Origin of the sequence: Duganella sp. Leaf61 (assembly GCF_001421905.1) — a bacterium.
Taxonomy (GTDB): domain Bacteria; phylum Pseudomonadota; class Gammaproteobacteria; order Burkholderiales; family Burkholderiaceae_D; genus Rugamonas; species Rugamonas zoogloeoides.
In genome coordinates this window covers 1-114,348 of sequence record NZ_LMLM01000032.1, presented here as the reverse complement: position 1 = coordinate 114,348, position 114,348 = coordinate 1, and the positions used below count along the sequence as shown (strand labels likewise).

Below are 114,348 nucleotides of genomic sequence, written 5' to 3'. Positions count from 1 at the left end.
GTCGAAGCGCGTCCACGACCCGATTTCCAGCGTATTGGCCGGGTTGATGTACTGTTTCGAGGTGTACACCGCGCGCGCGGTCAGGGCCAGGCCGGCAGCGCCCGGCACGTCCCATTCGGTGCCCAGGTTCAGTTGCGTCTTCGGTGCGCCGAGGGCATCCTTGCCCGAGTACGCGGTGCCACGCTGTTCGGCATTGAGCAATGACAAGCCGCCCAGCAGGCGCAGGCCCTGGGTCGGCACGCCGAACACGCTGAGGTCCAGGCCCCGGTTGCGCTGTTCGCCACCGAGCGCATACACGCCGTTCAGCTCGCCGGTGCCGATCGGCTTGGCGGCGGTGTACAGCGCCGCAGTCATGCCCAGCTTGCCGCTATCGTACTTGACGCCGATTTCCTTTTGCTTGGTTTTATATGGCGACAGCACGGCGCCGCGATTCGAATAATCGCTGCCGACAATGCCGCCTTGTACCAGGCCTTCGCTGTAGTTGGCATACAGCGACAGGTCGCTGCGCACCTTGTACACCACCGCAGCAACCGGGGTCGTGGCGCTCTCGTCGTAGTGGGTGTCGGTGGCCAGGCCGGTGTTATAGGCGTAGCCCTGGTCCTTGATGGTCTGGCGGCGTGCGCCGATCGTCACCAGGACGGTATCGCCGTTGAAGCCCAGCGTGTCGGCAATCGCATAGCTCGACAGAATCGACTTCTGCGTGGTGCGCGGATCGTTGATATCGTTGCCGTAGGAGAGGGCGGAAGTGGGAATGTAGGTGGTTGTCGGCGCGTTCAGGTTGGTATTGCCGAGGCCGAAGCCGCCGAAGCCGTAGGCATTGCGCGAATCGAGCCAGAAGCCCGAAGCGGAGGCCACCAGCGTGTGCGTGACCGCGCCGGTGGCGAGCTTGCCCCGTACGCCCGTTTCACCGGTACGGGTATTGCGTTTGCCGGCATTGTCGAAGCGGTAGAAGCTGGCGGCCCCATCGGCCGACGACGATGTCATGTTCGCCAGGCTATTGCTTTCAACGCCGGCGCGGCCGCCGAAGGCTGCCCAGGCGGTGATGTTCTGGTTGAGGTCATACTCGGCGCGGACGGTGCCGAAGGTGTCGCGCTCCCTGGAGAACGACCATGGCTGGGCAAAATTCTTCGAGGCGTCGGGAGCGGCCGGTACCGCCGTGCCACCCACGGTGACGCTGGGGCGTGGTGCGGTCAGGTCGAAGTCCTGGTAGCCGAGGTCGGCCGACACGCGCAGGTTGCCGGCGCGGTAATCGAGGCCCACCGTAAACAGGCTCACTTCGCTGCGCTGGTTGTCAACGCTGGTTTCGCCCTTACGCTTGGCGGCATTCACGCGCACGCCGAACTGCTGGTTTTCGCCAAAGCGCCGGCCGATGTCAACCGCGCCATAGCCGTTGCCGCCCGACGCAATGCCCGCAGTGAGCTGGGTCAGCGGCGCGTTGCCGGCGCGCTTGGGCACCAGGTTGATTGCGCCGCCCAGGCCGCTGCCGCCAGGCGCGGCGCCGTTCAGGAAGCTGCTCGCGCCTTTGAAGACTTCCACGCGTTCGAGCAATTCCGGCGAGACATACTGGCGCGGCAAGATGCCGTACAAGCCGTTGTAGCCGACATCGTCCGAGGCCAGCTCGAAGCCATGAATCACATACGACTCCTGGAAGTTGCCGAAGCCACGGCTGACGCGAACGCCGGGATCGGCTGCCAGCACGTCGCCGATGCTGGAAGCTTGCTGGTCGGCGACAAATTGCGACGTGTAATTGGTGGAATTGAACGGCGCGCTCATCATGTCCACGTTGCCCAGGATACCCATGCGCCCGCCGCGCGCGACCTGGCCGCCTGCATATTCTTTCGACAGGCCATCCTTGGAAGCGTCCGCCGACGCGGTAATGGTGACTGTTGGCAGCGTTTCAGGCTCGGCGGCAGCCGGGGCGGCGCTGCTCTGGGCTTGCGCAGCGGCGGTGGTCATCAGAAAGGCGGTCAAAGCCAGTGGCGACATCTTGAACGTGGAGTTATGCATGATTTGAAAAATGATTGAAGGCGGTAACCTGAACGAGCCGACGTGTTCACGCCGGGCAATGGGAATGATTATCATTATAACCGCCATCCGGCAACGGTGTGAGCTTGCCGATTCCTCTCCCTTTTTGTAGAATGAGAACCGTTATCATTCTCAACATCATTCAAAAAATAAAGGACGTCCCTCATGTCGCACCGTGTAACCCCGTTTCAACCACGCCGCCTGGTGCTTGCAGTATTGCTGGCCGAACTGGCGGTCGGTGTCGCCGTGCCCGCGCTGGCGCAGACCGGCGCCGCCGCGTCTGCCGATAGCGACATCGCCGTGCTGCCCCAGGTACTGGTAACGGGCCAGGGTGAAACCGCCACCAGCGCAGTAGCCGGCTACCTCGCCAAGCGCAGCGCCACCGCCACCAAGACCGATACCAAGCTGTCGGAAACGCCGCAGGCGGTCACCGTCGTCACGCGCGACCAGGTCATCGACCAGGGCGCCGGCAACCTGCAGGACGCGCTCAACTACGCGGCCGGCGTGCGCTCGGATGCCTACGGCATCGATTCGCGCAGCGACGGCATGCTGGTGCGCGGCGTCTCGCCCGACGAATACCTGGATGGCGTGCGCAAGTCGATGAGCTACTACACCAGTACCGCCCGCACCGATCCTTATACCCTCGAGCGTATCGAAGTGCTGCGCGGCGCGGCCGCCATGCTGTACGGCCAGGGCGGCACCGGCGGCGTGGTCAACATGGTCAGCAAGCGCCCCCAGGCCGTGGCGCAGAGCGAGATCGGCGTGCAGTACGGCAGCTACCAGCGCAAGCAGGTGCAGGCCGACTTCACCGGCCCGCTGACCGAGGACGGCAAGTGGCTGTACCGCCTGGTGGCGGTCAAGCGCGACGCGAATACCCAGGTCGATCACGTGCCCGACGATCACGCGCTGGTGGCGCCGTCGCTGACGTGGAAGCCCAACGCCGACACCACGCTGACGCTGCAGGCGCTGTGGCAGGACGATAAAACCGGCTCCACCTCGCAGTTCTTCCCATGGTCCGGCGTGTTGACCACCAACCCGAATGGCAAGATCCCGACCAGCCGCTTCATCGGCGAGCCGGGTTTCGACCGTTACGACACCAAGCGCAAAACCATCGGCTGGACGTTCGAGACGGCATTGAACACCGACTGGAAATTGCGTCAAAACATGCGGTACTCGTACAACAAGAACGACTACCGCACGTTGTACGCCGATTCGTTCTCGTTGCCGGGCGGGTTCAACGCCGATCCGGTCAACCAGCGCGTGGTGGACCGCTATGCGGGCGCCTCGCTGGCGCAGACCAAGGTGTTCGGTCTCGACCAGTCTGTGGAAGGCAATCTCGTCACCGGCACCATCAAGCACAAACTCCTGCTCGGCGTAGATTACCTGCATTACAAGCAGACCGGCTCGGCCGGTTACCCGGTGGCTACCCCGATCGACGTCTACAACCCGGTCTATACCGGCTTCACGTTCAACGACCTGTCGCTGCTGGCCGCCAATACCCAGAAGCAGACCGGCCTCTACGTGCAGGATCAGCTGAGTCTGACGTCGAAATGGTTGCTGACGCTTGGCCTGCGCCACGACAAGGCCCGCAACGAGACCGAGGGTGCAGATGCCCAGAAGTCGAGCGCCACCACCAAGCGCGCAGGGCTGATGTACCTGTCCGACAGCGGCGTCTCGCCGTACGTCAGCTACAGCGAATCGTTCACCCCGGTGGCCAACAGCACCCAGGGCCAGGTATTCAAGCCGTTGCGCGGCGAGCAGTGGGAGGCGGGCGTCAAGTATGAGCCGGTCGGCCGCAACCTGTCGCTGAACGCTGCCGCGTATCGTTGGAAGGAAAAAAATCAGCTTGTCGCCATCACCCCGGTGCTGTCGGCCCAGCTCGACAGCACCAGCGCCCGCGGCGTCGAACTGGAAGCGCGCGGCCAGGTCGCCAAAGGGCTGGAGGTAATCGCCAATTACAACTACATCGATCTCGACGAACAGCTCAACGGCGTCCCGTCGCAACAGACGTCGCTGTGGACCAAGTACAGCTTTGCCGCCGCCGGCGTGACCGGGCTGTCGGTGGGCGGCGGCGTGCGCCACATGAATTCGTTCCGCGACGGCACCGCGCCCACCACGCCCGACGTCACCCTGGTGGACGCCATGTTTGCTTGGGACAGCCCGAGCTGGCGCGTGGCGCTCAATGTCAACAACCTGAGCAACAAGACCTACGTCGCTACCTGCCTGAGCCGTGGTGACTGCTGGTTCGGCGCCAAGCGCAACGCGGTGCTGTCGGCCACGTACCGCTGGTAAGTTCTGCGACCGCCAATTTCAGGTATTGATCGATAGCTTGTAGCGCGCAACGCCACCTTCGGGTGGCGTTTTTTTGGGATCAGACCTCGCTCCACTGCCGCAGCAGGTTGTGGTAATGGCCGGTGAGCGACACCAGTTCCGGGCAGTCGCCGAGACGCGCGCGCAGCGCCTGGATGTTGCGGTCGAGTTCGAGCAACATGCCGCGCCGGGCATCGTCGCGCACCATGCTCTGGCTCCAGAAGAACGAACATACGCGTTCGCCGCGCGTGACCGGTTCCACGTGGTGCACACTGGTCGAGGGATACAGGATCAGGTCGCCCGCAGGCAATTTCACTTCATGCGTGCCATAGGCGTCGATCACCACCAGTTCGCCGCCGTCGTAGTCGTCGGGCTCGCTCAGGAACAGCGTGGACGAGACATCGGTGCGCAGCCATTGGCCGCTGCCGGGGACGCGGCGCATGGCGCCGTCGATATGGTCGCCGTAGTGTTCGCCGCCGGCATAGCGGTTGAACAGCGGCGGCAGGATGCGGTACGGCAGCGCGGCAGAAAAGAACAGCGGGTTGTCGGCCAGCGCCGCCACGATGATTTGTCCCAGTTCCAGCGCCAGCGGCGAGCCTTCGGGCAGTTGGCGGTTGCGCTTGACCTTGGCGCCCTGGTCGCCGACCGAGGCGCGGCCGTCGATCCAGTCGGTCTGGTCGAGGCGCTGGCGGATATGGGAGACTTGCTCCGGCGTGAGCACGCCGGGGACATGCAGCATCATGATGGATTTCCTTGCAGGTAAACGCGCTACGTAAAGCCGACAGGATAATCCGATGTGCGGATGGCGTCTATGGCCGGCAGCCTGTGCTACCTTCAGTTGCGCGGACTCACGCGGGCGGAACTGCTGGCGGGCGCCGCCATCGGCGTCACCATTGACGCCGGCTACTCGCTGCAGACTGCGGGCCTGATACACATTAACAGCAGCAAGTCGGCGTTCATCACGGCGTTTTATGTGCCGCTGGTGCCGCTGTTCCAATGGCTGTTTTTGCGCAAGCGGCAGCACCCGATGGCGTGGCTGGCGGTGGCAATCGCGTTTGCCAGCCTGGTGCTGCTGGCCGGTCCTGCCGGGTTGTCCGGCGGGCCTTTGCCGCGCCCGCTCATGACGTGACCGGCGTCAGAAGCCGGATTTGTAGTTGAATGCGGGCGCCGCTTCGCCGGCGGCCGGTGTTGGTCCGTCACCTCGATTGCTGTAGGCCGGCGCGGGGTTCTGCTTGCGCGCTCGTGCGTTGGCAATCACCGTGATGACTTGCTTGATCGTCGCCGGCTTGGGCAGGTGATAATCAAACCCCGAACGCATTGCCAGGTCAGTCGTTGCCGTATCGCTCAATGCGCTGAACGCGATCAAGGTGGGCTGGTGCGGGAAACCGGGCTTTCTGACCGTGCTGGCGACCTGGAAGCCGTCCACTTCCGGCATCAGCAAGTCGAGCAGCACCACGTCGGGACTGAAGTTCCTGATGGCCTCGATGCCGGAGGCGCCGCCATATGCCGCAGCGCTGCTGCAGCCGCACGCCTGCAGCAGCTCGACCATCAAGTCGGCCGAGTCGTGGTTGTCGTCGATAACCAGAACAAAAGGTTGTTGGGTGCAAGAGGCCATGATAAACAATCGTTGTTGTGCCGAAGGACACAGATATTCGGCGATTGTTTGGCCGACACGACTCGCGCGGTCGGGGTAAGGACCGTGCATAGACTTGGTAGAAATGATACCTACTGGAAGTAATTATACTTGCATTCGGAAAATTACAGCGCTGCTTTTCGGTCTAGCAAAAGAAGTAGCGCACATAGGTTGGTATAGCGCGCTGTACCGATGGCGAGCTCATATAACAGGGAGTGCAGGCCGGCACGGACCGCAGCGCAGCGGTACCGGGTGTCGGCTGGTCGATTCTGGCGCGCAGGATACGGCCGTAACTGGCGCCAGCGCTGTAGCCGATGCCGGGAGTGTACCGCGCATCGTGATCGAAGCCACCGCTGGGGGTCTGGCCGGCGCGCTGCGCGTGGGTTCAGCGCATTGGGGAGTAGGGCGTAGGGGAGAGGAAGGAGTTTTCGATATGGCCCACGATCGGTGCATCGGCTTCGGATGCCGCGCGTTTGGCGATCCACTCGGGGTCGGCCATGAAACTGTTCCACCTGGTTTCGCGCTCGGCCAGGCTGTGCCATTTGAGCAGGTAGGTCAGGGTCTGGTTGCTGGGTCCCACGAGGGTGGTGAAAAAGCCAGCCGGTTCGATGCCGTGCTTTTCCCACAGCGGCAGCGTGACGTTCTGGAAGCGCTCGTGCAGGGCGGGCAGGCGGCCCGGCAGGCAGTGGTACACCCGTAATTCGACGATCATTGTCCATCCTTTCAAAATAGTGTGCGGCCAAGAATACCCGGGGCGCGGCCTGGCGTCCAGTGAGCCATTGCCGTTCCCCTGTCCAGCGCGCGTCGGTTGCATTAAGATGGCGATTCGTCCAGGGAGAGCCATGCCGAATCGCAGATCCGTATTAACCATGCTGGGCGGCGCCGCCGGCGCCGTGCTGATGCCCACCGGGGCCTTTGCCGCCACGTCCGAGTCGTTGAAAGATATCGCTGCCCGCAAGGGCATGCGCTTCGGCTGTGCCGTCGGCCGCCGCAGCGAGGCGGGCGACTCCGCATATGAGCAACTGCTGGCGCGCGAATGCGGCATGGTCGTTGCCGAAAACGCCACCAAGTGGCCGGCCTTGCAGCCGCAACCGGGACCGCACCGCTTTGCCTCCGCCGACCAGATGGTCGCCTGGGCCAGGGAGCGCCGCCTGCTCGTGCGCGGCCATACCTTGTTGTGGCAGTCGCGGCGCTGGCTGCCGGACTGGGTCAACCAGTACGATTTCGGCGCCTCGCCCGCGCGCGTGGCCGAGCGCCTGATGACCGAGCACATCAAGGCGGTATGTACGCACTTCGGCCGCAATATCTTCAGCTACGACGTTGTCAACGAGGCGGTCGATCCCAAGACTGGCGAGCTGATCGGCAATGTGCTGAACCAGAAGATGGGGGCGCTGGAACAGATCGACCTGGCGTTCGTGCTGGCGCGCCAGTACGCGCCCAATGCCCAGCTGGTCTACAACGATTACATGGGGCCGGGCGCCGGCAGCGAAAAGCACCGCGCCGGCGTGCTGGCGCTGCTGGCCGCGCTGCGTGCACGCGGCACGCCGATCGACGCGCTCGGGCTGCAAAGCCATATCGGCAATACGCTGCCGGCCGCGGCCACTGCCGCCGGCAGCGACTGGCGCAAATTTCTCGACCAGGTATCCGACATGGGATACGACCTGCTCATCACGGAATTCGACGTCAACGACCGCCAGTTGCCGGCCGATGTCGCTGCGCGCGACGCCGGCGTGGCGGCGATCGCGCGCGATTACTTGGACCTGACGCTCAGCTATCCGCGCTGCCGCGATTTCCTGCTGTGGGGCATGGCCGACCATGTCAGCTGGCTGCAACAGTGGGATGACGCACGGCGCGCCGACGGCTTGCCGCAGCGGTGCACGCCGTACGACAGCGACCTGCGTCCAAAACCGCTGCGCGAGACCATTGCCCATGCATTGAAGATCATGCCGCCCAGATTGAATTCGGGCCAGGGGCAGATCTATCGTCCGGACGGCACCCCCTGATCGAGGCGACGGTCGCTGCGCAGCAAATCAGGCAGCCGGTTGCAGCGCCGTAGCGCGGAATTCGGCAACGACGGGCACGGCCAGAGGCGGTGAGACGCTTTGAAACGATCAAAGTGTGCATTTGGCGCGATTTTTTTTGTGGACATGGAATAACTATTCTTGGCATATTACAATGATGGCCGCCCCATTTTTCCATTGTTTATGAAGCTGCTGCGAAGAACCGACCACCTGATGGCCCAACGCGTCGATGTTGCCATCGTTTTCCGCGATATGCTGGGCCCGGACGATGCTGCCGCCTACATGGCCAGGTACGACATGCCGGAGCACGTCGTGCAGCGGGTATTGAGCGGTTTGGCCGTCACCCGCATCGATGAGGGGGGTGCGCTGGTCGAATATGCTCCCACCATGCCCAAGGACTCGGGCTCGACGTGAACCGCGCCAGGTATCGCGTTTTTGTCCTGCCGAGCTTGCGTTTTTACCTTTGTTGTCTTGGGCAAGTTTGATCATCGTCAATTCCGTGGCATTTCGGTATGCCTACAGTGTTCCTGGCGTTGGGTGAGTCGTGCTTTTCACCTCGCGTGGCAACAGGTCACCCGGCGTTAGCGCAAGCGTCCGCTTGCGTTCAACCTGCCTGGGAGATTGACAATGCATCAAACCTGGACCATCAAACCCCTTCTGCAACAACGCGCCATGGCGCTTGCTGTTGCCGGCGCTGCTGCCGGCGCGCTGGCAGCAATGTTTTCATCATCGCCCGCCACGGCTGCCGCCACCGGGCCGGCCACATCCGCCGCCCCGGCCATCACGCCCGCTGGCACCGTGTACAGCATCATCAACCTGGGGCCGGACAGCGGCGGCACGGCCTTGCTTAACGAACGGGGCCAGGCCGCGTTCAATTCCTTTAACTACTACGGTGGCACCAGCGGCTATTTCGACGGCGACCGCATACGCGAGATCGGCACGCTGGGCGGCAGCTATACCGAGATTAGCGCCATGAACAATCAGGGCGTGGTGGTGGGCAGCTCCGAAGATGGCGCCGAGCACAGCAACGTGCTCGGCTTTACCTGGACTGCGGCTGGCGGCATGCGCGCTTTGCCCGGCACCTCGGTGGCCAGCGCGGAAGCCATCAACGATCTCAACTATATTGCCGGCCTGAATGCGGAAGCGGGGATTTCGGCACGGGCCGTGCGCTGGAATCCCGGCGGAGGCATCACGCCGCTGGGGCCCCGGCCCACGTCGCTGTCCGAGGCGAGCGCGATCAACCAGCTCAATGTCGCGACCGGCTTCGCCGATTCCGCCAGCGGGACCATCAACGCCACCTTGTGGGACGCCAGCGGCAAGCCGACCAACCTGGGCACGCTGGGCGGCAGCCGGGCGTTCGGCATGCACATCAATGCGCATACCGAAGTGGCCGGCCGGTCCGACATTACCGGCAACACGCGTGAAATTGGCTTTTTCTGGCGGCATCTCGGCGGCATGCTGCCGATCGACGGCGGCGGTCCGCTCACCGATGTGGCCGACCTGAATGACCGTACCGAGGCGGTCGGCTACACCTTGCGCAGCGACGAGCGCCTGGTTGCCTACAAATGGACGCCCACCAGCGGCCTCACGCAATTGCCCAGCCTGTCGTTCAGAGACACCGTGGCCAGCAATATCAACAACGGCGGCGACATCGTGGGATCAGCGCAGCTACCGGTGGGGCAGGGCTATGCCGCCTCGCGGGCCGTGCGCTGGGGCGGCGTTACCGCCCCGGTCGACCTGAATACGCGCCTGTACCGCGCACCGGCCGGCCTGATCGTGCATTCCGGCCATGCCATCAACGACGCCGGCGTCATTCTGGCCAATTCGAACGCGGGCCTGGTGATGCTGCGGCCCGGCACGCGCGGCACCGACGCGCCGGTGCTGGGACCGATCACCACCTTGCCGCGCTCGGTGGAACTGGGCCAGGACTTCACGCTCACGGTCGGCTTTGTCGACAACGCCGTCACGCAAACCCACAAGGCCAGCGTGGTGTGGACCGACGGTTGCCCGTCGCCAGCGCCCACCGTGCGCGAGGCCGCCGGCACCGGGCAGGTCACTCTGCGCCATCGCTTCTGCGCGACTGGCTTCCAGGCGGTGCGCCTGCGTGTGACGGACTCGGGCGGCCGCTCCACCGAGGTGCTGCAGGATGTCCTGGTGGAAGATCCCGCGCAGGCATCCGTGAGCGGCACCGGCACGCTGCGCGCCGGCACCGCCGCCACCGGGCGCACCACCAGCGCCGCGCCGCTGCACTTTTCGCTGTGGACGCCGCTGGGTGGCACCAGCCAGCGCCCCGGTGCAGCGGGGGCGATGCTGAGCGGACCATTCCAGTTCCGCAGCGACCAAGTTGCCAGCGTCAGCCGTGAAGGCCAGCTGGCCCGCGTGAGCGGCACCGGCCGCTTCAACGGCCGCGCCGGCTATCGCTTTACCCTCGAAGCACACGATGGCGGCAGCCAGAACGGCGCCACCGATCGCCTGCGCGTGCGCATCACGCACGTGGATGCGACCACCGATACCGAGGTGGTCGATTACGACAACGCCGCGCCAGCCAACCTGCGCGCGGCTACCTCCGCGCGCGACCTCAGCACGGTGGCCGACGGCAGCCTGACGCTGCGGAACTAGTCCATACCATTTGGTAATTAGCATGATCGGGCGGGCGTGGGCGCAGGGTGCGCCAGCGCACGCCCATGGGCAGCAACGCGACGACCGCTCAATGCCGGGGCCGGTAGAATCGTCATTACATCGGGGCCAGCCTCGCCGCTGTCGCCAATTTTCCCGAACATCACGTCAAAAGGATATATCTTGAGCGAACATAATCAACGCATCCTGCTTGCCAGCCGCCCGGACGGCAAGCCTGCCCCCGAGCATTTCAAGCTCGACGCCGTACCTGTTGCCGAACCCGCCGACGGCCAGGTGCTGCTGAAAGTTCTCTTCCTGTCGCTGGACCCCTATATGCGCGGCAGGATGAATGCCGGCAAGTCGTACGCCAAGCCGGTGGAGGTGGGCGATGTCATGGAAGGCGGCACGGTCGCCCGGGTGGTCCGCTCACGGCACCCCGATTTTGCCGAGGGCGATGTGGTGCTGTCCTATTCCGGCTGGCAGAGCTATGCCGTGGCCGATGGCGCCACGCTGCGCAAGATCGATCCGTCGGCCGCGCCGGTCAGCACCGCGCTTGGCGTGCTCGGCATGCCCGGGTTTACCGCCTACGCCGGTCTGCTGACCATCGGCCAGCCGCAACCTGGCGAGACCGTGGTGGTCGCAGCGGCCAGCGGGGCCGTGGGGTCGGCCGTCGGCCAAATCGCGAAGATCAAGGGTGCGCGCGCGGTCGGCATCGCGGGTGGGGCGGACAAGTGCGCATTCCTGCGGGACGAACTCGGCTTCGATGCCGTGGTCGATCATCGCGCGCCGGATTTCGCGGCGCAGCTCGAGGCCGCCTGTCCGCAAGGGATCGACGTCTATTTCGAAAATGTGGGCGGACATGTCTGGGACGCCGTCTTCCCGCTCCTGAACGACTTTGCACGCGTGCCGGTATGCGGACTCATCGCGCAATACAATGACACCGCGCCGCGTCCCGGCCCGGACCGTCTGCCGGGCGTGATGCGCGAAATCCTGAGCCGCAGCCTGCTGATACGCGGCTTCATCCAGCGCGAATTCGTGGACCAGCGTCCGGCGTTCGAGCGCGAGATGGCGGCCTGGATAGCTTCCGGCCAGGTCCGCTACCGCGAGGATATCGTCGATGGCCTGGAGGCTGCACCGCAGGCGTTTATCGGCTTGCTGGAAGGGCGCAACTTCGGCAAGCTGGTCGTGCGCGTCAGTGAATAACTAGTTTATCGCCTGCTCGCGGTGCGCCGGGCGGCGCCTGGTCCGGGCAACCAGACCCATCACGCCCAGCCCCAGGCCCAGCAGTGCAACGGGGGGCAGCTCCGGCACAGCGCTGAGCGGCACCACCTCGATATCGAAGCGGATCGCCTCGAATTGGATCTGGCCGGAGAAAGCAGGAAGCTGCCCGGTCATGATTTCATACACCAGCAGGCGGCCATACAGTCCCGAGGCAACCGAGGTGTTGGTTGTATACGTCAGCGTGCTGCCGTTGTCGGCGAGAACACCGTCGTGGCCTGTGCCCACGAGGTCGGAGTCGAACATGCCACAGCCCTGGCACCGCGGTACCAGCACGTCGAACGACAGCGCGATGTTGGCGTTGCCCGTCCCATTGCCCAGGTCGTACGTGGCGCTCAAGGTGGCATTCATCTTGCCGGTGAGGGCGTAGTTGGTAGGCGCTTCCAGCTGAAACACGCGCTTGTCGATCCACATGCCTGCGCCGGTTGGCGTGGGCAAATATAACGTATCGTAAGGAATATCGTAGGTGATGGTGTGGGACTGGGTAGCAGGGACAGTGCCTGCAGTGGCGATGCCGGCGCTGGTGGCGATCAGCGCGGGGAACAGCAGTTTCGACAATGAATATTTCATGTTTATCCTCGTGGCATTGGTAAGATGGTGGCCGCTGTGATAGCACGAAGATAATACATGTAATAAATATAATTATGCAATATTTAACACTTCCCGGTGCTGATTTAGCCACTCCAGCAACACGGCGCTCTCCAAAGGCCGGCTGTACAGGTAACCTTGCCCCTTGTCGCAGCCCTGGGCATGCGCCACGTTGGCCTGCTCCACGGTTTCGATGCCTTCCGCCACCGTGGTCATGCCGAGGCTGCGGGCGACCAGCACGGTGGCCTCGATCAGTACCTTGTGGTGCGCACTGCTCGCAGCCAAACTCACGAACGAGCGGTCGATCTTGACCGTGTCCACCGGCAGCAGGTGCAGGCTCGACAGCGACGAATAGCCGGTGCCGAAATCGTCGAGCGCCAGCTTCACACCGAGTTGCTTGAGGCCGATCAGTTGCTGCTGGATGTCTTCGCCCTGCGCGGCCAGGCTCTCGGTGATTTCCAGTTGCAGCTGTGCGGCTGGCATGCCGCTGGCTGCCAGGATGATGGCCACCTGGTCGCACAGGCCGGGCTGGGTCAGCTGCGCGCGCGACAGATTGACCGCCAGCAGGCGCGGTGCGCGATCGCCCAGCTGGCGCTGCCAGGCGACGAAATCGCGGCACGCCGTGGCCAGGACTTGCGCGCCGATCGCGTTGATCATGCCGGTCGATTCGGCGATGCCGATGAATTCGACCGGGCCGACCAGGCCGCGTACCGGGTGGCGCCAGCGCACCAGGGCCTCCACGCCAGCGCCCGGGTCCATGCGGCCGTCGGCCAGCAGGCCCACCACCGGCTGGTACACATTGAACAATTCGGCGCGGTCGATCGCCAGGCGCAAGTCTGCTTCCAGGCTGCTGCGCAGCAGCGCCTGTTCGCGCATTTCCTGCTCGAACGCGACCATGCGGTTGCCGCCCTGCGACTTGGCCACGGCCATCGCAATGGCGGCGTCGCGCAGCAGGTCGTCGGCGTCCTGCGCGCCGGTTTTCAGCACCACCAGCCCCAGGCTGAAGGTGAGCGACAGGTCCTGTTCGCCCACGCGATAGGGCCGGCCCAGGCGCTGGAGCAGGCGGCCGGCGATGCGCTCGACCACCTCCGGCGCCGGCAAGCCGTCGAGCAGTACGGCAAATTCGTCGCCGCCCACGCGGGTGGCGGTTTCCACGGCCAGGCCGCTGCCGGGGCGTCCGCCCGCGCGCAGCGTGGTGCGCAGGCGCTCGGCCACCAGCGCGATTACCTGGTTGCCTACCGCGTTGCCGAGCGTATCGTTGACCTGCTTGAAGCGGTCCAGGTTGAGCAACAGCACTGCGCAGTGGTCGCCGCTGGCAGCACGTTCGCGCGTGGCCATCTTGCGCAGCAGCGTCAGGGTGCCGGCCCGGTTCGGTAGCTGAGTGAGAGTGTCCAGCTGGGCTGCGCTGGCCAGCATGCGCTGCTCGCGCACCACCTCGTGGGTGGCGTCCAGCAGTACCGCCATCAGGCGGTTGTCGTCGAGCTTCAGCAGGCCTAGCGACAGTACGTCGGGGCCTTCGGCGTGGCCGTGGGTCGCTTCCACGCTGATGCGGCGGCCTTCGCACACCACGCCCTGCTGGTCGGAATAGTCGGCGCACAGCTGCGGCAGATCGGGCGCGTGGCGGCGCAGCACATGGAAAAAATTCTCCATGTCGCCGTCCGGCGCCAGCGGCATCAACAGGCGTGCCGCCATCGGATTGAGGATCTCGATGGCGCCGTCTTTCTGCAGCTGGATCAGCGCCACCGGCGCCCGGTACAGGAACTGGATCAATGCCTCGTAGGCCAGGTCACCTTCGCTCATGCCTGCTCCGCTGCCGGTGGTTCCCAGCACGCCACCTGGTTGCGGCCGCGCCGCTTGGCTGCGTACAGGGCTTCGTCGGCGCGCTTGATCAGGCCGTCGAAGCCGTCGAGCGTGTCGTCCATCACCGCCACGCCGATGCTGATCGAGTACACGATTGGCTGCTGCTCGTAAGTGGCGGGCGTGCGTTCCACCTCGGCGCGCAGGCGCTCGGCAATCGCCAGCGCATCGTCCAGCGCCACCGACGGCAGGATGATGGCAAATTCTTCCCCGCCGATGCGCGCCAGCACGTCCACCTGGCGGCACACGCTGCGCATGGTGCGGGCCAGGTGGGACAACACCGCGTCGCCGGCCGGGTGGCCATGGCGGTCGTTGATGGCCTTGAAGTGGTCGGCGTCGATCACGATCAGGGCCACCGGGCGCAGCGCTTTTTTGCGGCGCGCCAGTTCCAGGTCGGCCGCCTCGAAGAATGCGCGGCGGTTCGACAACCCGGTCAGGTGGTCGCTGTAGGCGGCCTTGCGCAGGCTTTCGCTGGCGTCGCGGCGGTCGGAAATATCGCGGATGATCATGCAGTAGGCCGGTTCGTCGTCGGCCGGCGGGGCAGGGGACACTGTCTCGTCGCCGCGTACCGGCAGTGGCGAAATCATGGCGCTGCCCCAGAACTCGGTGCCGTCGGCGCGCAGGCGCAGGCCTTCGTCCAGGGTCCAGCCGTTTTCGTCGGCCTCGCGCAAGCGGTCCAGTTGCTGCGCTTCGGTGGTGGCGCCGGCGGGATAAAAGCGGGCGTAGTGCTGGCCCTTGATGGCGGCCGATGCATAGCCGGTCACGCGCTCGATGCTCTCGTTCCACGACTCCACCCGGCCCTGGCGGTCGAGACAGACCAGCGCATAGTCGGTAATGTTGGTCATGATGGCGTTGAGCCAGGCATCGGTTTTGCGCAGCTGCCGCTCGCGCCGGTCTTGTACGGTAACGTCGGCCAGCACCGCCATCAACCGGTCGGTATTGAGCTTGAGCATGCTGAGCGACATCACCTGCGGCCCGCCGGTGCGGTCGTCCGCGTGCACATACAGGCGGACGGCGTCGCAGATCGTTCCTTGCGGTGCGGCGAAAGTGGCGCACTGCTGGCGCAGGTCGGGCGCAACCGGCGCCAGCGCCTCGAACAGGTTCGTCAGCCCGCCGTCGCGGCTGAGCGGCATCAGCAGTTGCGCCGACACCGGGTTGAGCATCTGGATAGCGCCGTCCGCAGCGAGCTGCACCAGTCCCACTGGCGCCATGTACAGGAACTGCAGCAGTGCTTCATGTTCCTGAGCATGCTCCTGCGCGGTATCCTCTCCGATGGCGCTCATGAGCGATGTACCAGCACGTAGGCCAGCGCGGCGTCGGGCTGGTACACCAGGCGCAGCTGGACCTTGGTCGGGCGCATGCGCAAGGTCAGCACGTAATTGATGGTGGCGTCAAGCGGTGTGCCGTCGGCGCGGGCGTCGGCAAAGCGCTGGGCCACCATGAAGTTGTTCATGCACGGCGCCACGGCCAGGAACAGGTCCTGGCCCAGCACCCGCTCCGCGCGCAGCCCCGCCGCCTGCGCTTCGAAGGTGTTGTAGCGCTGAACGACGCCAGCGGCGTCGAAACCGATCGCACCGAAACCCAGGGCGTCCAGCGCAGTGGCATCGCTGTGCTCGAGCAAGGCGGCCAGGTCGGACTGGTCAAAGGGGATTTCGGCATGCAGGGTCATTTCGGTTTCCTAGGGTACGGGCAAAAGCAAGGGTAACATTTACTCAGGGCAATTTACCATCGCTGTCTGATCCGTTATGTGCGCTAACTAGCATTGGCGTGAGGAAACTCAAATCTGCGCATGATCGCGCACAGATTTGCTCAAGGACGTGAGTGTTTGTTACCTGGAAGCGAATATCGGTAACTTTTGGCCTGCCATCCATCTTCGCTGCACGCCCAGGAGGCGGCCGCCAAGCCGGAGGAGGGACTGCAAACCGTGGTCGTCTCCGCGCAAAAGCGCTTGCAGTCGATGCAGAACGTGCCGGTGGCCGTCAACACGGTGGCCTCCCGCGCGATCGAAAACCAGCAGATCATGGAGTTTTCCGACCTGACCCGGGTGGCGCCGTCGATGACGCTCAATCAAAATCCCGGCAACAACACGATATCGCTGCGCGGCATCGGCACCTTTGCCTACAGCACCGGCATCGAATCGGCGGTGTCGGTGATCGTCGATGACGTGCCGGTGATCCAGCAGGCGCAGGCGTTTTCCAACCTGTCTGACATCGAGCGCATCGAAGTGCTGCGCGGCCCGCAAGGCACGCTGTTTGGCAAGAATTCGTCGGCCGGGGTGATCAACGTGGTGACCAAGGCGTCGGCCGAGACGCTCGAAGGCAGCGCCCAGGGGACAAGAGCTGCAGCAGCTTCATTGGCGATCACTACAACTTCTATAACGGCAGCCACGTGCTGATGCAATACCTGCCGCGTAATTCGGAGCGTTACGCGGGCGTGCGGGTCAAATACGAGTTCTGACGCTTGCGTACTATTTGCATATTAATGCAATGATATGCATAGATGATGGCATGGAAAAACCATCCGCCATCCCAGTCTTCCATGCGCGATACAATGGCCGAAGCGGGCTTTGATCCCACCTTGCTCAATCCGGGGCTGCCGGTTGATGTGGGCGGACCATTCATGTTGTCGGGCAACCGCAATTTCCCCGGCCGTTGGGCGCTGCACGCGGGCGCCCGGGCCGACGGTTATCCGCGTGCGTTCGCGCTGGCCAGCGTCCATCCGCTGCGGCTTCCTGGTGGCGCGCGGCGACGACCGCGACGACCTGAATGTCTTTGCTTCGCGGCGCGGCAACTGGGAAGTGATGCTGCGCGCCGCCTTCTACAGCAAGACGCTGCGCAACCTGTTGACGCCCGGAGCTCCCGTCGCCAACACCTTGCAAGGGCCCAGCGGCGTGGTGGCGCCCATCAACGGTTGCAGGCCACGGCTGCCGTGGAAACCCGGCTGGAAGCCGCGCTGCTCAGGCATGGCGGCGTGATCCCGTTCATCCTGCAGAAAGCCATCGCGCAGCAACGGGGTCAGGAATTCTGCTAGCCTTCGGGCTGGTCACCATACCGTTCGATGCAAAGCCGTGGGCGCTACATCGAACACTGCAAGCAGCACCTGCACGTGCTGGACCTGCTCGAGCGCGAACGCAACGACGAGGCGTCCGAATTCCTGCGCCAGCACTTGCAGCACACGATCGCGGCGCTGTCCGGCATCGAGGATATCCTGCAGCCGCTACCCTGAATTTTTAACTTGAGAGGCACACCATGACCATCGACATTTCTCCGGCCGTCCGCGCCGCTTTCGCCCCCACCGGCGTGCTGCGCGCTTCCATCAACCTCGGTAATCCGATCCTGGCCAACACCGGCGCCGACGGCGCACCGGGCGGGGTGTCGGTGGACCTGGCGCGCGAACTGGCTGCGCTGCTCGATCTGCCCCTGGAACTGGTGGTGTTCGACGCGGCCGGCAAGTCGGTGGAGGCGGTGGCCGGCAGCCAGGCCGATTTCGGCTTCTTTGCCATCGACCCCGTGCGCGGCGCCGATATTGCGTTCACCGCGCCGTACGTGCTGATCGAAGGCTATTACCTGGTCAGGGACGACTCGCCCATCACTGGCAACGCCCAGGTGGACGATGCCGCCAACCGGGTGGTGGTGGGCAAGGGCAGCGCTTACGACCTGTATCTCACGCGGGAACTCAGGCGGGCCGCCATCGTGCGCTCGCCCACGTCGCCCACGGTGGTGGAAGTCTTCCTGGAACAGGGCGCCGAGGTGGCGGCCGGCGTCAAACAGCAACTGGAGGTCGATGCCGCGCGCCACGGCGGCCTGCGCCTGCTCGACCAGCGCTTCATGGTGATCCAGCAGGCCATGGGGCTACCCAAGGTGCGCGGGGCGGAAGCGGCACAAGTGCTGCGCGAGTTTGTCGAGCGCATGAAGGCCAGCGGCTTTGTCGATGCGGCGCTGGCGCGTCATGGCGTCAAGGGCGCCTCGGTGGCGCCCGCAGCGTAAGCGATGCTGCCGGCGTTCGCTCAGCGCTATCGGCGGCTTCGCCATATGGCAATGTCGCCGGCGTCGGGCCGGCATCGGCATACGGCACAAGTTCTGAGCGGTGGGGGTCGTCAGGATCCGGCGTCGGCCGGCGCCCGGGCGCGGCGCAGGCGGGCGGCGAAGTCGCGCAGGAAGTCGGCGCGCCAGCGGCTCACGGTCTTGGCGCCCTGGTGCGGCCCTTCGCTCAATTGCGGCGCGGGGTCATCGGTCCACCAGTTGGGATAACGCGCCGACGGCTGGCGCGCCAGTTCCGGCGCTGGCATGCGCGACGTGAAGGCGCCGGCCTGGCCGTCGAGGCCCGGGTGGTTGCTGCGGATCCGGTACGACCAGGTTTTGGCTTCCTTCGGCGAGAACAGGAAATGCCAGGCGCCGTCGGCACCGGGGTAACCGTCGAACTCCTGCTTGTCCACCACCAGGTGTGCATGCGGTTGCGCCGGTGTGGCGCCGGCGGGGCGGCACACCAGCTCCATGATGGCAAAGGTTTCCACCACGTCGGCGGCGGCAGGTGGCGTGGTATAGGTCACGCGCGGCCGGTCCCAGGCGCGCACGAAGTGTCCGCCCCAGCCGTCGGCGGCCGGGTTACCGGGCGTGGCGCCGAACAGGTAGGTGAGGGCGGGCGTGTCGCCCATCTTGATGTCCGGCCCGATCGAGGCGAAATAATCGCCAAGCGCCCCCGCGCCCTTGACGTGGCGGTTGATGAAGCTGGCATTGCCCAGATCGCCGGACTGGTCGCCGCCCAGGAACCAGCCGCGATACGTGGCGTTGTTTTCGATGATCCACAGGTCTGGGTGCGCGCGCGCCAGGTAGTCGTAGGCGTTGGTGGACCATTTTTTGTTGGGGCCACCGATCATGTATACGCGCAGCTTGCTCTTGATGGACGGGGCGTCGTGCAGCGCCTGCGCCAGGTCCTCGAAGCCGCCCCACAGCAGCACCCACAGCGCACGCGGATCGTCGCGGCGCGCGTTTTCGATGATCCATTGCGATCCTTCGGTGGGCTGGCCCCAGCCCTGCGGGCCGGCCAGGTCCGAGCCGCCCTGCTTGGCGACGGCACGCAAGCGGTCCGGCGTGGGATAGCGGTCGGACCAGGTGCGCAGGTTGGGATAGTCTTTTTCGTAGACGGCGATGATGTCGAGCAGGTGGCGCTTGCGGTCGCGGCCCTCGCCCCACGGCGAGGCGATCAGGCCGTCGAGGTCGATCATGTCGCTGTAGAGCAGCAGGTGCACCAGTGACTGGAAGTCGTCGAAATCGGTGCCGCCGATGTCGGTGGAGACGATCACGCGCGGTCGTTCGGCGGTGGCGGAGGCAGCGGCGACGGGATACCCGCTCAGGCTCAGCAGGGGCAAACCCATCGCAAGATTGATCAACAGTTGTCGTCGGTTCATAAGCTCTATGGTTGGAAGAATCAAGGTTGGGTCAGCCTGTCAGCGCCGCTGCCAGGAAATCGACAAACGTCCGCACCTTGGCCGACAGGTGCTTGCGGCTCGGGTACACCGCGTACACGCCCAGTTCGGCCGACTGCCATTGCGGCAGCAGTTGCACCAGGCGGCCGGCGGCCAGGTCAGCGCCGACGATGAAGTGCGGCTGGAACAGGATGCCGGCGCCACTCAGGGCCGCCAGCCGGATGATGTCGCCGTTGTCGGCGCGGATAGGTCCTGTGATCGGCACCACCAGTGGGCCGTCCGGCGTCTCGAATCGCCAGTCGGTGCCGCTGCCCGTCAGGCTGTAGCCGAGGCAGGCGTGGCCGCCCAGTTCCTGCGGCGTGTTCGGGGCGCCGTGCCGCGCCACGTAGCCGGGACTGGCGCACACGATGCTGCGCACGCCGCCAAGCTTGCGGGCGATCAGGTCCGATTGCGGCAGTTCGCCGATGCGCACGGCGAGATCGAAGCCGTCTTCGACCAGGTCCACCTTGCGGTCGCTGAGCGCGATATCGAGCTGCACCTCGGGGTAAGCCTGGGTGTAGTCGCCGATGATGGTGGCCAGCCGGTGCTGGCCGTACGACAGCGGAATGGTTACCCGCAGAACGCCTTGCGGCGTGCGCGTCAGGTCGCCGGCTACCTGCTCGGCTTCTTCAACGTCCTGCAGGATTTGCTGGCTGCGGTCGTAAAACGCCCGGCCTGTTTCGGTGAGGCTCAGGCGCCGGGTGGTGCGGTTCATCAGCCGCGTGCCCAGGTGTTCTTCGAGCTTCTGGATCTGCTTGGAGATCATGGCGCGCGAGATTTCCAGCTTGTCGGCCGCCGCCGCAAAGCTGCCGCCATCGACCACCGCCACGTACATTCGCATCGCATTAAAAAGGTCCATTGCGCTCAATTGTCAACCAGGTGGAAATAGTTTAGCTACCGATCGCATATTTATCAACTGGATTGATCCGAATATGATGGTGGCATCCCATCCAGCGAGGTGCACCATGTCGTCGTTCCCCACCATTTTCGTTTCCCACGGCTCGCCGATGCTGGCCTTGCAGGACAGCCCGGCGCGCCGCTTTTTGCTCGGCCTGGGCGCGGAGCTGCCGCGTCCCAAGGCCATCTTGGTGTTTTCCGCGCACTGGGAAACCGGCGCCGCGCCGGCGGTATCGCTGGCCACGCACCCGGAGACTATCCATGATTTCGGTGGCTTTCCGCAGGCGCTGTTCGACATCCGGTACCAGCCGGCCGGCGCCCCGGACGTGGCCGAGCGGGCGGCGGAGCTGTTTGCGGCGGCGGACATTCCGGTCGGCCGCCATCGGTCGCGCGGCCTGGACCACGGCGCCTGGGTGCCGCTGCGGCTGATGTATCCCGATGCGGACATCCCGGTGCTGCAGATTTCCATCGTACGTGGCGCCGGTCCTGCCGCCCACGAGGTGCTGGGCGGCGCGCTGGAACAGTTGCGCCACGAGGGCGTGCTGGTGATCGGCTCCGGTTCGCTCACGCACAACCTGTACGAATTCCGCGGCCAGGCCGTCGATGCGCCAGCCCCGGGCTGGGTGACCGAATTCGAACAATGGATGCGCGAGCGGCTGGCCGCAGGCGACCGCGCAGCGCTGCTCGACTACCGCAACCGGGCGCCGTCGGCCGTGCAAAACCATCCGTCCGAGGAACACCTGCTGCCGCTGTTCGTGGCGATGGGGGCGGCCGGCGCCGGCGCCCAGGCGCAGTTGCTGCATTCGAGCTTTGAACACGGCGTGCTGGCGATGGATGCCTACGCCTTTAACTGAAAGAGAAACGAGATGACTGAAGCATTGGATAGCATCCTGGTCGAACCGGTCTCGGGACTGACGTGCCGCCTGCGTCCTGCCCAAAAAGGACAAGTTGCGGCGCCATGCCTGGTGCTGATGCACATGCCAGCGTGGGCTTGACGGCCCCGCAGCAGGTGGCCGGTTTCGGCATGCTGAGCGGGCGCATCCTGCCGGAAGTGCTGCCGCTGGTGCAGCCTGGCCCGGCGCTGCAAAAGGTGAAGGCGTTTGTCAGCCACGGCGTGCTGGACGACAAGCTGGGCATCCACTTTGGCCGCAACGCCAGCCAGGTGCTGGAAAGCTACCAGGTGCGGCTCGATTACCGCGAATACCAGGCCGGTCACGCGCTGACCATGGCGATGGTGACCGATTTCCAGCAATGGTTGGCGGCGCAGATCTGACCGCTGTACGCCATGCCGGAGGCTGGAAACGCTACATCAAACGCTATATCACGCCCGGCGACGAACCGGCTCAGCCGCAATCACCGGCACCGGCTGGCGCGCCGCGTTGGTGATCACGCGCAGGTCGTGGCGGGCAGCGGCGCGGTCCGCACCCTGCTTGGCCAGCTGGAATACCGAGACCAGCTCGCTCAGCGCGGTCGCCTGGTTCTGCATGCTTTGCGAGGCTGCCGTCGCTTCTTCCACCAGTGCGGCGTTTTGCTGGGTGACGGCATCCATGCCGGCGATGGCGGTGTTCACCTGTTCGATACCGGCGCGCTGTTCCGCACCGGCGGCGCTGATCTCGCTCATGATGTCGGTCACGCGACGCACGCTGACCACCACGTCGTCCATGGTGGCGCCGGCTTGTTCCACGAGCTTGCTGCCGCTTTCCACCTGGTTGACCGAGTCGCTGATCAATTCCTTGATTTCCTTGGCTGCCGCAGCCGAGCGCTGCGCCAGGTTGCGCACTTCGGAGGCGACCACGGCAAAGCCGCGACCCTGTTCGCCGGCGCGCGCGGCTTCCACTGCCGCATTCAATGCCAGGATGTTGGTCTGGAATGCAATGCCGTCGATCACGGCAATGATGTCCACGATCTTGCGCGACGACTGGTTGATCGAGCCCATGGTCTGCACCACCTGCGACACCACGGCGCCGCCTTTTTGCGCGACCGCCGAGGCGCTCAACGCGAGTTCATTGGCCTCGCTGGCGCTGGCCGAGTTCTGTTTTACCGTGCTGGTCAGCTCTTCCATCGATGCGGCGGTTTCTTCGAGCGACGCGGCTTGCTGTTCGGTGCGGGCCGACAGGTCCACATTACCGGCAGCAATCTGCTGCGACGCGGTGGCGATGGTGTCGGTGCCGCTGCGTACCTGTTCGACCAGTCCGGCCAGGCTGTCGCGCATCGACTTCATGGCAAACAGCAGGCTGTCCTGGTCGCCTTCGCGGGTGTGGATGGCAACGGTCAAGTCACCGTCGGCAATCTTGCCGGCAATTTTTACGGCGTAATCGGGCTCACCGCCGAGGCGCTTGACCAGCCAGCGGGTGATCAGGGCCGCGCACAGGGCGCCCAGCACGATCGAGCCTATCAGCAGGGTGATGATCCAGACGCGTGCCGAGTCGTATAGCGCATCGGCGCGGTCGGAAGCGGCATCACCGCCGTCGCCATACAGCTTGACCAGCTTGTCGATCTGGCCGCGCAGCGCCACGATCAGCTTGTTCGACTCGCCGCGCAGCAACTGCTTTGCGGTATCGCTTTCGGCAGCGCGCGAGGCGGCGCGGATCTTGCCGTCTTCAATCATGTAGCGGTCCCACAGGGACAGGAACTCGTCGTACAGCGCTTTTTCCTCGGGCGTGGAGATCAGCTTTGCGTAGGTGTCCTGCATCTTGCGCAGGTCGACCAGGTCGTTGGCGATGACCTTGTCGTACTTGTCCATCTCGGCCGGGTCGGTGGAAATGATGTACTGGAATTCGCGGGTGCGCACCCTGGCGATTTGTGCCTTGAGATCCTGCACCACGCGCATCGCCGGCATCCAGCGCTCGGACAATTCGGTCGAGGCGCGGTTGAGCTGCGCCAGTTTGACGATGGCAAAGATATCGACTGCTGCCGCCAGTACCAGCACCAGCGCGAAGGCCAGTCCCAGCTTGGTTGCCAGCTTCAAATCACGTAACGAAGTCATAAAAGTATCCTTCAGGCAGTGGGCGCCAGCGCGCCCTGTTTTGTTATTACGAACGATGGGATAGAAAGTGAGAGAATTTCCCAAGGGAAACTTATAATATCACAGCGGAATTGTTTGCGTGTCTGCCATCTGTTGCAGTGCCCACTACGTAGTTTCCCTATAGATACATTTGTGCTGGAAAACAACATTTATAGATTATTTAGTGTTGAATAACCCAAGCCATCACGCTGTTAGCCGCATTCCGCCGTGCTTTCAGCCCCAAATAGCCAGAAAGTATAGCCATTCTTGCATGTTGCATTGCGGCATCAACCGTCTTAGTATTTGCAGAACATTTCCATGAAGCATTTCTCCAAGGAGGTTCAGATGGGCATAGCACTCGAGCAATCCCCGCAGGTTTTCGTCAACCAGCGCAACTTCGACTGGGGCCAGGACCAGGCCGCTATCGTCGCGCTGGTCGGCCGCTACTTCAGCGACTTCAATGGCAATGGCTTCTATCCCCACCCGGATGAAGTGGCTTTGCAGCGCGAATTGCTGGCCGTGCCATCGCTGCGCTACTTGCAGCGCTACATCGTGGGCGCCGAAGCGCGCGGACTGGCGATCACCGGGCTGGGCCTGGCCGGGCTGGAGGAGGCGCCACGCAATGCCGTGCTGTACGCGATTGCGCTGAGCCTCGGTTTTCCGACCTCGACCGACCAACGTACCCAGCGCGTGGCGTGGGATATCCGCGCCCGGCCCGGCAGCGCACAGAAAAGCAGCTTCGTGACCTTCTCGGAGCGGGTGGGCAGTGCCGACATGCATACGGACTCGTCGTTTTACCCGATGCCGGAAGAACAGTTCCTGCTGTACGTGGTGACGGCGGCGCGCTGCGGTGGCGGCGCATCCTTGCTGATCGGCGTCGATGACATTTATGCCGAATTGCAGCGTACCGAAGCCGGCCGCGCCGCCTGTGCGCTGCTGTTCGAGACGCCGCTGCCGTTTCGCGTGCCGTCGGTGTACGCGGCCAGCGACGAGCAGGTGGAAATCGAGATGGCGCCGGTCTTTGAACGGCAGGGGGCGCTGCTGACGATGCGTTGGCGTTACGATTCGTTGCTCAAGGGGCTGGCGGCGCGGCCGGGGCTCGATACGCCGGCCGTGCGTGCAGCGCTGGAGCTGCTGCACGAAGTCATCGAACAGCGGGCGCCGCGCTTTTCGCAGCAACTGCCCGATGACACCTTGTTGTGGGCAAACAATCGCCGTTCGCTGCATGGCCGCGCCGATTACACCGACCCGGCCCGTCACCTCATCCGCATCCGTATCGCCGATACCCCCAATGCCGAACGCATCGGGCCATCGGGCATTTCGGCGGACTGAGCATGGTGAACGCAATTCTTCCGGTCTTGCTGATCATTGCGCTTGGCGTGGCGATCCGACGCTATGGCTGGCTGCCGGAAGCGTTTTTTCCGTCGATTGAAAAGTTCACGTACAACATCTGCTTTCCGGCGCTGCTGTTTGCCGGGACGGCCCGGCTCAGCTTCGAGTCGGCGCAGGTCGGCGAACTGGCGATGGCGACGGTGCTGCCGACCCTGCTGATCACGGCGGTGGCGCTGCTGATGTTGTTGCCGGCGCGCGCCTTGCCCGATCCGGCGCGGTCGTCAGTGGTGCAGGGCGCGGTACGGCCCAACACCTATTTCGGCATCGCCGTCTCGACGCTGCTGTTCACGCCGCAGACGGCCGCGCTGGTGATGCTGTCGCTGGCGTTGTGCCTGCCGGTGGTCAATATCATCTCGGTGATCGCCCTGTCGTGGTGGAGCGGCATGCCCACGCACGCGGGGCGCATCGCGCGCAACCTGGCAACCAATCCCATCATCCTGTCCACGCTGGCCGGCGTGATCTGGAGCGTGGCGGGCCTGCCACTGCCGGCGCCGCTGTTCAATACGCTGGACATCCTCGGCAAGGCGGCACTGTGCCTGGGCCTGGTATGCGTCGGCAGCGGACTGGTGTTTTCACTGCAGGGCCTGCGGCCGCTGGCCCTGAGCCTGACGTCGGTGTTGAAGCTGCTGGTGCTGCCGCTGCTGGCCGCCAAGGTGTGCGTGCTGTTCTCGGTATCGGCCCCGGTAGCGCTGGCGGCGTGTTTCTACTGTGCGCTGCCGACCGCCCCCAATGCCTACATCATGGCCCGCCAAATGGGCGGCGACACCCGCCTGATGGCCGCGCTGATCACGTTGCAGACGCTGGTGGCGGCGGTGACGCTGCCGCTGTCCGGGCAGTTTTTGCTGTGGATGGGGTGAATGACGTGAATTCGCGACAGGCCCGACGGCCTGCTGCATGCCGAGGCGCCGGTTTATGAGGCGCGATGACTGATGCGCGGTTTGGTGTTCTCGCGTATCAGCAATTTGCAATCAATGCCAAAGTCCGGAGTTCTTCAAAATTTTTCGGCATCTTGGGCTTGATAATGTCCTCGTTGATTTGCAATACGATGGATTTCATCAAATCTGTTTTGCTCAATTTGGTGACCGCCATGACAGCAGCAATCTCGTCCGCCATAGGCTTTGACACCTTGATCGACAAACGCTTGCGGGCAGACTCCGCCGGCAACTCGAACTCGACTTTATTCTTCAATGCCGCCACCAGCCGATCTGACCATGCTGGGCTCTTGCTCGACTTGCCCACGTAATACATCAACAAGCGTTTTCTGAAATCGGAGTTCACGCTGGAATCAATGCGGTAGCATGCCAAATCCAGCGCATCCATATAGATGGCTGGCAGCTGGGCTTCAACCGGCACCATTGCCTTATCGCGGCTCGCCTTGATGGCGAGCGTCGATTGCGCCGGCGTGGAAACAACGCGATCACAGACGTCGCAGACACCTGCCAGAATATCGGTAGCAATGCCTACCCCATCACTGAAAGGAATGTCTCGCCGCTGATAAGTGGTGTGAACCAGCGCATTGCAGTGATAGCAAATTGCCTTGCTCTTGTCGCCCGCATGTAAAAGTTTCATGGCTTCCTCACTGGTGTACGCTGATAAAAACGGTGTCCGGATCAACGAAATAAAACTTGATATACCACTGCCTGCACCGGATCACGTGGACCTCGATCCCGGCTATCGAATGATGAGGACTGCTGGCATGATCATTCCCGCCGCTGGATTTGATCATTGAAATGACTTGCTCCGGCGTGACTTCACCGATCTGCAATAAATTCTTGACGCTGATGTCACCACACACTTCGTGAGAAAACTGGCGTCTGGCAAGCGCATCCAAAACTTTCCTTTTTGCCTCTCTATATTCCATCTCTGACCTCTGATCATACGAAGAACTTCGTATGCGCACAAGTTTTTTACGAAAATATTCGTAAAGAGGGCAGTGCTGCGCGATCACGCCGTTCTATATTGGTCGGCGCGCGATCTGGCGGCCACGAAGTGCGTCAATCGGAGTGCGAGACGGGGCACTGATCGTGCTGGATGGGCGAAGCCATAGTCTATGCATTGCGGCGGCGCTGATCTGGCGGTTAGCCAAGTTCCTGGCCAAAGCGCGCCGCATTGCCGCTGGCCCGGAACCGTTCGACGACATGCTCCACGAAGACGCGCACCTTGGCCGGCACCAGCTTGCGGCTCGAGTAATAGATGGTCAGGGGGCGCGTCTCGGCATACCAGTCCGGCAGCAGCCGTACCAGCTCGCCGCTGTCCAGGCAGGGCAGGGCGTGCGGCAGCGGCAGCAGGGCGATACCGAGTCCGCGCGCGGCCGCGCTGGTCATCGCTTCCGGATCGTCGAACACGGCCACCGGCCGGACGGTGGCGACCAGTTCGTCGCCGGCCCGGTTCTTCAGCGTCCACGGTTGCAGCCGGCCGGTGGCCAGCGAGCGGCGCAGCAGTCCGCGATGGCGGGCCAGGTCGGCCGGTGTGGCCGGCGCGGCATGGCGCTCGAGATAGGCAGGCGCGGTGGCCAGCACAATGTGCACGCGCGACAGTTCGCGCGCGATCAGCCCTTCGGTCAGTTCGATGCCGCCGCCGATGCCCACGTCGTATCCCTGCGCGATCAAATCCACCTGGCGGTTATCGAAATGCAGGTCGAGGACCACGTCCGGGTAGCGCTCGATAAAATCGTCGAGCAACGGCAGCACGTAGTTGCGGCCCACCGTGTGGGCCATCGACACCTTGAGCGTGCCCGCCGGCTTGCCGGCGCCCTGGCGCAGCGCGGTCAGGGCGTCGCCGATCTCGGTCCACGGCAGGCGCACCTGCGCGTACAGGCGGTCGCCGTCGGTCGTCAGCGCCAGGCTGCGCGTGCTGCGCTGGAACAGCCGCACGCCCAGCTGGCTCTCCAGGCGGGCCACGCTTTTGCTGACGGCGGCCGGGGTCTGCCCCAGCTTGCGGGCGGCGGCAGAAAAGCTGCCCTCGCTGGCGGCGGCAATGAAGGCGTCGAGATAGCTACTGAGTTCGGTGAGCATGGGCGTCCATTTTGATTCCATTTGATACCAATGGTTGAAAGTGTACATGCTAATTACCGGCTATACGCAATCAATTCTCCGCGCCATACTGGATCCATCAACTCACCCCACGAAAGGAAATGATCATGAACTCGAACCTTAACCTCAGCGGCAAAGCAGCTTTCATCAACGGCGGTTCGCGCGGTATTGGCGCTGCGACTGCCCGCCGCCTGGCCCGTGACGGCGCCAAAGTGGCGATCGGCTACGGCGCTTCGGCCATCGCGGCAGAGGCGCTGGTCGCGGAAATCGAGGCGCAGGGCGGTACCGCGTTTGCCATCCACGCCGACGCCAACGACGCCGTCGCACTGACCCGCGCCATCGACCAGGCAGCGGAGCGCTTCGGCCGCCTCGATATCCTGGTCAACAGCGCTGGCGTGCTGCGGATGGGATCGCTAGAAGAATTTTCGCTGGAAGACTTCGACGCCACCGTCGCCGTCAATATCCGCGCCGTGTTCGTGGCGACCAAGGCGGCCGTGGCCCACATGACCGATGGCGGGCGCGTGATCAATATCGGCAGCACCAACGCCCAGCGCATGCCGTTCGCGGGCGGCGCCGCCTACGCCATGAGCAAGTCGGCGCTGACGGGCCTGGTGAAGGGGCTGGCGCGCGACCTGGGACCGCGCAATATCACCGTCAACAACGTGGCGCCGGGCCCGATCGACACCGACATGAATCCTGCCGAAGGCGATTTCGCCGCCAGCATGCACGGGCTGATGGCCCTGAAACGCCACGGCCATGCCGACGAAGTGGCCGCCATGGTCGCTTACCTGGCAGGACCGGAAGCAGGTTTTGTCACCGGCGCCGACCTGCTGATCGATGGCGGTTTCGCGGCCTGATCGTCAGTTCCGCGTGCCGAAGCCGTGGAAGAACGTGTCGATGGCGCGGTCCATCATTGCCTGGATTTGCTCCAGCGACACGGGCTGCGGCTTGCGCTGGAACTGGCGCATGTTCACTTCGGCCGTGGCCAGCGCCATGAAATGGTGCGCCGCCAGCATGGGGTCGGCGCGCCGCAACTGGCCGCAGTCCATGGCCGCTTCGAGTACCACGGCCAGCGCCTTGTTGGCCTGCGCCGGGCCGCCGTCCCATGTCGGAATGCCCGGACTCGGCGACGACCAGGCGGTACACGGCCAGCGCATTGCTGTCGTCGGTCAGCACGCTCATCATGCGCTCGGCAAAGTGGCGCAGCACCGATTCGAGCGGGAAGGGGGGCGGGGAAGCGTGCTGCAGGAATGCACAGGTCGTCCGGACCGGTTATGATCGCGGTCATTCCGACCATTACCCGTCGCCAGCCATCGACCCTACGAAAGCCAGCCTGACATGCCCAACCCCACTTCGCGCCGCGGCTCGCCGCTGCTGCTGTTACCAATCGCCCTGATCGTTGCCGCCCTTGCCGCGCTGTTTGCGTGGGTGGGCGGCTGGTTCGGCCACCACGACCTGACGCCGCAAAAAATGATGAACTTTGCCGAGACCTCCGGCAAACAGGCGTCCGGCTTCCGGCGCGCGCACAGCAAGGGCGTGTGCTTTGCCGGCACGTTTACGCCGGCGCCCGACGCGGCCAAGCTGTCGAAGGCCCGGGCGTTTGCCCAGCCTTCGATCGACGTCATCGGCCGCTTCTCCGCGTCGTCCAACAACCCGTATGCGCCCGATGGCGCGTCGCCGGTGCGCGGCATGGCTGTGCAGCTGAAAACCGACGATGGCCAGGAATGGCGCATTGCCATGAACAGTTTTCCGTTCTTTGCCGCATCCACGCCGCAGGCCTTCCAGGCCATGAACGAAGCCGGCAAGCCCGATCCCGCCACCGGCAAGCCCGATCCCGAGAAAATGAAGGCCGTGCTGGCCGCCAACCCGGAGATCGCCGCCTTCCAGGCCTGGGCCAAGACCGCGCCCAAGTCCGACAGCCTCGGTAATACCCGCTTCAACGGCGTCAACGCCTTCCGCCTGACCGATGCGCAAGGCACGGACCGCATGGTGCGCTGGTCGATGCGCCCGCGCCTGCCGTTCGTGGCGCTCACGCCCGAACAGCTGAAAGCAGCCGATCCCGATTTCCTGATCGCCGACCTGGACCGCCGCCTGGCCGCCAGCCCGCTGCTGTGGGACCTGGTGGTGCAAATCGCTGCGCCCGGCGACCCGATCACTGACCCGTCCAAGGCCTGGCCCGACACGCGGCAGGAAGCCACCATCGGCACGCTCGCCATCAAGCACGCCGAACCGCAAGCGACCGGCCCTTGCCGCGACCTCAATTTCGACCCGCTGATTGTGCCCAACGGCATTGCCGGCAGCGACGATCCGGTGCTGCGCGCCCGCTCGGCCGCGTACTCGGTATCGTTCAACCGCCGCGAACGCGAAATTTCTGAAGGCAAGTCCGCCTATCCGGTCAACCAGAACGGGAGCGCCCGATGAACCGCCCACGCCACTTCAACCTGCTCGCCCGCGTACTGCACTGGTCCATGGCGCTGGCCATCCTGGCCATGCTGTTCGTTGGCGCCGGCATGGTCGTCTCGCTGCAATACCGGGCGCCATTGCTGGACCTGCATCGTCCGCTTGGCATCGCCATCCTGCTGCTGGCCATCGTGCGCCTGGTCAATCGCCTGACCCGGCCCACGCCGGCGCTGCCCGCAGACCTGCCGACCATCCAGAAATTCGCCGCCCACGCGTCGCACTGGCTGCTGTACGCACTGATGCTGGCGATGCCGCTGATCGGGTGGGCCATGCTGTCGGCCGGCGGCTACCCGATCCCGATGTTCGGCGGCGTGCACCTGCCGGCCATCCTGCCGCATAGCCCAGAGGTGTACGGCATGCTGCGTCCCCTGCACGGCGTGCTGGCATACGTGCTGTTCGCCACCATCCTGGCCCACCTGGGCGCGGCGCTGTATCACGCGTGGGTGCGGCGCGACGAGGTGTTCGGGCAGATGGCCAAAGGGGAACCGGATTAGGTCGTTCGATGTTGCTCAGATGGGCGCCGCGAGGGCCACGTGGGTGTCGTGCATGATCCGTGCATGCTCGGCCTTGTCGCCGCCGGTGATCTCGATCTCGCCCAGGCGACCGGAGTTCTCCACCACCATGCGGCAGCGTTCCCAGCGCCGCGCCTCGAACCCGGTCAACGCCGCCTCGATGGTAGCCGCGCGATCGAGTTCGTCGGCCAGCACGATGGCGTCCTCGATGCCGATGCAGGCGCCGGACGCCATGTGTGGCGTGGTGGCGTGCACGGTGTCGCCGATCAGCACCACGCGACCGCGGTGCCACGGCGGCGGCACCAGCAGCGCCTCGAGCGGGCGATAGACGATCTGGACGTCGGCGCCCGGTTCCAGCAGCTGCGCGCGGCATTGCTGCAGCAGCGGCGCGGCGAACGGCGCCAGCAGGTTGGCCAGCATGGCGGGAAACTGCGCCGGATCGAGCCGCACATTGTCGGCGCGGTCTTCGGTGACGAACAGGTACATCTGGTCGCGCGAAACGGGATTGAGCCCCGCCTTGATCTTCGCTCCCACCCACATCGTGGCCCGTTCGATTTCCGGCGGGCGCGGCAGCACGGCGCGCCACACGCACTGGCCGCTGTAGCGCGGTGCAGGTGCTGCAGGCAGCAGCGCCTCGCGCACTTGCGAGTACAGGCCATCGGCGCCGATCACCAGGTCGTATTGGCCCGCCGTGCCGTCGGTGAATTCCACCTCCACGCCATCGGCGTGCTGGCGCAGGCTCGTAAAAGTGCAGCCCAGGCGCACCCTGGCGCCGCTGGCGATGGTGGCGTCGGCCAGGATTGTTGCCAGCACCGGGCGCATGATGGCGCCGCCGCCGGGCACGTCGGCGCCGGCCAGGCGCGGCGTGGGCACGGTGGCCAGGTACTGGCCGTGCGGCAGCATCAGGTCCACGCCATCGGCCGCCGCACCCTGTTCGAGAAACCGGTCGAGAATGCCGAGCGTTTTGAACGCGCGCAGCGTGGCGCCACCCAGGCTGATGCCGGCGCCGTACGAGCGCCAGCCCGGATCGATTTCCACCACGTGCACGTCGGCGCCGAGCTTGCGCAATTCGATGGCGGCGGCCATGCCGGAAAAGCCGCCGCCGATGATCAGGATCCTGTTTGCTGGTGATGTCATGGTTGTCTCCGTCGAAGTATGATTATTGTGGTGTTCAGCTGCTTGTTTTTAGTCGCTGGTTAACAGCACGTTGCCGCCGGCATCGACCGTGAGTGCAACCGGCGTGAGCGCCTGGCCCAGGCATGGCCCGCGCACGCAGGCGCCGCTGTCGATGTCGAACAGCGCGCCGTGCGCCGCGCACACGATGTGGGTGCCGTCGGCGTTCAGGTAGGCATGCCGGCGCCAGGCCATCGGCGTGTCGCCGTAGTGCGGGCACAGGTCGCGGTAGCCATGCAGGTGCGCGCCCTGGCGTACCACCAGGATGCTGTCCTGGCCGCAGCCCGCAGGATCGAAACCGCGCGCGGCGCCGTCTGCCAGCTCGTCCAGGCGGCACAGCAGGAGCGGGAACGGCGCGGCCATGGGTTTGTCTCGCTGATTGTTTTACGGTGGGGGCAGTGTGCCGGCCAAGCCACGCTGTGTAAAATCAATTGGCTGCATGGCTGGTATCCGGATTGTCGATACCTGAACCGTGAGCGCTGCCGAGCTTCAGGCGTCGGCTGGAATGTCCATGGTCACCGCCAGCCCGCGCCCATCAAGCCCGCCGCTCATCTTGATGCTGGCGCGGTGGCCATCGGCGATGCGGGCCACGATCGATAACCCCAGGCCGCTGCCCGGCAGCGACGCGCCGGCCAGGCGGAAGAAGCGCTCGAACACGCGCTGCTGCATCTCCGCCGGAATGCCGGGCCCGGAATCGGCCACGCACAGGAAGCTGCTGCCATCGCGCTGGCCGCAGCTGATGGCGATGCGGCCGGGGGCGGGCGTGTAGCGCAGCGCGTTATCGACCAGGTTACGGATCAGCATGTGCATGCTGTCCGGGTGCAGCGCACAGGGCGCCGGCGCGATCGACAACTCCAGCGCCAGTCCCTGCTGCGCGCACACCTGGCGCCAGTGGTCGGCGTGCTCGCGCAGCAGCGGCGCCAGGTCGCCGGCTTGCGGTGTGGTGATCGCGCCTTCCACCTTTTCCAGTGTCAGCAACTGGTCCATCAGCCTTGCGGCGCGGTCCACGCTCACGCCCAGCGCGGCGATGAACTCCTCGCGTTCCTCGATGGTGCGGGCGCGCTGCAGCACCTGCAGATTGGTCTTTATGGCGGCCAGCGGCGTACGCAGTTCGTGGGCCGCATCGGCAGTAAAACGCTGTTCGTGTTCCATGGTTTGCCGCACGCGGCCGAACAGGCGGTTGATGGCCGAGAGCAGCGGATGCACCTCGCTCGGTGCGGCGTCGAGGCTCACCTCGGCCAGGTCGTTGGGTGTGCGCGCCGCCACCTCGTCCGCCGAATCCTGCAACACCCGCACCACGCGGCTGATGCTCCACCACAGCGCCGCCGTCGCCAGCAATGCCAGCAGCGTGCCGAAGATGACGATCTTGTAGAAGAAGCGGCTGCTGATGTCCTCGCGGTGGCTGGTGGGTTCGGCCACCACCAGCGCCAGTTCGCGGCTTTCGTCCCACAGCGTGTACAGGCGCCAGCGCTGGCCGTGCAGCGTGGTCCACGACAGGCCGGCTGGCGCGTCGGGAGAGAGCGCCGCATCGGGGGCGCCGTCGTTCTTGTACAGCACCCGGTCGTTAACGTCGCGCACCTGGAACAGCAGGTAGCGGTGCGGGTTGGCGTGGCCCTTCATCGGCAGACTGATCGGCTGCGACAAGCCATGCTCGCGCACCTCGTTCTCCACCAGCGACAGCAGCAAATGGCCGGTTTCCACCAGCGACTGGTCGAACAGTTCGTCGCTTTCCTGCTGCGCCTCTACATAGACGATGGCTGCGCTGCTGGCCCACAGCAGCAGCGTCAGTCCCAGCAGCGACGCCAGCAAGGTGCGCTTGAGCGACCACGGTTTGCCAGGTGCTGCGCTCATGGCGCCGCCGGCTTGTCGATGCAGTAGCCGATGGCGTGCACGGTGCGGATCAGGTCACGGCCCAGTTTTTTGCGCAGGTGGTGGATGTGGACCTGCACCGCGTTGCTTTCCACCTCGTCGCCCCAGCTGTACAGGTTTTTCTCGAGCTGCTCCCGGCTCAGCACCCGGCCGGCCTGTTCGACCATCATCAGCAGGATGCGGAACTCCTTGATCGTCAGCGCCACTTGCCGACCTGCCTTGGTCACAAGCCGGTCGGCGACATCGATCACCAGGTCGTCGTGTACCAGTTGTTCGCGCACGCGCCCGGCCGCGCGGCGGCAGGCGCTGCGGATGCGGGCGGCCAGTTCGTCGAGGTCGAACGGCTTGACCAGGAAATCGTCGGCGCCGGCGTCGAGACCGGCGATGCGGTCCGGCACCTGGTCGCGCGCCGTTACCATCAGCACCGCGCCCGTATAGCCGCTGTCGCGCAGCAGGTGCAGGGCCTGCATGCCGTCCTGGCCCGGCAGGCCGATGTCGAGCAGGATGCAGCCATAGTCGTGCAGCCGCGCCGCCGTCAGTGCATGTTCGGCGCTCAGCACCCAGTCGACGGCGTAGCCGTTCTGTTCCAGTCCGATCTGGGTGGCGCGGCCCAGTTGCGGGTCGTCTTCGGTCAGCAGTAGTCGCATCGTGTCAGCCTGTTTTTTTCAGTGATCGGGTGGCGCGGATACTGGGCGGCAGTTGTTAAGAACCTCTTAAGAACTGCTCAGCACCATCGCCCGCATTCTCCCCACCGCGAATCAACCATGTTCAACGCATTATTACTCATGTCCGCCGTTGCCACCGCAGTGGTGCCGGCCGCCCGGCTGGAGCAGGTGGCCATCACCGCCGCGCAGATCCAGCGCGCCGGCATCCAGACTACGCCGGCGCTGGCCCGCCTGCCTGAAGCGGGCGGCACGGACGGCGACGCCGTGGTGCTGTCCGGCACCGTGGTGCCATCGGCCACCGCGATGATCGTCAGCGGCACGGCCTGGGGCGGTATGGTACAGGAAGTGCACGTCGCCACGCTGCAGGCGGTCAAGGCTGGCGCGCCGCTGGCGACCCTGTTCAGCCAGCCCTGGATGGAACTCCAGCGCGATTACGTGGAGCTGTCGGCGCGCGCACGGCTGGCGGCCGACAAGCTGGCCCGCGACGAAAGTCTGCATGCCGACGGCATTATCGCCCGGGCGCGCCTCGACGAAAGCCGCTCGGCCGCGCAACTGGCGCAACTGGCCGTCCACCAGCACGCGCAGGCGCTGCGTTCGGGCGGCATGAGCTCAGCGGCGCTGGCGGCGCTGCCGGCCAGCCAGCGCCTGAGTCCCTTGCTGACGGTGCGCGCGCCGGCGGCCGGCACGGTAATCGAGATGCCGCTGGCGGTCGGCCAGCAGGCCGAACCCGGCGCCAGCGTGGCGAAGATCGTGCGCGACGGTCCGCTCTGGGTCGAACTGCAAGCCTCGCGCCAGCAACTGGCGGCGCTGGCGGTGGGCGACCGGTTGACCGTGGCTGAAGGGTGCCAGGTACGCATCAGCGCGATTTCTCCGCTGGTCAATGGCGTCAACCAGACCGCGCTGGTGCGCGCGGCGCAGCAAGAGCGCAACAACTGCCTCAAGCTCAACGCGTTTGTCGAGGCGCGCCTGGCGCGTGCGCGCACGCAGACCGGCGCGCTGGCGGTGCCGACCGCCGCGCTGGCGCGGCGCGGCGCGTCCAGCTACGTCTTCGTGCGCAACGCGCAGGGCTTCGAGGCGGTGCCGGTGCAACCGGGCGCCGCTGCCGGTGAGCTGGTCTGGGTGCGTGGCGCCCTCAACGATGGCGCGCCGGTGGCGATGCGCGGCGTGGCCGCCATCAAGGGCGCGTGGAGCGGTCTCGGTGAATCCGCAGCCGAGGCGCCGGTGGCACCTGCCGCCAAGGGACAGCCATAATGCTGGGCCGTCTGATTGCACTGTCGCTGGCGCAGCGGCTGCTGGTCCTGGTGCTGGCGATATTGATGGTGCTGGCCGGCGCCAGGGCGGTCGGTGAGCTGTCGATCGACGCCTTCCCCGACGTCTCCAGCACCCAGGTCAAAATCATCATGAAGGCGCCGGGCATGACGCCGGAGGAAGTGGAAACCCGCATCGTCGCGCCGATCGAACAGGAACTGCTGGGCATACCGCACCAGGCGGTGCTGCGTTCGCAATCGAAGTACGCGATTGCCGACATCACGCTCAATTTCGACGATGGCACCGATATGTACTGGGCGCGCCAGCAGGCCACCGAGCGGCTGGCGGCGGTGCTGCAGGACTTGCCGGCATCGGCCAGCGGCGGCCTGGCGCCGATCACCACGCCGCTGGGCGACGTGTTCATGTTCACCATCGACGGTCCGCTGTCGCTGATGGAAAAGCGCACGCTGCTCGAGTGGACCATCCGCCCGCAGCTGCGCAATATTCCCGGCGTGGCCGATGTCAATTCGCTGGGCGGCGAAGTACGCAGCTTCGAGGTGATTCCCGACCTGGCCGCGCTGGCGGCGCGCAAGGTGTCGCTCGACCAGCTGGAACAGGCGCTGCAGGCGAACAACCGCAGCGATGGCGCCGGCCGCCTGAACAGCGGTGAGGAATCGTTCCTGATCCGCAGCGACTCCAGCGTGCGCAACCTGGCCGACGTGGCGGCGATCGCCATCATAAGCCGCGATGGCGTGGCCGTGACGGTGGGCCAGGTGGCGCAGGTGCGCATCGGCGCGCTCACGCGCTACGGCACGGTCACGCAAAACGGTACCGGCGAGGCGGTGCAGGGCCTGGTGCTGGCCATGCGCGGCGCCAATGCGCTCGACGTGGTGGACCAGGTGCGTGCGCGGCTGGCCGACATCGGCAAAACGCTCCCCGCCGGCACCACCATCAACACCTTCTATGATCGCGGCCACCTGGTGGAGCGCGCGGTCGGCACCGTCGGCAAGGCGCTGCTCGAAGCGACCGTGCTGGTCGTGGTGCTGCTGTACATCTTCCTCGGCAATGTGCGGGCGGCGGTGGTGGTGGCGTGCATCTTGCCGCTGTCGGCGCTTGGCACCTTCCTGCTGATGCGGCAGTTTGGCCTCAGTGCCAACCTGATGTCGCTGGGCGGCCTGGCGATTGCCATCGGCATGCTGGTCGATGCGGCGGTGGTGGTGGTGGAAAACATCGAAGCACACAGCAGCAAGGCGCAGCCGGGCATGTCGTGGCTGCACGTGATCTACCGCGCGGTGCGCGAGGTGGCCGTGCCGGTCACGGCCGGCATGGTGGTGATCATGGTGGTGTTCATTCCGCTGCTGACGTTGCAGGGACTGGAAGGCAAGATGTTCGCGCCGGTGGCCATGACCATCATCTTCGCGCTGGGCGCCTCGCTGCTGCTGTCGCTGACCGTGATTCCCGTGCTGTCCTCCTTGCTGCTCAAGGCCCATCACGGCCCGGCGCCGCGTATCTTGGTGTGGATGGAAGGCGTGTACCAGGCGGTGCTCACGCGCGCACTGGGACGCGAGCGACTGGTGATGACGGCGGCCGGCGTGGCGCTGGTGGTGGCCGTGGGCCTGTTCATGGTGGTCGGCAAATCGTTCATGCCGGTACTGGAAGAGGGCGACCTGATCATGCAATCGGAGAAGCTGCCGTCGATCGGCCTGGCCGAATCGACCGACCAGGACCTGGCGATCCAGCGCCGCATCCTGCAGCAGGTGCCGGAAGTGACGCGCATCGTCGCCCGCCTCGGTACCGATGAACTGGGCCTCGACCCGATGGGCCCCAACGAAACCGATTCCTTCCTGGTCCTCAAGCCGCGCGATGAATGGCGCAGCCCCGACAAGGAAGACCTGATCGACGCCCTGCGCCAGGCCACCGCCGATTTCCCGGGCATTAATTTCAGTTTTACCCAGCCGATCGAGATGCGCACATCGGAAATGCTGTCCGGCGTACGCGGCGACCTGGCCATCAAGATCTTCGGTCCGGACACGCACCAGCTGGGCGAGCTGGCCGAAAAAATTGTCGGCGTGGTGCAGGCGCTGCGCGGCAGCGAAGACGTACTCACCGTGAAGAACGAAGGCGTGCAGTACATGCTGGTCGATATCGACCGCGTGGCTGCCGGCCGCCTCAACCTCACGGCCGAGCAGGTGCAAAACGACCTGCGCACCATGATCGAGGGCCGCACGGCCGGCATCGTCATCGACGGCGCCCAGCGCCTGCCGCTGCTGCTGCGCGGTGGCGACGACCTGCGCATGTCGCCCGAGCTGTTCCGCCAGATGCGCATCCCGCTGGCCGATGGCCACTCGGTACCATTGAGCCAGATCGCCGCGCTGCGCGCGGTCGATGGGCCGGTCAAGGTGGAACGCGAGAACGGCAGCCGGCTGGCCGTGGTGCGCGCCAACGTGCGGGGCCGCGACCTGGTCGGCTTTGTCGAGGAAGCCAAGGCTGCGGTGGCGCAGCAGGTCAAGCTGCCGGCCGGTTACCGCCTGTCGTGGGGCGGCCAGTTCGAGAACCAGCAACGGGCTGCTGCACGGCTGGCAGTGGTGGTGCCGGCGGCGCTGGCGCTGATTTTCCTGCTGCTGTTCTCTACCCTGGGCAGCGTGCGGCAGGCGGTGCTGGTGTTCGTGAACATTCCGTTCGCGCTGATCGGCGGCGTGGTGGCGCTGGCGGTGACCGGCGAATACCTGTCGGTGCCGGCCTCGGTGGGTTTCATCGCGCTGATGGGCATTGCCGTCCTCAATGGCCTGGTGATGATCACGTGCTTCAACCAGATGGTGGCGCGCGGCGTGCCGCTGGCGCAGGTGGTCACCCAGGGCGCGCTGCGGCGCCTGCGCCCGGTGATGATGACCGCCTGTATCACCGGCCTGGGCCTGGTGCCGCTGCTGCTCGCTACCGGTCCCGGCTCGGAAATCCAGAAGCCGCTGGCCATCGTCGTCATCGGCGGCCTGCTCAGCGCTACCTTGCTGACGCTGATCCTGTTGCCGTTGCTGTTCCGCCGTTTCGGCATGCCTGCCCGATTGGAAACCGAATGAAGATTTTAACCAACGATACCCTGCTGACGCTGGTCATTCCCGTCAGCCTGGAAGAAGACATCCTCGATTTTTTGCTGCTGCATCCGAAGTGGGCAGGTGGTTTTTCCATCATTGCCGCGCAGGGCATGGGGCAGGGCGCGCGGCTGCAATCGGCAATGGAGCTGGTGCAGGGCCGCAGCGCGCGCAAGCTGGTGCTGATTGCCGGCGTGTATGCCGAACTGCAACTGCTGATCGAGGCGCTGGCCGCCGAGATGCCGGCGCCCGATGTCGATTACTGGATGAGTCCCTTGCTGGCCAGCGGGAGGCTGGCATGAGAACCGTCTTGACCGGGATGGTGCTGGCCTGCGCGCTGGTGGCCGGCGCAGCCGATGCTGCCAATGTCGCCATTACCGGTCTGCTGCCCGCCCACAACGCCACCGGCGCCAACCTGCCGCTGGCCGGCGACCTGCTGTACGCGCTGCCGCCGGAGCAGGCGGTGCGCCGCACGCTGGAGTCCCTGCCGCCATTGCGGCTGGGGACCATGGAGCAGGAGCTGGCCACCGCCGAACAGGCCAGGCTCAATGCCGGTACCCACGAATGGACCGTGCGCGCGGGCGCCTCGCAGCGCCGCGTGGAGGGCGAGCGGCGTTACAGGGAACAGGAACTGGGCCTGGAGCGCGGCATCCGCTGGTTCGGCAAGGCGGACCAGGACCGCAAGATCGGCGAGAAAGGCGTGACGCTGGCGCAGGCCCAACGCGCCGACGCCTGGCACGAAGCATGCCGCACCCTGATGCAGGACTGGTACGACGCCCTGCGTGCGCTCGCCACCGTGCAGCGCCTGGCCGAGCAGCACGCGCTGGTGCAGCAGCTGCAAGCGGCCGCCGAGCTGCGCGTCAAATCTGGCGACAGTCCGGCACTGGAAGTGATGCAGACCGGGACCGAGCTGGCCCGGTCCGAAGTGCTGCTGGCGCAAGCCCGGCACGACGCCACGCAAGCGCTGGCGCTGTTATCGACCACCTACCGGCAGCTACCGCAGCCGCAACTGGACCGACTGCCGGAACCGCAACGGGACCAGGACGACACGCCAACCCGGATTGCCCGCATCACCGACGACAACCACGAACTGGAACTGGCCGAGGTGGAAGCGCAGTTCCATGCATTGAAGGCGCGCCGCGCCGCCAGCGAACGGATGCCCGATCCGGTGCTGGGCATTCGCAGCACGCGCGAACGCGACGGCCAGGAACGCACGCTGGGCGTGAGCCTGTCGATCCCGCTGGGCGGCGCTGCCCGCACTGCCGAAGGCGACGCCGCTGCCGTTCGCGCGCGCATGGCGGAAGAGCGGGTCAGCCAGGTGAAAACCCGGGTGCAGCTCGATGCCCAGCGCGCGGTAGCGGCGCAGCGTCACACGTACCAGGCCTGGACCAGCCTGCGCCAGGTGGCCCAGCAAAGCGCCCGCCAGGCGCAGTTGATGGAGCGCGCCTGGCAGGCCGGGGAAGCGAGCCTGAGCGACGCGCTGCTGAGCCGCCGCCAGGCGCTGGACACCACGCTGGCCGCGCAAACCGCCCAGATCGCGGCACTGGCCGCCGCCGCGCGCGTGCAACTCGATGCCCACGCGCTGTGGACGATCGACTGATATCGAAAGGAACTGAATATGAACAGACTACGCAGCATGGTGGCGATAGCAATAGTGGCGGCCTCGAGTGGCTGCGCCACGTACGGCCCCGCCGACCAACGGCACGGCTACATCGACAAGGTGTATGCCGAGGGCGAGCGTCCCGCAAAGCTGCCCGATTGCCTGGCGGCGCTCGATGCCGGCCAACTGGCCGGCACCCGCTTCGTGGCGGTACAGTACGGCACCATGCGGCTGCGCAAACACACGATCGCACTGGCGCCTGCCGGGATGCGTCTGGCCGAGCGGGACAAGGTTGCGTTTGTGCCGGCGGAGTGCCTGGGTGATGAGGCGCCGCGCATCATACGCCTGGCGGCTGGCTGATAACAAACGGCACCGTGGTTGCCATGCACGGCGTCCGGGATCGTCCCGGGCGCCGATGGTGCATTGCTGTTACTTTTTCGCCGCGAATGCCTTGGTCAGCGCATCGGCCGCGAATTGCTCGGCGTCCTTGGCCTTCGGCACGACGGCGCCCATGCCGAAGAACTCGTGGGTGACACCGTTGTACAGCTTGTAGGTCACGGGCACGCCGGCCTTTTGCAGGGCGTCGGCGTAGGCCTTGCCTTCGGAGAGCAACGGATCGATTTCAGCGGCAATGACGGTCGCCGACGGCAGGCCTTTGAGGTCGGCGTTCTTGAGCGGTAGCGCCATCGGGCTCTTCGGATCGGCGGCGTAGTGCTTGAAAAACCATTCCATCATCGGCTTGTTGAGCGGCTTGGCGGCGGCATTGGTCACGTAGGACGGACGCGTCATGTCGTTGTCCACCACCGGGTACACCAGCAACTGGTGTACCGGCAGCGTCGCCTTCTTGTCACGCGCCATGATCGAGACCACGGTGGCCAGGTTGCCGCCCGCGCTTTCGCCACCCACTGCCACGCGGGCCGGGTCGCCGTTGAATTCCATGGCGTGTTCCAGGGTCCAGGTGTAGGCTGCATAGGCGTCACCAGGTGCGGCCGGGAACTTGTTTTCCGGCGCGCGGTGATAGTCGGCCGACACGATGATGGCCTTGGCCATCTTGGCCAGCGCGCGTGGCGAGGCGTCGTACACCTTGGTATCGGCGATCACGAAGCCGCCGCCGTGGTAGTACACCATCACCGGGAACGGGCCTTTGCCTTCGGGCGTGTAGATATGCACGGGGAAGTCGCCGGCCGGGCCCTTGACGGTCATCTGCTTGACGGTGACGCCCGCTTCCGGCGCGGTACTCTTGCCCATGTCGGTCAATACTTTTTTGACCGCATCGGCCGGCGTCGGCTGCTTGCGTGCTTCTTGCGGCGTCAGGGTTTCGATCGGTTTGCCGCCAAGTGCGGCTAGCGCGTCGAGCACTTTTTGCATGCTGGCGTCCGCTTTTGGAGGAGTGGCCGGGGTCGCTGCAAAGGCGGCGTTGGTGCAGAGCAGGGCGCCCAAGGCTACAGCGGAAAGAGTGAAGGTGCGTGTCATTGAAAATTCCCGGTAAGTTGTCAAGCGGCGCACGGTGCGCCGATCAGAGTTCCGGATCCAGATTAACAGCGCTGCCTGGTTCGGTGTGTTCGTGTACGTACCAATTCACGTAGCGAAAACACAAAAAAGTTGAAACCGAACGCAGGCCAACTACGTAGTCGGGACAAAATTCGCAATGGTTTTTTGCGTTGACATTTTTCTCACGGCTGCTTATCATCGCTAAAAATGACAACGTTGGACATTTTCAGGTTGCAGCCGAGTCGATTCCAAAAACAGCAGCAGAGGAGACGGTGTGTCGACGATTCATGATGTCGCTGAAAAAGCGGGCGTATCCATCAAAACCGTGTCGCGGGTGCTCAACGGCGGTACCGAGGTATCGCTCAAAACCCGCACCCGCATCGAGCAGGCCATGCAGGCGCTCGAGTTTTCGCCGTCCGCCGCCGCGCGCATGCTGCGCGGGCGGCCGACCGGGCTGGTGGCCGTGATTGCCGAGAAGCTGACCACCACGCCGGATTCCACCGAGATCATCAAGGGCATCCAGCAGGTATGCGAGCAACTGGGCAAAGTCATGCTCATCGGCGAGACCGGCGGCCATCCCGACGTGGCCCGGCGCCTGGTGGCCGACATGCGCGAGCGCCGCGTGGAGGCGATCCTGTTCGCCACGCCATTCCACCGCCAGGTCACGCTGTCGGCCGCGCTGGGCGGCACCCCCACGGCCCTGGCCAACTGCTTCGAAGCCGCGCAGCACCACATGCAGGTCGTGCCCGACGATGAAGGGGGCGGATACGCCGCTGCGCAAATGGTGCTGCAGGCGGGGCACCGCAAGATCGCCTTCCTGCAGCTGATTTCAGGCATGGTGGCAACCGACCTGCGCCAGCGGGGCTTCCACCGCGCCATGCGCGAACATGGCGTCGCGCCCGATCCCGCCTGGCTGATCCATGGCGCCGAAGCGGACGACGCCAACGAGTTCGCCCACCTGTCCGGCGCGGTGGACCGCCTGTTTGCCAGCGCCGACCGGCCCACCGCCATCCTGTGCGGTAACGACAAGATGGCCATGCGCGTGATCTTCATCCTGCAACGGCGCGGCTTGCGCGTGCCGGCCGATGTCTCGATCGTCGGTTTCGACGATTTTCGCCTGATTTCCGAGGCGCTCGATCCGGGGCTCACCACCGTCGCACTGCCATACCGCGAGATCGGCGAGATCTCCGGGCGCTACGTGCTGGCGCCCGACGCCGACGCGGTGCGCACCATCAAGGTGCCGTGCGCGCCGGTCATGCGCGGCACGGTTGGCGCGCCGGCCACCCGGAGCAAGGCATGAGCCGCGTGCGCCTGACGCTCGCCGCGCTGGCAGCAGCAACAGCAATGGCGGCAGCGCCGGCACTGGCCGCGCCGGTGGACATCAAGGTATGGCGCCACGATACCGGCGACCTGGAAATGGCTGCCGGCCGCGCGGCGGTGGACCGCTTCAACCAGGCGCAATCGCGCTGGCGCGTGGTGGTCGAAGCGATACCGCAAGGCTCCTATACCGAGTCGATTACCGCCGCCTCGATGGTGGGCCAGCTGCCGTGCGTGATCGCGCTGGACCAGCCCACGGTGCCCAATTTCGCCTGGGCGGGCCACATCCGCCCGCTCGACACGCTGCTGCCCGCAACCGCCTTGAGCGGCCTGCTCGAAGGTGGACGCGGCACGTACAAGGGACACATATACAGCGTGGGCCAGCTCGACGTGGCGCTGGCGCTGTTTGCCCGGCGCTCGCAGCTGGCCGCACTGGGCGTGCGCGTGGCCTCCATCGAGCATCCGTACACGGCGGCGGAATTCCACGACATCCTGGCGCAGGCCAAACGCAGCGGCAGGTACCGGTTTCCGCTCGACGTCAACGGCCGCTTCAAGGGCGAGTGGTACAGCTATGCATTTTCGCCGTGGCTGCAAAGCGCCGGCACCGACCTGATCGACCGCAGCGGCTACGTCCGCGTCGATGGCGTGCTCAATAGCGACCAGGCCGTGGCGGTGGGCCGCTACTACGGCCGCCTGTTCAAGGAAAAGCTGGTGGAGCGCCATCCGGCCGACGACCGCGCATTCGAGCAGGGCCGGGTGCTGTTCCACTACACCGGCTCCTGGAAGGCGCGCGAGTACAGCGAGCAGTTCGGCGCCGACCTGGTGGCCATGCCGCCGCCCGATTTCGGCAACGGTCCGAAAATCGGCGCTGCATCGTGGCAGTGGGGCATTACCCGCAGCTGCCGCCAGCCCGACGGTGCGGCGGCGTTTCTCGCCCACCTGGTGTCGCCGGCGGAAATCGGCGCCGCCTCGCGCATGACCGGGCTGGTGCCGGTCACCACCGCCGGCGCCATGCTCACCGATCACTACAAGCCGGGTGGCGACTGGCGCGTGTATTTCGAGTTTGCCCAGCGCTACGCGGTAGCGCGCCCGGCAACGCCGGCGTACCCGGCCATGTCGTCATCGTTCGAAAAAGCCATGGCCGACATCCGCAGCGGCAAGGACGCGGCCGAGGCGCTGGACGAGGCGGTGGAAGCAATCGACAACAACATCGCCCGTAACAACGGCTACGGCTTCACCGTGCGCAAGGCAGGAGACGGAACATGAAAATCAAACTGGGCCAGGACCATCCGCTGGCAGTGGCGCTGTTCGCAATGCCCGCGGTACTGCTGTTCATCGTGTTCGTCGCGCTGCCGCTGCTGCTGGCGGCCGGCGCCACGTTCACCAACCACCGCCTGATGTCGCCGGAGCCTACCCGCTACGTGGGGCTGGCCAATTTCCAGCGCCTGCTCGCGCTCGACGTTGCGGTGGTCGAGCCGCTGCGCGGCGCCGATGGGCAGGTACGCACCGACGACGACGGCGTGCGCTACCCCACCTGGCGCCAGGTGCGTCAGATGCATCCCGAACTGGCAACGTATCGCGAAGCGTTTCGTCTCGACCTGCCGGCCATGCTGGGCCATGCCCGCGTGCTGCTCGCTGCCAACGATCCGCTGTTCTACCGTTCGCTGATCAATACCTTCCTGTTTGCGCTGCTGGTGCTGCCGTTGCAGTGCGGCGTGGCGCTGGGGCTGGCGATCCTGGTCAACCAGAAGATACGCGGCCGGGTGTTTTTCCGTACCGTCTATTTCGCCCCGGTGGTGACGTCAATGGTGGTGGCGTCGATCGTGTGGGCGTTCATGCTCAACACCGATCGCGGCATGCTCAACGAATTGCTGCGCGGCCTGCTGGGTAATCCCGACGCCGGCCCCGACTGGCTCGGCGACAGCCGCTACGCGCTGCCGGCGATTGCCCTGATGTCGGCCTGGCAGGGCGCCGGGTTCCAGATGCTGGTGTTCCTGGCGGGCTTGCAGTCGATTTCGCCGGAGCTGTACGAAGCCGCCAAGCTGATGGGCGCCAATTCCTGGCAGCGCTTCGTCCACGTCACCTTGCCGGGCCTGCGCAACACCATCGTATTCGTGGCGGTCTCGACGACCTTGCTGGCGTTCGGGCTGTTCACCCAGGTGGATGTGATGACCTCGGGCGGTCCGCTCGACTCGACCACCACCGTGGTGTACCACGCCGTGCGCAGCGGCTTCAAGGAACAGGATGTCGGTTACGGTTCGACCATCACCCTGGTGTTTTTTGCGATCGTGCTGGTGCTGTCGTGGATGCAGCGCACCCTGGCCGCCAAAGGAGAAAAATGATGACCACCACCTGGCGCAGCCGCCTGCGCGACGTCGCGCTGTTCCTGGCCATGAGCGCCATCGGCATCGTCTTCATCGCGCCGCTGCTGTTCATGTTTATTTCGTCGTTCAAGAGCGATAGCGCGATCTTTGCCAATCTCGATCGCTGGTCGGCCTACCTGCCGTCCGCCGACTGGTCGCTGGCCAACTACACGGCCGTTTTCGAGAAAAGCGATTTGCCGTCGTTCCTGCTCAACTCCACGCTGATCGCGGCGCTGGTTGTCGTCGGTGGTGTGCTGGTCAACAGCATGCTGGCGTTTTCGATTGCCCGCATGCGCTGGCGCGGCCGCAACCTGGTGCTGGCGCTGGTGGTGGCCATGGTGATCGTACCGTTCGAGGTGATCGCCATCCCGCTGCTGTCGCTGGTCGCGCGCCTGCCGTGGCCGGCCATCGAGCACGGCCAGCTGGTGCTGCACACGGGGTGGTTCAACAGCTTGCACGTGCAGGTGATTCCGTTCCTGGCCAACGCTTTTTGCGTGTTCCTGTTCTACCAGTTTTTCCGTGACATTCCGCCCGAGCTCGACGAAGCGGCCAAGATGGACGGCGCCGGACCGTGGACCGTGTATGCCCGCATCATCATGCCCAACAGCGGCCCGGTGATTGCCACCGCCGCCATCGTGCTGTTCATCTCGGCGTGGAACCAGTACCTGTGGCCGATCATGGTGATCCAGGGCGAAGCATTCCGCCCGGTGCAGCCCGGCATACAGCAGTTTTTTGGACGCACCAACTCGTGGGGGCAGATCATGGCCTACGCGTCGGTGATTACTTTGCCCGTGCTCGCGGTGTTCCTGGCTTTCCAGCGGCAGTTTGTCGCGTCGGTGGCGGGCGCCGGGGTCAAGGGCTAACCTTTGGAAGCAACATGACACTTCACATCAACGACAAATTCATCTGGGACTTCTGGCACTACGAGGAAGCAGGGCAGCAGCACCTGTTCTTCCTGCAGGCCGACCGCGCCATCGGCAATCCCGACCTGCGCCACTGGAATGTCTCGATCGGCCACGCCGTTTCGACCGACCTGCGCCACTGGACCCCGAAGGGCACCGTGTTCGCGCCGTCGGCCACGCCGGCCTGGGACGACTACACCACCTGGACCGGCTCGGTCATCAAGGTGGACGGCGGCTACCACCTGTTCTACACCGGCACCAGCCGCGCGGAGAACGGCATGCGCCAGCGCATCGGCCACGCGGTCGCGGCCAGCATCGACGGCCCGTGGGAGCGGGTGGGCAGCGGCCTGGCGCTCGACCTCGACGAGCGCTATTACGAAGAACACGCGGAAGGCCGCTGGCACGACCGCGCGCTGCGCGACCCGTGGGTGCTGCCGGAGAAGATCGACGGCATGTACCACATGTTCTTCACGGCCCGCCGCAACGACGGTCCGCTGTACGAGCGCGGCGTGATCGGCCACGCGGTATCACCGGACCTGGTGCAATGGCAGGCGATGCCGCCCGTGTACCAGGGCGGCCACTACGGCCAGCTTGAAGTGCCGCAGGTCTTCGAGCGGGAGGGGCGCTGGTACTGCGTGTTCTGCAACGTCGCGCCGCACTGGTCGGAAGCGATGCGCGCGCAGCACGGCGGCGGCGTGTCCGGCACCCACTACCTGGTGGCCGACCATCCGCTGGGACCATGGCAGCCGGCGCCCGGTTTCCTCGATGGCGATATGCCATGCCGCCGTTATGCCGGCAAAATCCTGCGCGATCCGGTCACCGGCGGCGACTGCCTGATGGCATTCGAAGACACCGGCGCCGATGGCCAGTTCGTGGGCCGCATCACCGACCCGATTGCACTGCGCATGGAAAATGGGTTGTACCATCTGGACGATCCTTTGGCCGCAAAATGACAACGATAGACATCGGCTTATAAAAATAATCGAGGAGACACGATGAACAAGGAAACCCCGGGGAATGGCGCCAAGGCATGCGGCCCTGGCCGGCTTGGCTGGTGGGTGCGGCTGGCTGGTTCGGGCCGGTCGGGCAAAGCGGCACGCCGGATCCGGCTGGCAGATGTGGTCCATGCTGCCGGTGCGGCCGGCGTGGCCGGACTAATCGGGCTGACATGGGCAGGATCGGCGGCACTGGCCTTGCCCGCAGCAGCGTCGGCAACGCCAGCAACTGCCGCCGCCGACCGGTCGCACGCGCCGCTGGCCCACTGGCCGCTCGACGACGGCGCCGGCCATCTGGCCGCCGAAACGGTTTCGGGACGGCGCGACCCGGTCAATTACGTCTTCAACCGCGCCCGCTTCAAGCCCGACTCGGCGCCGCTGTGGCGCCCGGCCGGCCAGTGCATCCGCGGTGGCTGCCTGCTGTTCGACGGCTATTCGACCGACATCGCGGCCCCCGGTCTGACTGCCGCGCAGCTGGCGCGCGGCTTCACGCTCAGCGCCTGGGTGGCGCCGCACGCGTTCGAGTGGGGTGACGGCGGCCACTACTCGGCTTTCCTGAGCCAGTTTGACACTAGGGCGCAACAGGGCCTGTCGTTCGGGGTGTACCGCTTCGGCACCTGGGGCCTCAAGCTCGGCTTCGGCAGCGCGGTGGTCGATGCGCGCGTCAACGACCGCAAGCTGCCACGCGACGCGTGGTCGCACGTGGCCGCCACTTATGATCCCGCCACGCGCCGCGTTGCCCTGTTTCTCAACGGCGAGCGGGTGTTGCAGGTCGCGGCGCCGGCCGATGCAGCGCTCGATTTGCCGGCCCTGCCGCTGACGGTGGGCCGCTATTCGCAGCCCGAGCAGATCGGCCGCGTCTTCAAGCTCAACACCTTTCTCGGCCTGATGGACGAAGTGCGGATCGATGCCGGTCCGGCCGACGCTGGCGCCGTTTCGCGGTCAATGGCGGCTGATTTGCAGGCGCGCCATGGCGTGGTGCCGAAACTGGCGCCGGCCGACCTGCAGATCGCCGCCGCCACGTTCGAGGGCGACCCCGACCGCCCGCGCTACCACCTGCTGCCCGACGCAGGCTGGATGAACGAGCCGCATGCACCGTTCTATTTCGGCGGCCAGTACCACCTGTTTTTCCAGAAAAATCCGTTCGGCCCGTTCTGGCACCAGATCCACTGGGGCCACTGGGTCAGCCCCGACCTGGTGCAATGGCGCGAGCTGCCGATTGCGCTCGCGCCCGAGGACGACGGCCTGGCTACCGACGGCGTCTGGTCGGGCAGCGCCACGTATGCAGCGGACGGCACGCCGGTGCTGTTCTTCACCGCCGGCAACGACGCAGTGAAACCGAACCAGCGCACGGCCATGGCCATGCCCGCCGACATCACCGATCCCGACCTGGTGCGCTGGACAAAATACCCGGCGCCGGTCACCGAGCAAACCGCAGGGCAGGGCCGCTTCGGCGAATTCCGCGATCCGTTCGTGTTCCGCGATGGCGAGCGCTGGTTCCAGCTGGTCGGTTCGGCGCTGCCGGGGCGCAGCGGCACCGCGCTGGTGTACGAATCGTCGGACTTGCGCCACTGGACCCCGCGCGGCCCGCTGTTCTCGATCGACGCCAAACAGTTTCCCGGCTTCGACGCCACCTGGGAGCTGCCGGTGCTGCTGCCGGTCGGCCAGGGCGTGGACGGACGCGAACGCCACGTGTTCCTCAACGACGTGCGCGGCCAGGCATATTACTGGACCGGCGTGTTCGATCGCGCCAGCGCCCGCTTTATCCCGGACCAGGAGGCGCCGCGCGTGTTCGACGCGGGCCAGGGCCATTTTTCCGGCCCCAGCGGATTTGTCGATCCGAAGACCGGGCGCAGCATCGTGTTCTCGATCGCCCAGGGCAAGCGGTCGCTGCAGGATGAACACGACGCCGGCTGGGCCCATAACGGCGGCCTGCCGATTGCGCTGTCGCTGGGCGCGGACGGCGGCCTGCGGGTGGCGCCGATCGCCGAACTGGCCTCGCTGCGGCGCGCACAGTTGCTCGATCTGCGCGATGTAAGTGCGGCGCAGGCAGCGGCAGCGCTGGCCGGGCTGCATGGCACGGCGCTGGAAGTCGAACTGCAACTGGCGCCTTCGCCGGCAGCGGGCAAGCGCGGGCTGGCCGTGCGCGTGGCGCCAGCCGGGGCCGAAGTCACCGAACTGTATGTCGATACCGCGCGCCACCGGCTGGAGATCGACCGCAGCCGCAGCGCCACGCCGCGCACCGCGACCGGCGCCAAAGATCCCGGCATGATCGGCAACAACGCCGGTGGCGCGCCGGTACAGGGCGGCGACTTCGTATTGGGAGGCGAGCCGCTGCGGCTGCGGCTATTCCTCGACGGTTCCATGGTCGAGGCCTACGTCAACGAGCGCCTGAGCCTGACGAGCCGCATCTATCCCGCCCGGCCCGACGCGGACGGCCTGGGCCTGCTTGCGCAAGACGGCGACCGCATCGTGTCGCTCAAGGTATGGGCGCTCGGTTTGAACCAAAAGAGGAATTGAGATGGCAGCAATCGCATTGCACAGCGTAGGCAAGACCTACCCTGGAAAAGAAGCGCAGTACATCCTGAAGGGCATCGACTTCACCATCGACGATGGCGAGTTCGTGGTGCTGGTCGGCCCGTCGGGCTGCGGCAAGTCCACGCTGCTGCGCATGATCGCCGGCCTGGAAGATATCAGTGCGGGCGAGATTCGCATCGGCGGTGAAGTCGTCAACGATGTGCCGCCCGCCAAGCGCGGCCTGTCGATGGTGTTCCAGAGCTATGCGCTGTACGCCCACATGACGGTGTTCGAGAACATCGCCTTCGGCCTGCGTCTGGCCAAGGTGCCCAAGGCCGAGATCAAGGTGGCGGTGCAGGGCGTGGCGCGGATGCTGCAGATGGAGCACCTGCTCGAACGGCGCCCGCCACAGTTGTCGGGCGGCCAGCGTCAGCGCGTGGCGATCGGCCGCGCCATCGTGCGCAAGCCGCGCGCGTTCCTGTTCGACGAACCGCTGTCCAATCTCGATGCGGCGCTGCGCGCCGACATGCGCGTGGAAATCGCCCGCCTGCACCAGCAGCTGGGCGCCACCATGGTGTACGTCACCCACGACCAGGTGGAGGCGATGACCCTGGCCGACCGCATCGTGGTGCTGGGACCGTCCGGCGTGCAGCAGATCGGCGCGCCGATGCACCTGTACGACCAGCCTGCCAATGTGTTCGTGGCCGGCTTTATCGGCAGCCCGCGCATGAACATGCTGGCCGGGCGCATCGATGCCGGCGGCCAGTTGTGGCTGGGCGCATTGCGGCTGAACTGGCGCGCCCCGGCCGGTACGGCGCCAGGCGACGTCACGGTCGGCATACGCCCCGAGCACTTGGCGGCGGAACCGCATGGCGCCATCGAAGGCAAGGTGCTGCTGGTCGAGCGCCTGGGCGCCGAGTCGTACGTGCACTTGCAGGTGGCCGGACTTGACAAGGCGTTGATGGTGGTGGTGCGCGGCGAGCCGCCCGCCACCGGCGCCGCCTGGCGCGTCGGTCCCGTGGCCGGGCGCCTGCATGTATTCAACCAGGAGGGCCGCCGCGTGGATGCGCACGTGCCCGATATCACCACAGTACCGGAGGTAGCATGATCGTCGTATGCGGAGAAGCGTTGTTCGATGTGTTTTGCGATGGCGAGACGCCGGCCGGTTACGCGCTGTCGGCGCGGATCGGCGGTTCGCCTTTCAACCTGGCCGTGGGCCTGGCGCGGCTGGACGCTCCGGCCATGTTCTTCGGCGGCCTGTCGCACGACCTGTTCGGCCGCAAGCTGGCCGCCGCCCTGGCCGCCGAGGGCGTGGATGTCACTGCGGCGCCCCGGCCGGCGGCAGCCACCGCGCTGGTGACGGTCGATGTCGATGCCGGTGGCGCGCCCACCTACACGCTGTACGGCACTGCCACTGCCGAGCGCCAGGTTGTTCCGGCCGACCTGGCGCGCGTGCCGCGCGACGCCGTGGCGATACACGTGGGCTCGTACTGCCTGGCCGTCGAGCCGGTGGCGTCCACCCTGCTGGCGCTGGTGCGGCGCCAGCATGGCCGCAGCCTGATCGCCTTCGATCCCAACGTGCGGCTGACCATACAGCCGGACCGCAACGTGTGGACCGCTGCCATCGCCGCCATGCTGCCGCTGACCGACCTGCTCAAGATCAGCGACGAAGATATCGGCCTGGTCTATCCGGGCACCACGCCCGAGCAGTTCATCGCCACGGCGCTGGACGCGGGCGTGGCGCTGGTGGTGGTCACGCGCGGTGCGCACGGCGTGCTGGCAGCCACCCGCGCGGCCGGCACGCACGCCTTGCCGGCGCATCGCGTGGAGGTGGTCGATACGGTGGGGGCGGGCGACACCTTCCAGGCGGCGCTGCTCGCCCACCTGGCCCGTCAGCAACTGCTCACGCGCGCCGCGCTGGCGGCGCTGGAACCGGCGCAACTGCTGGCCGCACTGCGCTTTGCCGGCCGCGCGGCGGCAATCACCTGCGCGCGGCGTGGCGCCGACATGCCCACCCTGCAGGAGGTGCCGCCCTTGGACTAACCATTTTTACCCCGCGATGACAACGATGGACATAATAAATTGCATGGCGGCTGTGCGCCGCCCGATAATCATAACAGGAGATGCAGCATGACTTACTCGATCACTCATTACCTCACCCGTTCGGCAGCCCTGGCGATTTGCCTGGCGCCCGCGCTGGTGTACGCCCAACAGCAACAGCAGGCCGCCCAGCCGGTTCCTGCCCCCGCCACCACGACGCCTGCGGATTCCGCTACCGATCCGGCCGCCGTGGTCATCGTCACCGGCGTGACCCAAAGCACCACCAAGAAAAATGCGACGTTCTCGATCAACACGCTGAGCGGCGAAGAAATCCAGCGACTGGCGCCAATGAGCACGGCCGACATGCTGGCCAACTTCCCCGGCATTTATTCCGAGGGCGGCAGTGCGGGGGAGGCCAGCAACAACATCACCGTGCGCGGCTTGCCCGTAACCGGCGGCTACCGCTTCGCGCCGCAGCTGGTGGACGGCTTGCCCGCCTATGAAGAACCGGAAGCGCCGTTCATGAACAACGACGTCTTCATCCGCGACGACCTGATGACCGAGAGCGTGGAGCTGGTCAAGGGCGGTCCCGGCGGCATCCTGTATTCGAACGGTCTCGGCGCCACCGTCAACCACGTCACGCGCACCGGCGGCGACCGCCTGGCGGGCGGCTACAAGGTGGAGTACGCCGACTACGGCTTCCTGCGCCAGGACGCCTTTATTTCCGGGCCGCTGGCGCCGAACCTGACCGGTGCAGTCGGCGGCTTCTACCGCCGCAGCGACGGCGTGCGCGACACCGGCTATACCGCCGATCGCGGTGGCCAGGTACGTGGCAACCTGGTCTATACCAGCGACGACCGCAAGACCACCGCGCGCGCGGACGTACTGGTGATCAATGACCGCACGGCGTTCTACCAGAACCTGCCGATCTCGGTGCCACGCTTTGCCAACCCCGGCACGCCGGCCAATCCCACCGCCATCAGCCAGGGCAGCATCGAGCCGCTGGGCATCGACTTTGCCCACGGCACCACGGCCTCCCAGTACAACCGGCGCTTCAACATGATCGGCGAGTATGGCAGCCGCACCGTGGACCAGGCTGACGGCATCCACCCGAATTTCAAGATGTTCACGCTCGGTGGTTCGCACGAGTTTGCCAACGGCTGGAAAGTTTCCAGCGGGCTGCGCCACACCACCGGCAGCAACGGCTTCAATGCCGTGTTCACCGGCAACGACACGGCCACCTCGACCAACTTCCTCAATGCCCGCTACCAGAACGACGTGATCTCGCCCGCGCATGGCGCCGCGCTCGGCTGCAATCTCACCAATGTCAAGCTGGTGGGTTTTTTCAACGTCCCGGCCAGCAATGCCTGCGCGTCGTTCGCCAACATCAGCCGCGAGGATTTCATCAAGCGCTATGCGAAAGCGAGCGGCGTGGCGGGGCGCTACCTGAACGACGGCTCGCCGGTGCCAGCCTCGGCCAACCTGAACTTCATGATTCCGTTCATCGCCGATACCGAGGCGCGTAGCACTTCGCTGGACCTGAAAACCCAGAAATCGTTCAATCTCCAGGGTACCCACGACCTGACCTTCGGCGTGTACAAAAGCCGCTACGACTACGCGCCCAACTTCCAGCAGGCGCTGCTGGTCAGCGACGTGTCCAACCAGTCGCGCCTGGTCGATCTGATTGCCGTCGATGCGCAAGGCAACCAGGTGGGGCCGAGCCTGACCCAGGGCGGCGCCATTTTGCCCGGCTGGGGTGGCTTCGTGAGCAAGATACGTGGTGACGGCAATGCCGCGTACCTGCTCGACCACTGGGAAACCATGGGCAACAAGCTCAAGATGGACGTGGGCGTGCGCTGGCAAAACCTCAAGGCCGACGTGGCGCGGCGCGACCGCAACGTCATCACCGACCTGACGCCCGCCGGCGTGGTGCCCGGCTCGGTCCAGGATACGACTGCCGACAACGAGGTGAGCCTGCCGGGCGAAGCGCGCAAGCTCAAGGAAAAATACCACGGCTTCGGCTGGTCGATCGGCGGCAACTACAGCTTTAGCAAGGCGCTGGCGGTGTATGGCCTGGCGTCCGATTCGTTCCGTCTGCCCAGCCTGCAGGACCTGAATGACCTCAGCACCGCCAACCTCACGGTGGTCAACGGCCAGCCGGTGAGGGTGAGCGCGGTCGAGCATATCCGCCAGTACGAAATCGGCCTGCGCTATCTGACCCGTGGCTTCGGCGCGTCGGTGGCCACCTTCTACAACAACTTCTCGCCGCGCAGCTCGATCAATGTCTATCGGGACATCAATTCGTCCGCGTGCGGCACGCAAGGTGGCGTCACGCAGATCAACTCCTGCCCGGAGGTCGCGCAGCTGTACGAGCGCGGCGTGCAGAATATCGGCGCGGAAGTCGAGCTGAGCTGGCGTCCGGCCGCCGTGGCGGGCCTGGAACTGAAGGGCAACGTGGTCATGCAAAACCCCAAGGTGAACGGCGCCAACTACACCATTACGCAAGAGGACAAGGACCCGCAGGGCATCATCACGGGCTACCACTACGTGCAGGTGAGCGAAGACGGCCGCCGGCCGCGCCGCCTGCCCAAGGTGATGGTCAACCTGATGCCGTCGTTCGACCTCAAGCCGCTGACCGATATCCCGCTGAGCCTGTACGGCCAGTACCAGTACTACGGCAACCGTTTTTCGGAAGCCACCGACAGCAACGTCACGCTGTACCCGTCGTACCACATCATCAACGCCGGGGCGCAGTACCAGTTGTCGGAGCGCTGGAGCGCGCATTTGCACGTGGCTAACCTGACCAACCAGCTGTCGTTTACCGAGGGCGATCCCCTGTTCAACGACCTGCTGTCGCCCGATGGTTCGCGCAACCGTGGTGTGGCGCGCCCTCTGTTCGGCCGGACCATGCGTTTCAGCCTGACGTATATGTTCTAGGCAATCGGAAGCGGTGGCTGGTGACCGCTGCGGCCCGACAGGCGTAATGCATTCCTGTCGGGGTCACGACATCGGTGGCATCGCGCCGGTGCCTGCCAGTGACGCAAACCAATCGGTTCAGGATGAATTGCGCTGATCGAAATCGCTGCGGGCGGTTTCGACCAGCGGCAACATGTCCAGCGTCCACGCATGCAGCTGCCGCAAGGGCTCCTGCAGCGTGCGGCCCAGCGCGGTGATCTCGTAGCGCACCGCCAGCGGTGACGCGATCACGTGCCGCGACACCAGGCCATTGCGCTCGAGGCGGCGCAGGCACTGCGTCAGCGCTTTCTGGGTCACACCCTCGAGCCTGCGCATGATGGCATTGAAACGATGGGGGCGGTCGTCGAGCACGGCGAGCACCATCATCGACCATTTATCGGCAATCTTGCTGCGCCCGTTCGACCTGATCCCTGGCATCACCGTGCGCAATCGCGTCACGATGTCGCCCATGACCACGTGGTCCGGCTCCGACGATTTTCAGATCACCGAAGAAGAGGAGGCCTATTACCGGCTGCGCGTCAAAGGTGTCGGCCTGGTGATCACCGGCTGCGCCCAGGTCACCGCCAACGGCATCGGCTTCACGCACGAGTTTTCCGCTGCGGACGACAGCTTCGTGCCGAGCCTCAAGTGCCTGGCCGACGCCGCCAGGAGCGGTGGCGCACCGGCGATCCTGCAACTTTTTCACGCGGGTAACAAGGCGCTGCCCCACCTGATTCCCGGCGGCGATGTCGTCAGTTCCAGCGCGGTGTTGACCGCAGCCACGCCGTTCCAGGCGCCGCTGACGCCGCGCGCCCTGTCCGCCGACGAGGTGGAGGAACTGGTTGCGGCCTTCGGCGCCGCCGCACGGCGCGGCATCGAGGCCGGCTTCGATGGCATCGAAATCCATGGCGCCCACGGCTTCCTGTTGCAAAACTTTCTGTCGCCTGCAACCAATCTACGCACCGATGCGTGGGGCGGTTCCCTGGAGCACCGCATGAGGTTCCCGTTGGCCGTTGTTGCCGAGGTCAAGCGCGTGATTGCCGAACATGCCGACCGGCCGTTCGCGCTTGGTGTACGGCTCTCGCCGGAAGAACCCGGCGAGCACGGTTACCGCATCGACCAGACCTTGACGTTTATCGACCGCTTGCTGGAACTGGGCGTCGACTACCTGCACGCCTCGCTGGCCAACCTGTTGGGCGACCGACCCATCGACGACCCCGACGGCCAGACTATCGTGCGCCGCATCGTCGAGCGCGTGGCCGGGCGGGTACCGGTGATTGCCGCCGGCGGCATCCTGACGCCTGCCGACGCCAGCGAGGCGCTGGACGCCGGGTTGTCGCTGGTGGCGATCGGTCGCGGGTTGATCATCAACCCGGACTGGGTAAGCCGGTTGCAGCAGGGGCAGCCGTTGGAGTTCGAAATCGATCCGGCCCAAGTGGGGGCGCTGGCGATCCCGCCCAAGCTGTGGGGCATCATCGAGGGCTTCAAGGGCTGGATACCGGTGCGGCAGCAGGCAGGCGCCTGATTGCTTTGCCACGCGGGCAGGGCGCCGGTTCCGTAGCGGTATCCTAGTTCGCCGCCGGGCAAGCCATCTGCGGCGCCCGCTCCGCCACCCCCATCAAATGGTCGCCATCGAGATCCACGCGCTGGTTCACTATCTCGATGCGCCCACCGGCGTCGCGCACTTCGTAGAGCTTGCCGCGTGCGTTCTTGAACGGCCGGTGCACGACCAGCATGCGCTTGCCGTCGAAGGTATCGAACAGCAAGCCGTGACCGGAATCGCGCTTGAGGATCGGCGGCAGCTGGATCCACGGGCCGCGCACGTCGCCGGACGCCGAGCGGGCGACCGACTGCACGTAGCCGTTCTTGTCGTAACTCGACCACAGCATCAGCAGGCTGCCGTCGGTTGATGGATACAGCTGCGGGCCGTCGGTGACGTACACGGGCGCCTTGGCGGGTTTGCCGTCGGGGTCCACCGGTTTCTGGCCGTTGCTCCAGTCGGCCTCGGACGCCTTGAACAGCAGCACCGGTGCGCCGGCGGGCTTCAGGGCGCTGGTCAATGGTATCGCTTCGATGGTGCCGTCGGCAGTTTGCACCCATTCATGCGCATAGACATACCACGGCTTGCCGGCGCGGTCGATGTGCAGCGTGCCGTCGAGAGTCATCAGGTCGCTGGGGACGACCGGCTCGCCTTTATTGAGCGGGACGAACGGGCCGCGCGGGCTGTCGGCCACCGCCATGATGGTGCCGCGCCGGAAGGCTTTCCAGCCCGATGCCGACGGCTTATCGAGGGTGAGCTTCTCGTTGTACATCGTGGTGAGCAGGTAGTACTTGCCTTGCCAGGCATGGACTTCGGGCGCCCAGGCGCCATCGTTGGCCCAGCCGCCTTGCGGCAGCCGGAACACCACGGTGGGCTTGCGCCAGTGTTTCAGGTCGGTACTGGTGTATGCCATGACGCCGACGCCGCATTCGCCGGACATGCCAGGTACATTCGACGTGTACAGGTAATAGGTGCGGCTGGCCTGGTCGGCCACGATAAACGGATCGTGCAGGTGCATGGCGGGCAGTTGCAGCGGGGCTTCGGCCTGCGGCGCGGACTGGCTGGTTGCTGGCGGTTGCTGTGCCTGCGCCATTGCCGGGATGGCGCAACACAGCAGGATGGCGGACAGGATTGTCAGGCGGTGCATAATGGCCTTTCGTGGGAATGGATTAATCGAAGCGCAAGGTCAGGCTGCCCTGGTAGGCGCCGTTGGCGACGGGCCAGGCGGCCGAGGGACCCAGTGCTTCGGTGGGCGTGAATTTTTCGCCGATGGCGGGAATGGCGTGCAACCAGGACAGGTCGCCGGCGGGGAATTCCACCGTCGTGTTGGCGTGAGAAATGCGCGGCGTGCCCACGCGCAGGTAGCTGGCGGCTGCGTTGTTGTGACTGTTGCTGCTCACCCGCAGCGTGCCGGTGGTCGTGTCGAAGCGCGCCCAGCGCACGTCGGCAAAAAATCCCTGCGATTCGGGGTAGCGGAAGCTCTCGCCCGGTTGCTGGTCGAACTGCGCCACCTCGTGCACCCCGAGCCAGGTGCCTTGCAGGCGGTTTTTCCACACGCGATACGGTCCCTCGCCGAGCCAGCGCATCCCGCGCAGCGCGGTCTCCGGGTGGTCGAAAGTGATGCCGTGGTACTGCACCATGCCGTCGAGACGATAGCCATAATCGAGCCGCAGGTCGCCGTTGGCCGCCATGGTCCAGCGCAGGCGGTCGAGGCCGCTGCTGTGGCTGGCTTCGATCCAGGCCACCGGCTTGCCGCCGTCATCGATGCCGGTGCCGCTGCGCACGCTGGCCGGATCCGGTGAATTGGTGGCAGCGGCCAGGGCAGGAAAACGCTGCACCGCGTGGCCGAGGCGCACGCTGTTCAAGGCGATCGGCTGGCCATGCTGGCCGGTGGCGCTGGTGATGCGCACCGCCAGCACGGGTTGCGGCGGGAAACGATAGTCGTTGCCATCCGATTTGCGCCGGGTGGCGTCGAACAGGGTCTTCCAGTTGACGCCGTCGGCGCTGATGTCGAGCTTGAAGCGGGCGTAGGCGGTGGTCTTGTCGAAAGCGGGAATCACTTCGATCACGCTGGCTGTCTGCGGCGCGGCCAGGCGGTGCATGGTGGCGCCGGCTTGCCTGCCGGTGCTGCCAGCGGTGCTGTCGTGTGCGTGAGCGGTCAGCGGCAGCCATGCGACCTCGGTCTCCGGTGCCGGCCGCGGATGGGCATAGGCCAGGCGCGGGCCGTTGGTCAGGGCCGACACGCGGCTGCCGTGCTGCAGCGTGCGCAGTTGGCCGGTGGTGGCGTCGAACGTAGCGCTGACCGGACCAGCGGCCAGGCGCAGGGTAGCTCCCTCTGTGGCCACCGTTGGCGTGGACGCGGCGGATGCAGCGCTGGTCGCGGCAGCAGTACCGGAGGAAGCGGCCATCGGCGCAGTGCTCGTCGCCGAATCGGCGGGGGCGCTTGCAAGCGGCGGCTGGTGCAGGAGGGCGGTGCGCGCCAGGCGTGCCGACAAATTGCTGGCCGGATACGTCCACGTCCAGATGTGCTGCCCATCCGCGCCGGTCGCGGTCACCGCGATCGCATCGGCATCGAGTTTGCGCCACCCGGCCGGCAGGCGCAGATCGAGCTTGCCATCGCTGCGCGCGGCCACGCCGCTGGCGTTGCCTGTGCCCTTGGCCAGTATGTGCGCTGCCGTGGAAGCCGCATCCGGTGCGGCAAAGCGCAGCAGTTGCCAGTCGAAGCGCACCTGGTCCAGGCTGGCGAAGTCGTAGCGGTTGTGCACCGGCAGCGTGCCGTCGAAGCCGGTATCGAACGTCGCCGCCCCCAGTTTGACCGGCGACCAGATATCCTTCACCGCATAGTAGCTGCCTTCCTTTTCATGGTGCGGGCCGACGATGCCGTCCGGGCCGTAAGTCCCGTAGGGATCGACGCGGTTGCCCAGGTCGGTGCGGACCACGCCTTCGTCCACCAGCGCCCAGATCACGCCGCCCACGCCCATCGGCGAGGTCATCATCGCATCCCAGTAGTCTTGCAGGCTGGCGCCGCCGCCACCGTCGTACAGCGCGTGCATGAATTCGGTGGGCATGAACAGGTTGGGGCCGCGCAGCCGCTCGGTGACCAGGTGCCGGTTAGGATAATGCTTGGTATCGAGCCCGTTGAAAATGGCCCACGGATGGATCACCGGGCGCTGCTGCGGATCGTGCTTGCCAAACTCCGCGTCGAGATCGGTATTGAAACCGCCTTCGTTGCCATTGGCCCAGAACAGGATGCTGGGATGGTTGACGTCGCGCGGCACCATTTCCGCCACCAGTTGGCGGCCGATGGCGGTGCCGTGCGCGGCCTGCCAGCCCGACAGCTCGTCGATCACGTACAGACCCAGCTCATCGGCCGCTTCGAGAAAGGCCGGATCGGGCGGGTAGTGCGACATGCGCGCCGTGTTCATGTTCATCGACTTGATCAGGCGCGCGTCGGCGTAGTTGTCGTCGCGGTCGAGCGCGCGGCCTGTCTCGGGCCGGAAGCTGTGGCGGTTGACGCCCTTGATGATGATCTTGCTGCCGTTCAGGTACAGGCCGTCGCCCTGGCGCACTTCGAAGGTACGGAAGCCGAAGCGCGTGCTCTGGGTGTGGAGCGCCTTGCCGTTCTGGCGCAAGGTGAGGCGCAGCGTGTACAGGTGGGGCGTTTCGGCCGTCCACAGGCGCGGCGCGGGCAGGCTGCCGCGCACGGTGACCAGTGCGGGATCGGCAGCGGAAGCGGCCAGCCCCGCGCGGAACACCGGCCCGACCGCCTTGCCGGCCGCATCGACTACCTGGGCTTCCACGCTGGCGCCCGGCGCCGGCTGCGACAGGCGTACGCGCGCGGCCAGCGTGCCGTCGGCCCGCGCATCGATGGCGACGCCGGCAATCGCCTGCGCCGGTGCTGCCTCCAGCCATACCGGACGGAAGATGCCGCCAAATACCCAGTAGTCGCCGCCACGCTCGGCTTTTTCGCTGGCCGCGTTAGACGCCACCTTGTTGACGTCCACTTCCAGCACATTGTCGGCGCCGGCGGACAGCTTGACCAGTTGCGTGATGTCGTAGCCGAAGCGGTAGAAACCTCCGATATGAGACGGACCGGCCGGCATGCCGTTCACGCGCACCGTCGCTTCCGTCATCACGCCTTCGAACACCAGCCGGATGGTGCGCCCGCGCCAGGCCGGCGGCACGGCAAACTTCACGCGGTACTGGCCCTGCTCGTTGTGGCGCTTGGCGCCTTCGCCGTAGTCGTAGCCGCCAAAGCCTTGCAGCTCCCAGTTCGATGGCACCGGTATCGTGCTCCACGCGCCCGCGCGCCTGCCATCGGAGACCTTGAATTCCCATGGCACCGCCGTCTTCGGTCCTTGCCCCGACAGGTAGCGCTGCTCGGTGACGGGAACGGCTGACCGCGCTGCGGGCGCAGCGCTGGCCAGCAAGGCCAGTATCAGCAAGCGGACGAACAATGTGCCAACTGGGTGCATGGCGGGCCTCCGTCTGGAAACCGACCAGCATAACCACACTGCGACCCGAAGTCATCCATTGTCCGGCCGGACTGCGCAAGTGATCGTCATGCTGATCGTTTGACGCGCCAAGGCAGGTTCTACGGCTGCTCCGCGGGGCAGTACCGCTCCACGTATGCCTGGTGCGCCGGCATCTGCGCCACGGTGCGGTCGATGCCGGTACGGATGCCATCGAGGAATGCCGCCAGCTCACGTTCGGGCATCACGTCGGCGGTATGGTGTTGCGTGCGCGGATTCAAACCCTGGCCCAGCATCACCTGCACCCACGAGTTTTCCGAGAACAGCTCGTTCTGCGACCGGAACACGCGTCCCGAACCGCCGAACAGGTCGAGGCGGTGCTGCAGCGACGGCGGCACCGTCATGTCGCGCGCCGCGCGCCAGTATGGGGAGTCGTCGCGTTCGGTCACCTTGTAATGCAGGATGATGAAGTCGCGGATGGTGCGGATGTCGTCGGCGCTCTGGGTGTTGAATTCGGCCACGTCGGTCGGTTCGATGCCCTCGGTCGGGAACAGCTGCAACAGGCGCACGATGCTGCGCTGGATCAGGTGGATGCTGGTCGATTCGATCGGCTCCAGGAAGCCGGTTGCCAGCCCCAGTCCCACCACATTGCCGGCCCATACCTGGCGGCGCTGGCCTGGTGTAAAACGGATCACGCGCGGTTCGGTCAGCAGCTTGCCCTCGATATTGGCCAGCAGTGCGGCTCTCGCGGTGTCGTCATCGACGAAGCGGCTGGAGAACACGATGCCGTTGCCGGTGCGGTGCTGGAGCGGGATGCGCCACTGCCAGCCCCAGTCGTGGGCGATTGCGCGGGTCAGCGGCACGGCCGGTCCCACCGACTCGGTTTGCACGGCAATCGCGCTGTCGTTGAACAGCCATTGCGACCAGTCCTCGTACTCGACGCCCATGGTCTGGCCCAGCAGCAGCGAGCGGAAGCCCGTGCAGTCGATGAACAGGTCGCCCTCGAGACGGCGGCCGGAATCGAGCACCAGCGCCGCCACGTTGCCATCCACCGGGTCGCGCTGCACGTCGGCGATCTTGCCTTCGATGCGTTCGATGCCGAAGTGTTCGGCGTAGCGGCGCAGGTAGCGCGCGTAGCGGCTGGCGTCGAGGTGGTAGGCGTACACCAGGCCGTCGTCGGGCAGGTGGCCGAAGCGCAGCGCCCGCGCGGCCTTGTGCTCGAGGCAGTAGTCGCCGTAGTCGGCGGCGATGCCGCGTTCGCGGCCCTTTTGCCAGAAGTGGTGAAAGCCGGCGGTCCAGTGGTCGATGCCGGTGGAGCCGAACGCGTGGATGTAATTTTCGCCGCGGGCGCGCCAGTTCTCGAAGCTGATGCCCAGCTTGAAGGTGGCCTGGGTGGCCGCCATGAATTCGCGCTCGTCGATATCGATCAGGCGGTGGAACTGCGCCAGGCTGGGAATGGTGGCCTCGCCCACGCCCACGGTGCCGATGTCGTCGGATTCGACCAGCTTGATATCGAGCACCTTGCCCAATGTGCGCGACAGGGCGGCGGCGGCCATCCAGCCGGCCGTACCGCCGCCGGCGACGATAACCCGGCGCACCGGGCGGGATGGTTGAGGTTGTTGGTTCTGTTGGGGCATGTCTCAGTCTTTCTCTCTGCGTGGAGATGGTTGTTGTAGTAATGCCAACCATTGATTCTACACGTTCGTTGCCCTAACGAACATATTACGACGCTGCCCGAGGGTTACGTGTTTTCGGTGCCGGTGGCATCCCACAAATTTTCGTCGCATGGCGATACATGGCTCATCGCATGCTCGGTCAATGCGGTGATGGTCAAACTGGGATTGACGCCGAGGTTGGCGCTCAGCATCGAGCCATCGCAGATGTACATATTGCGGTAGCCGAACACGCGGTTTTTGCCGTCGCATACACCGTCTGCGGGCGTGCGGGCCATGCCGGCGCCGCCCATGCAATGCGCGGTCATCGGGATGTTGAGCAGGATTTCCGTTATCGACGTGAGCGGCACGCCGCCGGTGGCCTTGGCGGCCTTGATGGCGAAATCGTTGGCAGAGGCGATAAAGGTCGGGATGCGGTCGCCGTGCGTGGTCAACTGCCTGGAAAAAGGCCAGAACCAGCGGCGCTTGCGCTTCATGGTGAGGTGGCCGTCGAGCGTCTGCATGCACAGGAAAATCATCGACTCGCGCGCCCAGCCGGCCGGCGACAGCGCGCGCAAGGTGGTCGCCGGGCGGGTGACCAGCAACTTGAGCAGGGTGGCGGCCCAGGTCACGATCCTGGTCCAGCCGGGCCGTCCCAGCGTCATCACGGTGGTCAGCAGGCCCATGGCGTCGGAGCCGTTCGGATAACGCACGGTTTCGATATGCGTATGCTCGTCGATATAGATGCCGGAGCCGATGGCAATGCCGCGCGACAGGTCGGCTTCGGAACCGGGAAAGCGCACGCCGATCAGCGACTCGGCATTGGTGCGCACATATTTTCCCAGCGCCTCGGAGATGTTCGGCAGCGACCCCTTGTCCCGCAACCGGAACAGCAAATCCTGGGTACCAAGCGACGACGCGGCAAACACCACGCCGCGACAGGTGATGCGGCGCCGCTGGCCGCGCTGCGGTCCCGAGCACACCAGCAGCTGCACCTGGTAGCCGGCCGCGCCGTCGGCGCTGCCGTGCAACGGCCGCACATCGACCACCCTGGTTTCGGCAAACAGTGCGGCGCCTTTTTTCTCGGCCAGGTACAGGTAGTTTTTATCGAGCGTGTTCTTGGCGTTCTTGCCGCAACCGACCATGCAGCCGCCGCAGCCATCGCACGCGGTGCGGGCCGGGCCCTCGCCGCCAAAATAGGGATCGGGATAGGTGACGCCGGGTTGGCCGAAAAAGACGCCAACCTCGGTCGGATAAAACGATTTTTCCACGCCCACCGCTGCGGCCATCTGCCGGAGGCGCACGTCGGCTGGCCCCAGCAGCTGGTTGGTCGCCACGCCCAGCATGCGTTTGGCTGTTTCGAAGTGGCCCGGCATGACGGCCTGCCAGTCGTTCAGGCCGGCCCAGCTGCCCTGCGACCACACGGTGGCTGGCGGCACCAGCAAGGTGTTGCCGTAAGTGATGGAGCCGCCGCCGACGGCATTACCGTGCAACACCACCACGTGGCGGAAGAACTGCATGCTGAAAAAACCATGCAGGCCCAGTGCCGGCCGCCATAGCCACTGCGACAGCGACCACGTCGTCCGGGGCAGATTCGCTGCGGTCCAGCGCCGACCCTGTTCGACCACGACCACGCGATAGCCTTTTTCCACCAGCCGCAGCGCGGAAACGCTGCCGCCGAAGCCGGAGCCGATCACGACAAAATCGTAGTCATAGTCCACTCTTGCCTCCCGTGACTGATATAGTGGCTTGCTTACCTAGGCCGCGTCTGTCCCCGGCTGCCGCGTGCGATTTCCGCCGTGACCAGGCTGGCCAGTCGGTCCAGGATTTCCTTTTGCACGGCGTTCAGCTGGCGCGGCTCGGTATCGATCACGCACAGTGAACCGAGCGCATAGCCCTGGTCGTCGGTGACCGGCGTGCCGGCATAGAACCGGAAATGCGGCGCGCCTTTGACGGCCGGGTTGTCGGCAAAGCGCGGATCGGCCTGCAAGTCCGGGAACTCCTGGAAGCCTGATTCCAGCACCGTGTAATTACAGAACGCCCAGCTGCGCGGCGTGTCTGCCATCTCCAGCCCCACCTTCGATTTGAACCACTGGCGGTCTTCGTTCAGCACTGTAATCAGTGCGACCGGCGCACCCAGGCTCAGTGCGGCGATCTGCGTCAGGTGGTCCAGCGCCGCCTCGCTGGCGCTGTCGAGCAGGCCGGAGCGGTGCACGGCCAGCAGCCGGCGTGGTTCGTTGGCGGCGACCGGGAAGGGGGCCTCGCGCAGCGCGGCCGGCAGCGGTTGCACCCGCAGCGGTTGCAGTTGCGTATGGCGCGTCAGTTCTTCGCCCAGATTGTCGGTGGCCGGTTGCAAGTGGATGACCGTGGCTGGAAAGTCGGGCGCTGCCTGCGGTGCGGCCGACGCGATCACGATTTGCAGCCGGCTCAACAGAGCGATACCGCGCAGCGTCGCAAGAAAATTCCCGGGCAGTGCGTGCAGGTCTTGCGCCTCGATGATCAGCACGTCTGGCACGGTGGCGCCGAGCATGACGGCAGCGGTGACCGGGTCGGCGGCCAGGCTGACGTCGGTGACGTCCAGCGTGGCCAGCGCGTGCGACCAGGCGCTGTGACGCCCGCTTGGCGCCAGCACCAGCACCCGGCGCGGCTTGACCACGATATCGTCGCTGCGGTGCAGGACGGCGACCACATCCTCTTCGAACATGCGGCGGTGCCCGCCCGGCGTTTTCCACGTCGGGATGACGCCACTTTCCGTCCATAGCTGGGCCGTACGCGGCGACACGCCGAGGATTTTGGCCGCCTGCGCCGTGGTGATGATGGAACTTTTGCTGAGCGAACTTTTCATTGCCGTAAGTATAGCGCACGCTAATGCCGGTCCAACTCATCCATCCGATACCTGAGAAACAACTCTCCTAAATCGGCAAAATCGGTATAATCGGAAAAAGACGCAATAACAGAAATGCGTAAATGGGCGTCGTCCAGGCATTTGACGGCGTTTCAACTACTCAACCAGTTCCTCGACAATGAACAACATTCAACTCAATCAACACGATTTCGCGGCTGCCGTCCGCGCCAACCAGGCTGCGCTGCGTGGCGCCCTCGCTGCCAGTTACGACGTTATCGTGTGCGGCGCCGGTTCCTCTGGGTCGGTGGTGGCCGCGCGCCTGGCAGAAAATCCCGACGTACGCGTGCTGCTGCTGGAGGCCGGCGGCGACGACGAAGTGGCCAGCGTGATCGAACCGGCGCAATGGCCGCTCAATCTGAACACCGAGCGCGACTGGGGCTTTGCCGCGCAACCGAACCGCCACCTGAACGGCCGCGCGATTCCGATGAACATGGGCAAGGTGCTGGGCGGCGGCTCCAGCATCAACGTCATGCTGTGGGCGCGCGGCCACCGCGCCGACTGGGATTATTTTGCTGCCGAAGCGGGAGACGCCGCGTGGAACTACGCGTCCGTGCTCAAGATTTACCAGCGCATCGAAGACTGGCACGGCCCGGCCGATCCCGAGCGCCGGGGCACTGGCGGCCCGGTGTACGTGGCCCCGGCGCACCAGCCCAAGCCGGCTGCCACCGTGATGCTCGACGCCGCGCGTTCGCTGGGCGTGCCCACCTTCGACAGCCCCAATGGCGCCATGATGGAACGCCATGGCGGCGCGGCCATCAACGACCTGCGCATCCGCGATGGCAAGCGGCTATCGGTGTTCCGCTCTTACACGTATCCGCGCATGGCGCAGCCCAACCTCACCGTGCTGACTGGCGCGCTGGTGTCGCGGCTCACGTTCGAGAACAACCGGGTGACCGGGGTGGAAGTGCTGCTCGATGGCGAGCCGCGCATGTTCGGCGCCGCGCGCGAGGTGGTGCTGTCGCTGGGCGCGGTCAACACGCCCAAGCTGCTGATGCAGTCCGGGATCGGGCCCGAGCAGGAACTGCGGCGCCATGGCATTCCGGTGCGCCAGCACCTGGCCGGGGTAGGGCAGAACCACCAGGACCACGTGTCGTTCGGCTGCATCTGGGAATACAAGGCGCCGCAGGAAGTGGGCAACGGCGGGTCGGAAGCCACGCTGTACTGGAAAAGCGATGCCGCGCTCGATGCCCCCGACATGCTGCACTGCCAGGTCGAATTCCCGGTGCCCAGCGCGGAAAACGCCGGTCCGCACGTGCCGCAACACGGCTGGACCATGTTTGCCGGGCTGGCCCATCCGAAAAGCCGGGGCCAGGTGCTGCTGTCCGGTCCGCAGCCGACCGACACTGCCGTCATCCACGCCAACACGCTGGGTGACCCCGATGATGTAAAGGCAGCGCTGCGTTCGGTGGAAATGTGCCGCGAACTGGGCAATGCCGCCGCGTTCCGGCCGCTGGTCGAGCGCGAATCCATGCCCGGCAAACTGGCGCCGCAGGACATGGAAAACTGGCTGCGCAACAGCGCCGTCACCTACTGGCACCAGTCGTGCACCGCCAAGATGGGACGCGACGAGCTGTCGGTGGTAAACGCCGACCTGCAGGTGTATGGGATCGCCCGCCTGCGCATTGCCGACGCGTCGATCATGCCGCGCATTACGACCGGTAACACCATGGCGCCTTGCGTGGTGATCGGCGAACGTGCGGCCGAGCTCATCAAGGCAGATTACGGCATGTGAAACTCGACCTGATCATCAACTTCGACTTGAAAGAGCATGTGGTCAACCACTGTTTCGCCGCCGAGCACGTGATCGACGGCGGCACCGTCCGTACCGTGTCAGCAAGCCACGCGAAATAATTTAAAAATAACTTGTGCGCTATTAAATTGCGGACTATTATAATTACATAGCGCACTACTTAATTCACCCCAACCTGAAGGAGCACCACCATGAAACGCTCGCTGATCGCCGCCGCCCTGTTTGCCACCACCGCCTTCGCCAACGCTGCCGATGTACCCGCCGCCGCCGACACCACCATCGTGCTGGTACACGGGGCCTTTGCCGATGGCTCCAGCTGGAACAAGGTGATTCCGCTGCTGCACGCCAAGGGTTACAAGGTGGTGGCCGTGCAAAATCCGCTCAGCTCGCTGGCTGACGATGTTGCTGCCACCAGGCGCGTGGTCGATGCGCAAACCGGCAAGGTGGTATTGGTCGGCCACTCGTGGGGCGGCACCGTGATCACGGAAGCGGGTACCAGCGACGAGATCAAGGCGCTGGTGTACGTGGCGGCATTTGCGCCATCGGAAGGGGAGGCCAGCGGCAACCTGGGCAAGGACTACGCCGTGCCGCCTGGCGTGCCAACCCTGCAACAGGACGCCACCGGCTACCTGTGGCTGCCAGCTGACTCGGTGGCAAAAAACTTTGCCCAGGACGTGCCAGCCGCCACCGCCCGCATGATCGCCGCCACCCAGGGCCCGATTGCCGCCAAGGCCTTCGCCGACACCACCACCGTGGCAGCCTGGAAGAACAAGGCCAACTACTACATCGTGGCCGACCAGGACCGCATGATCGCGCCGGCATTGCAGCAGGCGTTCGCCAAAAAAATCAACGCAGTCACCACCACGCTGCCGACCAGCCACGTGCCGATGGTGTCGCAACCGGCCAAGGTGGCGGACGTGATCATTGCGGCTGCGCGGCGGTAATGCTAACTGGCGGTTGACGCGGCCACGGGCGGCGCCTGTGTTCGCGTGACCAGCCATATGCCGCCGCACACCAGCAGCAAAGCGGCCAGGTTTTTCCATTCGAGGATGGTTTCGTTGAGGAACACGGCCGACAACGCAGAGCCAAAGACGGGAACCAGGAAAGCAAACACGCTGATTTTGCCGACCGGGTTGTATTTAAGGAGCAGGCTCCACACGGTAAACGCCACGGCCGACAGCAACGCCAGGTACACCAGCAGCGCGGTCGATGCCGCCGTCATGGCGCCGACGGTGCCGCCGGTAACGTAGCCGCCCACCAGCAAGGCCAGGCCGCCGATGGCCAGTTGCCAGCCGGTCATCAACATCGCATCCATATTCCTGGAAACGTATTTGCCGTAGATCGACGCTGCCGACAGCACGAACGCGGCAATGACAATGAAGCCCTCGCCCAGCAGCGACGGCGGCGCCGTCAGCGGACCGCCGCCGGCATTGACCGCCAGCACGCCGGCAAAGCCAAGCAGGCAACCCACGCTCTTGCGCGGCGACAGCTTGTCGTTCCGGTACACGAAATGCGCGAGCAGCACGCTGAAGAAGGTCGTGGTCGCATTCAGAATCGACGCGCGCACGCCGGTCGTGTAAGCGAGACCGATGTAGAAGAACACATATTGCAGTCCGGTTTGCGCGATGCCAAGGGCGGCCAGCTGGCCAAACTGGCGCCGGTCCAGCCGCAGCGAGGATTTGCGCATGCACACTGCCAGCACCAGCAGGACCAGGCCGGCGAGCAGGAAGCGATAGCCGGCGAAAATCAGCTTGGATGGCACGTCGTGCCGGGCGATGCCAAGCATTTCGTAACCGCTCTTGATCGCCGGGAAGGAACTGCCCCACAAGATGCAGCAGAGGGTGGCCAGAGCCAGCACCATCGTCGGGTTGGAGAAAAACTGTGGGCCGTACGGTGATGCTGCTTTGCTCATTCGATTGCTTGTTAAACGGTGACGAAAGCGTGCGATGATACTTTACATTCGCGTATTCCGTAGCTTCGGTGCCGTTGCCGGCGGTGCCCTCAGTTCGCGTACAGCGCCAACCGGCCGGAAGTCCGTTAAGATAACGTCCACTCGACAAATAAGGGCAGGGCGCTGATGGACCAGGACGCGGAACACACTCTCACCTCGCTGCTGTCGTCGCTGACGGGCAGTGCGCAGCGCATGCTGACGTTCACGGTGCTGTGGCACCCGGAGCTGGCGCGCGTGGGCGAGCAGGCGTTTGCCAGTCCGGGTTCGCGCCAGATCGCTCTCAACCGCTTCGCGCCGCTGTTCGGCCGTCCCGGCGGCACGCCGCTGGGCCTGGGCGACCGCCGCATCGCCCGCGACCCCTTGATACTGCTGCGCGACGCCGCCGACCAGGTGACCATCGTCACGCCGCAAAGCCGCATGAGCATCGGTGTCGATGGCGAGACGCTGGCGGGCGGGGCCACGCTGTCGGTGGCGGCGGTCGAACGCGGCGTGGTGCTGGCGCTTGGCGGCTGCGTTTTGCTGTGCATGCACTGGAGCGGTCAGTTGCCGCGCCTGAATAGCAGCACGACCTTGCTTGGCGTGAGCGGCGCGGTGCTGCGCCTGCACGAATCGATCCGGCAGGCGGCCGGCACCTTGCTGCCGGTGCTGCTGCTTGGTGAAACCGGTACCGGCAAGGAACTGGTGGCGCAAGCCATCCACGCCGGCAGTCCGCGCCGCGACCGGCCGCTGGTGGCGGTCAACATGGCCACCTTGAGCGAGACGCTGGCCGCCGCCGACATGTTCGGCGCCGCCAAGGGCGCCTATACCGGCGCCGACAGCGCGCGGCGCGGCTGGTTTGCCGAAGCGGGCGACGGCACCCTGTTCCTGGACGAAATTGGCGACACGCCCGGCGCGGTGCAGCCGATGCTGCTGCGGGTGCTGGAAACCGGCACCTACCGGCCGCTGGGCGCTGCTGCCGACGTCAGGAGCGGCGCCCGCGTGATCGCCGCCACCGACCAGGACCTGGGACACGGATACAACCAGGCGCTGCTGCGCCGCCTCGAGGGGTTCGTGATCCACCTGCCGCCATTGCGGGCGCGGCGCGAGGATATCGGCCTGCTGATCCGCCACTTCATCACGCAGTGGGAAAACGCCGGCAATGCGCCGGCGGAGCTGCCGACCACGCTGATCGATGCGCTGTGCCGCTACGATTGGCCCGGCAATGTGCGCCAACTGGCGATGGTCGTGCGGCGGGCGCTGATTGCGGCCGTGGACGGGCCGGCGCCGACGTTCGAGGTGCTGGTGCCGGAAGTGGAGCAGCCGCCACAGCCGTCGAATGTCGCCGGGCGTCTGCCAGGCGGTGGCGTAGCGCCCGACGATGCGGTGCGCAAGGTCACGCGGCGCGCCAAGCTGTCCGAACTCGATCACGATGCCGTGCTGGCGGCGCTGGAAGACAATGGCGGGCAGGTGGGCGCGGCGGCGCTGGCGCTGGGCGTGTCGCGGCCGTCCATGTACAAGTTGATCGACGATCATCCGGAGATTCGTCCGGCGGCGGCGATTCCGCTGGCCGAACTGCAGAGCGCAGTCGGCGCATGCGGCGACGACGTGGTGCTGTGCGCGCAGATGCTGAAAACGCCGAGTGAAGCATTGCGGCGGCACCTGCGCGGTATTGGCTTGCTCGCTTAGGCGCAGCCAGGATCCTGTGGCATGGTGCCTTGTCCGCCAACTTCCGCTTCGGGATCGAAGCTGAACACCCGCACTTCATCGACTTCGCCGACGCCGCGTATGATGCGCACGGTCAGTACCATGGACAGTTCCCACAGACCCGGGCTGTAAGCGACATCGAGCGTTTGCTTCCAGTTTTGCGTCAGCTCGAAGTATTTCTCGTCATCCACGGTGACATGGGTCGAGAAGTCCAGCGCCAGGGGGTAGCTTGCGCTCAGCGCTTGCGAAAATGGCGATGGCGGCGCGTACTCGGTGCGCACGCCCTTGTCGCGGCGCACTACTTGTGGCTTGGTGATGATGGTGCAATCGACGATCTGGAACGACACGAAGCCAGGCGTTTTATCGACCTTGTAGCCCCCGCCGACCACCTGTACCGTGACCTGCTCCCCAGCTTTGAAATACAGCGCGTTGGCGTAGCCGCCACGGCGCGGGTTGGGATCGGGTTCCGGCGGGAACAGCGGGTCGGGGAGCAGGCGGTAGGACAGCTGATCGGATTGCTGATCGACATCGAAGCCGACTTCAAGTATCAGCCGCGCTGGTGGTTGTGGGATTGCCGGGGTATCGCTCATCGTACTTTTTCCTCAATAGTGGTGGTGTAACGGGGATCGCGCCGCAGCGCGATAAGGTCGGGCTCCGCCTCGAGCAGCTTGAGTGGATAGCCCAATTGCGTGGCACGGGCGAGATGGGCGAGTGCCTGGTCGCGCCGGCCCGTGAGTTCGTTGGCGATGGCGGCGCGAAAACGCACGTCCGGACTGTCCGGTTCCTGGCGCAGGCTGCGGTCGATCCAGGTCAGCGCCGCCGCGTCCTTGATACGCGCGGCGTACAGGCCCATGCGGCTGAGATAGGCGCCATTGGCGGGATTGCGCTCGACCAGGGGAGCCAGCAGGCGCATGGCGCGCTGGTAAGCATTGCGCGCTTCTTCCGCACGGCCCGGTATCCAGCTCAGGCTGTCGGCCAGGTTGGCCCATTTCAGGTAGTCGTTGGGGCTGCCCCGTGCGCTCGAGGCGGCTTGCTCGAAGGCGCGCGCCGCCTCGGCATAGTCGCCGCGCGCAAACAACGCGTTGCCCAGGTTTGTATACAGCGCGCCGCTCGGGCGCACGCGCAGCCCCTGCTGCAGTACATGCAGCGCCTCATCGAGGCGGTCCTGGCGCATCAACGCCGCACTGAGGTTGGAATAAGCGCGCGTGCCGTCCGGCTCCAGTTGCAAGCTGGTGCGAAACGCTTGCTCGGCGCGCACATAGTCGCCGCGCCGGTAATGCATCGTGCCTTCGATGTCGGGGAACATGCGTTGCTTCGGCAGCTTTTTCCTGGCCATTTCCAGCAGCGCGCCCAGCGGTTCGTACCGGCGCAGGTCCAGCAATATATTGAGCTTGGCGTTCAGCGCTTGCAGATCGAGGGGATCGAGCGCCAGCGCACGGTCGGCGGCGGCCAGCGCCGCTTCCTTGCCGCCGCCCAATGCCAGCGACCAGGCTTGCGCCACGTGTGCCAACGCCAGGTGGTCGTCCTGCCGGAGCGCGGCCTGTGCGCCAGCAGCGGCAAAGCGCAGCCAGTTGTCGTCGCGGCCGTCGCCAACGTAGCGCATGCTGTAAGCGATCGAAGCGCCTGCGGCGGCGCCCGCGTGATTGGGATTGCGTTCGAGGATGGAATTGAAGCTCTGCAAAGCCTGCTCCAGTGCACCGTCGCGGTCGTATTGGCCGATCTTTTCCAGGCCGGTCGCCATGGCGCGCGCTTCGGAGTAGGGCGTCAGCGCGGCGCCCAGGCGATCAAGCGGCAGCGACTGCCAGGCCAGTACCGTGGCCCCAACCGTGCCAGCCACCAGCGCGGCGGCGAGTTGCCAGCGCCAGCGTCGCCAGACCGGCCGGACCGGCGCGGATGCTGCCAACGCGGTGGCGACGTCCTGAATTGATGCGGTTGCCGACAGCAACGGCGACGTGGCGGCAGACAGCAGCTGCGCCATCTGCGGCGATGATGGCTCGGTGATCGCCGGCGATGCGTGCTGCAATGCCGGTTGTAATGCCAGCGCTGCCGGCGGCGCGCCATCGGCGCTGCGCAGCACCGCGATGCGTTCGCGCACCGCGTCCATTGTCGGCAGCCGCCGCGCCGGATCGTGCGCCGTCATGCGCCGCACCAGTTCGACCAGCGAGCGGTCGGTACTGGCCGGGAACGGCCAGCTTTCCGAAGTGGTATGCACATGGGCGGCGGCCAGGGCCAGTCCGTTGAGGGTGGCGAACGGCCGCTCGCCGACCAGGAACTCGTACAGCACCACGCCCAGTGCATAGATGTCGCTGCCGCGGCTGAGCGGGCAGCCCATCAGGCGTTCGGGCGCGGTATAGGCCACGGTGGCGCCATCGTCCTGGCCGGCGGTGAGATCGGTGGCCAGTGGATCGACTTTGCGCGCCAGGCCGAAATCGAGGATGCGCACCGCGCCCGAAGGCTCGAGCATCAGATTGGTCGGTTTCAGATCGCCGTGGATCAGGCCGGCGCTGTGCGCTTCGGCCATGGCGTCGGCTACCTGGTCAACGATATCGAGCGCCAGCGCCACGTCGGGCGCCGCGCTGCCGATGTGCGCCCGCAGCGTCGTGCCGGGCACCAGTTCCATCACGATGGCCTGGATGTCGTGCCACTCCTGGAAAGCGAAGATCTTGACGAAGGCGCGGTGCCGCAGCGATGCCGCGCGGCGTGCTTCGTCGATCAGGGTAGCGGGGCTGGCGTGGTGGTTGGCCGTCTTCAGGCACTTGAGGGCCACAGTGCGCTGCAGCGCCGGGTCCCACGCCTGGTACACGCGGCCGAAGCCTCCTTCGCCCAGGCTGCCACGCAGCTCGTAGTCGCCGAACCGGTCCAATGACGCAGCTGAAATTTCTACCGAAATCATCGCAAACTCCTGTGACCGGGGGCGAGGGAAAGTCTTGTCAAATGCGTTAATGATTATCAATTGGCAATTGCCTAAAGTCAATGTTTAATTGTAACAATTGCGCTACGCGTTGCCATCTGGCGGCGGACTTATTTCAGCTCGGGTTGACATGTAAAAAGCGATTGTTGACATGTAAAAAAGCACTGGCATCGCGGGTTGGAATTGCCATAAATGGCTTGCTGGGCGGTAGTCGGAGGTGGCACGGTGCTTGCGGATACATGCAGCCATTACCGGTGTTTTTCTCAGGAGGTTCTATGGCTGCACGCGCATGCAACGACGCGGGTATTGCGTTGATCAAGCAATTCGAAGGGGCGGGGGGCTGGGATGCTACGGCACAAGTCTTCCGTCCGTATGCCGATCCCATCGAGATCTGGACCATCGGCTGGGGCCACGAAATCACCGTCAGCCATGAGGCGCTCAAGGGCCAGGCATGCGGTGCGCAGGCCGATCAGCTCTATCCCGGCGGGCTGTGCGTGGCCGACGCCACCAGCCTGTTGCAGGACGATGTGAGCGCGACCTGCGCGGAGGTGCAGGGCTTGCTCAAGGTGACCGTCAACGACAACCAGTTTGCCGCGCTGGTCAGTTTTACCTACAACCTCGGCGTGGAAAATCTTGCGGCTTCGACCCTGCTCAAGCTGTTGAACCAGGGCGACGTGGCAGGCGCGGCACAGCAATTCAAGCTGTGGGACCACGCCGGTGGTGTGGTGTTGCCGGGGCTGGTCAAGCGCCGCCAGGCGGAGGCAAATTTGTTTCTTTTGCCGGTGGCATGACCTTTGCAGTAGAGCGCTGGCGGCGCCGGTCCGGAACGGCGCCGCTGATGCAAATACCAACGCAAACCCAAAACTGAAAAGGGAAACAAGAAGATGGATTCCAATTTGTTATCGATGGCGCAGCAGTTCTCCGGACTGCCGATGGACGCGCTGATCGGCGGCCCACTCAATGCCGCCGCCCGGGCCAACTCCGCCATGGCGCTGACCCAGACCAAATTCATGCTCGATACCTGCTTCAACCTGCAGCCGGTCGCGGCCACGGCGGAAGTCAAAGGCGTACCGGCGGTGGTCGATGCCCACGGCGTGGTGACGACGCCGGAAGTGGTTGGCAAACCGGCAATGGCGGCGTACAACAATTACTCGCCGATCATGGTGGTGATGTCGCTCACGCGCGGCGTGGTCACACCGGGTTCGCCCGCAGTGCTGGGCCCCGACGGCAAGACCATCGTGGTACCCGCCACCGCCACCAGCTTGCAGTCGCTGACCACGCAGTTCAACCTGCCTTTGCTGACCATCGTCCCGCTCAATTCGCTGGCCGTGGACACGGTCGATATCAACTTCGAAATGGAAGTGAACTCGAGCTTCTCCGAAGAACAGTCGGACCAGAAGTCGTCGGAGAGCAAGGGCGAAGGCAGCTTCGAAGCCAAGGTGGGCTGGGGCCCGGTGTCGGTCACCATCCGCGGCAGTGCCAGTTACGACTCGAAAGATTCGTCCACGCATAACACCCACTACCAGAAGAGCAACTCGGCGAAATACACGGTGGCTGTCCACGCGGCCCAGTTGCCGTTGCCGCAGGGCGTGAACACCATCATCGAGGCGTTCACCCAGTCGATCTCGCCGATCACCCTGGACGCGCCTGCAGCGCCTAAATCTTAAGCGTTCCCGTTGTGGCCGGCCCTTGACCGGGGCCGGCCTGTTTAACCCACTTCGCCACCGTGCGTGAACTTATGGCCGACTCCGGAAACAAAACGTTCAAACCCAACTTCAGCAAGGAACTCGATATCGAAGCCATGATCAGCGCTCCGCTGGTCGCAGCGTCGAAAGCCAACGCGGTGATGGTGACCGGGCAAACCAGGTTCCTGCTGGAGTACTGCTTTACCAAAGACCAGAACGACGTCTATGCGCCGGTCATGATCGTGATGTCCATGACCAGGGGCGTGGTCGATGACGCGGCGGACGATGGCGAACCGGGCCAGGTGAAGATGGTGGAGCTCAATTTTTCCATGCCGCTGCTGTGCATCATCCCGATCAACTCGCTGGCAGTGGACAAGGTCAGCATCGATTTCGATATGGAAATTACGTCCACCATACCGAAGAAAGCTGTTGCCGCCAACGGCACCGATAACAAGGTAACCGACCACCGCGCCAGGTTGAATGGAAAAATCGCCCGGTCATCGCAAGGTGGCAAAGGATCGGACCAGCGCAGCAATTTGAAGGTGAGCCTGAATGCCAGTCCGCTGCCGTTACCGACTGGCGTGCTGACCATCCTCGATCTGTACACCAAGGCCATCCAGCCCGTTGCCGTTCCCCCTCCCGCTTCTGCGCCTGCTCCCGCGTCGGCGTCGGCTAACAGAAACCCAACTATTTCAAACAAATCATGATCAATTCCGAACAGTCCATCCCGTGCCCTGTGTGCAATAACAAGATTCCCTTCAATACCCACCAGTTGCTGCTTGGCGTGCAGTTCATCTGTTCGCAATGCAGTGCCGCGATCGGGCTGGCGGTGGAAAGCAAGCCTCTGGTAGCGAACGCCATGGAGAAACTGGAACAAGTGAAACGACGGGGGTAACACCGATGATCAGCCTGAAATCATTTATAGCCGCAATCCACGCAGCCCTGGTCGGTGCGAGCGATGCGCTGATGGATGCGAACACCAAGGTCCTCGATAAATATTTCATCGAGGTGCCCGCCGACCCTGCAACAGGCAGCCAGCCGGGCGACCAGAAGACCCTGGTGCCGCGCACGGTCACGCTGGAATACCCGCACCTGAACGAGGCCGGCCAGCTCGAGAACCTGGAAGTGGCGGTACCGCTGGTCACGCTGGTGCCGTTCACGATGGCAAAGGTGGAAAAGGCCAGGTTCACGGCCTGCTTCGAGATGGAAATCGTCGGGGGCGAGTTGCAGTTGAATTTTCCGGGCGGACAGAGCGGAGGCTTGTTCAAAAAGAAGCCCAAGACCGGCACCCTCGACATCACGCTGTCACCGCAGGAAACGCCGGAAGGCTTGCGCCTGCTGGTGGAGGGGTATGAAGCGATCTTGAAACGACAGATATCTTGATAAATTCAAAGGAAAACACATGAGCAACAATGCGCAGTACTCGATCCACCCGGCCATCGGCATCGGCCGCGTCGGTAACAGCCTCGATTCGTTTTACCTGGCGCCGGAAACCACCGGCGGCCTGCCGTTCGAAGCCGACGCCAACGGCAATCCCGTCCTCCAGAACAACCAGCCGGTCACCGTCAGCCAGTTCAAGGACAGCCTCGGTCGCGTGCGCCGCCAGGCTGCCAAGTTCCAGATCTACCGCAACCTGCCCGGCCAGGCGCCGGTTGCCATTGCGCTCGACGATCCGGCCATCGCCAAGATCGAATGGAAAGTCCACGTCGCCAACAAGAAGGCGGCCTGGTGGAACTACGTGCCACTGCTGGGCGACCTGATGTTCGGCCAGAACAACAGCTACGAAACCTGGACCAATACGCCGAAGGCCTGGGGCTTGAGCCAGCAGAACTGGATCGATTTGCGCAATGCGTCCGTCACCGGCGCCGACCGCCAGAAGCTGATCGTCGATCCGGGTCCGCGCGTGCTGGCGGGGCCGCAGCAGATCGCCCACTTTGACGCCCAGGGTGCGGGAAGCTATGCGCACGTATCGTTCCCCGATGCCGGTTCCATCACCCAGGGCTTGCCGGTGCGTACCCTCGGTGAAATGCGGACCGACAGCGCCGGCAACCTGCTGGTGATCGGCGCCTACGGCCGCGCCGGTGGGAGCGAGAGCATCACCGGCTTTGGCGGCGGCGACACCTGGAACGATGACATCGCGGACGGCCCGGTCACTGCCACCGTGTATTTCAGGGACGGCAGCGCACCGGTCGAACTGAAAGCCTGGGTAGTGATCGGCTCGCCGAAGTTCGCGCCCGAACTGGTCAATATCTCGACCTGGGACGACGTGGTGGCCGACCTGTCGATCAAGTACAAGGGCGCGTTGCCTGCCGCCTACGATGCAGTCAAGTGGGCCGGTTCTGACGGCTGGAACCCCGACTACGTCGTCAACTTCGAGCAGGACATCCGGCCGTTCCTCGAGCGCATGGGCGACTACCAGTGGGTGGCCACGGTGCCGGCCATGACCGCCTTCATTCGCCCGGCCTTCGACGTGGCCGATGCGTCGGACAACAACCGGGCCAACCGCGAAAAATTCCTCAGCTATTTCCGCAAGCCGTCGAAGATCAAGCAGGCCACGTTGACGCAGCCACCGGGCTTCTCGGGCGGGCAGGGCAACCAGTTGTTCAGCGGCTACACCCCGGCCGATCCCGCTGCCGGCATTCCGCTGATGCCGCTCAATTCCGGTACCAACTCGGTTCGCAACAACATCATCAGCAAGTTCTCGGTGCTGACCGATACCCAGTATTTCGCCCTTCAGCAATGGGCTGCCGGCAAGTTCTCGCCGACCGCGCCGGGCCTGGCGCTCGCCGGCATCGCCGCGCTCGACCGTGCTGCCATCGGCAACTGCGTGGGCGAGCCGATGTGCCCCGGCATCGAGGTGACCTGGAGCGTGCGCAACCCGGTGATTTACGAACGGCCGTATGCGATCCTGCACCGCGCCGATGCCGATTATGAGAAGAACGGCCTGTCGCCCGGTCGCGACGAGTGCGAACCGATCGACTGGAACAATCCGACCGTCGGCAGCGGTTGCGAGCCGGGCGACCTTACCAAGCGCATGGCAATTCCGTGGCAGGCGGACTTCTACGACTGCTCGGTGCAGATGATCAATTTCGACAACCCGGACCTGGTGAAAAATCCCGCTACGTCGATCCCGGTGCCGCCGACGTACTACGCGTACTGGTGGCCGCCGCAAAGCCCGTGGAACGTCATCAGCGGTGCCACCACCAGGGAAGAGCAGCTGGTAGCTGGCGTGCCGGCCGGCATGCAGGTGATGTACAGCCGTGGCATGAACAGCTTCTCGCAGATGATCAGCTCGTGGCAATACCTGGGCTTCGTGGTCAACCAGAACAAGGACGCGGATGCCGGCCGCCTGTATCCGTACTTTGTCGAGAAGGAACGCAACCACGATAAATTCGTCGTGGCCAGCGTGGGCGTGGGCAATGCCAGCAGCTTCATCACCGGCGACGACTCGAATTATCTGCCCGCCTGGTTCCTGAAGGACGAGGACCCGCAGTCGCCGAAGGAGAAGCTGCAGGCACTGCAAGCGAGCATGGCAAGCAGCAACGGTGCGCAGGCGTCGCAGCACGACGTGCCGCAGAAAATCGTTGCTGCCGGTCGTCGTCCTTACGGGCACTAGGATGGATGCGCCGCTTGATTACGACGTGGTAGTGATCGGCGGCGGCGCCGCCGGCACTGCTGCCGCGCTGGCGCTGTCCCGCTACACGCGCCTGCGGGTGGCGCTGGTCGAGCGGCGCCTGTTCGAGGACTTCCGGGCCGGGGAATCAGTCTCGTCATCGCTGTTGTCGCTGCTCGATTATCTGGGCGTGCCGCGCGCGGCGCTGGCGGGGGCGCAACTGCCCACGTACTCGCACGCGGCGGCGTGGGGCAGCGACGCCCTGGTGATGCGCGAGACCATTTTCAGTAGCCAGGGCAATACCTTGCAGCTGGACCGCAGGCGCTACGACACCATCCTGCTCGACCAGGCAGCTACGGCCGGCGTGGCGCTGTATCGGCCCGCCGAGGTTGTCCAGCTTGCGCACGGCGAGGCATGGCGCCTACAGTTGCTGGTCGGCGGCAAGCAGCTCGACATCTCGGCGCGCTACCTGGTCGATTGCAGCGGCAAGAATGCGCTGGTGGTCAGAAAGCGCGGGCGCCCGGTGCATACCGAGGATGGCCTGGTGGCGCTGTACGGCTATTACGATCTGGGCGCACCGACGTTCCTGCCGCAACAGACGCTGGTGGAAACCATGGAACACGGCTGGTACTACGTCACCCCGCTGCCGGGCGACAAGGTGGCGGTGGCCTTCATCACCGATACCGACATCCTCAAGCGCCTCGAGCTCAACGAGGCAGACAACTGGCGCGCACAGGGACTGGCAACGCCGCACGTGGGCCGGATCATGGCGCACCTGCCGGCGCCGACAGCCATGCGCCACTACGCCATCCACAGCCGCGTAGCTTCGCTGCACGACAGCGAGAACTGGACCGCCGCCGGCGACGCGGCCGTGTGTTTCGATCCGATCTCATCGATGGGCATCGGCCAGGCGGTCAGCTCCGGCATCCACGCCGCGCGCGTGGCCGAAGCGTACCTGCTGGGCGACACCAACATGGCCCGCCACTACAACCGCTCGCTGTTCGACAACTTCGAAACCTATTTGCACATGCGCCAAGGCTATTACGCGGCCGAGCAGCGGTGGCCGGACGCGCCGTTCTGGCAGCGCCGCAGCAAGAACTGAACGCGCTGCACTGAAAGTGAATTGAAAGCTTCAGGCACTTATAGTATTCACGTCGCTGATGTTGCATATGCGAGAAAACTATAACCCCGGTGTGGTTGCCGGAGACGAAATGCCTGGAGGAAATCAAATGTTGACCGTGCTTGCTTATTCGATGGTCGTTGTGTTTATGTTCTTGATCATGACCAAGCGCCTGCCGGCGCTGGTTGCGCTGATCCTGGTGCCGATCATCTTTGGCGTGATCGGCGGCTTTGCCCCCGAGCTCGGCCCGATGATGCTGGCCGGTATCAAGCAACTGGCGCCGACCGGCGTCATGCTGATGTTTGCCATCCTGTACTTCGGCGTCATGATCGATGCCGGCCTGTTCGATCCTGTCGTCAAGCTGATCCTCAAGCTGGTCAAGGGCGATCCGATGAAAATCGTGGTGGGCACGGCCGCGCTGACCATGATCGTCTCGCTCGACGGCGACGGCGCCACCACCTACATGATTACCGTCTCGGCCATGCTGCCGCTGTACCAGCGCCTCGGCATGAGCCGCCTGGTGATGGCCTGCGTGATCATGCTGGCCGGCGGCGTGTTCAACATCCTGCCGTGGGGCGGTCCGACCGCCCGCGCCGCCAGCGCGCTGGGCGTGGACGTCGGCCACATCTTCGTGCCGATGATCCCGGCCATGATCGCCGGCGTGTGCTGGGTGCTGTTCGTGGCCTACATGCTGGGCCGCAAGGAGCGCAAGCGTCTGGGCGTAGTGGAGTTGCAGCCGCTGCAATCGAAAGCGGCCAAGGCTGCCAAGCTGGCCCAGGAAGAGCAGGATGCCGCACTGGTTCCGCAAAAGGCTTATGCCGGTTTTGAGCAGCCGCGCCAGGTGAATGCCGCCATGAGCGGTTACACGCCGGCCGCTGGCGCCACCCAGTTCGGTCACAGCGACGGCGCCCGTTTCGTGGGCCGCCGCGCCGGCGCCGACCGCAAGGTCGTGCACCTGAACTGCCCACCGGAAGTCGAGCATTGCGACGATATCAAGGTCGGCGATCCGAAGACCGCGCGTCCCAAGCTGATCTGGGTGAATTTTGGGCTGACGCTGGCGCTGATGGTGATGCTGGTGCTGGCCGTGCTGCCGCTGCCGGTGCTGTTCATGATCGCGTTTGCGATTGCCATCATGATCAACTACCCGAACATGGAAGAGCAAAAAGAGCGCATCGCCGCCCACGCCGGCAATGTGCTGCCGGTGGTGTCGCTGATCTTCGCGGCCGGCATTTTCGTCGGCATCCTGCAAGGCACCAAGATGGTCGATGCGATTGCCGCCAGCGTGATCTATGCAATTCCCGAGTGGATGGGCCCGCACCTGGCCATCGTCACCGGCCTGCTCAGCATTCCATTCACGTTCTTCATCTCGAATGACGCGTTTTATTTCGGCATCGTGCCGATCCTGGCCAAGGCCGCTGCCGTGTACGGCATCACCGGCGCCGAGATCGGCCGCGCTTCGATCATCGGCCAGCCGGTGCACTTGCTCAGCCCGCTGGTGGCCTCGACCTACCTGCTGGTGGGCATGGCGAAGGTGGAGTTCGGCGATCACCAGCGCTACACCCTGCTGTGGGCGATCTCGGCGTCGCTGGTGATGCTGGTGGCGGCGCTGGTGTGCGGTGTGATTCCGTTCATGGGTGTTGCCAGCTAGGCCGTACTGGTAAGATAGCGAATGTCAGCGTATCGAAGGCCGACTTGTTGCCGGCCTTCTTATTTCCATAGGTAATCATGGCAGTCAAATCTCCCTGCACCGGCGTGTGCGAATTCGAAGGCCGCACCGGCTATTGCGGAGAATGCCTGCGCACGCTGGACGAGGCGCGGTCGTGGAAGAAAATGACCGACCACAAGCGGCACCAGATCATCAACGACAAGCCGCGCCGCATCCAGAAGCTGGCCAAGGCCACCGCCGCCTGAGTCATTTCCCCAGCAAGCGCAGCGATTCTTCCCAGTTGCCCCGCCACGCGTGCAGGAAATCGTGCGATGTGAAGGCCCGCTTCAAGGGGCCGATCGGTGCGCGGTACACGTCGTGCAGGCCCAGGGCCAGCGTGACCGGATTCCACACCGCGTTGCGTTTCGATTTTTTGGCGCTCGCCTTGACGCGGGCGCCATCGTCGCCAAAGATGCCGATCGCTTCGTCCAGCGCCTGGTCCAGGTTCAATTTCACCAGCGCGCCAAATGCCTGCAGCACTTCGGCCTTGCTGATGCCCGCCTGGGTTTCGGTGGTAGCGAGTTTCTGCTTTTCCTCCTGTGCCGCCTGCGCCTCCTGTTTCAGCTTGCCCACCAGCCGTTCCAGGTCGCGCTTCTGGAAGCGCAGCTGGTCGAGCGGCCGCGTAAAGCCTGGCTCCGGTAGCCGCACCGGCAGCTTGTAGGCGTCCTTGGTCATGGTGATCAAAATGTCCGCGCTGCCGGCGGCCAGGCGGGCGACATCGTCTGCAAAATAAATCGGCGCGGCATAGCCGCCATTGGCCTCGCCAAACAGCTCGGGATAAGCGGCATCATAGTCGAGCCAGACAACCGGGTTCAAGGCGCTATCGAGCATGCGCGCCAGGGTCCATGGCGTGCCGGTCTGTTGTTCGAGCCAGGCGCAGGCTTCGGCGGTGGTGGCCCGGAAGGGCAGATCAGGCGTGCTCATGGTATCTCTCGGGATATGCGGTGGCGCGCAGAGTATCACGCGTGCGTCAAAAGCACGAATTCTGGGTAAACCGCTTGCCCACGGCGCGCACCAGGCCGGTGGCGGGGTCGATGTTGAATACCACGTAGCGGCGTTGCGGGCAGACCAGTTCAAGTGACTTTTTGCTGCACTCGAGCATGTCGGTCTTGAGTACGCCTTCCTTGGTCGATACCGACACGTCCCGGTTGATGTAGGGACTGCATTCGAAACCATGTTCCGTGGCGACCTTTCTGGCCGCGTCCATGGTGAGGCCGACCGCGTGCAGCTTTTCCGCTTCTTCGGCCAGGGTGGCGTCGGAGACGCGGGTGAGGGCGCAGCCGCCCAGCGCCGAGCAGGCCAGCAACGGTAATATCCATCGTAACGTCGGTAACATCGATTCTTTCCTGGCTATAGAGCAACGCAGTGTACCGTGGAACATGGTCCGCACCGTTCGCCGCCGTACTGTGCGGTGCGGCGCTTTATGCGATAGTGGCACGATGGATACCAAACAACTCCCCCGTACCGATGCCCGCCAGGCATCGATCGTCCGCCAGGGCCTGGAATGGGCCCGTACCTATGGCCAGCGCAGCGCCGCCGCCTTTCTGCTGGTGCGCAAGGTGCCGCGCCCGGTGGTCGAGCGCATACTCGCTGCCGCCATCCGCAAGGAAGACCGCGCCCGATGACGTTCGCGCTGGTGGTTGAACCCGGGGCGATCAAGCAAATGCGCAGCTTCAACCGCAAGCTGGCATGGGCGCCGCGCTTCAAGATCAGCAACCGCGTGATGCCGTTCGTGATCCAGTCGCTGTTGCGGCTGTCCCAGTTCGTGCCCGATGTGCGTACGATACGGTCCGGCGTGCGTATTTCACGGTACGCGGCGCAGTCCGATGGACTGCGGGTGCCGGTGCGGGTATTACGAGGAAACAGGCCGCCGCGCGCGGTGATACTGGATTTTCACGGCGGCGGCTGGGCGATCGGCAATGCGCAGATGAACGACCAACTCAACGCCGAACTGATTGCGGCCTGCGATGTGGCCGTGGTGTCGGTCGATTACCGGCTGGCGACCAACACGCCGCTGGCGGCCATCATGGACGATTGCCTGGCGGCCGCACGCTGGCTGCTCGATGGCGGGCTGCCCGAGTACGACGAACTGCCGGTGTATGTGCTTGGCGAATCGGCCGGCGGCCACCTGGCGGCGGCCACGCTGCTGCAATTGCAGCGCTGGCCGGCGCTGCTGCGCCGTATCGATGGCGCCGTCTTGTACTACGGCGTGTATGACCTGGCCGGTACGCCCAGCGTGCACGCGGCGGGCGCCGAGACGCTGGTGCTGCACGGTCCGTCGATGGCCGCGTCGATGCGCCTGCTCACGCCCGGTCTGACCGACGACCAGCGCCGCGCGGCGCCGGCTTCGCCCCTGTATGGCGACCTGGCCGGTCTGCCGCCGGCAATCATGTTTGCGGGCGAGCGCGATCCGCTGCTTGACGATACCACCCTGATGGCTGAGCGCTGGGGCGCCGTGACAGACGTCGAATGCCACGTGGTGCCCGAGGCGCCACATGGCTTCATCCGTTTTCCGGTTCGCATCGCTGCGCAGGTACGCGGCCGGGTCTGCGACTGGATCAACCGCCGCGTCAGCGACGCCGGCAGAAATCGCGTGCCTCCACTATAGGAGGTACGCAGCGCGCCGGCAGTCCGCTACACTCGTTGATACTGACGTGCTGCGCTCATTACAAGGAACCGATATGCCCCATTCCCAATTATTCACTCCGCTGCAAGTACGTAACATTACGCTGGACAACCGCATCGTCATCGCGCCGATGTGCCAGTACTCGGCCGTCGATGGCTGCATGACCGACTGGCACCAGATGCACCTGGGCCAGTTGGCGCAATCGGGCGCGGCGCTGCTCACCATTGAAGCGACCGCCGTGCTGCCCGAAGGACGCATCAGCTATGGCGACGTGGGCCTGTACGACGACGCCACCCAGACCGCCATGGGCCGCGTGATCGACTCGATCCGGCACTGGTCCGCCATGCCGATTGCGGTGCAACTGAACCACGCCGGCCGCAAGGCTTCTACTCAAAAGCCGTGGGATGGCGGCGCCCAGATCGCGCCGGGCCAGCCCGATGGCTGGGCCACGGTGGCGCCGTCGGCATTGGCTTTTCACGACAACTACGTGGCCCCGGCTGCGCTCGACCACGCCGGTCTGCGCCGCATTCGCGACGGCTTTGCTGCCGCGGCGCGCCGCGCTGCCGACCTCGGCATCGACGTGATCCAGATCCACGCCGCGCACGGCTACCTGCTGCACCAGTTTCTCTCGCCGTTATCGAACTTGCGCACCGACGAATACGGTGGTTCGCTGGACAACCGCGCGCGCTTTCCGCTCGAGGTGTTCGATGCGGTGCGCGCGGCGTTCCCGCCAGATCGCGCCGTCAGCGTGCGCATCTCGGCCACCGACTGGGTGCCGGGGGGCTTTGCCGTCGAAGAAGCGCAGGCCGTGTCGAAAATGTTCGAGGACCATGGCGCCGATGCGATCCACGTCTCGAGCGGCGGCCTGCATCGGGACCAGGATATTCCGGTCGGCCCCGGCTACCAGGTGCCGCTGGCGCGCGCCATCAAAAACGTGGTGCAGATTCCCGTAGTGGCGGTGGGCCTGATCACCGAACCGCTGCACGCCGAAGCGATCATCGCCAATGGCGACGCCGACCTGGTGGCGCTGGCGCGCACCATCCTGTACGACCCGCGCTGGCCATGGCACGCGGCTGCCGCGCTGGGCGCGCAGGTGCCGGCGGCCAGCCAGTACCTGCGGTGCCAGCCGTCGCAGTACAAGCAGCTGTTTCGCTCAGATCGGTGATTAAACACCGGCCATGCCGGTTTTGATATGGCTGCCGCCCGAACCGGCATAGCCGCGCAGGTCGTCCTCCGCTAGAATTTCCCGCATAACAACGAGGAGAGACTGATGCGGTATCCGATATCCCGAAGCACAACCAGCGCCCGCTGGTTGCCCGGCTTGCTGCTGGCGCTGGCCGTGGGCGGCACGGCCGGCACAGGGCCGGTCATGGCGGCCACCGCCGATACGCGGGCTACCGCCGATACGCCAGCTACCGCCGATACGCCGGCTACCGCCAATTCGCTGGCTACCGCCGATGGGCCGGCCACAGCCGATGGGCCGGCCGCTGCCGCTGCTACCGCCACCCCCGTTGCTACTGCTGCGGCGAATCGCACCATCCGCAACGGCGACTTCTGGCGCGATACCAGCGGCGCGCCGATCTATTCGCAAGGAGGGGGCATACTCAAGGTCGGCGACAAATACTACTGGTATGGCGTCAAGTACGAGGAAGCGGTCGGCTATATCGCCAGCCGCAAGCCTGACGGCTCCGCGACCAGATTCAACGCAGTGACCGCCTATTCATCGACCGACCTGGTCAACTGGACCAACGAGGGCGAAGTGATCAAGGTGGCGGCGCCCGGCAAGATCTTCGAGCGCGACGCCTGGCTCGGTCGGCTGGGCGTGGTCTACCACCAACGCACCAAAAAATACGTGCTGGTCACCCAGTACGGCAGCAAGAGCGCCGGTAACGGCGTGCTGTTCGCCACCAGCGATGCGCCCACCGGCCCTTTTAAATACGACAACCTGCAAACCCAGGTGCCCAATGTCAACGGCGCGGCCACAGGCGACCAGACCGTGTTCATCGACGACGACGGCCAGCCTTATCTCATCTTCAGCAATTCCGGCGAGCGGCGCCATTTGTACGTGGCGCCGCTGCGCGCCAGCGACTTCTTGCAGGTGGGCCCGGCCAAGCTGGTGCACCAGGCGCCGGCCGGCGGGCGCGAAGGCAACGCCATGTTCAAGCACAACGGCCTGTATTACTTCTGCTCGTCGGAGCTGCACGGCTGGAATGCCTCGCGCAGCTATTACATGACGTCGCCCAGCATCGACGGCCCGTACACGCACGAGCGCCTGATCAAGGGCACGGAAAACGACTTCTCGCACGTGTCGCAAAACGGCTTTTTCATTCCCGTCGCCGGCGGCAAGCAGGGCACGGTGCTGTTTGCCGGCGACCGCTGGAGCAATTACGCCGGCAACGGCAATGGTTACAACATCTGGGTGCCGCTCACGTTTGACGGCACGGCGCCGGTGTTCCACTCGCTCAGCGAATTTTCGCTCGACGCCAGGCGCGGCACCTGGCAGGTGGGCAAGGGCAACAACTACGTGCTCAACCCCGGCTTCGAGGCCGACCGCGTGGCGCAGACCGGCGTTACCGGCTGGGTGGTCAGCTGGACCAACCTGAAAGGGCCGAGTCCCACCGTCAACGTGCTGGACAGCCGCACCGGCCGCTGGGCGCTGATGCTGGCGCACGACCAGCACACGATGGGCAGCGCGGTGCAGAACGTCACATTGCCGAACGGCCGCTACACGCTCAAGGCGTGGATAAAAGGCAGCGGCGGCCAGAAGGTGGCGCGGCTGTACGCCTACGGCCACGGCGGGCCGGAAGCGGCCATCACGCTCGAAACGGCCCGCACCGCGTGGACCGAGGTCAGCGTGCCCAACGTGGAAGTCAAGAACGGCAGTATGCAGATCGGCTTGTATTCGGAGGGCAGCGATGGCCAGTGGCTCAAGGTCGATGACGTCAGCCTGGTGGCAGAGCAATAAATAATCGTGACCATGAAACAGGCCGGCTCCTGGCAAGAGGCGCCGGCCTTTACGTTGATGAGCTCAACGCCAGCCTTGCTCGATCTGTTCCAGGCTCTTGCCGCGTGTCTCCGGCAATTTGCGCAGCACGAAGACAAACCCCGCCAGGCAGATTACCGCGTACAGCCAGAACGTCATGCCGGTGCCCATGGCGGCGTTGATCAGCGGGAAGGAGTAGGTGAGCAGGAAGCATGCCGCCCACAGCGCCGTGGTGGCCACCGCCATGCACGCGCCGCGCACTTCCTGCGGGAAGATTTCGGACAGCGCCACCCAGGTCACCGGCGCCAGCGTCATCGAGTACACGGCAATCGCGGATACTACCAGCAGCAGCAATGGCCAGCCTTGCCAGCCCGCCAGGTAGCAGGCACCCAGCGCCAGGTAGATCACGAACAGGCCGGCGCAGCCGAGCAGCATCAGCCGGCGGCGGCCCCAGCGCTCGACGGTTGCCAGCGCCACCAGCGCGAACACGCAGTTGACCACGCCGGTGATGACGATGTTGAACAGCATGTCCGACACGGCGTAGCCGGCCGAGGCGAAAATCTCCTGGGCGTAATTGAAAATCACGTTGATGCCGCACCATTGCTGCAATACGGCCAGCACAACGCCGATCACCAGCACGCGCGCGAAACGCGGCTCGGCCAGCACCTGTTTCAGGCTGCGGCCCCTGGATGCGCCCAGCGCGGTGCGGATGTCATGCATGGCGCCGCGCGCATAATCAGCGCCGCCCAGCTTGTGCAGCGCTGCCAGCGCATCGTTGGTGCGGCCACGGCCGGCCAGCCAGCGCGGGCTCTCCGGGATCAACAGGCAGCCGAGCAGAAACGCAACTGCCGGCACGGCGGCGGCGGCAAACATCCAGCGCCAGCCGGTGGTGCCGTTCCAGCTGGCGGCCAGCTGGGCGGCGGTGGCGCCGGCCGGCACCGGTTCGGCAATCAACAGGTTGACGATTTGCGCGCCGAGAATGCCAAGCACGATGGCGATCTGGTTCAGGCAGACCATCCGGCCGCGTATTGCTGCCGGCGCGATTTCGGCGATGTACACCGGTGACAGGCCGGCTGCCAGGCCGATGGCCACGCCGCCGATCATGCGCCAGGCGATAAAGCCGTCAAACGAGCCGGCCCAGCCGGTGCCCATCGACGACACGGCAAAAATCACCGCTGCAATCAACAGGCCGCGCCGGCGGCCCAGGCGGTCGCTGATCCAGCCCGAACCGATCGCGCCCACCAGGCAGCCGACCAGCGCGCAACTGACGGCCCATGCCTGCTGCGCCGGCGACACCAGCTGGAACCACGCCTCGTAAAACGGCTTGGCGCCGCCGATCACGACCCAGTCGTAGCCGAACAGCAGCCCGCCCAGCGCGGATACGGCCGCCGCCAGCCACAACGTGGTGGTGGAGGCGGGCGGTGTGGCGGTGGTTGTGCTGCAGGCAACCGGCTGTTCTATTCCATGCATCATTCCTCTGTCCTTTGCTGTCTGTCTCTTTATTGTGGGAATTGTCGTCGTCTGCGATTTTACAAAGGAAAGCGGGGCAGCAGCGACCTTGGGCCATGCCATTCCTGCTGCGAAGCATGACAAAGCAGCATGGCTCGCGGCCCGATGCCGACCGTATAATCGACCAATCACCCATCATTTGAAGGTTTTGTCCTGGAAGCGATCGATCTCCATTGCGGCGACAGTACCGCGCGTCTGTATCCCGGGCATGGTGCGGCCATCGGCGCCTGGCAATGGCGCGGCGACGCGCTGCTGCATGCGCCCGATGGCGAGGTCGCGTGCTTTCCGATGGTGCCGTACGCCAACCGCATCGCGCACGGCCGCTTGCCAGGGGAAGAGCCGTTGCCACCGTACCCGGGCGAGGCCCACAGCCTGCACGGCGTGGGCTGGCGGCGGCCCTGGCGCGTGATCGAACAACATGCCGCGCATGTCGTGCTGGGCTTGCAGCACCAGGCCGACCACCACTGGCCGTTCGATTTTGCCGCCACGCTGTCGATCGCGCTCGGCGACAACTGGCTCACGCAAACGCTGTGGGTGACCAATACCGGCACCCGCACCATGCCGCTCGGGATGGGCTTTCACCCGTCTTTTCACAGCGCGGGTGCGACGCTGAGCGCCAACTGGGAGGGCCGCTGGGGTGTGTCGGCCGACCATTTGCCTACCGGCGTGGCGCCGCAACCGGTCGCGTCGGGGCCGCTGGACGTGGGGCCGTGGCAAGTCAACAATTGCTACACGGGCTGGGACGGCAAGGCGGTACTGCGCTACCCGGATCACGCGCTGCTGCTCAGTGCCGATCCGCTGTGCGGCTTTCTGCAATGCTACCGGCCCGGGGCGGGCAGTGATTTTGTTGCCATCGAGCCCGTTACCCACATTCCCAACGCCCACCAGTTGCGGGCCGAAGGCGTGACCGGCACTGGCCTGCGCGACCTGGCGCCGGGCGCGGTCACGTCCACCTGGATGACCTTGCAGGTCTTGGGTTAGGGGACCTGGCGCAGCTTGCGGCTGGCCGCCAGTTCGACTGCCGCCGCTTCGCGCAGCGCATCGACCATGATTTCAGCACCTGGCGACAGCACGTGGCCCTGGCGCGTGATGATGCCGTACACGTCCATGCGCAGTTTCAGGTCGAACGGCAGCGCAACCAGTTCGCCGGCTGCAAGCTGCGCCTGCACCAGCTCTTTCGGCAGCGCCACCAGCATGTCGGTATTGGTCACCAGCGACACCACCAGCGGCACCGACAAGGTTTCCACGGTTTCCACCGGCGGATCGAGGCCCTCGGACAGGAACAGCGCCGTCAGCCGGTCGCGCAGGATGCTGCCGGCCGGCGGTACGATCCACGACTGTTCCACCAGCTCTGCCAGTTGCAGGTCGGCGCGGCCCACCAGCGGGTGGGTGGCGCGCACGATCAGGTGGTGGACTTCGTCGGTGATCGGTTCGAAATTGAGCAGCGGGACGGTCGAGGTATCGAGGATACGGCCCAGCACCATGTCGAGCTGGCCGTCGAGCAGGCGCTCCACCATCGACTTGCTGGTGCTGAAATCGACCACCAGGCTGGCCTTTTGCGACCGCGCCTTGAACAGCTTGATGGCCTGCATCAGGATATTGGTGGCGGGTGTGAGCACGCTGCCGATCGCCACGCGGCCGCCGATACCGGACAGCAGGGTGGAGATTTCGAAGTGCGCCGCATCCATCTCGGCCAGCGCCACGCCGGCGCGGCGGATCAGCATCTTGCCGGCCCAGGTGGGCACCACGCCGCGCGCCATGCGTTCGAACAGCTGGATGCCAAGCACGTGTTCGAGGTCGCTGATCAGGCGCGACGCGGACGGCTGCGTCAGCCGCGCGGCGGCGGCGGCATTGGCGATCGACGCGTGGCGGCCCAGTTCGACCAGCAGGATCAGGTGCCGCATCTTGAGATGGCTGCGCACAAAACGGTCGGACACGGTATGACTCATGAATGATGGCAAGAAAGATGGTCGTCGGATTATACCCGTACCGTTTTTTCGGTCAGGCAGGCGGTCAGCCATGCCAAATCCGGTTATTGCTATGCCAAATCAGGATAGCCGCGCCGGCCTTACCCGTAAGACAATGTAGCAAAAACCTGCAAGGAATGGAGACTATGGCAGACAGAGTAAAAGACAAGGTGGTGATCGTCACCGGTTCGACCATGGGCATCGGCCGCGCTGTAGCCGCACTGTTGCTGGAAGAGGGCGCCCAGGTGGTGCTCAACAGCCACCAGGACGATGCCCACGCGGCGTCCGTGCGCGATGAACTGGGTGGCCCGAACAGCCTGTATGTGCAGGCCGACATTGCCGACCGCGCCCAGGTGGAGGCGCTGGTGGCGCAAACCCTGGCCCGCTTCGGGCGCGTCGATGCAGTCATCAACAACGCCGGCATGAACGTGTTCACCGATCCGCTGGAAATGACGGCCAGCGACTGGCAGCGCTGCTTCGCGGTGGACCTGGAAGGCGCGTGGAACGTGATCCGCGCGGTGCTGCCGTCGATGCTCGACCGCAGCTACGGCAATATCGTCAATATCGCCTCGGTGCACGGGCATAAAATCATCCCCGGCTGCTTTCCGTACCCGGTGGCCAAGCATGCGCTGATCGGCCTGACCAAGTCGCTCGGCATCGAATACGCTGCGCGCGGCATCCGCGTCAACTCCATTTCACCGGGCCTGATCCTGACCGAGAGCGCCGAAGCCTGGCTGGCCTCGTGCCCCGATCCGGCCGCCGAACGCGCCCGCCAGGAGCAGTTGCTGCCGGTGCGCCGCATCGGCACGCCGCGCGAGGTGGCCTACACGGCACTGTTCCTGGCCAGCGACGAAGCCCGCTTCATCAACGCCACCGATATCCTGATCGATGGCGGACGTTCGCAGCTGTATTGCGATTAGATGCTGCCGGCCGCACTGCGGCCGGTTAATTGCGACCGGTTCGCAGCAGCTTCGACCCGCTGCCACCGGAATTCTCTATTTCTTGCACAAATAAAAAATGACCGAGACCCTCCTGCGCGCGGCCCTGGCTGCGCTGATCTTCCCCGCCGCCCTGGCGCAAGCCGACACCGTGCTGAAAATCGACGCCACCGCGCCGGTGGCCGCACCGTTGCTGGGCCACCTCAAGCAGGGCACGGCCGTGTCGCCGGCCGGCGTGCGCCTGGGCGCCAACAACCAGTACCTCACGCGCGACGGCCAGCCGTGGTTTCCGGTCATGGGCGAATTCCACTACACGCGCTCGCCCGCCAGCGACTGGGAACTGGAACTACGCAAGATGAAGGCGGCCGGTATCACGGTCGTCGCCAGCTACCTCATCTGGAACCACCACGAGGAGCAGGCCGGCAAGTTCGACTGGAGCGAGCGCCGCGATTTGCGCCGCTTCCTGCAACTGTGCAAAAAAGTCGGACTGGAAGCAGTGGTGCGCATCGGCCCCTGGGCCCACGCCGAAGTGCGCTTCGGCGGCGTGCCGGACTGGGTGGTGTACGCCATGCCCACGCGTGGCAACGATCCGCAGTATTTGCACTACGTCGAACGCTTTTACGCGCAGATCGGCCGGCAACTGAAGGGATTGATGTTCAGGGACGGCGGCCCGGTGATCGGCGTGCAGCTGGAAAACGAATACAACCTGCGCGGTCCGGGCAAGGGGGCGGAACACATCAGCACGCTCAAGCGTCTGGCATTGAAGGCGGGGCTTGACGCGCCGCTGTACACGGTCACCGGCTGGGACGGCGCGGTGTACCCGCCCGGCGAAGTCACGCCGGTTTTCGGCGGCTACGTCGATGAACCGTGGGCCACCAGCACGCGCGAACTGGCGCCCAAGGAAACCTACGCGTTCCGCTTCGATACCCGCGTCAGTGGCGACCTCGGTGCGCAGACCGTGACGCACGAGCGCGGCACGGCCGATGACGAAATCGGCAAGACGCCGTTCTTCGGCGCCGAATACGGCCCCGGCGTGCCGTTCATGTACCGCCGCCGTCCCGTGATCGGCGCCGACGACATCGCCTCGATGGTGCCCGTGCAGCTTGGTTCCGGTGTGAACCTGCTTGGCTACTACATGTTCCACGGCGGCCGCAACCCGGCCGGCCGCACCTGGCTGCAGGAGAGCACCGGCAGCGGCGGCTACAACGATGTTCCGCTGATCAATTACGACTTCCAGGCGCCGCTGGGCCCGGACGGCCAGCAGCGGCAAGTGCTCATGCGCCTGCGGCCGTACCACTGGTTCCTGCAGGATTTCGGCGCACGCCTGGCCACGATGACGGTGCGCAAGCCGGCCGCCGTGCCCGATAACGCCGCCGATCTGAAAACCCCGCGCTACGCAGCGCGCAGCAACGGCGACAGCGGTTTTGTCTTCGTCAACAACCACGTGCGCCAGTATGCAATGGCCGCACATCAGGCCGTGCGCTTCGAAGTTGCACTGCCCGGCGGCAAACTGGTCTTCCCGAGTACGCCGGTGGATATCGCCGATGGCGATTATTTCATCTGGCCCTATAACTTCGACCTTGACGGCATGGTGCTGAAATCGGCCACCGCGCAACCGCTGGCGCGGCTCGACCTGGGCGCCGAAGGCGTGGTGTACGTATTTGCCGCGCACAAGCGGATTCCCGTCGAACTCGCGTTTGACCCCGCCATTGCACCGCAATTGCAGGCCGCTGGCGCGCGCGTGGCCGAGCGCGACGGCAAGCTGGTGATCGATCAGCTGCAGCCCGGCACCGGCGCTGCCGTCACCATCGCCCGCAGCAAGGGCGGACCGGTGCGCGTGGTGGTGTTGACCGCTAGCCAGGCCGAACAACTGACCATTGCCGACGTGGCCGGCAAGCGGCGCCTGCTGTTGAGCGAACAGCAACTGGTGGTCGATGGCGGCGCGCTGCAACTGCGCTCGGTGGGCAGCAGCGCCTTCCGCGTGGCCGTGTTCCCGGCGCTGACCAAGGCGCCGACCGCTGCCGGTACCGTGCAAAAAGGGACTGACGGCATCTTCCAGACCTTCGCGGCCACGCTGCCCGAACGCCAGCTGACTGCCAGCATCGCGCCGTTGCGCGCGGCGCAAGCGGTACCGCCGCTGCTGATCGGCGGCAACGCCAAGGCAGCCCAGGAGCCGGGCCCGGAAACTTTTGGCGCAGCGGCCTCGTGGCAGGTGACGGTGCCGCCGGCCCAGCTCAAGGGCCTTGACGACGCCTTGCTCAATATCGATTTCGTCGGCGACATCGGCCGCCTGTATGCGGGCGTGGAGATGCTCGACGACTGGTATTACAGCGGCTATGGCTGGCAGTTCGGTCTGCGCCACATCGGCGAGCGCCTGGCGCAGCCGCTGACAGTATCGGTGCTGCCGCTGCGCGCGGACGCTCCGATCTACCTCGATAGCAAGGCCCGTCCCGACTTCGGCGGCCAGGCCCAGCTTGCGCAACTGCGGACAGTGACGGTGACGCCGGTGTACCTGTTACGGCTCAAGGTGAAGTAAGCGGCCGCTGGAAGATCTCGAACGCTCCATCGCCGCGCGCCTTGGCCGCATACATGGCGCTGTCGGCGTCTTGCAGCATGCCGGCCGTGGTGGCTGCGCCGCCCCGGGCCAGGCTGATGCCGACGGCGGCGCCCACGTTGACCAGCGTGCCATGCACGCGGAACGGCGCTTTCAGCGCGTCGATCAGGCGCAGGGCGATGGCGCGGGCGTCGGCGCTGTCGCTGCAGACGGCGGCCACCACGAATTCATCGCCGCCCAGCCGGGCCACCGCGTCGGCGGGCCGCATGCAGTGCTTCAGGCGCGCGCTCACCAGTTGCAGCAGCACGTCGCCGGCCGCGTGTCCCATCGTATCGTTGACTTCCTTGAAGCCGTTGAGGTCCATGAACAGGATGGCGGTCAGGCTGTCGCCTGTGTTTGCCGCCAGCAGCCGGTCCACGTGCTGGTTCAGCCAGGCGCGGTTGGGCAGGCCGGTCAGGGCGTCGTGCGTGGCCCGCTCCTCGAAGTCGCGCAGCATTTCCTTGTCGCGCGTGATGTCGCGCGAGACCATGACGGCGCCCACGCACTGGCCGGTCACCGGATCGATGATGGCGCTGGCCTTGGTGCCCAGCACGATGTAGTGGCCGTCGCGGTGCCGCTTGCGTACCTCCACCACGTTGGGCAGCACACCGCCGCCGAGCACGCTGGACAAGGCGGCGGCCGAGTGCTGCCGGTCGTCCGGGTGCAGGAACGCGATCACGGGCTGGCCCACCACGCTGGCCGGATTCCATCCCATCATCGATTCATATGACGGCGAAATCGACAGGTAATTGCCGGCGGTGTCGGCATGGGCGATCAGATCCGTGGTGTTTTCGATCAGCAGGCGGTATTCCCCGGCTTCGCGGCGGGCGCTGGCGAGCGCCTCGTGGTGAGCGCTGAGGTCGGTGATGAAGCCGTGATAGCAGCCCGGCGCTGCAGGCAGCCCCGACAGGCGCACCTGGCGCGTGACGCCGTCGAGGCACCGCAGCGCAAACTCGGCCTGGAACGGCGCGCCGAGGCCGATGGCTGTGGCGATGGCTTCCCGGTCATGCGCCATATCGCCGGCGTGCACCGTTGCCACCCAATCGGGCAGGGACAGTCGTGCGGGGACCGCCAACACCGCGTCCGGGACGAGTTGTAAAATAGCAAAAGTGCCCGACTGGTCGGTGGACCAGAGAGCGGAAAGCGGAAATTGGCTGGCGATGTGCATGGACCGGCCGCACAGCGGGTGGCGCTGGCGGACTTTGGCGAAATGTAAAGGGGGTCTTCTGGGGACCACGCTAAACTGCTCGGCATGGGCCATCGGGCGCAGTATAACGCGATGATTGAATGATTGTCGCACAGCATCACTATTATGTTAATAGCATGGGAAATCAAGTGGAACCAGTCGCAGTACCGGCAATCGATGCCGCCATCAACCCGGTCGACGTCGCATTGCATGTGGCGCATGGCAGCAAGCTCAACCTCGCCGACTTCCAGAATTCGGTGCCGCTGCTGCGGGAACTGGCGGTGGTCAACGACAGTGCGCATGAGCTCGTCGAGTTGCAGCTGCGCCTGACGTCGTTTCCACCGTTCCTCAAAGCCAAGACCTGGCTGATCGACACCAGTGGCCCGCATTCCCGCTACGGCATCGTCGATTGCGACGTCCAGCTGGACGGCATGTTGCTCGGCAAACTGACCGAGGCCGAAACCTCGACCATCACGTTGACGCTGGTGACCAAGGCCGGCACGGAGCGCGAGCGCGTGCTGGCCACGTTGGAGCGCCAGGTCGAGTTGCTGCCGCGCAACCAGTGGGGCGGCTTGTCCCATCTGCCCGACCTGGTCGCGGCTTTCGTGCAGCCGAACGAGCCGGCCATCGACCGCCTGCTCAAGCAGGCTGCCGAGGTGCTGCGCCAGGCCGGCAAGACTCCTTCGCTTGACGGTTACGAGGGCGGCGCCCGCCGCGCCTGGGAGTTGACGTCCGCGCTGTGGACGGCCGTGGCCGGGCTGGGCATTGATTACGCCTTGCCGCCCGCGAGTTTTGAGCACCGTGGCCAGAAGGTGCGCAGCGCGTCGCAGTTGATGGATGGCCGCATTGCCACCTGCCTCGACCTGACCTTGCTGTTTTGCTCGGCGCTGGAGCAGGCCGGCTTGAATCCCGTCATCGTGTTCACCAAGGGGCATGCGTTTGCCGGCGTCTGGCTGCGCCAGGAAGAGTTTTCCACGGTGGTGGTCGATGACGTGACAGCCATCCGCAAGCGCCTGCGCTTGCAGGAACTGGTGTTGTTCGAGACCACGCTGGCTGCCGCCCGGCCGGCGCCGTCGTTTACTCATGCGACGCAGATAGCCGCCGGCCAGCTGGCCGACGCGGTGCAGGATCAGTTCGAGCTGCTGGTCGATATCCGCCGCGCGCGCATGCAGCGCATCAAGCCGCTGGCCAGCGCGGAAAGCCACAGCTTTGCGGCGCCAGACGGCGACGCCATGCAGGCGACTGCCGCCACCTTCGACGACGGCGCCCCCGATCTGCCTGACGATGCGCCGCAAGAGGCCCCCGCCCTCGACCCCAGGGACCGGCTGGCGCGCTGGCAGCGCAAGCTGCTCGACCTATCGCTGCGCAACAACCTGCTCAATTTCAAGAGCGGCAAAAAGACCCTGCGGCTCGACGCGCCCCAACCGGCAGCGTTGGAAGACGCGCTGTCGGAAGGCGCACCGATCCGGCTGGTGCCCCGGCCCGAGTTGATGGAGGGCAGCGATCCGCGCAACCAGGCCCTGCACGAGCAGCGCTCGCGCGAGGACGTGCGGCGCGAACATGCGCTCGATGCGCTGGCGCGGCGCGAAGTGTTCGTCAGCGTCGATGCCCAGGAACTCGAGGTGCGGCTGGTGGAGCTGTATCGCAGCGCCCGCACCACCTTGCAGGAGGGCGGCGCCAATACCCTGTTCCTGGCGCTGGGCTTTCTCAACTGGACCCGCGACGACAAGGCGGGGCAGGTGTACAAGGCGCCGCTGATCCTGGTGCCGGTGTCGTTGCAGCGCAAGAGCGCGCGCTCGGGTTTCACGGTGAGCCTGCACGAGGACGAGCCGCGATTCAATCCCACCCTGGTCGAGATGCTGCGGCAGGACTTCCAGCTCAACCTGGGCGTGCTTGACGGCGCGCTGCCGCGCGATGGCGCCGGGCTCGACGTGGCGCAGATCTGGCGCACCGTCTCGCACGCGGTGCGCGACATCAAGGGCTGGGAAGTCTCGGACGAAGTGGTGCTGGCGCCGTTCTCGTTCGCCAAGTACCTGATGTGGGTGGACTTGGCGCAGCGCACCGACCAGTTGCGTGAGAGCCCCGTGGTGCGCCACCTGATCGATACGCCGCGCGAGCCGTATCAATCTGGCGCGCAGTCCACCCTGGCGTTTCCATTGCCCAGGCGGCTCGATGCGGACTACGCGCCCGAGCAGACCTTTTGCCCGCTGCCGGCCGATTCGTCGCAGCTGTCGGCCGTGATGGCCGGCGCCAAGGGCAAGGACTTCGTGCTGATCGGTCCGCCCGGCACCGGCAAGAGCCAGACCATCGCCAACCTGATCGCCCAGTGCCTGGCCGAAGGCAAGCGCGTGCTGTTCGTGTCGGAAAAGATTGCTGCGCTCGACGTGGTCTATCGCCGCCTGCGCGAAGTGGGACTGGGCGAGTTCTGCCTGGAACTGCATTCGAGCAAAGCGCGTAAGCTCGACGTGATCAACCAGTTGCACCGCGCGTGGGATGCGCAGGGCGATGTCGATCCCGAGGTATGGCGTGCCCAGGCGTTGAAACTCAAGCGCCTGCGCGATGAGCTGAACCAGTACGTCGAACGGCTGCACCAGCGCCATCGCAACGGCCTGACGATTTTCCAGGCCATCGGCAACGTGGTCGATGGCGATGCCGATGCTGTACCCCGGGTCGAACTGACCTGGCCAGATGCTGACGCGCACGACCAGGTCCAGCTCGACGTCCTGCGCGAACTGACCGAACGTCTCAAGGTCAACGCCGCAGCCGTGGGCCAGCAACATTTGCAGGGCGGCCCGCTGATGGCGATCGGCCAGACCGACTGGACGCCGTCATGGCAGCAGACCCTGATCGGCGCCGTGCGCGCCACGGCAACCGCTGCCGACGCCGTGCAACAAGCACTGTCTCAGGTGGAAAACGCCACCGGCCTGGCCGGTTTGCCGACCGGCCGCCGCGCCAGATCGGCGCTTGCCGACCTGGTGCAGGTGCTGCCGCAGGCATTTGGTCACCAGTGGAGTTTCGTATTCCTGCCGGAAGCACGCGCGGCGCTTGGCCGTTTGCGGCAAGCGATGGCGGCATTTTCCCAAGCGCCTAAGCCGGCTGGCGCCGCGCATGCAACGATGCCAGTGATGGCGCCCGGTACCCAGGCGTCCCCGCAAGCGGGCGGTTCGACATCCCGCAGCGGCCCCGCCTGGCTGCAGGCGATCATCGCCCGCAGCCGCAAGGCGCAGGCGCTGCTGACCGAGCGCGTGGCGTTGCTGAACGCGCTGGGCAAACCGTGGGCGGCCGACATCGTGGCCGAACTGGAGCGGGGCTTGCAACTGCTGGACGAACTCAAGTCCAGCGAGAGCGCCTTGTCCGTGCGCTACGACGAGCAGGTAGAACAACTCGACGTTCGGCAACTGCACCGGGCGTGGAGCGAGGCCGAAGCCAGCATCTGGCCGCTGTCGTGGAATCGCAAGCGCCAGCTGACCAGAACGCTGGCGGACTGCATTTCCGGCGACGCCGAACCGGACGTCGCCAGGGATCTCGGCCTGCTGGTGCGCATGCGCGAGCTGCGCGCCGCCATCGACGATGCCTGGATTGAACTGGACAACAGCGAGGCAACGGTGCTCCGCGTGCTGGCGTTCGAGGCCGCAGTGTCGAACGCGGTTGCCGACCTGGCCGAGAGCGAAGACGACGCCGCCGTGTTGCGCCAGGCGTTCGACATGCTGGTGGGCGACGGCAATACGCAATTGGCGCCGGGCGGGGCGGTCGTTACCGCCGGCAACCGCTACCTGGCCGCCATCGGCACCCTGCAGGCCGCGCTGGAGCACCTGGCGCAGGCCGGCATGTTCAGCGTGGGCGTGGCGATGCAGTTCGACGAGCTGGCGCTCAGCGACCTGTCCGCGCGTTGCGCCCGCATCATGGCGGCTGAGCCCCGCCTGAAGTCGTGGTGTGCCTGGCGCAAGGTGCGCGCCGAGGCGCAGTCGCAGGCGCTGGGACCGCTGGTGGGCGCCATCGAAACCGGCCTGGTGGCCCCGGTACAGGCGCTGCGCACGTTCGAGATCAACTACAGCCGCTGGTGGCTCAACCGCGCGGTGGACAACGAGGATGTGATCCGTAACTTCGTTTCGGCCGAGCACGAAAAGCGCATCGGCGACTTCCGCGCGCTTGACCGCCAGTTCACCGACGTCACCCGCGCCTGGGTGCGGGCACAGCTGTGCGCCGGCATGCCGCGCGCCGATGAAGTGACCCGCAATTCCGAATGGGGTGTGCTGCGCCACGAGATCGGCAAGAAAAAGCAGCACATGCCGCTGCGCGAACTGATGCACAGCATCCCGACCGCGCTGGCCAGGCTGGCGCCATGCTTGTTGATGAGCCCTTTGTCGATCGCCCAGTACCTGGCGGCGGACACCAGCGCCTTCGACCTGGTGGTATTCGATGAAGCATCGCAAATTCCCGTGTGGGATGCCATCGGCGCCATGGCGCGCGGCAAGCAGGTGGTGATGGTGGGCGACCCCAAGCAGTTGCCACCAACGTCGTTCTTCGACCGCGCCGATGCCTCGGAAGAGGACGAGGACGTCGAAATCGACCTGGAAAGCATCCTCGACGAATGCATGGGTGCGAACCTGCCCACCATGAACCTGTCGTGGCACTACCGCAGCCGCAACGAATCGCTGATCGCGTTTTCCAACCACCGCTACTACGGTGGCGCCCTGGTGACGTTCCCGTCGCCGGTGGCCGAAGACAAGGCGGTCAGTTTCCACCACGTGGCCGGCGTGTACGACAAGGGCGGGGCGCGCATCAACCAGCTGGAGGCCAAGGCGCTGGTCGCGGACATCGTCGCCAAGCTCAAGGCGCCCGGCTTCCGCGAGTCGAAGCTGACCATCGGCGTGGTCACCTTCAATACCGAGCAGATGCACCTGATCGAAGACTTGCTCGACGAGGAACGGCGCAAGGACCCGGCGCTGGAACCGTATTTCCTCGAAACGGATCTGGAACCGCTGTTCGTCAAGAACCTGGAATCGGTGCAGGGCGACGAGCGCGACATCATTTATTTCTCGGTTACCTACGGTCCCGACCAGGGCGGCGGCGTCTCGATGAACTTCGGTCCGATGAACCGCGATGGCGGCGAGCGCCGCCTGAACGTGGCGATCACGCGTGCACGCCAGGAGTTGCGGGTGTTCTCCAGCCTGAAGGCGGAACAGTTCGACCTGTCGCGCACCCAGGCCGCTGGCGTGCGCGACCTCAAGCACTTCCTGGCATTTGCCGAACGCGGCCCGCGTGCGCTGGCCGAAGCCACCAAGGGCAGTCTCGGCGGTTTCGACAGCCCGTTCGAGGCAGCGGTGGCCAGCACGCTGGCCGCGCGCGGCTGGCAGGTGCACACGCAGATCGGCGCCTCGTCGTTCCGGGTGGACCTGGCCATCGTCCACCCCGATGCGCCCGGCGTCTATCTGTGCGGCGTGGAATGCGACGGCGCCACCTACCACCGCTCGGCCACGGCCCGCGACCGTGACCTGTTGCGCGAACAGGTGCTGCGCGGACTGGGCTGGGAGATACTGCGGATCTGGTCCACCGACTGGTGGATCGACCGGGAGGGGACGTCGGACAAGGTGCATGAGGCGCTGGAGCGACTGCTGGAAACCAGCCGGCAGCAGCGCGGCGAGACGGCCGAGCCTTAGGCCATCGGCCGCGCCGGCGTGCCCTCGGCCCACGCCACCGGCAAGCGCGGCGCGGCGGCTGGATCCAGACTACTCACCGTATCGAGCCGGGCGATCTGCTCGGCCGTCAACACCAGCGCCACCGCGCCCAGGTTGTCCGCCAACTGTTCAACCGAACGCGGTCCCAGGATCGGCACCGCGCCGTGGGTGCCGGCCCAGGCGATCGCCACCTGGCCCGGCGTGGCGCCCAGTTCTTCTGCGACCGCGATGACGGTATCTAGAATGCGGCTGCGCTGGGCCGAGTCTTCGGCCTGGAATACCTTGCCGCCCAACGCCTCCGCGCGTCCCGTTTGTCCTTGCCGGTATTTGCCGGTCAACATGCCGCCGCCCAGCGGCGACCACGTGACCACGCCCAGTCCCAGCGCGTGCGCGGCGGGCAGCAAGTCCGCTTCGGGCTGGCGGTGGACCAGGCTGTGTTCGAACTGGGCGGCGGCGATCGGCACCGCGCGGGTCAGCTCGGCCATGGTGGCGGCGCGGGCCAGGCGCCAGGCCGGGAAGTTCGACAGTCCCGCATACAGGATCTTGCCGGCGCGGGCCAGGTCATCGAAGCCGCGCACCAGTTCGTCCAGCGGCGTGGTGGCGTCGGGGTGGTGGGCCCAGAACAGGTCGATGCGGTCGGTGTTGAGGCGCTTCAGGCTCGCTTCCACCGACGCCACCATGGCCTTGCGGCTGTTGCCGGTCACCAGGCGGTTGGCATTCGGTACGGCGCCATTGGTGTACTTGGTAGCCAGCAGGAAATCCTCGCGCCGTCCTTGCAGCAGCGTGCCCAGCAGTTCTTCGGATTGGCCGAACTGGTAGATGTCGGCCGTGTCGATGAAGTTGCCGCCGGCTTCGGCATAGGCGTTGAAGACGGCGGCACTGGCGTCGGCATCGGCACCATGGCCCCAACCGGTGCCGAAATTGGCCGTGCCGAGGGCGACCTGGGAAACCATCAAGCCGGTCGTGCCGAATGCGCTGTATTTCATCGTGCTCTCCAAAGTATGCGGTCAGGGATTTATATGATGATCGTCATCATATTGCTTGTCAATGGTTTTTATGATGATCGACATGAATATTTGAGGAGTGGATTCTCGTCAACAGTGCGTGACCGAGACAGCCCGAATGCTAGACTTTGCAGCCTAACTCAACGTGCCAACGTGCTGTTGCGCCCCCCCATTCAGCAAAGAGGTTCATTTGCCCAAGCGATTCTTCCAATCTATCCTGCTGTGCCTGATGCTGGCGATGAGCATGCCCGCAGTCATGGCCGCCGCACCCAAGGCGCCAGCGCCGGCGGCGGAAACCCCTACCGACAACATGGGCCGCGAAACGCCGCGTTCGGCCGTGGCCGGCCTGATCGGCGCCTTGGCCGAGCTCGACTACGACCGGGCCGCACAGTACTTCGATGTGCCCGATCCGGCCAACAACCGCCAGCAACTGGCGGTCGCCACCCAGGCCCGCACCTTCCACGCCATGCTCGACGACAGCGGTTCGCTCAAGCCGTTTGCGACGCTGTCGAACCAGGAGACCGGCAAGCTCGACGATGAGCTCGATGCCGACAAGGAAGACATCGGTGAAGTCACCCTGCAAGAAAAGAAAATCCCGATCGTGATGACGCGCAGCGCCGACGGCGAGCCCAGGATCTGGCGCATCTCGAAAGAGACGCTGAGCCAGATCTCGGCGGCGGCCCGCCGCGTGCCGGTCCCGGCCGCCCCGGCGGAAAACGAGGTGCTCATCGGCGGGGCGCCGCTCAAAGACTGGGCCACGCTGCTGGGATTGGGCGTGGCGATTTTTGGCGGTTTGTGGCTGCTCTCGGTGGTGCTGGTGGTCGGCACCCGCCGCTTGCTGTCCGATCCAGCAGCCAGCAGCCCGTTCCGCTTCTTCGAGGCAGCGTTGCCGCCGTTCAGCCTGCTCGTGGGCGTGTTCGTGTTCTACAACTGGGCCGACCAGTTGCCGGTGTCGATCGTGGCGCGCCAGACCTTGCTGCGCTACACCGGCATCGTTACAGCCATCGCGGTGGTGTGGTTCAGCCTGCGGCTGGTCGATGGCATCGCCGACCTGGCCATTACGCGCATGCAGCGCCACCAGCGCCGTCAAGTCGTTTCCGTGATTATCCTGGTGCGGCGCGCCGTGAAATTCCTGCTGCTGGCGTTTTCCGTCATCGCCATCCTCGACACCTTCGGTATCGACGTCACCACCGGTATCGCCGCGCTTGGTATCGGCGGTATCGCGCTGGCGCTGGGCGCCCAGAAGACCGTGGAAAACCTGGTGGGCAGCGTGACCCTGATCGCCGACCGGCCGCTGCAGGTGGGCGACTTCGTCAAGGTGGGCGACGTGGTGGGCACGGTCGAAGACGTGGGCATCCGTTCCACCCGCATCCGCACCGGCGAGCGCACCGTGGTGACGGTCCCCAACGGCGACCTGTCGGCGCGCCAGATCGAAAACTACGCCGACCGCGACCGCTTCCTGTTCAACCCGATCATCGCGATTGCCTACAGCACGCCGTCCGCCAAGCTGCGCGAGGCGATATCGATCGTGCAGCAGATTATTTCCGGTAATGTGAACATGGCCGAAGGCGGCCGCGCGCGGCTGGGCAATATCAGCGACCGCTCGTTCAATATTGAAGTTTTTTCCTACATCAACGTGAAGGAATTCGACACCCAGGTCATTATCCGCGAGGAGCTGCTGCTGACTATCTACGAGCAGCTCGAAGCGGCTGGCATCGAGTTGGCTTTCCCTACTCAGACAGTGGTGTATCTGAGCAAGAACCCGGAAGAGGGCGACGACGCGCCGGTGCTGGTGCGCCCTTGAGGATACTGTTTACCGCGCGCGTTGATTTCCTCGACGATGCATGCGCGCTTGCTCACCGCTGCGTTTAGCTGGTCGTTGCGATATCCGCCAGCGCTTGCCCGAGCTCCTGCCGCAGCGCCGCCAGGTGCTGGCCTATGGACTCCAGCGCACCCGCATCGGCCAGTTGTTCGATCCGGTGGCAGCGCTGCGACAGCGCGGCGGCGCCCAGGAAGGCGGCCGCGCCGCGCAGGCTGTGGGCGGCCAGCGCCACTGCTGCTGACTCGCCTTGTGCCAGGCCCTGCTCGATGATCTGCAACAGGCGTGGACCTTCGGCCTGGAACGCGGCGCGCAGGGCGCGCTGCAAGGTATCGTCGGCTGGCGCCAGGTCGGTCACGCCGAACATCGTGTCCAGTTCGCGCCGCCGGTCGGTTGCGGTTTGTGCGCCAGCCAGGGGCTTGCCCAGCGACAGTAACGTCGCGAGCTGGCGCGCGATTTCGGCGTGCAGGTCGGCCTCGTCCACCGGCTTGGACAGGAAGCCGTTGGCGCCCGCCGCCAGGAAATTTCGGCGCTCTTCCACCGTGGCGTTGGCTGTCAGCGCGATCACCGGCACTTGCGGGTTGCGCACGCCGTCCATGCCGGCGCGCAGGCGCCGCAGCGCGGCAATGCCGTCCATGCGCGGCATGCGCCCGTCCATGATCACCAGGTCGTAATCGTGCGCGGCCAGTTGCTCCAGCGCTGCCACGCCGTCTTCGGCAATGGTGATGGCATGGCCCATTTCGCCCAGCAGTTCGCGCAGGATGATCTGATTGGTGCTGCCGTCTTCGGCGCACAGTACCGCCAGGCGGGCGCCATGCGGCGTGCGTGGCGCGACGGCCGATTGCGGCGCCGGTGTGCCGGGGGCCAGCGGCAGGTAGACGCGGAACACGCTGCCCACGCCGGGCTCGCTGCCGGCTTCGATGCGACCGCCCATGGCGGCGGCGATATTCTTGCAGATCGCCAGGCCCAGGCCGGTGCCGCCGTACCTGCGGGCGGTGCCGGCGTCGGCTTGCGCGAATTTCTGGAACAGGCGGTCGAGGGCGTCGGCGGCAATGCCGATGCCGCTGTCGCGCACGCTGAGCACTATCCCTTCGCTATCGGCGGCGGCGCCCAGGCGCACTTCGCCGTGGTCGGTGAACTTGATGCCGTTGCCCACCAGGTTGACCACGATCTGGCGCACCCGCGTCGGGTCGCCGCGCCACCAGGCGGGCAAGCCGGGGTCGAGATCGGCGATCAGCGAAATGCCCTTGGCCTCGGCGCGGTCGGCCAACAGGTTCACCACGTCGTGCAGCAGGGCCGGCAGGTTGAAGTCGAGCGTTTCGAGCGGCATCTTGCCCGCTTCCAGCCGCGAGAAATCAAGGATGTCATTGATGATTTGCAGCAGTACTTCGGCATTGCTGAGACCGACGCGCAGCTTGCCGACGGTATCGTGCGGCAGTCCCGCATCCTTCAGCGCCGAGCGCAGCATGCCGATCACGCCGCCCAGCGGGGTGCGGATCTCGTGGCTGATCATGGCCAGGAAATCGCTTTTAAGCTGGTTCGAGACTTCGGCCGCCCGCTGCGCAGCCAGCGATTCGGCCTGGCGCACCTGCGAGGCCTGCAGGTCGGCTTCGCGCTGCTGCAGCGCGAGGATGTGGGCACGCTGGCGCGCCAATGCGCCGTCGAGCCCGTGGAGCAGGTAGGTACAGGAGATGGTCAGCACGGCGGCGACCAGCAAGAAGTTAATTGTGAGCAGGATCCAGTGCGCCAGCGGGCTGATCACCAGGACGGCCACGCCGGTTTCGATGCCGCCGGCCACGCCGGCCACGAACAGGGTGGCGCTGCACCACAGCAAGGCGCAGATGGCTGCCCGGCTGCCGATCAGCACCGTGCACAGCACCGGTACCGCCAACAGGTAAATCTGCGACAGCGGGCCGATGGAAAACAGCACTGCCACCGCAATCAGGTAGGCGATCGCCAGCAGCGCGCCGGCGCGCCAGTGGTAGGACAGTCCACGCCGGAAATTGAGCACGGCCATGCCGGTGACGGCAACGATGTCGGCCACGACCAGCGTCCAGTGGCCCTGTTTGGCGCCGCCCCACATGCTGGGCAGCATGACCACCAAACCGAGCCAGAAAGCAGCGCTGCACAGGCCGTCCAGCAGACGGGCGCGCCAGCCGTGCAGGTCCAGGTCGTCCTGGTCGAGCGCCGCCACTCGCCGCTGCAGGGCGTTGCTCAGGGCGCGTGCCGGAAAACTGTCTAACAAGGGGAACTCGCGTATTGAGGTGATTAGCGGGGAATTCTACTACTTTTTACGCATGGAAATTAACAGCCAATAACCGGTAACACCATGAGTAACGCGCATCTTTGTGATTGATGCTGATTGCCAACGATTGCAAAAGAGTAGCAATGATAGAATCGGGCAACCCCCGCCAATCCGTCTGCCAGCCCATGATCGTTTCATCCGCAACCGATTTCCGCGCCGTCGCGCAACGCAAGCTTCCTCCCTTCCTGTTCCATTACCTCGACGGCGGCGCCGGCGCCGAGCAGACCTTGCGCGCCAATGTCGATGACCTGCAACAGATCAACCTGCGCCAGCGCATCCTGCAAGGGTCGGAAGACCTGGACCTGACCACCGGGTGGTTCGGCAACACCTACGGCATGCCGATCGCGCTCGCGCCGGTGGGCCTGACCGGCATGTATGCACGCCGGGGCGAGGTGCAGGCTGCGCGCGCAGCCAGTGCGCGCGGCATCCCGTTCATCCAGTCCACGGTATCGGTGTGCCCGCTGGCCGAGGTGGCCAAGGCGATCGACAAGCCGCTGTGGTTCCAGCTCTATGTACTCAAGGACCGCGCCTTCATGCGCGACGTCTTGCAGCGCGCCAAGGCGCTGGGCGCCACCACGCTGGTATTTACCGTCGATATGCCGGTGCCGGGCGCGCGCTACCGCGATGCCCACAGCGGCATGAGCGGCCCCAACGCCGCGCTGCGCCGCATGCTGCAAGCGGTCACGCACCCGGGCTGGGCCTGGGACGTGGGCCTGCACGGCCGCCCGCACGACCTGGGCAACATCTCGGCCTATCGCGGCCAGGTAACCGGACTGGCCGACTATATCGGCTGGCTGGGTAACAATTTCGATCCGGCCATCGGCTGGAGCGACTTGCAGTGGATCCGCGACGAGTGGGACGGCCCGATGGTGATCAAGGGCATCCTGGAAGCGGACGATGCGCGCGCTGCGCTGTCGTTCGGTGCGGACGGCATCGTGGTCTCGAACCACGGCGGGCGCCAGCTCGACGGCGCGCTGTCCACCGCGCGCGCGCTGCCGGCGATTGCCGAGGCAGTCAAAGGGAAGATGACCATCTTTGCCGACGGCGGCGCCCGCACCGGCACCGACATCTTCCGCCTGCTGGCGCTGGGCGCGGACGGTGTGCTGCTGGGCCGGGCGTTCGTGTATGCGCTGGCGGCGCAGGGCCAGGCTGGCGTGGACAAGCTGCTGGCCATCCTGGAAAAAGATATCCGGACCACCATGGTGCTCACGGGCGTAAAATCGGTGCGCGAGATTGGCCCGCACTTGTTGGCCTGAAACCGGGCCTGAACCTGGAGTATTGATGAAGGTACGTTTGTGGACCGTGGTGGTGATGTGTGCGTTGGCAGCCCCGGCCGTCGCCCAGCGGGTGGAACCGGCCCCGGTTCCGGTTCCAGCGCCGGACTTGCCGCTGTGGGAAGTCGGCCTGTTCGGCGGCGCCGCCAGCACGCCGGCCTATCCGGGCGCCGATGACCGTTCGCAGCGGGCACTGGTACTGCCGATGGTGATTTATCGCGGCAAGGTGCTGCGCGCCGACCGTTCCGGCATCGGTGCGCGGTTGCTCAACACCGACCGGGTGGAACTCGACGTCGGCTTCGCCTTATCGCTGCCGGCCAAGTCCGACGACGTGGGGGCCCGCGCCGGCATGCCCGACCTCAATTCGTTACTGGAATTTGGCCCGCGCCTGAAAGTGCGCCTGGCCGAGACCGCGATGTCGCGCCTGCGGCTGGAGTTGCCGTTGCGGGTGCCGCTGGAACTGGGCAATGGCTTCAAACGCCAGGGCCTGGTGTTCGAGCCGCGCCTGGTGGCAGAGACCGGCGACCGCAGCGGCGTGTGGCAAGCCGACGCCAACCTCGGCCTGGTCCTTGGTAACGCCCGCCTGAACCAGTACTTTTACGACGTGGCGCCGCAATACGCCACCGCCGAGCGACCCGCCTACCAGGCGGGCGCCGGCCTGATGATGACCCGGCTGGGCGTGAGCCTGTCGCGCCGCGTCTCACCCGACTGGCGCCTGTTCGGCTTTACCCGCTACGACAACCTGAGCCACTCAGCCAACCGCGACAGCCCCTTGCTGCGCAAGAACAGCGGCTGGTCGGCCGGTATCGGCTTTACGTGGACCATTCACCGGTCGGCGGCGCGGGCCTGGGAGTAAATCGCAGGCCCGGCGCTGCCGGTCAGTGATCGGTATGCAGATACGACGGCGTCTTCGGTAGGCGGGTGCTGAACAGGAAGGCGATCACCATCATCACCGTCACATAGACGAAGAACCAGTTTTCGTGGCCCAGGTTCTTGAAGGTGAGGCCCACGAATTCGGCCGAGCCGCCGAAGATGGCGTTGGCGATCGCGTACGAGAAGCCCACGCCCAGCGCGCGCACTTCAGGCGGGAACATTTCCGCTTTCACCAGGCCGCCGATCGACGTGTACAGGCTGACGATGGCCAGGGCCAGCGTGATCAGCAGGAACGCCAGCACCGGACTGTCGTTACCGCGCAGCATGGCCAGGATCGGGAAGGTGGCGATCGCGCCCAGGGCGCCGAACAGCATCATCGAGTTGCGGCGGCCGATGCGGTCGGCCAGCATGCCGAACAGCGGCTGCATGCACATGTAGAGGAACAGCGCGCCGGTCATCACGATACTGGCGGTTTTGGCCGGCATGCCGGCGCTGTTGACCAGGTATTTTTGCATGTACGTGGTGAAGGTGTAGAAGATCAGCGAGCCGCCGGCCGTGTAGCCGATCACGGTAATAAAAGCGGCGCGGTGGTGCTTGAAGATGTAGGCCAGGGTGCCGGCTTCCTTGTTGTTCATGTCGGCGGCTTTGCTGGTTTCGTGCAGGGTGCGGCGCAGCAGCAGCGACACCACGGCGGCAATCGCACCGATCACGAACGGAATGCGCCAGCCCCAGGCCTTCAGCTCGGCTTCGGTCAGGAATACTTCCAGGATCACCACGGTCAGCACGGCCAGCAACTGGCCGCCGATCAGGGTCACGTACTGGAACGACGAGAAGAAGCCGCGCTGGCCGCGCAGCGCCACTTCGCTCATATAGGTGGCGGTGGTGCCGTACTCGCCGCCCACCGACAGGCCCTGGAACATGCGCACGATCAGCAGCAGGATCGGCGCCGCCACGCCAATGGTGGCGTAGGTAGGCAGCACGGCAATCGCCAGCGAGCCGCCGCACATCATCATCACCGAGATCATCATCGATTTCTTGCGGCCCACGCGGTCGGCAATGCGGCCGAACAGCCAGCCGCCGATCGGACGCATCAGGAAGCCGACCGCGAACACGGCCGCGGACTTCAGGAATTCGGTGGTGGGGTTACCGCTAGGGAAAAACTGGCTGGCAAAATAAATCGAGGCAAACGAATAAACGTAAAAGTCGAACCATTCGACCAGGTTGCCGGAGGAGGCGCTGATGATGGCAAACACGCGTTTGCGTTTTTCCTCGGCAGTGTAATGGGGTTGTGTTGTGGCGGTCATGCTGCTCCCGTTGCTGTAAGTAGATATCACGTTCCTGAACATGTTTTATTCATGAACAATGTTTCTGATTGTAAAGCATCTTCGACAACAACGTGTGCCACGTTGGTCAAGCCTGGTCTTTCATACAGTGTGACCAGGGTTAGCAAGCGCACGTTGAACGGACTCCAGCGCGTGTATCTTTCAACAAAACCAACCGAAGGAGCATTGCCATGAATTTGGATAAGCCTGTCAACAAGCCCGTCGCCTACCCCGACCTGGTCACAGACCACGAGCCGACTTTTGTTGACAACCTGCCGCAGCGCGTCAAGCAACTGCTCGATCAAACCAGCTCCAGGCTGGCCCACAACGAACTGCGCGAGTGGGGCAAGCTGCTGCTCACGCAGGCGCCGGCCATCCAGGCCGGCATCGCCCGCCGGGTGGACAAGCGCACAGTCAAGAAGACCGCGATTGCGGCGGTGGCGCTGGGCGTGGGGTACTACCTGCTCAAGCGCCGCTAGCACCGCGACGTGCTGATGACAGATTTGCATCACTGCGCCAAAGACTATTGAGTTGTAGCAATGCCATATATTTCCTTCGATCTACGATTGCGCGATGGAAATATCAGACGCATTTTCTCGTCGGCGCCAGCGCGGCGTCACCTCCCTCATGTTCATCATGATCGTGATGGGCCTGCTGGTGTTCAGCGGCATGGCGCTCGACCTGGCGCTGGTGCAGTACCGCCGCCAGGAGCTCGATCTCGCCGCGCGCACGGTGGCGGTGGCCGCCGCCCAGCAGCTCAATGGCAAGGCTGGCGGCATCGACAACGCACTGGCCAAGGGGGCGGAGGCGCTGGCAGACCTGCGCTATCGCTATGGCTCGCGCCGGTTGACGTGGCGCGACGACATGCTGTCGTTCGGCGCCACGCCAACCGGCGGCTGGCAGAGCGCGGATGCGGCCAGGGCGGCGGCGGCGGGACTGCTGTTCGTGCGCGCCGATACCGGCAAGCTCGATGCGGCGGTCGGTTCGGTCACGCTGTTCATCATCAGGATGCTCCACTCTTCCATGCAATCGGTGGCGGTGGCCGCCACTGCCGTGGCGGGCCGCTCCGGCATCGACGTCATGCCGCTGGCGGTGTGTGCGATGTCCGGGCTGGCCGGTGCCAAGCGTGTCAATGCCGGCCCGCCGGCCACCGAGGAGCTGGTGGAATACGGCTTCCGGCGCGGCGTTGCCTACGATCTGATGCAACTCAATCCGGACGGCGTCGTTGCCGTCAGCTTCGTGATTCATCCCACGCTCGCAGCGGGGCAAGCCGGCGGCTCTGGCATTGCCGCCGGACTGAGCGATGCCGTGGTGGGGCCGCACGTCTGTACCGGCCAGCTGGGCATTACAACGCTGCAGGGCGGCAAGGTGATGGTGGCGCAGCCGTTTCCGTTGGCAGCGTTGTACCGCCAGCTCAACTCGCGTTTCTCCCAGTACGAAAACAGCCTGTGCACGGCCGAGACAGCCGTGGTGGACCGTAACGCGCGGCCGTACCTGCGAGACGGCGGGGTGCCGTGGATGGCCGCCACACCCAATGAGCAAGGCGCGCAGGTCACCACCACCGGCGGCAAGCGCCGCACCGTTGCCGACCTGTCGCCAGCGCCCGCCGGCACCGATCCTAAAGCATACGGGCCGTTGTGGGCCTATGCCAGGGCGGTGCCGTTCAGCGAATGGACGGAGGGCGTCGATGAACCGGCAGCCGGCTACGCGACCTTTGGCGCTGGCGACTGGGCCAGCCTGTACGCACCGGGCGCGCCCGCTGCCAAGAACTATCCCGGCACCATCCCCTACCAGAGCACGAGCGGGACCAATTTCCAGGCGCCGCCGGTGGCGCAAAAGGGCGTGACCAATCGCCGGGTGCTCAACGTGCCCTTGCTGGCCTGCCCGGTGGCGACCGGCGGCCCCGAGCCGGCCACCGTGCTGGCCATCGGCAAATTCCTGATGACGGTACCAGCCACGCCGACCACGCTGTTTGCCGAGTTTGGCGGCCTGGTGCCCGAGCATACCCTGGGTGGTCCGGTGGAGTTGTACCGGTGAGCGCCATGCGCAGGGTGGGCGGCCTGGTGACGGCGGAATTTTCGCTGGTGCTGGTGGTGTTTCTGACCATCGCCTGCGGGGTGCTGGAAGTGGGACGCGCCATGTACCTGTACAACGCCTTGTACATGGTGACGCAGCGCGCGGCGATTGCCGCTGCCAGCGCCGACTTCTCCAACCCGCAAGCGATGGCGGCGGTGCGCCAGCGCGCGGTGCTGCGCACCACGCCCGGCAACCTGATCATGGGCGCGCCGGTCAGCGATGCCCATGTGCGCATCGACTACATGTCGTTGTCCGGCGCCGGAACGGAGGTGATGCAGCCCATCGCAGCCGGCAACATGCCAGCGTGCCCGGTGAACAACCGCATCGCCTGCATGAAGGATCCCAACAGCGCCGCGTGCATCCGGCTGGTGCGGGTACGGATCTGCGATCCCGCCGTCACCGCCGAGTGCGAGCTGACTGCCTATCGCGCCATGTTCCCGCTGGTGAAGCTGCCTCTGCAACTGCCGATGTCCACGACGATTACCCCTGCGGAAACTCTGGGCGCCGCGCCGGGCGCCGGACCTTGTCCGTAACGCGTTTCAGCCATCAACCCCGGTGGTGGCGAAGCGCTCGCGGTACACGCGCGGCGTGATGCCGAGCTTTTTCATGAAGACGCGCCGCATATGGGCTTCGTCGGTGAAGCAGGCGCGCGCCGCCACTGTCTTGAGCGGCAGCGCCAGGTCGGCCAGCAGCTGGGTGGCGCGCTCGAACCGGCATAGCTCGATGAACTCTTGCGTGCTCAGGCCCACCTCCTGCTGGAACACACGGGCGAAATGGCGCTCGCTCATCATTGCGCGCTGTGCCAGTTGTGCCACCGTGAGCTTTTCGTCGAGGTGCTCGAGGATCCAGTTTTGCAGTTCGCGGATGGTGGGGCGGGTGGTACGCTCGCTGAGCAGGTGGGCGCTGAACTGCGACTGTCCGCCCGGGCGTTTCAGATACACGACCATCTCGGTGGCCACTTCCAGCGCCAGATCGCGGCCGTAGTCTTCCTCCACCAGCGCCAGCGCCAGGTCGATGCCAGCGGTGACGCCCGCTGACGTCCACACATTGCCGGAGCGCAGAAAGATCGCGTCGGCATCGACTTCGATGGCAGGGTACTCGGCTTGCAGCCGCTCGGCCACGCTCCAGTGGGTGGTGGCGCGTTTGCCATCGAGGACGCCGGCGGCGGCCAGGAAAAAGGCGCCCGAGCACAGCGCCGTCAACGCCTTGATGCGCGGCGCCACGGCCGCCACCCAGGCGATAATGGCGGCGCTGTCCACCAGCGCTTGCCGGATGTGGCGCGCGCCGACGATAATGGCGTTGTCGGGCAATGCCAGCGGATCGAGGGCCTTGGTGGCGTCGAGCGACATCAGGGTGTCGGAACGTACCGGGCCGGCCTGGCACGAGGCAATGCGCACGTCGTAGCCGGGCGGGTGGCCGCGCCGCTGCAAATGCAGGTTGGCGTACTCGAAAACGGACATGGGGCCGACGGCTTCCATGGCCTTGAAGCCGGGATAAACCACGATGTCGATGGTGATTGCTGCGGGTGTGACTGTCATGAAGCGGTGGTGTCAGGAGAAAATCCGGTCATTATTGCACCAAATCCTGCCATTCTCCGGGGTGCTGCCCCACGCGCAGGCTTGCGGGTGCCAGAATCGCGCATCTTCAAGCAAAGGGAACCACCATGAAAACCAAAGCAGCCGTAGCCTGGCGCGCAGGCGCGCCGCTCACCATCGAGGAAGTGGACCTGCAAGGCCCGCGCGCCGGCGAGGTGCTGATCGAACTCAAGGCCACCGGCATCTGCCATACCGACTACTACACGCTGTCCGGCGCCGACCCGGAAGGCATTTTCCCGGCCATTCTCGGCCACGAAGGCGCGGGCATCGTGGTCGATGTCGGTCCCGGCGTGACCACGCTGA

The 114,348-nt window shown here is 65.4% G+C and carries 96 protein-coding genes and 2 pseudogenes (1 of these 98 only partly in view); 60 read left to right on the top strand and 38 right to left on the bottom strand.

Features of this window, described 5'->3' with window-relative positions; translation table 11 throughout:
* Nucleotides 1-2,007 carry the 5' portion of a TonB-dependent siderophore receptor gene (locus ASF04_RS24145; RefSeq protein ID WP_056147488.1) on the bottom strand. Its footprint begins 174 nt before the window's first position, so 2,007 of the gene's 2,181 nt are visible here — the first part of the coding sequence; its start codon is at nt 2,005-2,007; its stop codon lies off the left edge, out of view.
* 183 nt (nt 2,008-2,190) lie between these two features.
* On the opposite strand from ASF04_RS24145, the gene ASF04_RS24140 reads away from it, so the two are divergent.
* Entirely contained in the window at nt 2,191-4,317 is a 2,127-nt protein-coding gene (locus tag ASF04_RS24140) for a TonB-dependent siderophore receptor (RefSeq protein ID WP_056147486.1), read from the top strand.
* A 79-nt stretch (nt 4,318-4,396) separates the two neighbouring features.
* On the opposite strand, the gene ASF04_RS24135 is transcribed toward ASF04_RS24140, so the two are convergent.
* On the bottom strand, nt 4,397-5,077 hold the full coding sequence (locus ASF04_RS24135) for a Fe2+-dependent dioxygenase (RefSeq protein WP_056147484.1): 681 nt from the start codon (nt 5,075-5,077) through the stop codon (nt 4,397-4,399).
* A 60-nt stretch (nt 5,078-5,137) separates the two neighbouring features.
* Here ASF04_RS24135 and ASF04_RS24130 point away from each other — a divergent pair, with 60 nt between their 5' ends.
* Nucleotides 5,138-5,464, top strand: coding sequence for an EamA family transporter (locus ASF04_RS24130; RefSeq protein ID WP_156368756.1), 327 nt, complete (start codon nt 5,138-5,140; stop codon nt 5,462-5,464).
* Nucleotides 5,465-5,470: 6 nt separating this feature from the next.
* Here the strand turns inward: ASF04_RS24130 and ASF04_RS24125 are convergent, their stop codons facing one another.
* Nucleotides 5,471-5,950 carry a response regulator gene (locus ASF04_RS24125; protein ID WP_162241467.1) on the bottom strand — a complete coding sequence of 160 codons (480 nt, stop codon included), beginning with the start codon at nt 5,948-5,950 and terminating at the stop codon, nt 5,471-5,473.
* A gap of 403 nt (nt 5,951-6,353) precedes the next feature.
* The gene (locus tag ASF04_RS24120; RefSeq protein ID WP_056147475.1) at nt 6,354-6,680 is read right to left on the bottom strand and encodes an NIPSNAP family protein; all 327 of its coding nucleotides are present in this window, start codon (nt 6,678-6,680) and stop codon (nt 6,354-6,356) included.
* 130 nt (nt 6,681-6,810) lie between these two features.
* Between ASF04_RS24120 and ASF04_RS24115 the strand changes: the two genes are divergently transcribed.
* From ASF04_RS24115 to ASF04_RS24100, 4 genes are all read left to right on the top strand, one after another.
* Nucleotides 6,811-7,971, top strand: a complete 1,161-nt coding sequence (locus tag ASF04_RS24115; RefSeq protein WP_229205184.1) for an endo-1,4-beta-xylanase — start codon at nt 6,811-6,813, stop codon at nt 7,969-7,971.
* Between the two features lie 231 nt (nt 7,972-8,202).
* Complete coding sequence (locus tag ASF04_RS24110; protein ID WP_156368755.1) at nt 8,203-8,403, top strand: hypothetical protein; 201 nt, start codon at nt 8,203-8,205, stop codon at nt 8,401-8,403.
* 213 nt (nt 8,404-8,616) lie between these two features.
* Nucleotides 8,617-10,608, top strand: coding sequence for a hypothetical protein (locus ASF04_RS24105; protein ID WP_056147465.1), 1,992 nt, complete (start codon nt 8,617-8,619; stop codon nt 10,606-10,608).
* 180 nt (nt 10,609-10,788) lie between these two features.
* Nucleotides 10,789-11,808, top strand: coding sequence for an NADP-dependent oxidoreductase (locus tag ASF04_RS24100; protein WP_082488994.1), 1,020 nt, complete (start codon nt 10,789-10,791; stop codon nt 11,806-11,808).
* Here ASF04_RS24100 and ASF04_RS24095 read toward each other — a convergent pair whose 3' ends face one another.
* From ASF04_RS24095 to ASF04_RS24080, 4 genes are all read right to left on the bottom strand, one after another.
* Nucleotides 11,809-12,453 carry a hypothetical protein gene (locus tag ASF04_RS24095; RefSeq protein ID WP_156368754.1) on the bottom strand — a complete coding sequence of 215 codons (645 nt, stop codon included), beginning with the start codon at nt 12,451-12,453 and terminating at the stop codon, nt 11,809-11,811.
* 72 nt (nt 12,454-12,525) lie between these two features.
* Nucleotides 12,526-14,271, bottom strand: coding sequence for a bifunctional diguanylate cyclase/phosphodiesterase (locus tag ASF04_RS24090; RefSeq protein WP_056147459.1), 1,746 nt, complete (start codon nt 14,269-14,271; stop codon nt 12,526-12,528).
* On the bottom strand, nt 14,268-15,611 hold the full coding sequence (locus ASF04_RS24085; RefSeq protein WP_056147457.1) for a sensor domain-containing diguanylate cyclase: 1,344 nt from the start codon (nt 15,609-15,611) through the stop codon (nt 14,268-14,270). The genes ASF04_RS24090 and ASF04_RS24085 overlap by 4 nt, the downstream gene beginning before the upstream one ends.
* Nucleotides 15,608-15,997 carry a hypothetical protein gene (locus tag ASF04_RS24080; protein WP_056147454.1) on the bottom strand — a complete coding sequence of 130 codons (390 nt, stop codon included), beginning with the start codon at nt 15,995-15,997 and terminating at the stop codon, nt 15,608-15,610. Before ASF04_RS24080 ends, ASF04_RS24085 begins: the two co-directional genes overlap by 4 nt.
* Before the next feature lie 186 nt (nt 15,998-16,183).
* On the opposite strand from ASF04_RS24080, the gene ASF04_RS24075 reads away from it, so the two are divergent.
* The 4 genes and pseudogenes from ASF04_RS24075 (at nt 16,184) to ASF04_RS24065 (ending at nt 18,314) form a co-directional block, all read left to right on the top strand.
* On the top strand, nt 16,184-16,723 hold the full coding sequence (locus ASF04_RS24075) for a TonB-dependent receptor plug domain-containing protein (RefSeq protein ID WP_056147451.1): 540 nt from the start codon (nt 16,184-16,186) through the stop codon (nt 16,721-16,723).
* Nucleotides 16,724-17,050: 327 nt separating this feature from the next.
* Nucleotides 17,051-17,233: pseudogene (locus ASF04_RS28850) on the top strand (hypothetical protein); the annotation flags it as partial.
* A 143-nt stretch (nt 17,234-17,376) separates the two neighbouring features.
* A pseudogene (locus ASF04_RS27105) lies at nt 17,377-17,553 on the top strand (GntR family transcriptional regulator); the annotation flags it as partial.
* A gap of 23 nt (nt 17,554-17,576) precedes the next feature.
* Complete coding sequence (locus tag ASF04_RS24065; protein ID WP_056147444.1) at nt 17,577-18,314, top strand: ABC transporter substrate-binding protein; 738 nt, start codon at nt 17,577-17,579, stop codon at nt 18,312-18,314.
* 110 nt (nt 18,315-18,424) lie between these two features.
* On the opposite strand, the gene ASF04_RS24060 is transcribed toward ASF04_RS24065, so the two are convergent.
* Both ASF04_RS24060 and ASF04_RS24055 read right to left on the bottom strand, forming a co-directional pair.
* Nucleotides 18,425-19,735, bottom strand: coding sequence for a nucleoside hydrolase-like domain-containing protein (locus tag ASF04_RS24060; protein ID WP_056147441.1), 1,311 nt, complete (start codon nt 19,733-19,735; stop codon nt 18,425-18,427).
* Between the two features lie 31 nt (nt 19,736-19,766).
* Nucleotides 19,767-20,651: a LysR family transcriptional regulator gene (locus ASF04_RS24055; RefSeq protein ID WP_056147439.1), complete on the bottom strand. Its 885-nt coding sequence runs from the start codon at nt 20,649-20,651 to the stop codon at nt 19,767-19,769.
* A gap of 106 nt (nt 20,652-20,757) precedes the next feature.
* On the opposite strand from ASF04_RS24055, the gene ASF04_RS24050 reads away from it, so the two are divergent.
* Both ASF04_RS24050 and ASF04_RS24045 read left to right on the top strand, forming a co-directional pair.
* Entirely contained in the window at nt 20,758-21,543 is a 786-nt protein-coding gene (locus ASF04_RS24050) for a dioxygenase (RefSeq protein ID WP_056147436.1), read from the top strand.
* A gap of 104 nt (nt 21,544-21,647) precedes the next feature.
* Nucleotides 21,648-21,962, top strand: a complete 315-nt coding sequence (locus tag ASF04_RS24045; RefSeq protein WP_056147434.1) for an alpha/beta hydrolase — start codon at nt 21,648-21,650, stop codon at nt 21,960-21,962.
* Between the two features lie 48 nt (nt 21,963-22,010).
* Here the strand turns inward: ASF04_RS24045 and ASF04_RS24040 are convergent, their stop codons facing one another.
* Complete coding sequence (locus tag ASF04_RS24040; protein ID WP_056147431.1) at nt 22,011-23,675, bottom strand: methyl-accepting chemotaxis protein; 1,665 nt, start codon at nt 23,673-23,675, stop codon at nt 22,011-22,013.
* A gap of 363 nt (nt 23,676-24,038) precedes the next feature.
* Between ASF04_RS24040 and ASF04_RS24035 the strand changes: the two genes are divergently transcribed.
* Both ASF04_RS24035 and ASF04_RS24030 read left to right on the top strand, forming a co-directional pair.
* On the top strand, nt 24,039-25,025 hold the full coding sequence (locus ASF04_RS24035; RefSeq protein WP_162241466.1) for a TauD/TfdA family dioxygenase: 987 nt from the start codon (nt 24,039-24,041) through the stop codon (nt 25,023-25,025).
* 2 nt (nt 25,026-25,027) lie between these two features.
* Nucleotides 25,028-25,942: an AEC family transporter gene (locus ASF04_RS24030; RefSeq protein ID WP_056147427.1), complete on the top strand. Its 915-nt coding sequence runs from the start codon at nt 25,028-25,030 to the stop codon at nt 25,940-25,942.
* A 97-nt stretch (nt 25,943-26,039) separates the two neighbouring features.
* Here ASF04_RS24030 and ASF04_RS24025 read toward each other — a convergent pair whose 3' ends face one another.
* From ASF04_RS24025 to ASF04_RS24015, 3 genes are all read right to left on the bottom strand, one after another.
* Entirely contained in the window at nt 26,040-26,654 is a 615-nt protein-coding gene (locus ASF04_RS24025; RefSeq protein WP_156368753.1) for a hypothetical protein, read from the bottom strand.
* A 7-nt stretch (nt 26,655-26,661) separates the two neighbouring features.
* On the bottom strand, nt 26,662-26,916 hold the full coding sequence (locus ASF04_RS24020; protein WP_229205183.1) for a hypothetical protein: 255 nt from the start codon (nt 26,914-26,916) through the stop codon (nt 26,662-26,664).
* A 247-nt stretch (nt 26,917-27,163) separates the two neighbouring features.
* On the bottom strand, nt 27,164-28,099 hold the full coding sequence (locus tag ASF04_RS24015) for a LysR family transcriptional regulator (RefSeq protein ID WP_056147420.1): 936 nt from the start codon (nt 28,097-28,099) through the stop codon (nt 27,164-27,166).
* 125 nt (nt 28,100-28,224) lie between these two features.
* Between ASF04_RS24015 and ASF04_RS24010 the strand changes: the two genes are divergently transcribed.
* Complete coding sequence (locus ASF04_RS24010) at nt 28,225-28,974, top strand: 3-oxoacyl-ACP reductase family protein (RefSeq protein WP_056147417.1); 750 nt, start codon at nt 28,225-28,227, stop codon at nt 28,972-28,974.
* A gap of 3 nt (nt 28,975-28,977) precedes the next feature.
* On the opposite strand, the gene ASF04_RS24005 is transcribed toward ASF04_RS24010, so the two are convergent.
* A complete protein-coding gene (locus ASF04_RS24005; protein WP_056147414.1) occupies nt 28,978-29,274 on the bottom strand; it encodes a TetR/AcrR family transcriptional regulator C-terminal domain-containing protein in 297 nt (98 codons plus the stop codon).
* 181 nt (nt 29,275-29,455) lie between these two features.
* On the opposite strand from ASF04_RS24005, the gene ASF04_RS24000 reads away from it, so the two are divergent.
* Together ASF04_RS24000 and ASF04_RS23995 are read left to right on the top strand one after the other, a co-directional pair.
* Nucleotides 29,456-30,538 carry a catalase family peroxidase gene (locus ASF04_RS24000; RefSeq protein ID WP_056147411.1) on the top strand — a complete coding sequence of 361 codons (1,083 nt, stop codon included), beginning with the start codon at nt 29,456-29,458 and terminating at the stop codon, nt 30,536-30,538.
* The gene (locus ASF04_RS23995) at nt 30,535-31,071 is read left to right on the top strand and encodes a cytochrome b (protein WP_056147409.1); all 537 of its coding nucleotides are present in this window, start codon (nt 30,535-30,537) and stop codon (nt 31,069-31,071) included. Before ASF04_RS24000 ends, ASF04_RS23995 begins: the two co-directional genes overlap by 4 nt.
* 15 nt (nt 31,072-31,086) lie before the next feature.
* Here ASF04_RS23995 and ASF04_RS23990 read toward each other — a convergent pair whose 3' ends face one another.
* From ASF04_RS23990 to ASF04_RS23975, 4 genes are all read right to left on the bottom strand, one after another.
* The gene (locus ASF04_RS23990) at nt 31,087-32,226 is read right to left on the bottom strand and encodes an FAD-dependent oxidoreductase (protein ID WP_056147405.1); all 1,140 of its coding nucleotides are present in this window, start codon (nt 32,224-32,226) and stop codon (nt 31,087-31,089) included.
* Between the two features lie 48 nt (nt 32,227-32,274).
* Nucleotides 32,275-32,625 carry a Rieske 2Fe-2S domain-containing protein gene (locus ASF04_RS23985; RefSeq protein ID WP_056147403.1) on the bottom strand — a complete coding sequence of 117 codons (351 nt, stop codon included), beginning with the start codon at nt 32,623-32,625 and terminating at the stop codon, nt 32,275-32,277.
* Nucleotides 32,626-32,751: 126 nt separating this feature from the next.
* Nucleotides 32,752-34,113: a sensor histidine kinase gene (locus ASF04_RS23980; RefSeq protein ID WP_056147402.1), complete on the bottom strand. Its 1,362-nt coding sequence runs from the start codon at nt 34,111-34,113 to the stop codon at nt 32,752-32,754.
* Entirely contained in the window at nt 34,110-34,778 is a 669-nt protein-coding gene (locus ASF04_RS23975; RefSeq protein ID WP_019924294.1) for a response regulator transcription factor, read from the bottom strand. The genes ASF04_RS23980 and ASF04_RS23975 overlap by 4 nt, the downstream gene beginning before the upstream one ends.
* 138 nt (nt 34,779-34,916) lie before the next feature.
* Here ASF04_RS23975 and ASF04_RS23970 point away from each other — a divergent pair, with 138 nt between their 5' ends.
* Genes ASF04_RS23970 through ASF04_RS23950 form a run of 5 tightly spaced genes read left to right on the top strand, consistent with a single transcriptional unit; the run spans nt 34,917 to nt 41,090 of the window.
* Nucleotides 34,917-36,047: an efflux RND transporter periplasmic adaptor subunit gene (locus tag ASF04_RS23970; protein WP_056147400.1), complete on the top strand. Its 1,131-nt coding sequence runs from the start codon at nt 34,917-34,919 to the stop codon at nt 36,045-36,047.
* Complete coding sequence (locus tag ASF04_RS23965) at nt 36,047-39,118, top strand: efflux RND transporter permease subunit (protein WP_056147397.1); 3,072 nt, start codon at nt 36,047-36,049, stop codon at nt 39,116-39,118. Before ASF04_RS23970 ends, ASF04_RS23965 begins: the two co-directional genes overlap by 1 nt.
* Nucleotides 39,115-39,432: a DUF3240 family protein gene (locus ASF04_RS23960; protein WP_056147395.1), complete on the top strand. Its 318-nt coding sequence runs from the start codon at nt 39,115-39,117 to the stop codon at nt 39,430-39,432. Before ASF04_RS23965 ends, ASF04_RS23960 begins: the two co-directional genes overlap by 4 nt.
* Nucleotides 39,429-40,730 carry a TolC family protein gene (locus ASF04_RS23955; protein WP_056147392.1) on the top strand — a complete coding sequence of 434 codons (1,302 nt, stop codon included), beginning with the start codon at nt 39,429-39,431 and terminating at the stop codon, nt 40,728-40,730. The genes ASF04_RS23960 and ASF04_RS23955 overlap by 4 nt, the downstream gene beginning before the upstream one ends.
* An 18-nt stretch (nt 40,731-40,748) precedes the next feature.
* Nucleotides 40,749-41,090 (top strand): hypothetical protein, encoded by a 342-nt coding sequence (locus ASF04_RS23950; RefSeq protein ID WP_156368752.1) that lies wholly within the window; start codon nt 40,749-40,751, stop codon nt 41,088-41,090.
* Between the two features lie 69 nt (nt 41,091-41,159).
* Here ASF04_RS23950 and ASF04_RS23945 read toward each other — a convergent pair whose 3' ends face one another.
* Nucleotides 41,160-42,203, bottom strand: coding sequence for an alpha/beta hydrolase (locus tag ASF04_RS23945; protein ID WP_229205182.1), 1,044 nt, complete (start codon nt 42,201-42,203; stop codon nt 41,160-41,162).
* A 292-nt stretch (nt 42,204-42,495) separates the two neighbouring features.
* On the opposite strand from ASF04_RS23945, the gene ASF04_RS23940 reads away from it, so the two are divergent.
* From ASF04_RS23940 to ASF04_RS23900, 9 genes are all read left to right on the top strand, one after another.
* The gene (locus ASF04_RS23940) at nt 42,496-43,521 is read left to right on the top strand and encodes a LacI family DNA-binding transcriptional regulator (protein ID WP_056147385.1); all 1,026 of its coding nucleotides are present in this window, start codon (nt 42,496-42,498) and stop codon (nt 43,519-43,521) included.
* The gene (locus tag ASF04_RS23935; protein WP_056147382.1) at nt 43,518-44,804 is read left to right on the top strand and encodes an extracellular solute-binding protein; all 1,287 of its coding nucleotides are present in this window, start codon (nt 43,518-43,520) and stop codon (nt 44,802-44,804) included. The genes ASF04_RS23940 and ASF04_RS23935 overlap by 4 nt, the downstream gene beginning before the upstream one ends.
* Nucleotides 44,801-45,880 (top strand): carbohydrate ABC transporter permease, encoded by a 1,080-nt coding sequence (locus ASF04_RS23930; protein ID WP_056147379.1) that lies wholly within the window; start codon nt 44,801-44,803, stop codon nt 45,878-45,880. Before ASF04_RS23935 ends, ASF04_RS23930 begins: the two co-directional genes overlap by 4 nt.
* Nucleotides 45,877-46,764 carry a carbohydrate ABC transporter permease gene (locus tag ASF04_RS23925; protein WP_164474787.1) on the top strand — a complete coding sequence of 296 codons (888 nt, stop codon included), beginning with the start codon at nt 45,877-45,879 and terminating at the stop codon, nt 46,762-46,764. Before ASF04_RS23930 ends, ASF04_RS23925 begins: the two co-directional genes overlap by 4 nt.
* A 14-nt stretch (nt 46,765-46,778) precedes the next feature.
* Nucleotides 46,779-47,756: a family 43 glycosylhydrolase gene (locus tag ASF04_RS23920; RefSeq protein WP_056147373.1), complete on the top strand. Its 978-nt coding sequence runs from the start codon at nt 46,779-46,781 to the stop codon at nt 47,754-47,756.
* Nucleotides 47,757-47,798: 42 nt separating this feature from the next.
* A complete protein-coding gene (locus ASF04_RS23915; protein WP_056147370.1) occupies nt 47,799-50,318 on the top strand; it encodes a GH32 C-terminal domain-containing protein in 2,520 nt (839 codons plus the stop codon).
* A 1-nt stretch (nt 50,319) separates the two neighbouring features.
* Nucleotides 50,320-51,423 carry an ABC transporter ATP-binding protein gene (locus ASF04_RS23910; protein WP_056147367.1) on the top strand — a complete coding sequence of 368 codons (1,104 nt, stop codon included), beginning with the start codon at nt 50,320-50,322 and terminating at the stop codon, nt 51,421-51,423.
* Nucleotides 51,420-52,358, top strand: a complete 939-nt coding sequence (locus ASF04_RS23905; RefSeq protein ID WP_056147366.1) for a carbohydrate kinase — start codon at nt 51,420-51,422, stop codon at nt 52,356-52,358. Before ASF04_RS23910 ends, ASF04_RS23905 begins: the two co-directional genes overlap by 4 nt.
* 87 nt (nt 52,359-52,445) lie before the next feature.
* Nucleotides 52,446-55,292 carry a TonB-dependent receptor gene (locus ASF04_RS23900; protein ID WP_056147363.1) on the top strand — a complete coding sequence of 949 codons (2,847 nt, stop codon included), beginning with the start codon at nt 52,446-52,448 and terminating at the stop codon, nt 55,290-55,292.
* A 117-nt stretch (nt 55,293-55,409) separates the two neighbouring features.
* Here the strand turns inward: ASF04_RS23900 and ASF04_RS23895 are convergent, their stop codons facing one another.
* Entirely contained in the window at nt 55,410-55,781 is a 372-nt protein-coding gene (locus ASF04_RS23895) for a helix-turn-helix domain-containing protein (RefSeq protein WP_082489015.1), read from the bottom strand.
* Between ASF04_RS23895 and ASF04_RS23890 the strand changes: the two genes are divergently transcribed.
* A complete protein-coding gene (locus tag ASF04_RS23890) occupies nt 55,753-56,835 on the top strand; it encodes an NADH-dependent flavin oxidoreductase (RefSeq protein WP_229205181.1) in 1,083 nt (360 codons plus the stop codon). The genes ASF04_RS23895 and ASF04_RS23890 overlap by 29 nt on opposite strands.
* 43 nt (nt 56,836-56,878) lie before the next feature.
* Here ASF04_RS23890 and ASF04_RS23885 read toward each other — a convergent pair whose 3' ends face one another.
* From ASF04_RS23885 to ASF04_RS23865, 5 genes are all read right to left on the bottom strand, one after another.
* On the bottom strand, nt 56,879-57,997 hold the full coding sequence (locus ASF04_RS23885) for a glycoside hydrolase family 43 protein (RefSeq protein WP_056147360.1): 1,119 nt from the start codon (nt 57,995-57,997) through the stop codon (nt 56,879-56,881).
* Nucleotides 57,998-58,019: 22 nt separating this feature from the next.
* The gene (locus ASF04_RS23880) at nt 58,020-61,325 is read right to left on the bottom strand and encodes a glycoside hydrolase family 2 TIM barrel-domain containing protein (protein ID WP_229205180.1); all 3,306 of its coding nucleotides are present in this window, start codon (nt 61,323-61,325) and stop codon (nt 58,020-58,022) included.
* 119 nt (nt 61,326-61,444) lie between these two features.
* Complete coding sequence (locus tag ASF04_RS23875; protein ID WP_056147357.1) at nt 61,445-62,959, bottom strand: tryptophan halogenase family protein; 1,515 nt, start codon at nt 62,957-62,959, stop codon at nt 61,445-61,447.
* A 104-nt stretch (nt 62,960-63,063) separates the two neighbouring features.
* Nucleotides 63,064-64,695, bottom strand: coding sequence for a GMC family oxidoreductase (locus ASF04_RS23870; RefSeq protein WP_056147355.1), 1,632 nt, complete (start codon nt 64,693-64,695; stop codon nt 63,064-63,066).
* Nucleotides 64,696-64,727: 32 nt separating this feature from the next.
* Nucleotides 64,728-65,819 (bottom strand): GAF domain-containing protein, encoded by a 1,092-nt coding sequence (locus tag ASF04_RS23865; protein ID WP_056147352.1) that lies wholly within the window; start codon nt 65,817-65,819, stop codon nt 64,728-64,730.
* Nucleotides 65,820-65,997: 178 nt separating this feature from the next.
* On the opposite strand from ASF04_RS23865, the gene ASF04_RS23860 reads away from it, so the two are divergent.
* From ASF04_RS23860 to ASF04_RS23855, 3 genes are all read left to right on the top strand, one after another.
* Entirely contained in the window at nt 65,998-67,611 is a 1,614-nt protein-coding gene (locus tag ASF04_RS23860) for a GMC family oxidoreductase (protein ID WP_056147348.1), read from the top strand.
* On the top strand, nt 67,608-67,730 hold the full coding sequence (locus tag ASF04_RS28530; protein WP_255360927.1) for a hypothetical protein: 123 nt from the start codon (nt 67,608-67,610) through the stop codon (nt 67,728-67,730). The genes ASF04_RS23860 and ASF04_RS28530 overlap by 4 nt, the downstream gene beginning before the upstream one ends.
* Before the next feature lie 90 nt (nt 67,731-67,820).
* On the top strand, nt 67,821-68,573 hold the full coding sequence (locus tag ASF04_RS23855; protein WP_056147346.1) for an alpha/beta fold hydrolase: 753 nt from the start codon (nt 67,821-67,823) through the stop codon (nt 68,571-68,573).
* 2 nt (nt 68,574-68,575) lie between these two features.
* On the opposite strand, the gene ASF04_RS23850 is transcribed toward ASF04_RS23855, so the two are convergent.
* A complete protein-coding gene (locus ASF04_RS23850; protein ID WP_082488992.1) occupies nt 68,576-69,541 on the bottom strand; it encodes a DMT family transporter in 966 nt (321 codons plus the stop codon).
* A 165-nt stretch (nt 69,542-69,706) separates the two neighbouring features.
* On the opposite strand from ASF04_RS23850, the gene ASF04_RS23845 reads away from it, so the two are divergent.
* Nucleotides 69,707-71,245: a sigma 54-interacting transcriptional regulator gene (locus ASF04_RS23845; protein WP_056147343.1), complete on the top strand. Its 1,539-nt coding sequence runs from the start codon at nt 69,707-69,709 to the stop codon at nt 71,243-71,245.
* Here ASF04_RS23845 and ASF04_RS23840 read toward each other — a convergent pair.
* Both ASF04_RS23840 and ASF04_RS23835 read right to left on the bottom strand, forming a co-directional pair.
* Entirely contained in the window at nt 71,242-71,853 is a 612-nt protein-coding gene (locus ASF04_RS23840; RefSeq protein WP_056147339.1) for a hypothetical protein, read from the bottom strand. The two genes, ASF04_RS23845 and ASF04_RS23840, sit on opposite strands and share 4 nt — an antisense overlap.
* Nucleotides 71,850-74,156, bottom strand: a complete 2,307-nt coding sequence (locus tag ASF04_RS23835) for a serine/threonine-protein kinase (protein WP_056147336.1) — start codon at nt 74,154-74,156, stop codon at nt 71,850-71,852. The genes ASF04_RS23840 and ASF04_RS23835 overlap by 4 nt, the downstream gene beginning before the upstream one ends.
* A gap of 293 nt (nt 74,157-74,449) precedes the next feature.
* Here ASF04_RS23835 and ASF04_RS23830 point away from each other — a divergent pair, with 293 nt between their 5' ends.
* The 9 genes from ASF04_RS23830 to ASF04_RS23790 all read left to right on the top strand — a co-directional run bounded on the left by ASF04_RS23830 (nt 74,450) and on the right by ASF04_RS23790 (nt 82,503).
* Nucleotides 74,450-74,965 (top strand): lysozyme, encoded by a 516-nt coding sequence (locus tag ASF04_RS23830; RefSeq protein ID WP_056147333.1) that lies wholly within the window; start codon nt 74,450-74,452, stop codon nt 74,963-74,965.
* 93 nt (nt 74,966-75,058) lie between these two features.
* Nucleotides 75,059-75,841: a DUF2589 domain-containing protein gene (locus ASF04_RS23825; RefSeq protein WP_056147330.1), complete on the top strand. Its 783-nt coding sequence runs from the start codon at nt 75,059-75,061 to the stop codon at nt 75,839-75,841.
* A 71-nt stretch (nt 75,842-75,912) separates the two neighbouring features.
* A complete protein-coding gene (locus ASF04_RS23820; RefSeq protein ID WP_056147327.1) occupies nt 75,913-76,566 on the top strand; it encodes a DUF2589 domain-containing protein in 654 nt (217 codons plus the stop codon).
* A complete protein-coding gene (locus ASF04_RS23815) occupies nt 76,563-76,754 on the top strand; it encodes a hypothetical protein (protein WP_019924330.1) in 192 nt (63 codons plus the stop codon). The genes ASF04_RS23820 and ASF04_RS23815 overlap by 4 nt, the downstream gene beginning before the upstream one ends.
* A 5-nt stretch (nt 76,755-76,759) precedes the next feature.
* Entirely contained in the window at nt 76,760-77,242 is a 483-nt protein-coding gene (locus tag ASF04_RS23810) for a DUF2589 domain-containing protein (protein WP_056147325.1), read from the top strand.
* A gap of 19 nt (nt 77,243-77,261) precedes the next feature.
* Nucleotides 77,262-79,475, top strand: coding sequence for a CTQ-dependent lysine 6-oxidase LodA (gene lodA, locus ASF04_RS23805; protein ID WP_056147322.1), 2,214 nt, complete (start codon nt 77,262-77,264; stop codon nt 79,473-79,475).
* A gap of 1 nt (nt 79,476) precedes the next feature.
* A complete protein-coding gene (locus ASF04_RS23800) occupies nt 79,477-80,574 on the top strand; it encodes a tryptophan 7-halogenase (protein WP_056147319.1) in 1,098 nt (365 codons plus the stop codon).
* A gap of 127 nt (nt 80,575-80,701) precedes the next feature.
* Complete coding sequence (locus ASF04_RS23795; RefSeq protein WP_056147316.1) at nt 80,702-82,240, top strand: CitMHS family transporter; 1,539 nt, start codon at nt 80,702-80,704, stop codon at nt 82,238-82,240.
* Nucleotides 82,241-82,317: 77 nt separating this feature from the next.
* Nucleotides 82,318-82,503: a DUF1289 domain-containing protein gene (locus ASF04_RS23790; protein WP_019924335.1), complete on the top strand. Its 186-nt coding sequence runs from the start codon at nt 82,318-82,320 to the stop codon at nt 82,501-82,503.
* Nucleotide 82,504: 1 nt separating this feature from the next.
* Here the strand turns inward: ASF04_RS23790 and ASF04_RS23785 are convergent, their stop codons facing one another.
* Nucleotides 82,505-83,221 carry a hypothetical protein gene (locus tag ASF04_RS23785; RefSeq protein ID WP_056147313.1) on the bottom strand — a complete coding sequence of 239 codons (717 nt, stop codon included), beginning with the start codon at nt 83,219-83,221 and terminating at the stop codon, nt 82,505-82,507.
* Between the two features lie 46 nt (nt 83,222-83,267).
* A complete protein-coding gene (locus ASF04_RS23780) occupies nt 83,268-83,633 on the bottom strand; it encodes a hypothetical protein (protein WP_056147310.1) in 366 nt (121 codons plus the stop codon).
* Nucleotides 83,634-83,736: 103 nt separating this feature from the next.
* Here ASF04_RS23780 and ASF04_RS23775 point away from each other — a divergent pair, with 103 nt between their 5' ends.
* The 4 genes from ASF04_RS23775 to ASF04_RS23760 all read left to right on the top strand — a co-directional run bounded on the left by ASF04_RS23775 (nt 83,737) and on the right by ASF04_RS23760 (nt 87,888).
* Entirely contained in the window at nt 83,737-83,922 is a 186-nt protein-coding gene (locus ASF04_RS23775) for a hypothetical protein (protein ID WP_019924338.1), read from the top strand.
* The gene (locus ASF04_RS23770; protein ID WP_056147308.1) at nt 83,919-84,905 is read left to right on the top strand and encodes an alpha/beta hydrolase; all 987 of its coding nucleotides are present in this window, start codon (nt 83,919-83,921) and stop codon (nt 84,903-84,905) included. Before ASF04_RS23775 ends, ASF04_RS23770 begins: the two co-directional genes overlap by 4 nt.
* 73 nt (nt 84,906-84,978) lie before the next feature.
* Nucleotides 84,979-86,088 (top strand): NADH:flavin oxidoreductase/NADH oxidase, encoded by a 1,110-nt coding sequence (locus ASF04_RS23765; protein WP_056147305.1) that lies wholly within the window; start codon nt 84,979-84,981, stop codon nt 86,086-86,088.
* Between the two features lie 105 nt (nt 86,089-86,193).
* Nucleotides 86,194-87,888, top strand: coding sequence for a family 43 glycosylhydrolase (locus tag ASF04_RS23760; protein WP_229205179.1), 1,695 nt, complete (start codon nt 86,194-86,196; stop codon nt 87,886-87,888).
* Between the two features lie 63 nt (nt 87,889-87,951).
* On the opposite strand, the gene ASF04_RS23755 is transcribed toward ASF04_RS23760, so the two are convergent.
* Nucleotides 87,952-89,379, bottom strand: coding sequence for a sugar porter family MFS transporter (locus ASF04_RS23755; protein WP_229205178.1), 1,428 nt, complete (start codon nt 89,377-89,379; stop codon nt 87,952-87,954).
* Between the two features lie 189 nt (nt 89,380-89,568).
* Between ASF04_RS23755 and ASF04_RS23750 the strand changes: the two genes are divergently transcribed.
* Nucleotides 89,569-90,396 (top strand): hypothetical protein, encoded by an 828-nt coding sequence (locus ASF04_RS23750; RefSeq protein ID WP_082488990.1) that lies wholly within the window; start codon nt 89,569-89,571, stop codon nt 90,394-90,396.
* Here the strand turns inward: ASF04_RS23750 and ASF04_RS23745 are convergent.
* A complete protein-coding gene (locus tag ASF04_RS23745; protein ID WP_082489012.1) occupies nt 90,393-91,352 on the bottom strand; it encodes a LysR family transcriptional regulator in 960 nt (319 codons plus the stop codon). The genes ASF04_RS23750 and ASF04_RS23745 overlap by 4 nt on opposite strands.
* A 176-nt stretch (nt 91,353-91,528) precedes the next feature.
* Here ASF04_RS23745 and ASF04_RS23740 point away from each other — a divergent pair, with 176 nt between their 5' ends.
* Complete coding sequence (locus ASF04_RS23740) at nt 91,529-92,302, top strand: SDR family oxidoreductase (protein WP_056147296.1); 774 nt, start codon at nt 91,529-91,531, stop codon at nt 92,300-92,302.
* 97 nt (nt 92,303-92,399) lie between these two features.
* Nucleotides 92,400-94,856 (top strand): beta-galactosidase, encoded by a 2,457-nt coding sequence (locus ASF04_RS23735; RefSeq protein ID WP_056147293.1) that lies wholly within the window; start codon nt 92,400-92,402, stop codon nt 94,854-94,856.
* On the opposite strand, the gene ASF04_RS23730 is transcribed toward ASF04_RS23735, so the two are convergent.
* Nucleotides 94,843-95,988 (bottom strand): sensor domain-containing diguanylate cyclase, encoded by a 1,146-nt coding sequence (locus ASF04_RS23730; RefSeq protein ID WP_229205177.1) that lies wholly within the window; start codon nt 95,986-95,988, stop codon nt 94,843-94,845. The two genes, ASF04_RS23735 and ASF04_RS23730, sit on opposite strands and share 14 nt — an antisense overlap.
* A gap of 260 nt (nt 95,989-96,248) precedes the next feature.
* Here ASF04_RS23730 and ASF04_RS23725 point away from each other — a divergent pair, with 260 nt between their 5' ends.
* Nucleotides 96,249-101,759: a DUF4011 domain-containing protein gene (locus ASF04_RS23725; protein WP_229205176.1), complete on the top strand. Its 5,511-nt coding sequence runs from the start codon at nt 96,249-96,251 to the stop codon at nt 101,757-101,759.
* On the opposite strand, the gene ASF04_RS23720 is transcribed toward ASF04_RS23725, so the two are convergent.
* Nucleotides 101,756-102,763, bottom strand: coding sequence for an aldo/keto reductase (locus ASF04_RS23720; RefSeq protein WP_056147285.1), 1,008 nt, complete (start codon nt 102,761-102,763; stop codon nt 101,756-101,758). The two genes, ASF04_RS23725 and ASF04_RS23720, sit on opposite strands and share 4 nt — an antisense overlap.
* Nucleotides 102,764-103,025: 262 nt before the next feature.
* Between ASF04_RS23720 and ASF04_RS23715 the strand changes: the two genes are divergently transcribed.
* Complete coding sequence (locus ASF04_RS23715) at nt 103,026-104,585, top strand: mechanosensitive ion channel family protein (RefSeq protein ID WP_229205175.1); 1,560 nt, start codon at nt 103,026-103,028, stop codon at nt 104,583-104,585.
* Between the two features lie 64 nt (nt 104,586-104,649).
* Here ASF04_RS23715 and ASF04_RS23710 read toward each other — a convergent pair whose 3' ends face one another.
* The gene (locus tag ASF04_RS23710; protein ID WP_156368751.1) at nt 104,650-106,845 is read right to left on the bottom strand and encodes an ATP-binding protein; all 2,196 of its coding nucleotides are present in this window, start codon (nt 106,843-106,845) and stop codon (nt 104,650-104,652) included.
* Nucleotides 106,846-107,030: 185 nt separating this feature from the next.
* On the opposite strand from ASF04_RS23710, the gene lldD reads away from it, so the two are divergent.
* Together lldD and ASF04_RS23700 are read left to right on the top strand one after the other, a co-directional pair.
* Nucleotides 107,031-108,161: an FMN-dependent L-lactate dehydrogenase LldD gene (gene lldD / locus ASF04_RS23705; protein WP_056147278.1), complete on the top strand. Its 1,131-nt coding sequence runs from the start codon at nt 107,031-107,033 to the stop codon at nt 108,159-108,161.
* Between the two features lie 25 nt (nt 108,162-108,186).
* Entirely contained in the window at nt 108,187-109,035 is an 849-nt protein-coding gene (locus tag ASF04_RS23700; RefSeq protein ID WP_056147274.1) for a MipA/OmpV family protein, read from the top strand.
* A gap of 22 nt (nt 109,036-109,057) precedes the next feature.
* Here the strand turns inward: ASF04_RS23700 and ASF04_RS23695 are convergent, their stop codons facing one another.
* Entirely contained in the window at nt 109,058-110,356 is a 1,299-nt protein-coding gene (locus ASF04_RS23695) for an MFS family transporter (RefSeq protein WP_056147271.1), read from the bottom strand.
* A 209-nt stretch (nt 110,357-110,565) separates the two neighbouring features.
* Here ASF04_RS23695 and ASF04_RS23690 point away from each other — a divergent pair, with 209 nt between their 5' ends.
* The 3 genes from ASF04_RS23690 (at nt 110,566) to ASF04_RS23680 (ending at nt 112,983) form a co-directional block, all read left to right on the top strand.
* Nucleotides 110,566-110,853, top strand: coding sequence for a hypothetical protein (locus ASF04_RS23690; RefSeq protein WP_056147269.1), 288 nt, complete (start codon nt 110,566-110,568; stop codon nt 110,851-110,853).
* A 94-nt stretch (nt 110,854-110,947) separates the two neighbouring features.
* Complete coding sequence (locus ASF04_RS23685; RefSeq protein WP_056147267.1) at nt 110,948-112,411, top strand: hypothetical protein; 1,464 nt, start codon at nt 110,948-110,950, stop codon at nt 112,409-112,411.
* A 5-nt stretch (nt 112,412-112,416) separates the two neighbouring features.
* Nucleotides 112,417-112,983 (top strand): TadE family protein, encoded by a 567-nt coding sequence (locus ASF04_RS23680; RefSeq protein WP_056147960.1) that lies wholly within the window; start codon nt 112,417-112,419, stop codon nt 112,981-112,983.
* A gap of 6 nt (nt 112,984-112,989) precedes the next feature.
* On the opposite strand, the gene ASF04_RS23675 is transcribed toward ASF04_RS23680, so the two are convergent.
* On the bottom strand, nt 112,990-113,988 hold the full coding sequence (locus tag ASF04_RS23675) for a GlxA family transcriptional regulator (protein WP_056147264.1): 999 nt from the start codon (nt 113,986-113,988) through the stop codon (nt 112,990-112,992).
* Nucleotides 113,989-114,113: 125 nt separating this feature from the next.
* On the opposite strand from ASF04_RS23675, the gene ASF04_RS23670 reads away from it, so the two are divergent.
* On the top strand, nt 114,114-114,348 hold a 235-nt coding region (locus ASF04_RS23670), incomplete at its 3' end, for an alcohol dehydrogenase catalytic domain-containing protein (RefSeq protein WP_156368750.1).

What these genes read in the sequence shown, in the direction of transcription:
- ASF04_RS24035 (WP_162241466.1), top strand. Translation starts at nt 24,039, where the DNA reads ATGGGCATAGCACTCGAGCAATCCCCGCAGGTTTTCGTCAACCAGCGC.
- ASF04_RS23865 (WP_056147352.1), bottom strand. Translation starts at nt 65,819, where the DNA reads ATGAAAAGTTCGCTCAGCAAAAGTTCCATCATCACCACGGCGCAGGCG.
- ASF04_RS23735 (WP_056147293.1), top strand. Translation starts at nt 92,400, where the DNA reads ATGACCGAGACCCTCCTGCGCGCGGCCCTGGCTGCGCTGATCTTCCCC.
- ASF04_RS23960 (WP_056147395.1), top strand. Translation starts at nt 39,115, where the DNA reads ATGAAGATTTTAACCAACGATACCCTGCTGACGCTGGTCATTCCCGTC.
- ASF04_RS24065 (WP_056147444.1), top strand. Translation starts at nt 17,577, where the DNA reads ATGACCATCGACATTTCTCCGGCCGTCCGCGCCGCTTTCGCCCCCACC.
- ASF04_RS23980 (WP_056147402.1), bottom strand. Translation starts at nt 34,113, where the DNA reads ATGAGCGCAGCACCTGGCAAACCGTGGTCGCTCAAGCGCACCTTGCTG.
- ASF04_RS24000 (WP_056147411.1), top strand. Translation starts at nt 29,456, where the DNA reads ATGCCCAACCCCACTTCGCGCCGCGGCTCGCCGCTGCTGCTGTTACCA.
- ASF04_RS23680 (WP_056147960.1), top strand. Translation starts at nt 112,417, where the DNA reads ATGCGCAGGGTGGGCGGCCTGGTGACGGCGGAATTTTCGCTGGTGCTG.
- ASF04_RS23955 (WP_056147392.1), top strand. Translation starts at nt 39,429, where the DNA reads ATGAGAACCGTCTTGACCGGGATGGTGCTGGCCTGCGCGCTGGTGGCC.
- ASF04_RS24140 (WP_056147486.1), top strand. Translation starts at nt 2,191, where the DNA reads ATGTCGCACCGTGTAACCCCGTTTCAACCACGCCGCCTGGTGCTTGCA.
- ASF04_RS23765 (WP_056147305.1), top strand. Translation starts at nt 84,979, where the DNA reads ATGCCCCATTCCCAATTATTCACTCCGCTGCAAGTACGTAACATTACG.
- ASF04_RS24045 (WP_056147434.1), top strand. Translation starts at nt 21,648, where the DNA reads ATGCCTGGTGCTGATGCACATGCCAGCGTGGGCTTGACGGCCCCGCAG.
- ASF04_RS24025 (WP_156368753.1), bottom strand. Translation starts at nt 26,654, where the DNA reads ATGAAACTTTTACATGCGGGCGACAAGAGCAAGGCAATTTGCTATCAC.
- ASF04_RS23880 (WP_229205180.1), bottom strand. Translation starts at nt 61,325, where the DNA reads ATGCACCCAGTTGGCACATTGTTCGTCCGCTTGCTGATACTGGCCTTG.
- ASF04_RS23925 (WP_164474787.1), top strand. Translation starts at nt 45,877, where the DNA reads ATGATGACCACCACCTGGCGCAGCCGCCTGCGCGACGTCGCGCTGTTC.
- ASF04_RS23950 (WP_156368752.1), top strand. Translation starts at nt 40,749, where the DNA reads ATGAACAGACTACGCAGCATGGTGGCGATAGCAATAGTGGCGGCCTCG.
- ASF04_RS24060 (WP_056147441.1), bottom strand. Translation starts at nt 19,735, where the DNA reads ATGAACCGACGACAACTGTTGATCAATCTTGCGATGGGTTTGCCCCTG.
- ASF04_RS23860 (WP_056147348.1), top strand. Translation starts at nt 65,998, where the DNA reads ATGAACAACATTCAACTCAATCAACACGATTTCGCGGCTGCCGTCCGC.
- ASF04_RS24090 (WP_056147459.1), bottom strand. Translation starts at nt 14,271, where the DNA reads ATGAGCGAAGGTGACCTGGCCTACGAGGCATTGATCCAGTTCCTGTAC.
- lodA (WP_056147322.1), top strand. Translation starts at nt 77,262, where the DNA reads ATGAGCAACAATGCGCAGTACTCGATCCACCCGGCCATCGGCATCGGC.
- ASF04_RS23780 (WP_056147310.1), bottom strand. Translation starts at nt 83,633, where the DNA reads ATGTTACCGACGTTACGATGGATATTACCGTTGCTGGCCTGCTCGGCG.
- ASF04_RS24005 (WP_056147414.1), bottom strand. Translation starts at nt 29,274, where the DNA reads ATGCGCTGGCCGTGTACCGCCTGGTCGTCGCCGAGTCCGGGCATTCCG.
- ASF04_RS24130 (WP_156368756.1), top strand. Translation starts at nt 5,138, where the DNA reads ATGGCGTCTATGGCCGGCAGCCTGTGCTACCTTCAGTTGCGCGGACTC.
- ASF04_RS23675 (WP_056147264.1), bottom strand. Translation starts at nt 113,988, where the DNA reads ATGACAGTCACACCCGCAGCAATCACCATCGACATCGTGGTTTATCCC.
- ASF04_RS23900 (WP_056147363.1), top strand. Translation starts at nt 52,446, where the DNA reads ATGACTTACTCGATCACTCATTACCTCACCCGTTCGGCAGCCCTGGCG.
- ASF04_RS23740 (WP_056147296.1), top strand. Translation starts at nt 91,529, where the DNA reads ATGGCAGACAGAGTAAAAGACAAGGTGGTGATCGTCACCGGTTCGACC.
- ASF04_RS23760 (WP_229205179.1), top strand. Translation starts at nt 86,194, where the DNA reads ATGCGGTATCCGATATCCCGAAGCACAACCAGCGCCCGCTGGTTGCCC.
- ASF04_RS23945 (WP_229205182.1), bottom strand. Translation starts at nt 42,203, where the DNA reads ATGACACGCACCTTCACTCTTTCCGCTGTAGCCTTGGGCGCCCTGCTC.
- ASF04_RS23935 (WP_056147382.1), top strand. Translation starts at nt 43,518, where the DNA reads ATGAGCCGCGTGCGCCTGACGCTCGCCGCGCTGGCAGCAGCAACAGCA.
- ASF04_RS24015 (WP_056147420.1), bottom strand. Translation starts at nt 28,099, where the DNA reads ATGCTCACCGAACTCAGTAGCTATCTCGACGCCTTCATTGCCGCCGCC.
- ASF04_RS23695 (WP_056147271.1), bottom strand. Translation starts at nt 110,356, where the DNA reads ATGACCGCCACAACACAACCCCATTACACTGCCGAGGAAAAACGCAAA.
- ASF04_RS23775 (WP_019924338.1), top strand. Translation starts at nt 83,737, where the DNA reads ATGGATACCAAACAACTCCCCCGTACCGATGCCCGCCAGGCATCGATC.
- ASF04_RS23755 (WP_229205178.1), bottom strand. Translation starts at nt 89,379, where the DNA reads ATGATGCATGGAATAGAACAGCCGGTTGCCTGCAGCACAACCACCGCC.
- ASF04_RS24055 (WP_056147439.1), bottom strand. Translation starts at nt 20,651, where the DNA reads ATGGACCTTTTTAATGCGATGCGAATGTACGTGGCGGTGGTCGATGGC.
- ASF04_RS23985 (WP_056147403.1), bottom strand. Translation starts at nt 32,625, where the DNA reads ATGGCCGCGCCGTTCCCGCTCCTGCTGTGCCGCCTGGACGAGCTGGCA.
- ASF04_RS24040 (WP_056147431.1), bottom strand. Translation starts at nt 23,675, where the DNA reads ATGACTTCGTTACGTGATTTGAAGCTGGCAACCAAGCTGGGACTGGCC.
- ASF04_RS23685 (WP_056147267.1), top strand. Translation starts at nt 110,948, where the DNA reads ATGGAAATATCAGACGCATTTTCTCGTCGGCGCCAGCGCGGCGTCACC.
- ASF04_RS23930 (WP_056147379.1), top strand. Translation starts at nt 44,801, where the DNA reads ATGAAAATCAAACTGGGCCAGGACCATCCGCTGGCAGTGGCGCTGTTC.
- ASF04_RS24080 (WP_056147454.1), bottom strand. Translation starts at nt 15,997, where the DNA reads ATGACCCTGCATGCCGAAATCCCCTTTGACCAGTCCGACCTGGCCGCC.
- ASF04_RS23820 (WP_056147327.1), top strand. Translation starts at nt 75,913, where the DNA reads ATGGCCGACTCCGGAAACAAAACGTTCAAACCCAACTTCAGCAAGGAA.
- ASF04_RS23995 (WP_056147409.1), top strand. Translation starts at nt 30,535, where the DNA reads ATGAACCGCCCACGCCACTTCAACCTGCTCGCCCGCGTACTGCACTGG.
- ASF04_RS23895 (WP_082489015.1), bottom strand. Translation starts at nt 55,781, where the DNA reads ATGGGCGACATCGTGACGCGATTGCGCACGGTGATGCCAGGGATCAGG.
- ASF04_RS24125 (WP_162241467.1), bottom strand. Translation starts at nt 5,950, where the DNA reads ATGGCCTCTTGCACCCAACAACCTTTTGTTCTGGTTATCGACGACAAC.
- ASF04_RS23910 (WP_056147367.1), top strand. Translation starts at nt 50,320, where the DNA reads ATGGCAGCAATCGCATTGCACAGCGTAGGCAAGACCTACCCTGGAAAA.
- ASF04_RS24105 (WP_056147465.1), top strand. Translation starts at nt 8,617, where the DNA reads ATGCATCAAACCTGGACCATCAAACCCCTTCTGCAACAACGCGCCATG.
- ASF04_RS23990 (WP_056147405.1), bottom strand. Translation starts at nt 32,226, where the DNA reads ATGACATCACCAGCAAACAGGATCCTGATCATCGGCGGCGGCTTTTCC.
- ASF04_RS24095 (WP_156368754.1), bottom strand. Translation starts at nt 12,453, where the DNA reads ATGAAATATTCATTGTCGAAACTGCTGTTCCCCGCGCTGATCGCCACC.
- ASF04_RS24085 (WP_056147457.1), bottom strand. Translation starts at nt 15,611, where the DNA reads ATGAGCGCCATCGGAGAGGATACCGCGCAGGAGCATGCTCAGGAACAT.
- ASF04_RS23915 (WP_056147370.1), top strand. Translation starts at nt 47,799, where the DNA reads ATGAACAAGGAAACCCCGGGGAATGGCGCCAAGGCATGCGGCCCTGGC.
- ASF04_RS23885 (WP_056147360.1), bottom strand. Translation starts at nt 57,997, where the DNA reads ATGCACCGCCTGACAATCCTGTCCGCCATCCTGCTGTGTTGCGCCATC.
- ASF04_RS23810 (WP_056147325.1), top strand. Translation starts at nt 76,760, where the DNA reads ATGATCAGCCTGAAATCATTTATAGCCGCAATCCACGCAGCCCTGGTC.
- ASF04_RS23850 (WP_082488992.1), bottom strand. Translation starts at nt 69,541, where the DNA reads ATGAGCAAAGCAGCATCACCGTACGGCCCACAGTTTTTCTCCAACCCG.
- ASF04_RS23720 (WP_056147285.1), bottom strand. Translation starts at nt 102,763, where the DNA reads ATGAAATACAGCGCATTCGGCACGACCGGCTTGATGGTTTCCCAGGTC.
- ASF04_RS23905 (WP_056147366.1), top strand. Translation starts at nt 51,420, where the DNA reads ATGATCGTCGTATGCGGAGAAGCGTTGTTCGATGTGTTTTGCGATGGC.
- ASF04_RS23800 (WP_056147319.1), top strand. Translation starts at nt 79,477, where the DNA reads ATGGATGCGCCGCTTGATTACGACGTGGTAGTGATCGGCGGCGGCGCC.
- ASF04_RS24115 (WP_229205184.1), top strand. Translation starts at nt 6,811, where the DNA reads ATGCCGAATCGCAGATCCGTATTAACCATGCTGGGCGGCGCCGCCGGC.
- ASF04_RS23875 (WP_056147357.1), bottom strand. Translation starts at nt 62,959, where the DNA reads ATGCCCCAACAGAACCAACAACCTCAACCATCCCGCCCGGTGCGCCGG.
- lldD (WP_056147278.1), top strand. Translation starts at nt 107,031, where the DNA reads ATGATCGTTTCATCCGCAACCGATTTCCGCGCCGTCGCGCAACGCAAG.
- ASF04_RS23975 (WP_019924294.1), bottom strand. Translation starts at nt 34,778, where the DNA reads ATGCGACTACTGCTGACCGAAGACGACCCGCAACTGGGCCGCGCCACC.
- ASF04_RS23965 (WP_056147397.1), top strand. Translation starts at nt 36,047, where the DNA reads ATGCTGGGCCGTCTGATTGCACTGTCGCTGGCGCAGCGGCTGCTGGTC.
- ASF04_RS23830 (WP_056147333.1), top strand. Translation starts at nt 74,450, where the DNA reads ATGGCTGCACGCGCATGCAACGACGCGGGTATTGCGTTGATCAAGCAA.
- ASF04_RS23815 (WP_019924330.1), top strand. Translation starts at nt 76,563, where the DNA reads ATGATCAATTCCGAACAGTCCATCCCGTGCCCTGTGTGCAATAACAAG.
- ASF04_RS23970 (WP_056147400.1), top strand. Translation starts at nt 34,917, where the DNA reads ATGTCCGCCGTTGCCACCGCAGTGGTGCCGGCCGCCCGGCTGGAGCAG.
- ASF04_RS23840 (WP_056147339.1), bottom strand. Translation starts at nt 71,853, where the DNA reads ATGAGCGATACCCCGGCAATCCCACAACCACCAGCGCGGCTGATACTT.
- ASF04_RS23845 (WP_056147343.1), top strand. Translation starts at nt 69,707, where the DNA reads ATGGACCAGGACGCGGAACACACTCTCACCTCGCTGCTGTCGTCGCTG.
- ASF04_RS23920 (WP_056147373.1), top strand. Translation starts at nt 46,779, where the DNA reads ATGACACTTCACATCAACGACAAATTCATCTGGGACTTCTGGCACTAC.
- ASF04_RS23770 (WP_056147308.1), top strand. Translation starts at nt 83,919, where the DNA reads ATGACGTTCGCGCTGGTGGTTGAACCCGGGGCGATCAAGCAAATGCGC.
- ASF04_RS23790 (WP_019924335.1), top strand. Translation starts at nt 82,318, where the DNA reads ATGGCAGTCAAATCTCCCTGCACCGGCGTGTGCGAATTCGAAGGCCGC.
- ASF04_RS23715 (WP_229205175.1), top strand. Translation starts at nt 103,026, where the DNA reads ATGCCCGCAGTCATGGCCGCCGCACCCAAGGCGCCAGCGCCGGCGGCG.
- ASF04_RS24110 (WP_156368755.1), top strand. Translation starts at nt 8,203, where the DNA reads ATGGCCCAACGCGTCGATGTTGCCATCGTTTTCCGCGATATGCTGGGC.
- ASF04_RS24050 (WP_056147436.1), top strand. Translation starts at nt 20,758, where the DNA reads ATGTCGTCGTTCCCCACCATTTTCGTTTCCCACGGCTCGCCGATGCTG.
- ASF04_RS23785 (WP_056147313.1), bottom strand. Translation starts at nt 83,221, where the DNA reads ATGAGCACGCCTGATCTGCCCTTCCGGGCCACCACCGCCGAAGCCTGC.
- ASF04_RS23825 (WP_056147330.1), top strand. Translation starts at nt 75,059, where the DNA reads ATGGATTCCAATTTGTTATCGATGGCGCAGCAGTTCTCCGGACTGCCG.
- ASF04_RS24030 (WP_056147427.1), top strand. Translation starts at nt 25,028, where the DNA reads ATGGTGAACGCAATTCTTCCGGTCTTGCTGATCATTGCGCTTGGCGTG.
- ASF04_RS24120 (WP_056147475.1), bottom strand. Translation starts at nt 6,680, where the DNA reads ATGATCGTCGAATTACGGGTGTACCACTGCCTGCCGGGCCGCCTGCCC.
- ASF04_RS24135 (WP_056147484.1), bottom strand. Translation starts at nt 5,077, where the DNA reads ATGATGCTGCATGTCCCCGGCGTGCTCACGCCGGAGCAAGTCTCCCAT.
- ASF04_RS24010 (WP_056147417.1), top strand. Translation starts at nt 28,225, where the DNA reads ATGAACTCGAACCTTAACCTCAGCGGCAAAGCAGCTTTCATCAACGGC.
- ASF04_RS23690 (WP_056147269.1), top strand. Translation starts at nt 110,566, where the DNA reads ATGAATTTGGATAAGCCTGTCAACAAGCCCGTCGCCTACCCCGACCTG.
- ASF04_RS23700 (WP_056147274.1), top strand. Translation starts at nt 108,187, where the DNA reads ATGAAGGTACGTTTGTGGACCGTGGTGGTGATGTGTGCGTTGGCAGCC.
- ASF04_RS23795 (WP_056147316.1), top strand. Translation starts at nt 80,702, where the DNA reads ATGTTGACCGTGCTTGCTTATTCGATGGTCGTTGTGTTTATGTTCTTG.
- ASF04_RS23855 (WP_056147346.1), top strand. Translation starts at nt 67,821, where the DNA reads ATGAAACGCTCGCTGATCGCCGCCGCCCTGTTTGCCACCACCGCCTTC.
- ASF04_RS23835 (WP_056147336.1), bottom strand. Translation starts at nt 74,156, where the DNA reads ATGATTTCGGTAGAAATTTCAGCTGCGTCATTGGACCGGTTCGGCGAC.